This window comes from Dietzia sp. PP-33 (assembly GCF_033790845.1).
GTDB lineage: Bacteria > Actinomycetota > Actinomycetes > Mycobacteriales > Mycobacteriaceae > Dietzia.
This window is the reverse complement of the sequence record NZ_JAMYEI010000002.1, coordinates 112158-226902: the sequence shown is the minus strand read 5'-3', so window position 1 is coordinate 226902 and position 114745 is coordinate 112158. Positions and strand designations below refer to the sequence as shown.

Here is a 114745-nt window from a genome sequence, read left to right as displayed (position 1 = left end):
GGCGGGTGCTACCTCTTGACGGTACCGAGCAGCGCGGCGACCGGCAGGGCGGTCCGCGGCAGGTAGGGCTGACGCCACAGTCCGCCCGAGGCCGCCCCGTAGGACTCGTGCTCCCACTGGACGGCCACGTCCGGCCGACCCACGTTGAGGTCGTGCACCATCAGGGCGGCGAGCAGGGCAGAGGAGGTAGGGGGGTGGAAGATCTCGATACCGAAAGCATGCGCCCCCTTGTAGGTGGCCGCGAGGATCTTGTTCTTGGTGACCGAGTGCGTGTCGGTGGCGGGGGCGACGTTGACCGAGACGGTGTGGCCGTCCGCGAACGCGGTGGTGGCGCGCCAGCGCTGGACCCGCTTGGCGAGCGTGTAGTTGGGGCCCTGCTGGGGGACCAGCGCGTCGTGCACCGTCGGGCCGCTGCCTGGCTCGTAGTTGCGGCGGAAGAGCTTCCCGCGGGTCAGGGTGCCGAAGACCTTCTTGATGTCGGTGGTCTTGCGCGCCGCGAGCGCGGCGTCGGAGGCCTGCCGCACGTCGGACGGGACCACGAACGTGTCCATGGGGGTGGCGAGGTAGGCCAGCGCGTCGGCGGTCCCGTCCTTCAACAGATCCACGACGAGGGCGTCGGCCGCGGACGAGAGCTGGACGTGGGTCCCGCCGTCGGCGTAGAAGTAGCTGCCCACGGTGAGCGGGGCGGGGGCGGCGGCCCGGGCCCAGGCGGCGAGCTCCGGCAGCTGGGTCAGCAGGTCGATGCCCGCCCGGCCGTCGGCGTCGGTCGGGATGTGGAGCCTGCCGGCGAACGTGGAGGACTCATCGCGGAACCGGTCCCACACCGGGCTCGACGGCAGGTCCACGCCCAGGACGTCGGCGCCCCACTTGAGGAGTTGGCCGGCGGGGCCCATCTCCGAGCCCAGGCCAAGGACGAGCATCGCCCGGCCGGGCAGCGAGAGCCACTCGGGGTTGTCCTGCACCAGTCTGAGGGCGTCCGCGCAGCTGGGTTCGATCACGCCGGCGTCGACCCACTGGTCCAGCCGGTCGCGTAGGTCCGCGCCGGTCAGTTCCTCGCCGCGGTAGGGGATGGACAGCTCGCGGGCGGGGGTCGCCGTGCCCTGGATCGTCTCGGTGCCCGGGGTGGATCGGGATGTGACGACGGCGAGGTAGTCCGACATCGGGGTCTCGACCGTCCGCCCGTCGACCTCGTGGACACCGACCATCCTGGACTGCAGGGCGTCGAGGGCCGCCCTGGCCACTCCGTCCCACGTGGCGGAGTCGGCCACGCCGACACTGACCAGCTCAGTGAAGGGCTGGATGTAGCCCTTGCGCCAATCCTTGATCGCGGGGACCCGCTCGGCCGCTGACGGGTCCACTGTGGCGAGCGCGTCGGCGACGACCTGCTTGGCCAGCCGCCCGGTCGAGCGGTTCCCGGACGAGTCGGTGGGGAACTGAACTCCGGTGCTGTTCGGTGTCATGTCGCTCCTGGATCGGGGTCGGATTTATCCGAGGGTAGCCTCACATTCACTCATAGTGGGAGCCCCGGGGTTGGGTTGTCGACGGCGAGTCGGCTCAGAATTATTGGGAAGTGATCAACGTCACTATCTGAACCCGCGAGCAGTACAGTATGAACCGGAGCTTATTTATTAAGGTTTGCATAAGCCGAGGTGGTGGGAGGGTAGGGGCGCTCCAGCAGCGGTGATCGTCCGGACCTCGGGGCTTGGGGGCACAGACGCGGCTGGGTATTACCTGTGCCTAAACGAGACTTCGTGTAACAAGTCCGGAAAATTGCTCGATAGGGTGGTGACACGATCCGACGGTGGGTGGCCCCAGGGCTGCGCGCCGGACCGGGCGACAAGGGGGGAACCCGGGTCGCTGGGTCGTCACCAACAACAGGAAGGCAATTCCTATGAAGAACACCAAGCGGATGATCGCCGTCATCGCCGCCTCCGGACTCGCGCTCGGCTCCATGCCGGGTGTCGCCAACGCTCAGAGTGAGCTCCTCGACCTCGGTCTCGGCACTGAGCTGCTCGGCGGCTCCGTCGACCTCGGTCTCGACCTCTTCGTCGGTTCGACCGGTGCCGACAGCCCGCTGACCGGTTCGCTGGAGGGCATCGAGGGCGGGGGCTCTTCTGAGCTCGGCACCGGCTCGGATGAGCTGGGCACCGGCTCCGACGCTGGCTCGGATGAGCTGGGAACCGGTTCGGATGCCGGTTCGGACGAGCTCGGCACTGCTTCGGATGCCGGTTCGCTGGCCGACGGTTCGCTCGGTGAGACCGGTTCGGACGAGCTCACCACCGGTTCCGATGCCGGTTCGGATGAGCTCGGCGCCGGCTCGCTCACCAACATCTTCACCGGTTCGGACGCCGGTTCCGACGATCTTGACGGATCGCTGGAGGACGTCACCACCGGTTCGGATGCCGGTTCGGACGAGCTCACCACCGGTTCGGATGCCGGTTCGGATGAGCTTGATACCGCTTCGGATGCCGGTTCGCTGGCCGACGGTTCGCTCGGTGAGACCGGTTCGGATGCCGGTTCGGACGAGCTCACCACCGGTTCTGATGCTGGTTCGGATGAGCTTGATACCGCTTCGGATGCCGGTTCGCTGGCCGACGGTTCGCTCGGTGAGACCGGTTCGGATGCCGGTTCGGACGAGCTCACCACCGGTTCGGATGCCGGTTCGGACGAGCTCACCACCGGTTCTGATGCTGGTTCGGATGAGCTTGATACCGCTTCGGATGCCGGTTCGCTGGCAGACGGCTCGCTCGGTGAGACCGGTTCCGATTCGGACTCGCTCGACGGCGGCTCGCTTGAGGGCATCCTGGACGCGATCACGGCCGGTTCCTCGGACCTCGGATCGGTTTCCGACTCGGGCGACGTCATCATCGAGGGTTCGCTCGGCGAGGCCGGCTCCTCCGAGGCCGGCTCCGTCGACGCCGGAAGCCTGCTCGCAGTCGGCTCGCTCGCTGCTGCCGGCATCGGCATCGGCCTCGCCGTCTCCGGCGGCGTCAACCTGCCGCCGCTCCCCTCGATCGACGTGGGGATCGTCTGCAACCTGCCGCAGGAGGGAATCGACTTCCTCAAGAACAACGGCTCCATGGAGCAGGATGAGTGCGAGCCCGAGGAGGAGCAGAACTGAGGTTCTGCCCCATCCACGCTGACTGAGTCAGCGACCGGATAGCTCTCCGGCGATCCCCCGTCGACCACACGGTCGGCGGGGGATCCGCCATTTCAACCCCCGGATACGATCGTGGACATGACCATCCCGGACTTCGTCCTCGAGCTCCGCCGTCACGTGGGCACCGCACCGCTCTGGCTCGCAGGAGCGACCGCGGTCATCCGAGACCCCGAAAGAGCCCGCGTGCTCCTGGTCCGCCGCGCCGACAACGGCTGGTGGACCCCCGTCACCGGAATAGTCGACCCCGGTGAGCATCCCGCCGAGGCGGCGGTCAGGGAAGCGCGGGAGGAAGCCGCCGTGGGCATCCGCGTGGACCGCGTCGCGTCCATCGGCGTCTCTCGGATGGTCACCTACGCCAACGGCGACCGCGCGCAGTACCTCGACCACACCTTCGCCTGCACCTACCTGGACGGCGACCCCCACCCCGCCGACGGCGAGAACACCGACGTCCGGTGGTTCGCGATCGACGACCTGCCCGAGATGCGCCCTCACATGCTCGCCCGGATCGAGGCGGGTCTGGCCGACGAGGAACGCGCCCGGATCGAGCTGGCCACAGAGTCAAACTGAGCACTGTGTCGAATTGAACACAGAATCAAACTGAACACTGTGTCGAACTGAGCCCGGAACCCTCCGATAGTGGGCCCGCCCACAGCGGATAGGTCCGCCCCGTGCCCGCGAACTAGAATCGGGTCATGCCCGCCGACCGCGTCCGAGCCGAGGTCCCACCCGTGGTGACCGGGCTCGTCGGGATCGTCGTAGCGGTGGTCAGCGCGGTGTTCGGCATCGCCGCCCACGGGCTGGCCGCCGGAACGGGCGCTGCTGCCCCGGGCGCGGGCCAGGTCCTGCTGGTCGCGGCCGCGAGCGCCGCAGTGGGCGCGGCCGCCGCGTCCATCGCCCGGCACCGGCCGCCGATGCTCATCGCCGCGGCGGGACTGATCGCGGGGCAGGGGATCGTCCACCTCGTCCTGGCATCGGGGCACACGCACCCGTCGGCGAGCGGGTCCGCGCACGCCGCGCTCGGTCACCACCTGACTGATCCCGCCCTCGTCCGTGCCGCCATGGACGGTGCCACGGATGGTGCGGGATCCGGGGCGGTCGCCTCCCCGGCGACCCTGCTGACCCCCGGGATGCTGGGCGCCCACCTGGCCGCCATCGCCCTCACGCTCGCCCTGGTGGGGATCCTGTCCGGCACCCTTGCCTGGGTCGCGGCGCGGGTGACGCCGCTCCTGGGGGCTGTCCACCTCGTCGTCGTCGCCCCGCTCGTCTCCTCCTACGACGCCGGCGCCCCGCGCGAGCAGTTCCTCCTGTCCCGCGGAGGTACCCGGGCACCGCCCGTGGCTGTGTGACCCCAACTCCCGCACCGCCCGCACCGCCCGCGCCACGCGCTGCCGGGCGTCCTCACACACCACACCAAGGACTGACACACCCATGCGTTCCCACACCCGTGCCGCCCTCGCAGCGGCCACCGCACTGACCCTCGCCCTGGCGACGACGGCCTGCTCCACCGACGAGTCCACCGGTTCCGCCGGTGCCTCCGACGAGACCACCAGCGTCGAGACCGCCGCCGAGACCACCACCGTCGTGACCGTCGAGGACGGCTGGGCCAAGGCCACCGACTCCGGCATGACCGGGGTCTTCGGCACCATCAGCAACCCGGGCGAGACCGACGTCCACCTGACCGGCGTCTCCGACGAGCTCGCCGCGCGCGCCGAACTGCACGAGACCGTCCCCGGCGGCGGCGGGATGATGATGCAGGAGAAGGAGGACGGCTTCGTGATCCCCGCCGGTGGCGAGCTGATCCTGGAGCCCGGCGGCAACCACATCATGTTGATGGATCTGGACCTGCCCATCACCACCGGCCAGCAGATCACGCTGACGCTCGAGTTCTCCGGAGGGGCCGAGCAGGACGTCACCGTCTCCGCGCGCGACTTCTCCGGCGGCGAGGAGGAGTACGTCGGCGGCGACCACGGCGGTGACGTCGGCGGGGACGCCGGCATGAACAACGGCGGCACCGGGGGCATGAGCCACGATGGCTGACGACGCCTCCCGCGGGCTGTCCCGGCGGTCGGTGCTCACCCGCGGTGCCGGAGCCGTGGTCGGTGGCGTCGTCGGGGGTGGCCTGGTCGGTGGCGCGGTCGGTGGCGCCGCCGGATACGCCGGGCGCGCGGCCCTGGACGACGACGACAACGCGGTCCCGGACTGGAAGACCGTCGCCGACTCGCGCGTCGTGGGGGCGACCACCGAGTCGTTCCACGGCGCACGCCAGGCCGGCATCACCACGCCGCCGCAATCGCACGCCGCGTTCGTGGGGTTCGACATCGCGCCGGGGGCGACCCGCGCCGAGATCCAGGGCGTCCTGCGGGCCTGGTCCCAGGACGCCGCCCGGCTCACCTCGGGCCGGGGCGGACTGGCCGACCTCGAACCCGAGCTGGCGCAGGACCCGGCTCGGCTCACGGTGACCATCGGCATGGGCCCGGGGTTCTTCGACGCGGTGCGGATGCCCGGACGGCGGCCGTCGTGGCTGCGGCAGGTGCCGCCGTTCCCGCAGATCGACCAGCTGGAGCAGCGGTGGTCAGAAGGGGACCTGCTGCTGCAGATCTGTGCCGACGACCCGCTGATCGTCTCGCACGCCGCCCGGGTCCTGGCCGCCGGCGTGCGAGGGGTGGCCGAGCAGAGGTGGTCGCAGCGCGGGTTCCGCAAGGCCGTGGGCACCGACCCGACCGGACGCACCCAGCGCAACCTGTTCGGACAGATCGACGGCACGGTCAACCCCGGCGAGCAGGACGTGGACATCGACCAGATCCTGTTCTCCGACGGCAGCTCGCCAGACGGGCAGGATCAACGCTGGATGCGAGACGGGTCCTCGCTCGTCCTGCGGCGCATCCGCATGACCATGGACACCTGGGAGGAGATCGACCGCACCTCGCGCGAGCTGAGTATGGGGCGACGGCTGGGTACCGGTGCCCCGCTCACCGGTACGGCCGAGCACGACCCCGCCGACTTCGAGGCCCTCGACGAGGTGGGGCTGCCGGTGATCCCGCCCGAGTCGCACATGGCCCGGGCCCGGCAGCGCGACCGCGGCGAGGCCATGCTCCGGCGGCCGTACAACTACGACGACCCACCCGAGCGGGGCGAGATCAGCAACAGCGGGCTGATCTTCACCGCCTACCAGGCCGACCCGGTACGCACGTTCGTGCCGGTCCAGCGGCGGCTCGCCGAGCAGGACGCGCTCAACACCTGGACCGTCCCGATCGGGTCGGCGGTCTTCGCGCTCCCGCCCGGCGCGCCCGAGGGTGGGTACGTCGGTCAGGGGCTGTTCGAGGGGTGAGCGCCCGCGCGCCCGCACCCGCCTTCGAGCATCCGCTCCAGCGCATGTACTCCTGCACTACAGCCGCTCCCGTCGATGAACTCGCGCGTGAACTTCGGTACACGCTGGAGTTCATCGCCGGGAGCGGCTGTGGCGGGGCAGCTGGCTAAGGCCGGCTGGGCCCGGGAGCGGACCGCGTCAGAGCACCGCCGCTACTGCGTCGGCCATGGCCTGCTGGCGCAGGGCAGTGGGGTGGAACGCGGCGCCGTTGGCCGGTGCGCCTCCGAGGAACTCCGCTGTGCTCCACGGGGCCGGCGACCGCTGGACGCACGCCCTGGACCGACGCCCTGGACGCACGCCCTGGACATGCGCTTCGGTCCTCGGTGGCTGCAGTGGCTGCAGGAGGGTGCGCTACCCCTGAGCCAGCGCGGCGAGTACCCGGTCGGCCACATGAGCGTGTCCGGCGGATGTGGGGTGCACGGGCACGGATGCGGTCTGCAGGCCGGTGAGATCCACCCAGCGGGTCTCGGCGGGAGTGCACATCGAGTGTCCCGGCTCGTCGGGGATCACGACGGTCGCCCCGTTGCGCTCGGCTGCGTCCCGGACCACGCGGTTGATGCTCTCCTGGAACCCGCGGACCTTGTCCCGCTCGGCCTCGGAGATCGCCAGGAACGGTGCACAGTCGGGGGAGGCCACCACCGTCTGGTCGTCGGGCATCGCGGACAGGTACCCCACGGTCACCACGCGGGCGTCGGGCGAACGGCGGGCGATCTCTGCGTACACGGAGTCCATACGCCCGTCGAGGGTCTCCAGTGCCTGCGCGGCCTGGCGGTCGATCACGTCAGCGCACCCGGTGGTGGTGTCGAAGTCCTCGGTGATCGTCCCGGTGGCGGCATCGACGGCCGGGAGGAACTCTGGTGCGACGTTCGGCCGTAGTGCACACGCGAGGATCACCGCCGCGAATCCCGCGTCATTGCCGCCGATGGTCATCGTGACCAGATCCGTCCGGGCGTCGAGGGCGTCGAACTGCGGCGGGGCCCCGGTTCGCCCGGTCTCGCTGAAGTCGTCCGCCACGGCCCCACCGCAGGTGGCGTTGACGAAGGTGCCCGCACCGAGCTCCCGCGCCACGACCGTGGGATAGGCGTCGTCGGTCCGCACACACGCGACCGGCCCGGCACCCCATGAGCCCGGGGCCACCCGGCCGACCGCGGCGTACGAGTCGCCCAACGCCACGTAGCGTGCCGGACCCGTGCCCGGTCCCGTCAGGACAGAGGGGCCGATTCCCGTGCCGCTGACCTGGCCCGCCACGTTCTGCCCGAGCGTGTTCGCGGATCCGGCTGCCTGCTCGGCGGAGGACCCCGTGGACGGGGGAGCGGCGGGGATGCCCGGGGCCGCCTGGGCCGCGCCGGTGGGGGTGAGGGCGGTCAGCAGGACGGCCGTGGCCGCCACGGCGGCGACGCGGACGGGTGTGCGTTCCGGGCGACGGAGACGGGAGGTGCGCATGAGAGCACTGTCTCATGAACACCTGTCCATGAGGGGCAGCTGCGGCCCCGGCTCGGGTGAGCCGGGGCCGCGGTGGGCCTCTGGATGAGAGGCGGCGAGGGGGGCGGGTTGTCAGGCGGCGGGCGGCGCGGCCGGCAGGCGCACGACCTGGCCTGCGTAGGACAGGCCCGCACCGAAGCCGATGCACAGCGCGACCTGGCCCGGCTCGGCCTCGCCGTCGCGCAGCATGGCCTCCATGGCCAGCGGGATCGAGGCGGCCGAGGTGTTGCCGGTCTGCTCGATGTCGTTGGCGATCGCCACGGACTCCGAGAGGCCGAGGTGCTTGGCCATCGCGGAGTTGATGCGGCCGTTGGCCTGGTGGGGGATGAACGCCTGGATCTGCTCCGCGGTCACGCCCGCGGTCTCCAGCGTCTGGGCGCACACCTTGGAGACCTGCACGGCGGCCCAGCGGAACACCTTGGAGCCGTCCATCGTCAGGAACGGCTGGATCACGGCCTCGTCACGCCCGTCGGCGGCAGCGGCGTCCACCTCGTCCACGTACTGCTTGAAGTCCTTGGTCTGCCGGATGGCGTCGCCCTTCTCGCCGTCGGAACCCCAGACCACCGGGCTGATGTCGTTGGTCTCCGACGGGCCCACCACGACGGCGCCGGCGCCGTCACCGAAGATGAACGAGGTGTTGCGGTCGGAGTAGTCGATGCCGTCGCTCATCTTCTCCACGCCCACCACCACGACGTATCGTGCGCCACCGCCGCGGATCATGTTGGTGGCCACGGCCAGGCCGTAGCCGAACCCCGCGCAACCGGCGGTCAGGTCGAACGCGGCGATGCCGTTGCGGCCGAGGTCGGTGGCCACCTGCGGGGCGGCGTGCGGCACCTGGGTCCAGTTGGTCGAGGTGCACACGATCACCGCGTCGACGACCTCGGGGTCGATGCCGGCGGAGGTCACGGCCTTCTTCGCGGCCTCGCTGGACATGGAGACGATCGTCTCGTCGGGCTCCGCGACGTGGCGGTTGAGGATGCCGGAGCGCTCGTAGATCCACTCGGAGGTCGAGTCGATCGTCTCGCAGATCTGCTCGTTGCTCACCACGCGACGTGGACGGTAGGCGCCGATCCCCAGCAGGGTCGTGCCGGACGTGCCCTCGCCGGTCGCGATGGTCACGGTGTCGTTGGTGTCCGCCATACGGATGGTGCTCCTCGTCGGTGTGCCGGCTCGTGGTCGGTTCACGGCTCGTGCTCCGGCCACAGTACTGCTGTCTCGGTGGACATCGTCGCACCAGACGGTGATGTTTCGTCGCCGTTCGGTCGCTACCCCCGGTTCAGCCCGCGACCAGCCCGTCGAGCCACCGGCGCCAGCGTTCGGCGTCCCAGGTCGGCTCGACCCCGTCGACGGCGGCGGCGCCGAGGGGCGAGCCGGAGCCGCCCGGGGCGTCCACGTACTCGTACGCGCGTACGGCCACCGCGGCACTGCCCTGGGCGTCCTCGGGCGTGTCCCCGGCGGGGAACACGTAGAGCTCGATCACCCCGTCCACCGGGGCGGAGAGCACGATCAGGGCGGAGGCCAGTGACTCCGTCGCGACGATGCCCCCGACCTCCCCGGACCGGGCGACCGCGCCGCTACCGCTGTCGGCGCCGGTGCCGGTGCCGGATGCGGGGGCCACCAGGGCCCCGAGCACCCGGGACCACACGTCGGGCACCGACGCCGCGACGGGGTCGGTGGCCGCGTGGACGGTCACCACGCCGTCGGCGGGCCGGTGGGTGAGGCGATGGGCCAGCACGGTGAGGGACTGGCTCCACCCGCTGACGCTGCCGTCGACCGATTCCTCCGCGAGTTGTCCGCCGGAGGCGAACCCCGACCGCAGGGTCAGCACGGTGCCGCCCTCGCCGTCGTCGACGACCTCACAGGAGGTCGTCCACGGGGGCACCGGGATCCCCTCACCCATCCAGTCCCGTTCCTCGAAGGTGAACTCCCCCGGTGCGCTGCCGGAGGGGGGCGAGAAGACCGTGATCTCGCCGACGGTCGCGGTGAGCATCGCCTCGGCGGCGGCCTCCGGCCCGGTCGTGGGATCGGGGGCACCGGGGTCGGCGAACTGCACGATCCGACCGCCGACCTGCGGTTCCAGGGCGCACGGCACGAACCACGAGGAGATGCCCTCGCCGGTCGAGACCGCGTCCCACACCACGTCCGGCGCCACCGGCAGCGGCACGCTGCACACCACGTGGCGGCTGTCGTCCCTGGCCTCGATCTCTGCCGTCACCCCGTACATATCGCGCTCCTGCCCGCCCGTCCGCCCGTTACCGCAGCCAACGCTACCGGCGTGGGTGTGGGACGTACTCTGTCGGTCGTGATCTCGACGGGAGGGGCGGCGGAGTCCGGCGGACGCGGGACAGACGCCCGTGGCCACGCCCGTGGCCCGGTGGCCGCCACCGCCCTGCTCTTCGCGGCGAACGGCGCGATATTCGGCGCGATCGTGCCCCGGCTGCCCGACCTCAAGGACGCGCTCGACCTGGGGCCGGCGGGGTTCGGTCTGGCGATGGCGTGTTACCCGGCCGGTGCGCTGGTGGGCGGGCTGTTCTCGCCCGCCCTCATGCGCAGGCGCTCGGACGGGGCCGTGGCGGTGGCCATGATGGTCGTCGCCTCCCTGGTGGCGGCGCTTCTCGGGTTCTCGCCGGTGGTGGCGGTGTTCGCCGGGTTGCTGCTGCTGTTCGGGGTGGCCGATGCCATCACGGACGTGTCGATGAACGCCCACGGTATCCGCGTGCAGGTCCGGCACGGCGCGTCGCTGATCAACCGGTTTCACGCCGTCTGGTCTCTCGGGGCGGTGCTCGGTGCGGCGGGTGGTTCGGTGGCGGCGGGTGCCGGGGTGCCGGTGGAGGGGCAGATGGTCGGCGCGGGTCTGGTGTGCGCACTCGCCGCGCTCGCCGCTCTGCCGCTGCGGTTGGGCCGACCGGCCGCCGAGGACGAGCACGGTCGCGACCTCGATCACCCGCGGCGCGAGGCCCCGTCGCGCGACGCCCCACCGCGAGACGCCCCGTACCGCCGGATCCCGGGCGGGAGGCCGCTCCTGCTACTCGTGGCGCTGGGTCTGTTCGCCTGCTGCGCCGAGATCGTCGAGGACTTCGCGCAGACCTGGTCGGCGCTCTATCTGCGCGATGTCGCGGCGGCCGGTGCCGGGCTGGCGGGTCTGGGCTTCATCGCCGTCCAGGGTGCCCAGCTGATCGGCCGGTTCACCGGTGATCGCCTGGTCGAGGGCGTCGGAGCGGCGCGCGTCGGTCGCATGGGCGGGTTGTGTGTGGTGGTGGGGTCGGGCGCCGCGCTGCTCGCCTCGTTCGCCCTCACCGGTCCCGCACTCCTGGTGGTCCTGCTCACGGGTTTCGCACTGGCCGGATGGGGCATCGCCACCGTGATCCCGGGGGCGATGGTCGGCGCGGACTCCGTGCCCGGGTTGACCCCGGGGACCGGGTTGGCCGTGCTCAACTGGGTCATGCGCATGGGCTTCCTCGTGTCCCCGCCCCTGGTCGGACTGATCGCCGAGCACGCTGGGATGCGCTGGACGGTGGCCCCGATGGTCGTCGGAGGGGTGCTCATCGCGGTGATGGCCGGTCCACTGCTGGGCCGGAGCGATCGCAGACACACCGATCACGGACAGGAGGTTCCCGCGTGAATGACACGGGTGGCCCCGAGCGCTTCGTCAAACGGGGGTCGCGCCACGGCGCCGATTTCTTCCGCCACGAGGCCGCGGGACTGGACTGGCTCGCCGCGGCCCCCGGCGGACCACGGGTGGTCGAGGTACTGGGGGTCGACGACGACGAGATCACCCTCGAGAGGATCCCCGCCGGTCGCGCCACCGCGCGAGCGGCTCGGCATTTCGGGCGTTCACTGGCCAGGATGCACGAGGCCGGGGCCGCCGCGTGGGGCGCGCCCGCGGGCGACTGGGCGGGCCGGTGCTTCATCGGCAACCGTCCCCAGGAGTGCAGGCCCACGCCCTCCTGGGGTGAGTTCTACGCGGAGCAGCGCGTCCGACCGTTCGTGGCGATCGCCGTGGACCTGGGCGTGCTGGGCGGCGCAGAGCTGGACGCGGTCGAGCGGGCCTGCGACCGGATCGCGGTCGGCGAGCTGGACCACCCCGACGATGCCCCCGCCCGCCTCCACGGCGACCTGTGGACCGGCAACGTGCTGTGGACATCCGCTCGCGCGGATGCCGACGGGCATCCCGGGGTGGAGGCCGTGCTCATCGACCCCGCCGCCCATGGCGGGCACCGCGAGACCGACCTGGCCATGCTCGCATTGTTCGGGGCGCCGCACCTGGAGGAGATCCTGCGCGGATACCAGGACCAGCACCCGCTGCGCGAGGGCTGGCGCGAGCGGGTGCCCCTCCATCAGCTGCACCCGCTGGCCACCCACTCGGCCGGGCACGGAGCCGGGTACGCGATCGCGTTGGCCGACGCCGCCCGGCAGGTGCTTCGGCTCTAGTCACCCGCCGGACGGCACCTCGCGGAGCGAAACCCTGCTACAGCGCTGCGGGGCTGACGCGGAAGACCTCGTCCTGGTTGTCGGCATCGGAGGTGGTCACCAACAGTGAGCCGTCCGGCTCGGACATCAGCGAGCGGAGACGACCGAACTCGCCCTCCAGGAGAACGGCGGCGTCCTCGACGGACCGTCCGTCGTCGGAGAGCCGGAGCAGGACCAGCTTCTGGGTCTTGAGGTTGGCCATCGCCAACGCGCCCTCCCACTCGCCCCACCCGGAGCCCTGCAGGAACTCGATGTCCGCGGATGCCAGTGTCGGTTCGCCCGAGGACCACACGGCCTCCACCGCGTCCGGGAACCCCGCAGTGTCCGTCATCGGGACGTTCTGGTTGTAGCTCCCGTCGACGTTCGGGTTCCACCCGTAGTTGGCACCGCGCTCGAGGAGGTTCACCTCGTCGTCGACGTCCGGGCCGTGCTCGGCGGAGTAGAGGCGCCCGGTCCCCGGTTGGATCGCCAGGCCCTGGACGTTGCGGTGGCCGATGGTGTGGATCACCGAGTCGCCGGTAGCGGGCGAGCCGTCCGGGTTGATGTGCAACGTCTTGCCGGCCAGCGACTCGAGGGACTGCGGGCCGGTCGCACTGTAGGTGTCTCCGGTGCCGATGTAGATCGACCCGTCCGGGGCGGTGAGCAGGCGGCAGCCGCTGTGGATGCCCTCAGCGCCCAGGGGCATCCCCGTCAGGGTGTCACGGACCCTGGTCATCTCGGACCAGTCGTCGGCGGCCCGGAACGTGGTGACCCGGTTGTCCCGCGTCCCGCCGGCATCTCGCGACCAGCAGACGTGGATCTCTCGGTTCTGGGCGAAGCCGGCGTCCACGGCGAGACCCACCAGGCCGCTCTCGGACTGGTGGACGAGTCCGGTCAGGTCGATCCCCACCTCCCGACGGGCACCGCCCGGGAGCTGGGCCACCATGCGGCCGCCGCGCTCGCCGGTGAGGATGGTGCCGTCGGGGGTCCGGACCACGTCCCACGGGATGTTGAGTTGATCCAGGACCGTGGTGACAGCGACCCCAGGGCCTTCCACGACCTCCACACCCTCTCCCGCACCGACGCCGACCTCCGGCGGGAACAGGACGTCCGGCGGCACGGAACCTGTGTCGACCAAGCCCGCCGATCCGGACCCGAGGGATCCGAACTGGGCGTTCGCTACAGCGGGAAGCGTGAGGGCGACGGCAGCGGCTGCGGCCACCCCGGCGAGTGAACGGGCACGGAGACGGGCAGTGGTCGAGCGGGGGGTGGGGGTCAGTGGCACGGTGGCTCCCTATGTATCGGGTGTCGACTTGCGGTGTGACACAGACCATATGCACAGAGAGCGGGGCGCGGTACCGGTTCGACGACGAACCCCGGTCACCCGCCGTCGGTGGGCGGATGGCCGGGGTTCGGTCGGCGCGGGAGCGCCGGTGTGCGAGTCGGGCGGGGAGCTAGAGCTCCTCGATGGTGGCCGTCGCGTGCACCGTCCCGAGCTTGCGCGGGTTGCGCACCGTCAGCGACCAGGCCGGGTCGCCCGTACCCGCGCCGCGGCGGGCGTAGACGCCGAGCTTGGCGGGCAGGACGACGGGCTTGCCGAACTCCACCGAGTACCGCGCCCGCTCGGGGATCGCACCCTCGACCACGCCGAGCATGGTGGCGGCCGTCCACATGCCGTGGGCGATGACGTTCGGGAACCCGAAGGCCTTGGCCCCCACCTTGGAGACGTGGATCGGGTTGCGGTCACCGGACACCGACGCGTACTCCGCGATCAGCGACTCGGACACCGGCCTGACCACAGTGGGGTCGCCGATCTCCGCGGCGGTGGGCGGCTCGGGCCTCGGCGGGCGCGGCGCGTCCTTGGGCGGGGTCAGGGACGTCCTGCGCTTGGAGAGCAGGCCCGACCGCTGGATCCAGGCCGGCTCGTCGTCGTCACCGGTACGGATCTCCGTGACGATGTCCAGCAACAACCCGGAGGGGTGCTCCCGCAGGTTCTCGGCCCGCGCGCGGACGGAGAGCTCGTCTCCCACCCGCAGGGCGCGGCGGGACTCGATCTCGTTGGTCAGGTGCACCGACCCCATGGCCGGCACCGGGTAGGCCGGGTCCAGCATGAGCTGCATGCTCAGCGGGAAGGCCAGGGTGAACGGGTAGGTCAGCGGCAGGGCGTCACCGAACCTCAGGTCGCAGACCCGGGCGTAGGCGGCCAGGTTGGCCGGGTCCACGCGCACGCCCTCCACCTCGACACCCTTGTCGGGCATCGACGTGCCGTCGCGCTTGGCACCCACCACGGGCACGGAGCCGATCGCCGCCTTGCCGTACTGGGCGAGCAGGTTCGGAATGGCGGGAAGGGTGGTGTATTCCACGGTCTGATCCACCCCGATCACGCCCCCAGCAGGGACTGGCCGCACACGCGGATCACGTTGTCGGTGACCGCGGAGGAGGCCGGGCTGGCGAAGTAGGCGATGGTCTCGGCCACGTCGACCGGCAGCCCGCCCTGCTGCATGGAGTTCATGCGACGTCCGGCCTCGCGGGTGGCGAACGGGATGGCGGCGGTCATCTGGGTCTCGATGAAGCCCGGGGCCACGGCGTTGACGGTGACCTTCTTGGACGCCAGCTCGGACGAGGCGCCGTTGACGAACCCGATCACGCCGGCCTTGGAGGAGGCGTAGTTGGTCTGGCCGCGGTTGCCGGCGATGCCGGCCATCGACGAGACGCCGACCACGCGGCCGCCCTCGGTGAGGACGCCCTTCTCGGCCAGCTCGGCGGTGATCCGCTCGGGCGCGATGAGGTTGACGGCCATGACCGAGTCCCAGCGGGCGGAGTCCATGCCGGCGAGCGTCTTGTCGCGGGTGATGCCGGCGTTGTGGACGAGGATGTCGACGACGCCGTCGTGACGCTCCTGGACGTGCTTGGCCAGCACCTCGGCGGCGTCGGTGGCGGTCACGTCGAGCGGCAGTGAGGTGCCGCCGATCTTGTTGGCCGTGGCCGAGAGGGACTCACCGGCGGCGGGGATGTCGCAGCAGATCACGTGCGCGCCGTCCCGGGAGAGCACGGAGGCGATCTCCGCGCCGATGCCGCGGGCGGCGCCCGTGACGACGGCGACCTTGCCCTCGAGCGGGCGCTCCCACGAGGCGGGGGCGGTGGCGGCACCGGCACCCACGTGGAAGACCTGCGCGTCGACGTAGGCGGACTTGCCGGACAGGATGAAGCGCAGGGTGGACTCGAGGCCGGAGGCGCCGGTGTCGGCGTCGGCCGAGACGTAGACGAGCTGGACGGTGGTGCCCCGCTTCATCTCCTTGCCGAGCGAGCGGGTGAAGCCCTCGAGCGCACGCTGGGCGATGCGTTCCTCGACCGAACCGGTCTCCTCCGGGGTGGTGCCGAGGACGACCACCCGGCCGCTGGCGGCGACGCGGCGGACGAGGGGGTTGAAGAACTCGAACAGCGACTTGAGGTCCTCGGTGCGGCGGATGCCCGTGGCGTCGAAAACCAGGCCCGCGAACTTGCCCTCGGCGTCCGCGCCGGCCAGCTCGTAGTCCGACTCGAGGATCGCGCGGACGGGCTCGACGAGGCGGCCCTCGCCACCGACCAGCACGGGGCCGTGGAGAGCGGGCTGTCCGACCTCGTGCCGGCGGAGCTGCTCGGGCTGGGGGAGGCCGACCTTGCCGGCGATGAACGACCCGGGGGCCGAGGTCACGAACTGCGAATAGAGGTCGAGGTTGCCCTGTGCCATGGCGATCATCTCCTGGAGAGGTGCGGTAGTACCGGTCGACAAGTAACTTACTGCTGAGTAACAATACTAGTCGGGCCGCGCTACGGGCCACCGGATACCGAGAACACACGGGAGTGACACACGTGACCACCAGCCCCCGCAAGGTCGCCATCGTCGGCGGCAACCGAATCCCGTTCGCGCGATCGAACGGCAAGTACGCGGACGCCTCCAACCAGGATATGCTCACCGCCGCGATCGACGGTCTCGCCAGCCGCTACCACCTGCAGGGCAAGCGCGTCGGCATGGTCGCCGCGGGTGCGGTGCTCAAGCACGCCCGCGACTTCAACCTCACCCGCGAGTCGGTCATCGGATCGGTCCTCGACTCATCCAGCCCGGCCTACGACGTGCAGCAGGCCTGCGGCACCGGCCTGGCCACGGCGATCCAGGTCGCCGATGCCATCGTCATCGGCCGCATCGACGCCGGGATCGCGGGCGGAACCGACACCACCTCGGACGCCCCGCTGGCCGTCAACGACGATCTGCGCAAGATCCTCATCAAGGTGACTTCGGCCAAGAGCACCGTCGACCGGCTCAAGCTGCTCGGCGACATCCGCCCGCAGGCCCTGGTCCCCGAGCAGCCGCAGAACGCCGAGCCCCGCACCGGTCTGTCGATGGGCGAGCACGCCGCCATCACCGCCCGTGAGCTCGGCGTGGCCCGTGAGGACCAGGACGCGCTGGCCGCTGCCAGCCACCACAACCTCGCCGCCTCCTACGAGTCCGGTTTCCAGGACGACCTCGTGACCCCGTTCCTCGGGGTGCCGCGCGACGACAACATGCGTCCCGACTCCTCCGAGGAGAAGCTCGGGAAGCTCAAGCCGGTGTTCGGCAAGCGCGACGCCGAGGCCCACGGCACCGAGGCCACGATGACGGCCGGCAACTCCACCCCGCTCACCGACGGCGCCTCCGCGGTGTTGCTGGCGAGCGAGGCCTGGGCCGAGGAGAACAAGCTCCCGGTCCGCGCCTACCTGGTGGACTCCGAGACCGCGGCGGTCGACTTCGTCCACGGTCACGACGGCCGGACCCCGGACGGGTTGCTCATGGCCCCCACCTACGCGGTGCCGCGCCTGCTCGAGCGCAACGGCCTGACCCTGCAGGACTTCGACTACTACGAGATCCACGAGGCCTTCGCCTCGCAGGTCCTGGCCACCCTCGCGGCCTGGGAGTCCGAGGAGTACTGCACCGAGCGTCTGGGGCTGGACTCCGCGCTCGGGTCGATCGACCGCAGCAAGCTCAACGTCAACGGCTCCTCGCTGGCGGCGGGCCACCCGTTCGCCGCCACCGGTGCCCGCATCCTGGCCGCCACGGCCAAGCTGCTGGAGCAGAAGGGCTCGGGCCGGGCGCTCATCTCCATCTGCGCGGCCGGTGGTCAGGGCGTCACGGCGATCGTCGAACGGTGAACCCGGCACGCTGAACGGACGCCATCACGGCTGATGCCGTCTGACGAGTGCAGCCCCCGCGCACGGCGCGGGGGCTGCACTCATCGGTAGCGGTCCGCCATAGTGGACTATGGCAGTGGTTCGGGTGGGGTGTCCCCGGCCGGCGCCCCACCGGGTCGAAGGTCCCCGCTGGTGAGGAGGGGTGAGAACGCATGGACGAGTCCACCGCCGTCGACGACGACGGCCGCGCGCGGCCCGTCTCGATCGACGGCGCCGCCCCGCAGCCCGCGGCCGCCGATCGGCACCGGTACCGGGTGCGCACGCGGTGGATCTACGCGGGCGTCGGCGTCTTCATGGGCCTGTCCGTGCTGTACGGCTTCGATCTGGTCCACAGCATCGGCCGGGTGCCGCGTGGGGCCGAGGTCGCCGGGATCCAGGTGGGCGGGATGCAGACGGCTGAGGCCGAACAGCGCCTGATCAGGGAGTTGGGGCCGAAGGTCGACGAGGAGGTGGACCTGCGGGCCGGGGTCGTGTCCACCACCCTCGATCCGCAGGCGGTCGGACTGTCCGTGGACTGGCAGGGGACCCTCGACCGGGCGGGCGAGCAGCCGTTGAACCCGCTGACACGGTTGGTCAGTCTGGTGTGGTCCACCGAGGTGGGCATCGCCAGCGTCATCCCGGACGCACGGCTGACCGATTTCCTGGAGAAACTCGCGCTGCAGGCCGATTTCGAACCCCGCGAGGGCGCCATCTGGTTCGACAGCGCCGAGGTCCGCTCCGCGATCCCCCTGGACGGCCAGCGGGTCCGGATCGAGGCCTCGCGCGACGCGGTGCTCGAGCACTGGCTCAACGACGACGGGGTCGACCTCGTCGTGGACTTCACCCCCACCGAGACGCAGGCGGACGAGGTCCGGGCGCTCATCCGCGACGTGGCCGAGCCCGCCGCCGAGCGCGAACTGACACTGCTGGCCTCGGAGATGGGCGACGACGGAACGGAGCCGCCCGTCACCACCATCACGACCAGGATGCCGGCCCCGCCGGCGCCACCGGGCCGGGATCGGGCGGTTCCCGCCGAGCGGGAACTGGAGATGGTCGAGCCCGACAGTCCCGAGGCGGTGCCGATCCCGTTCCCCCGGGACCGGATCGGCGAGTACCTGACCTTCGTCCGCGAGGGGGACGTGCTGGAGCCGCGGTTCGACGCCGATGCGGCCAAGGGGATCCTGGAGCCGTTGATGGCCGAGACCGAGCAGGAGGGCAGGGACGCCACGTTCTCCTTCAGCGGGTCGTCCGCCTCTGTCGTCCCGGCGGTCCGGGGTCGCACCGTCTCGTGGGGCCCGCTGCTCGGCGCCCTCCCGGGCCAGCTCACGGACGTGCAGGGACCCCGCGTCCTCCCCGTCACCTACGTGGGCCGCGATCCCGAACTGACCACCGAGGAGGCCGAGAGGGCCGGGATCCGGGAGCCAGTCGGCGAGTTCACGGTCGCCGTGGGCGCCAGCGGGCGGGCGCAGTCGATGATCGCCTCCCTCGCCGGACACTTCATCCCCGCCGGCGGGACCTTCTCCATGGCGGAGGTCGCCGGCACCGTCTCCGGGGACGTCTCCGCGGACGCCGTGGCCACGGCCCTGTTCAACGCCGCGTTCGAGTCCGGGGCGCAGGGGCTGGTCCGGACGGGGCGGGGCGTCGACGGGGCACAGTTCCCCGCCGGGCGCGACGCCACCGCGTCGGCGGACGTGGGCTTCCGCAACGAGCAGGGGACGGGACTGGTGATCGACGCCTCCGGGAGCGGCAACTCGGTGACCGTCCGGTTGTGGGGCACCCGTGAGTACACGGTCCGGGTCTCGACCGCACCCCGGGCCGACATCCGGCGCCCCGAGACGCGCGTCGTCACCGCCGCCGGGTGCACCCCGGATCCGGGCGCCGTCGGGTACACGGCCCGGGTCACGCGGGTGGTCCAGCGGGGTGGCGACACCGTCAGCACCGACACCGTGTCCTCCACCTACGCCCCCCGGGCCCGGATCGAGTGCCGGGTCGAGCAACCCACGCCCAGCCCCGACGAGCCGCCCCCGCCGGTGCCACCCGTCCCGGACGACGCGATCCGCATCCCGGGCCTGCCGGAGATCCGTATCCCGGGCCTGCCCGGGAACTGACCCCCCACCGGGGCACCAGGCCACGGAGCGAGGTATGCGCCCGAAACGCACCGATCCCCGGGGGTTGTGCGGCGTGTCGGGACCGAACACAGCGCACAACCCCCGGGGATCGCGGGGAGTCGGTCAGGCGTGCGTCAGAACGCGGCCTCGTCCAGCTCCATGAGGTCGCTGCCGAGTCCGGCGACGATCCCGCGGGTGGCGGTGATCAGCGGGAGTTCGTTGTTCGCGAACCACTTGGCCGCCGCGATCTTGCCGGCGTAGAACGCCTTGTCGTCGCCCGTCGCACCGTCCGTGTTGGCGAGGGCGACCTCGGCGCCGGCCAGCAGGCGCCACCCCATCATGAGGTCACCGAACGCCATGAGCAGGCGGACCGACGCGAAACCGATGGTGTAGAGGTGCGTGGAGTCCTCCTGCGAGGCGAGCAGGTGGTCGAAGCAGGTGCCGACCATCGCCTCGACGTCGGCGAGCGCGGTGGCCAGGAGCTCACGCTCGGTGGCCAGCTCCGCGGGCCCCTCGGCCTCGATGAACTTCTTGATCTGCGCCGACACATGGCCGATCGCGGTGCCGCGGTCGCGGGCGATCTTGCGGAAGAAGAAGTCCTGCGCCTGGATCGCGGTGGTGCCCTCGTAGAGGGAGTCGATCTTGGCGTCGCGGATGTACTGCTCGATCGGGTAGTCCTGCAGGAAGCCCGACCCGCCGAAGGTCTGGAGCGACTCGGTGAGCAGTTCGTAGGCCCGCTCGGAGCCGACACCCTTGACGATCGGCAGCAGCAGGTCGTTGACCCGGTGGGCGAGCTCGCCGTCCGCGCCGGAGACGCGCTCGGCGATCGAGACGTCCTGGTGTGCTGCGGTGTACATGTACACCGCCCGCAGGCCCTCGGCGAACGCCTTCTGGCGGATGAGCGCGCGGCGCACGTCCGGGTGGTGGGTGATGGTCACGCGGGGGGCGTTCTTGTCGGCCATCTCGGCCATGTCGCCGCCCTGGACGCGCTCCTTGGCGAACTCCAGGGCGTTGAGGTAACCGGTCGACAGGGTGGAGATGGCCTTGGTGCCGACCATCATGCGGGCGTGCTCGATGACGTCGAACATCTGGCGGATGCCCAGGTTGAGCTCCCCGTCGCCGACGATCCAGCCCTTGGCCGGCACGCCGTGCCCACCGAAGGTCACCTCACACGTGGTGGAGACCTTGATCCCCATCTTGTGCTCGACTCCGGTGACGAAGACACCGTTGCGCTCACCCAGCTCGCCCGTCTCGAAGTCGAAGTGGGTCTTGGGGACGAAGAACAGGGACAGGCCCTTGGTGCCCGGTCCGGCGCCCTCGGGGCGGGCCAGGACGAGGTGGAAGATGTTCTCGAACATGTCGTCGGAGTCCGCCGAGGTGATGAACCGCTTGACGCCCTCGATGTGCCAGGAGCCGTCGTCCTGCTTGACGGCCTTGGTGCGGCCGGCGCCCACGTCGGATCCGGCGTCCGGCTCGGTGAGCACCATGGTGGCGCCCCAGCCGCGCTCGGCACAGACCGCGGCCCACTTCTTCTGCTCCTCGGTGCCGTTCTCGTAGAGCACGGCGGCGAAGGACGGGCCGGCGCCGTACATGAACGCGGGAGGGTTGGCGCCCAGCATCATCTCGCCCGCGGCCCACACCATGGCGCGGGGCGCCGGCATGCCACCGAGATCCTCGGGCAGGCCCATCGACCAGTACCCGGCGTCGAACCAGGCCCGGAACGACTTCTTGAAGTCCTCGGGGAGCGTCACCGAGTGGGTCTCGGGGTCGAAGACCGGCGGGTTGCGGTCCGCGGAGGCGAAGGACTCGGCGACCGGGCCCTCGGTGAGCGTGGCGACCTCGGCGAGGATGCCCCGGGCGGTGTCGGTGTCCATGTCGCCGAACTCGCCGGCGTCGAGCGCCTCGTTCATGCGCAGGACCTCGAACATGTTGAACTCGAGATCGCGGACGTTGCTCTTGTAGTGACCCATTACGGTCTTCTCCGATCGGAGTGCGGTGTCGTGGCAATGGAGGTGGCCGGGCGGGTCGGAAGCGGTGGCTTCTGGCGCACCGCAACCTACTCGCCGGTAACAAAACAGATGTTAGTGCGTCGTCAGCGATCCGTCCAAGGTGAGGAATCGCTCTTATTTCCCCGGCGTGGCCTGTGTCTTGCCGACAGGGCTCGGCGGACGTCCGGTTCGGGCAGAATCGATCCATGGCTGACATGCAGGTCCGGGTCCCCTCCCCGTCGTCCCTTCTCCAGACCGCGTTCAGGGTGGTCGAGTGGGAACTGTCGATGGCACGGGAGTTCCTCCTGCTGCCCGCTCGGGTCATGGCGCTGCTGGAGGACGTCGAGCAGATCGTCCAGCGGGTACAGCGCCTGCTGGACGAGGTGCACCGGACGGTCGCCGCGATCGACCAGATCGTGGTCACGGCCGCGGAGACCGTCGACGGGGTGCGTGCCACGGTCGCCCGGGCCAACCTGGTGGTCGACGACGTCGCCCGCACGGTCTCCTCGGCTGACGGGATCGTCGCCCGGGTCGGTTCCACCGTCGAGTCCGCTGACGGGATCGTCGCCCGGGTCGGCTCCACCGTCGAGTCCGCTGACGGGATCGTCGCCCGGGTCGGTTCCACCGTCGACACCGCGGACGAGGTGGTCCTGAGGGTCGACTCGACGGTGGACGCCGCCGACGGTGTCGTGACCCGTGTCGGATCCACCGTCGACGTGGCGGACGGTCTCGTCACCTCCGCGGGCGGGCTCGTGACCCGGGTCGTGCCGATGCTGGACTTCGCCGAATCCGCACTCGCGCCCGTCAGGCCCGTGGTGGAGGCGCTGCTCATCGACGCAGAGCTCGACCCGGAGCTCGCGAGGCTGGTGGCCTCCCGCATCACCGAGGTCCTCGTCTACGCGGACAAGACCGTCGCGATGCTCGAACCGATCACGGAAGAGGTCCTGTCCTCGGTCGAGCCGGAGGAGATCCGGGCTGTCGTCCAGTTCATCGACCACCTCCCCGTCCTGGGCAGGACACTCGAGCAGGACGTCATGCCGGTCCTGGCGTCCCTGGACACCGTCGCCCCCGAGGTGCATCAGATCCTCGAGGTGGCCCAGCAGTGCCTGGAGGCCGTCGCGGGCATCCCCGGTTTCCAGCTCCTCCGGCGCCGTGGAGAGAACGGCAAGGGCGGGTCGTCCGGGGCGGGAGCGGCCCGGACCGACCAGGGCCGGCCCGGACCGGACGCATGAGGCCCTCGTAGGCTCGTGGCGCACGACGCAGTGAAAAGACCCGAGGCCCTCCCCGTGTGGGGAGGGCCTCGGGTCGTGGAGCCGATGACGGGAATCGAACCCGCGCTGTCTGCTTGGGAAGCAGAAGTTCTACCATTGAACTACATCGGCGATGCTGCCCGAAGGCCGGTTCAGATTAGCACGGACGGTCCGGCCGTCAGTCGTTCCGGGGTCCCTTCCGGGCGGCCTTTCGCCGGGCCCCGGTGGTCATGGGCTTGCGGGGCCGGCCGAGCGACTCGCGGGGGACGAACCCGAACGCGACGCCGCCGATCACGGCCACGGCGATCGCCCCGATGATCCACGGGGTGGGCGATCCGCCGCCGGTCAGTCCCAACAGCACGATGAGAGCGGCGACGCCCACGCACACCCAGGACCAGATGGTCCAGCGCCAGATGTACTTCGAGGGCTCTTCCCTGAACTCGTCCATGCCCTCGATTCCACCACGTCAGCGGTGGTCGGCGCATATCCGCTGTCGGCGCGGGTGGTCTGGTCGGGCCGGCAGCGGCCGGCGGTGTGGCGGGTTTCACGCTCGATGCGGGGTGGGATCGGGTATCGAACCGTCCTCCGGTGACGCTGAAAGGGAGGAGAGTCCGTTTCATGCGCCGGGTGTCCGGCCGGCGGGCCCGAACCCTGCCAGGAGGCACGACATGGACGACGTGACGGAGCGGCCGATCGCCGATCGTGTGCGGACCGTCCTGGCGCGCGGTGCCTCCGGGACGGTCGGGGCGGGGTTGCTGACGAGGCCGCTGCGGTCGGCGCGGGTCCGCGACGACGGAGTGATCGTGCTGGTGGTGGACGTCGGCGGTATGACCCGTGGGGTGGGCGAGCCCGCCGGCGTCGCCTCTCCCGGAGGGTCGGCGTCGGTCGAGATCGTCGACACGGTGTGTACCGGCCGGTGTCGCCGGCCTGGTGGGGGGCCGTCCTTCGCGCTCGACGGTGGGCCGTCGGCGGGTGTTCCGCGGACCGGGAGCCGGAGTGCGGGAGGCCGTGAGACACCATGTGACGACGAGTGCGCGGTGGTTCGCGGAGTCGTCACCATCTCGGGGATCGTCACGGCGTCCTCGGGGTCGCGGCGGCGCAGACTGGTCGCCGCGGACGGCCGCGGTCCGGGCCCGGACGGGCAGGCCGGATCACTGCGCTTGAGCGAACTGCAACCGCTGGAGATCTCCTATCTGTGTGCCGACGGGGCTTACATGATCGGTCGGGGAGAGCTCGCGGCGGCGGCGGTCGACCCGATCGGCATCGACGAGCAGGCGTGGTTGCGTCGCCTGGGTTCCGAGGCGGGTCTGGCGGCGCGACTCGCGCTGCGAGCCGGTCGCCAGATCGCCGGCACCCGGCAGTGGATCGTCGGGATCGACAGGTTCGGCGTGGATCTCGAGTCGGGCTCCCCGTCCGGGTTCCGAGAGGTCGTCCGAGTGCCGTTCGCGCAGGTCTGTCGCGATTCCGAGGATGTGCGGCGGGAGCTGAAGGCCCTCGCCGGGTGAACCGGATCGGAGCAATTCCCCCGAAAGTCTTGCGCTAGAGGTAAGCCTTACCTAAGTTAGTCGCTGCGGGTAGTCACGTCCCCGCCCCGGACCGTTCCGGCGCCTTCCCTGGGGTGCCGGGACGGTGCGGGAACGACAACGGTGCGGGTACGAGAACTGTGCGCCGAGAGACTTCCGAGGAGAAGGCATGCGATCACTGGTGGGCCCCGTCCCCGAGCCCGCGGAACGAGTGAGCTCGGCGCTGCGCCGGTGCTCCCGCGCCGCCCTGGGCCTCTCCTCCGCCACGTCCGGAGAGTCCGCCTCCGAGGTGAGCCTGGTGCACCAGGTGCCGGAGACCGCCGACCTCTGGATCGCGCTCCCGGTGGCCGACGCGGCCACGATCGGCTCCGTGGGGTTGCGGGCGCGGCTCGAGGTCCTGGACGAGATCGTCGGGGGAGCGGCCGAGGGGCGCTGTCGTCGCATCGTCGTCGTCGAGGGTCTCCTCGAACTGCCCGGGGTGCGCGCCCAGCGCAGCACCGCCGGGGAGATCGCCCGCGACCTCCCCGACCCCGTCCTGCTGGACGTGGGCACCGGCGTCGCCCTGGTCCGACTCCGCGCCGAGCGGATAGTCCTGACCGACGACGACGGCGTGACGGACATCGAGCCCGAGGACCTGGCCACCTCCGGCCCCGACCCCTTCGCCGATCTCGAGGGGCACTGGCTGGACCACCTCAACGACCCACGCTGCCAGGTGGTGCCGCGGATGGCCCTGCGCGTGTGCCGGTGCCTGCCGGCAGAGCGTCCGCTGCTCATCGGCATCGATCGCGCGGGGGCGGACATCGAGCTCGTCGGGCGCGACGGACGCATCCACCGCGAGCGGCTGCCCTTCGCCGAGGCGTGCACCACCGCCACGGAGTTGGGGACCCAGCTCCGACTGCTCGCCGGGGGGTCGCGATACCCTCTAGACCGTGCTGCTATCCGACCGTGACCTCCGCTCCGAGCTCGCCGACGGGCGGCTCACGATCGACCCACTGGACGCCTCGCTGATCCAGCCGTCGAGTATCGACGTCCGCCTCGACAGCCTGTTCCGTGTGTTCAACAACTCGCGCTACACCCACATCGACCCGGCACAACAGCAGGACGAGCTCACCGAGCTGGTCGAACCCGCCGAGGGGGACCCGTTCGTGCTCCACCCGGGCGAGTTCGTCCTGGGCGCCACACTCGAACGCCTGGCACTGCCCGACGACCTGGCGGGCCGACTCGAGGGCAAGTCCTCGCTCGGCAGGCTCGGGCTGCTCACGCACTCCACCGCCGGGTTCATCGACCCGGGGTTCGAGGGTCACATCACGCTGGAGCTGTCCAACGTTGCCAACCTGCCCATCACGCTGTGGCCGGGGATGAAGATCGGCCAGCTCTGCCTGTTCCGGCTGTCCAGCCCCGCCGAGGTCCCGTACGGCACCGCCGCCACGGGGTCCAAGTACCAGGGTCAACGCGGCCCCACGGCCTCCAAGGCGTACCTGAACTTCCGCTGACCCGGGCCCCGCAGCAGGACGCTCGTCCGGCGTTCACCCGGGCGTTTCCGCGCCGTCGTCCGGGGACGGTAGAACTGCGCTATGCGTATGACCGTGTTCGGGACCGGGTACCTGGGTGCCACCCATGCCGCGTGTATGGCGGAGTTGGGTCACGAGGTGCTGGGGGTGGATGTCGACGAGGCCAAGATCGAGCGGCTGCGCCGGGGTGAGGTGCCGTTCTACGAGCCGGGGTTGCCGGAGATCCTCCTGCGCCAGGTCGAGGCCGGTCGGGTGCGGTTCACCACCGACTACGCCGAGGCCGCCGAGTTCGCGGACCTGCATTTCATCGGGGTGGGTACCCCGCAGCGCAAGGGTGAGTTCGCCGCGGACACCTCGTTCGTGGAGGACGTGGTGGCGCGGCTCGCGCCGCTGGTGACCTCGGACGCGGTGGTGGTGGGCAAGTCGACGGTGCCGGTGGGCACGGCGGCACGGTTGCAGGAGATCGCCGACTCCCGCGCGACTGAGGGGGTGCGGGTGGAAGTGGTGTGGAACCCGGAGTTCCTGAGGGAGGGTTTCGCCGTCGAGGACACGCTGACGCCGGACCGGATCGTGATGGGGCTTCGGGAGCCGGGCGGCTGGGCCGAGGAGGTGGTGCAGCGGGCGTACGCGCCGATCCTCGAGGCGGACCCTTGTCCGGTGATCGTGACGGATCTGGCCACGGCGGAGCTGGTCAAGGTCAGTGCGAACGCGTTCCTGGCCACCAAGATCAGCTTCATCAACGCCGTGTCGGAGGTGTGTGAGGCCGCGGGCGCGGATGTGACCGTGCTGGCGGACGCGATCGGGATGGATTCGCGGATCGGGCGGCGGTTCCTCAACGCCGGGTTGGGTTTCGGTGGGGGGTGTCTGCCCAAGGACATCCGGGCGTTCATGGCCCGTGCCGGCGAGTTGGGGGCCGATCAGGCGATGTCGTTCCTGCGGGAGGTCGACTCGATCAACATGAGGCGGCGTGAGCGGATGGTCGATCTGGCGGTCGAGGCGTGTGGGGGGATGCTGATCGGTAAGACGGTCGCGGTGCTGGGGGCGGCGTTCAAGCCGAACTCCGACGACGTGCGGGACTCCCCGGCACTGAACGTGGCGGGGATGCTCTCGCTCAAGGGGGCGCAGGCGGTGGTGTACGACCCGCAGGCGCTGGACAACGCGCGGGCGCTGTTCCCGACGCTGGCGTACGCCGAGTCCGCGCTCGAGGCGTGTGAGGGCGCGGACGTGGTGCTGGTGGCCACCGAGTGGGCGGAGTTCCTCGAGTTGGACCCGGCGGCGGTGACCCGGGTGGCGCGCGGGCGGATCCTGCTGGACGGGCGCAACTGCATGCCCGCCGACAGTTGGCGCGCGGCCGGCTGGACCTACCGCGCCCTCGGCCGCGGAGTCGCTGACGTCACCGCCGCCGGATAGAACGGGTCCGCGCCGCGCCCGCTACTGGCGGTAGGAGGCCAGGAAGTTGCCGATCCGCTCGATCGCCACGGCCAGGTCGCGGCCGGCGGGCAGCGTGACCACTCTGAAGTGATCCGGGTCCGGCCAGTTGAACCCGGTGCCCTGGGTGACCAGGATGCGCTCGCGCTCGAGCAGATCCAGCGCGAACTGCCGGTCGTCGCGGATCTCGTGCACCTCCGGGTCGAGCTTGGGGAACACGTACAGGGCGCCCATCGGCTTGACGCAGCTCACGCCTGGGATCGAGTTGAGCTTCTCCCACGCGATGCCCCGCTGCTCGTGCAGCCTGCCGCCGGGTTCGATCAGCTCATCGATCGACTGGTAGCCGCCCAGGGCCACCTGGATGGCGTGCTGTGCGGGAACGTTGGGGCACAGCCTCGTCGAGGCCAGCAGCTCCAGACCCTCAAGGAAGCCGGCCGCGTGGGCCTTGGGGCCGGTGATGGCCATCCAGCCCGCCCGGTACCCCGCCACCCGGTACGTCTTCGACAGGCCGTTGAAGGTCAGGACCAGCAGATCGTGGGCGAGCGTGGCGATGGACGTGTGCTGGGCCTCGTCGAAGATGATCCGGTCGTAGATCTCGTCCGCCAGGACCAGCAGACTGTGCTCGCGGGCGAGGTCCACGATTCCCTGCAGGACCTCCCGGGAGTAGACCGCCCCCGTGGGGTTGTTGGGGTTGATCACCACGATCGCCTTGGTCCGCGGGGTGATCTTGGAGGCGATGTCCTCGAGCGACGGGTTCCAGTCGTTCTCCTCGTCGGCGAGGTAGTGGACGGGCTTGCCACCGGCGAGTGAGGTCATGGCGGTCCACAGCGGATAATCCGGGGCCGGGATGAGGACCTCGTCGCCGTCGTCGAGCAACGCCTGCATCGTCATGGTGATGAGCTCGGACACCCCGTTGCCCAGGTAGATGTCCTCCACGTCCAGCTGCGGGAAGTCCGGGACCAGCTCGTAGCGGGTGAAGATCGCGCGGCGGGCCGACAGGATGCCCTTGGACTCCGAGTAACCCTGGGCGTGGGGGAGCGCGGCGATCATGTCGCGCATGATGACGTCCGGCGCCTCGAACCCGAAGGGGGCTGGGTTGCCGATGTTGAGTTTGAGGATCCGGTGACCCTCCGACTCGAGCTGGTTTGCTCGCGCCAGAACCGGGCCACGGATCTCGTAGAGGACGTTCTTGAGCTTGGAGGACTGGTCGAGCGTGCGCGGTGGGCGGAGCTCGCGTCCCGGGGTCTCAGGCGTCATGACTGCTCATTGTGCCACCTCGGCCGGGGGCGGGTCCGGCCGAGCCGACCCGCGGTTCAGATCCCGTACCGCAGGTCGATGATGGCGGGGATCTCCGAGTCGGGCAACAGATCGTCGGGATGCTCCACCGAGAGAAAATCCACACATCGTCGTTCATTCGACGCCAGGGCGTACGGCTGTGAATCGATTGAGAGCCCGGTGAGCTGACGCAACCTCCGGACCTCGCCCCGGACGGTGGCAGTGGCGCCTTTGTCGCTGTAGAGCGCCTCGGAGAGCGCCCGGGCCGTCCAGGCCTCCCGGGATGCCAGGAGCGCGAGGAGCTCGGCCCGCCGCGGGGTGAGGGCGATCGTCGATCCATCGGCACGGATCACAGACGGCCGCCATCCGAGCAGACGGATCTCGGTCACGGGGTTGGCGTCGGTGTCAGGATGCCCGCCGGGGCCGGGACGAGCTGCCGAACCGGACGGGTGGGGGTCCCCCGGGCCCGGCCCTCCCGGACCGGTGGCGAGCAGGGTTTCGGCGAGTCGGGTACCGCAACGGACGAGGGACGCGGTCTCAGAGCTCGAGAAGCGGATCGGGTGTGAGACGTCGAGGACGCCGACGATCTCGCCCTGCGCGTTCCTCACCGGGCTCGCGGTGCACGTCCAACCGTGATGGGCCCGGACATAGTGTTCGCCCGCGGTGGCGTGCGTCAACGTCCCGGTCTCGAGGGCGAGCGAGATGCCGTTGGTACCGATTCCCCGCTCTGACCAGTCCGCGCCCTCCGCGAAGGCGATGGAGTCCGCACGGCGGAGTACCTGGGGGCTTCCCGCCCTCCACAGCAGACAGCCCCGCGAGTCGGTCAGGACGACCAGATGCCGGCCTGCGGCCGACGTATCCGCGACCGAGGCCACCACTTCCGTCGCGATGTGGCGCAGGGGGGTCCTCTCGCGTGCGGTCGCGATCTCGTCTCGGGCGAGGACGCGGGCGGGAAGTTCCTGATCCGGTGATATCCCGGCAGCTCCGCTGCGCCTCCACGCCCGCAGGACCCGCGAGTCGAGGTCGGACGTCGCGCCACCGGAGAGCGCGATCCCGTGGGCCCTGATGGAGCGCTCCGCGAAGGCCCGGGGGTCGGAGAACCGCAGGGCCGGGTGCAACGACATTGCCACCCCCTGGGGAAGAAAGTGTGATCTACGTCATTGAAAAGCTACACGACACCAAGGAGTGGATATGACCCAGACGACCGACGTACCAGCCCACCGGGGCGGGCACGCCACCGACAGCGGGGGTGTGGGCGACGACGTGGTGAGCGCGGACGCCGCGGTCGAGCAGTGGCTCGCCGCCTTCGACGAGGCCCTGCGGTCGGGAGAGGCCGATCGCGCCGCTGAGCTGTTCGACACCGAGGGTTACTGGCGCGACTTCGTCGCCTTCACGTGGAACCTCAAGACCCTCGAGGGGCGCGAGCAGATCCGCCGCATGCTCGAGTCCCAGCTTCCCGCGGTCTCCCCCTCCGCCTGGTCGCTCGACGAACCCGCGAGCGTGTCCGGCGAGGTGATCGAATCGTGGGTGACCTTCGAGACGGCGGCCGGCCGAGGGTGGGCCCACCTCCGGTTGCGCGACGGGCGGGCCTGGACCCTCCTGACGACGATGCAGGAGCTCAAGGGTCACGAGGAGAAGAAGCGCAGAACCCGGGACCAGGGCGTCGAACACGTCATCAGCCGGGGTCGCAAGACCTGGCTTGAGAAGAAGAAGGAACGCCAGGAGACCCTCGGATACACCGAGCAGCCGTACACGGTGATCATCGGCGGAGGTCAGGGAGGAATCGGGCTCGCCGCGCGGCTCAAGCGGCTGGGGGTGCCGACCATCGTCATCGAGAAGAACGAGCGGGCCGGCGACTCGTGGCGAAAGCGCTACAAGTCACTCCACCTCCACGACCCCGTCTGGTACGACCACCTCCCGTACATCCCCTTCCCCGACGACTGGCCGGTGTTCCCCTCGAAGGACAAGGTCGGGGACTGGCTCGAGCACTACACCGCCATCATGGAGCTGGACTACTGGTCCGGTACGCGGTGTCTGAAGGCGGACTTCGACGAAGAATCCGGGACGTGGCGGGTCGAGGTGGAGCGACGCGGTGAGAAGGTGGAACTCCGACCCACCCAGTTGGTCTTCGCACTCGGTGTCTCCGGCTACCCGAACATCCCGCACTTCGAGGGCGCGGACTCGTTCGCCGGGGATCAGTGGCATTCCTCCGAGTTCACCGGAGAGGGGGATGTGCAGGGCAAGCGGGCCGTGGTGATCGGCTCGAACAACTCGGCCCACGACATCTGCGCCGCGCTCTGGGACCACGGAGCAGAAGTCACCATGGTGCAGCGCTCCTCCACTCACATAGCGCGGAGCGAGTCGCTCATGTCGTTGGCGCTCGGGCCCCTGTATTCCGAGGACGCGCTGGAGGCCGGCGTGACGACGGAGAAGGCCGACATGCTCTTCGCCTCCTGGCCCTACCGGCTGCTCCCGGGGGTGCAGATCCCCGTCTACGAGCAGATGGCGGAGAAGGATTCGGAGTTCTACGGGCAGCTCCGCGAGGCCGGATTCGAGCTGGACTTCGGGGAGGACGGGTCCGGACTGTTCCTCAAGTACCTCCGGCGCGGGTCGGGGTACTACATCGACGTCGGTGCGAGCCAGCTGGTGATCGACGGCGAGGTCGCACTGGCGCGCGGACAGGTGAGGCGGATCCGGCCGGACGCGGTCGAGCTGGACGACGGGCGGACTCTGCCCGCCGACGTCATCGTCTACGCCACCGGCTACGGCTCGATGAATCAGTGGCTGACCGATCTGGTGTCGCAGGATGTTGCCGATCAGGTGGGCAAGGTCTGGGGATACGGCTCCGACACCACGCGGGACCCGGGTCCCTGGGAAGGTGAACTACGCAACATGTGGAAGCCGACGAACGTCGACCAGCTCTGGATCCACGGCGGCAACCTCCACCAGTCCCGCCACTACTCGAAGTACCTGTCCCTGCAACTCAAAGCCAGGATGGAGGGTGTTCCCACCCCGGTGTACCAGGTCCAGGAAGCGCATCACCCCTGCTGACAGCGATACCCGGAAATGACCTGCGGCCCGTGATCGAGGTTCCGATCACGGGCCGCACGGGCAACTACACGAGGTCAGCCCAGGGAGATCCCGTAGCCGCCGGGCTTCGTCGAGCGGGGAATCGAACCGCCCTTCGCAGGTGCCGCCGGGGCGTCCGCCTCGGTGGCCGAGGCGTCGGACTTCGGCTCCTCGGCCCCGGTCTCCGACTCGGTCTCGGGCTCGGGCTCGGGCTTCGCAGGCTTGTCGTCCGCCGGGGCGGCGGCCGGGGCAGCCGCCTTCGGGGCACCTGGTGCATTGGCCGAACCGGGCGCCTTGGGCGTGCCCGGGGCCTTGGGTGCGCCGGGCGCCTTGCCCGCGCCCTTGAGGCCGAGGCCCACGGCGGGCTTGGCCGGGGTGGCGGGCTCGGCGGCTCCGCTCGCGTCGCCGGCGGGCTCCGCCGCGGCCGACTCGGTGGCCTCGGGCCCGGCGGCGGCCGGGGCAGCCGCCTTCGGGGCACCTGGTGCCTTGGTCGGGCCCGGTGCCTTGGCCGAGCCCGGTGCCTTGGGTGCGCCCGGTGCCTTGGCACCGCCGCCGAGAGTCAGTCCTCCGGCCTTCGGTGCACCGGTGGTGGCCGGCGGAGTGCCCGCGGCGGCCTCCCGGGTCTCCTCCGTGCGCTCGGCGTCCTTGACCGCCGACTGTGCCTCGGTCGCGGACTCGCCGGTCTCGGCTCCTCCAGGTGCCGTGGTTCCGCCGGGCGCCTTGGCCCCTCCGGGTGCCTTGGGTCCGCCCGGAGCCTTCCCGCCACCACCGAGCGAGAGACCGCCCGCCTTGGGCGCGCCCTTCGAGTCGGCGGCCGACGGACCGGCCTCGGCGGCACTGACGGAGCCCGCGGAACCGGCGGCGGCGACCTCCGCCCCCTCACCCTCGTCGATCACGGGGTTGTCCGGGACCTGCTCGGCCTCGGTTTCCGTGGGCTCGGCGACCGCGGTCTTGGCCTCCGCAGCCTCGGCGGCCTCCTTCTCCGCTGCGGTCTGCTCCCGCTTGGGCTGCTCCAGCCACGCGGCCTCGCGGGGCTCGGGCAGGCCGTCGCGGGTGACGGACTCCAGCAGAAGCTGGGCCACGTCCACGACCTCGACCTGACCCTCCAGCTCGGTGCCGTCGGTCTGCGCGGTGGCGCCGTCGGAGAGCATGACGCGACAGAACGGGCAGCCGGTCGCGATCTTGGTCGCCTTGGTGGACAACGCCTCATCGACACGGTCGACGTTGATCCGCTTGCCGACCGTCTCCTCCATCCACATCCGCGCGCCACCGGCGCCACAGCACATGGACCGCTGACCGTGGCGGGGCATCTCCGTGAGGGTCACCCCCGAGCCGTCCATTAGCTCACGCGGCGCCTCGTACACCTGGTTGTGACGGCCGAGGTAGCACGGATCGTGGTACGTCACGCCGCCGTCGATCGGGGCGACCGGCACGAGACGCTTCTCCCGGACGAGGCGGTTGAGCAGCTGGGTGTGGTGGACCACCTGGTAGTCGCCGCCGAACTCGCCGTACTCGTTCTTGAGCGCGTTGAGGCAGTGGGCACAGGTCACGACGACCTTGCGCTGCCCCGTGGGCACGCCGTCGAAGGCGTTGTTCATGGTCTCGATGTTCTGCTCGGCGAGCATCTGGAACAGGAACTCGTTGCCCGCCCGTCGTGCCGAGTCGCCGGTGCAGGTCTCGCCCTGGCCCAACACGGCGAACTTCACACCGGCGGTGTGCAGCAGCGTGGCCACGGCCTGGGTGGTCTTCTTTGCGCGGTCCTCGAACGCACCGGCACAACCCACCCAGAACAGGTACTCCGTGTCGGAGAAGTCCTCGATGTCCGAGCCGATGACCGGGATCTCGAAGTCCAGGTTCTTCATCCAGTCGTCGCGGCCCGAGTTGTTCTGACCCCAGGGGTTGCCCTTGTTCTCGAGGTTCTTGAACAGGCCGGCGAGCTCGGTGGGGAACTCAGACTCGATGAGGACCTGGTAACGACGCATGTCGATGAAGTGGTCGACGTGCTCGATGTCCACCGGGCACTGCTCGACGCAGGCGCCACAGGTGGTGCAGGACCACAGGGCTTCCGGGTCGATGATGCCGGCGGCCATCGGGTCGTCCGAGACGTCGGCCGTGGTGTGTCCGATCAACGGGCGCTGGGCCTCGAGGCGGGCGGCCTCGGGGATCTTGGCCAGGGCCTTCTCGTCGGGATTCCCGTCGGCGTCGACCAGTCCGGTCTCCTCACCCATGGTGGTCTTGCCACCGGCGAGCAGGTACGGAGCCTTGGCGGCGCCGTGGTCCCGCAGGGCCATGATCATGAGCTTGGGGCTGAGCGGCTTACCGGTGTTCCAGGCGGGGCACTGCTCCTGGCAGCGGCCACACTCGGTGCAGGTGGAGAAATCCAGCCAGCCCTTCCAGGAGAAGTCCTCGATAGCGCCTGCGCCCAGGACCGGCTCGAAGTCCTCGTCGGCCTCGGTGCGCTCCTCGATCTTCTCCATGGTCAGCGCCTCGCCGTCCATGGTCATCGGCTTGAGGGCGCCCAGCGCGGTACGGCCGTCGTCCTCGCGCTTGGTGTAGATGTTCACGAACGCCGCGAAACGGTGCCAGGCGACGCCCCAGGTGATGTTGCGGCCGACCACGTACAGCCAGATCATCGCGGACATCAGCTTGACGAAGGCGAATGCGGAGACCATCTCGGGGCTGGACGGCAGCAGTGTGGCGACCTGCATGGTGAAGAAGTCGGTCGCGGGGTTGGCGTGGCCGTAGGTCGCGATCTTGCCGGCCTTGACCATGATCATGCCCAGGCCCTCGATGAGGACGACGGCCTCGACGAAGTAGGCCGCACGACGATCCGAACCCGTGAAACGGTTCAGCCCTCGGCGCATGGAACGCTGCCGGATGATGATCAGCACGATGATGCCGATGACGGTGCCGAGCCCGAGCAACTCGTCGATGAAGTGGTAGACGGCGGTGTCGCCGATGATCGGCCAGTGGCCCTCGGGGTTGAAGGTCTGGATGTAGGCCTCCATGGCCACGACCGAGCCGAGGATGAAGCCGAACATCACCAGCCAGTGGGACACGCCCACCGATTTCTTCCGGAGCATTCTCGTGTGGCCGATGAACTCCACGATGAGTGTCTTCAGACGCGGGATCACCGGCGTCCAGCGCTGGAACCCGTCCTTCTGGCCCAGGCGGATGGACCGCACGATACGGGCGATCCCCCCGAAGAACGACCCCCAAGCGAAGATGGAGACCAGGACACCGATCGTCCCGAGAGTGATGGTCACGCCTGACATGGTTCGCGGCCTTTCGTCGCACTTCTCGACGTACGAGCACCTGACGACCCCAGGGGTGCCCGTCGACGGACTTGTCGTTAAAGGTAAGCCACGCGGGCCCCGTCCCACGAGTTGAGGTCGCCCTTAGCGGAGCGGACTCGACTCGCCGGACGGGGCCCGCGGGTCGTCGGGATTCAGTTGGTGCGCAGGGTCAGCCCGGGATGCGCGGCCAGGACGTCGGTGATCGGGACCGCCGACAGTCGCGGAGCATATCCGTTCTCGCGGGCCACGGAGTCGGCGTTCGCGCAGGTTCCGGTCTCGGCGACGTTGGACGCACTCGAGATCCCCAGGGCCTTGTCGCCCGAGAACACGACGCCTCCGCTGTCACCGGGCAGGGCACAGAGGTCGACGGTGAACGCGTTGGCGATGGTGCGAGACCCGGACACGTCGATCATCGCGCCGACCTCGGAGACGGTGCCACAGGAGAAGCCGGTGCGGAATCCGGTCTTGCAGGCCTTCTGCCCGACCACGGGGTCCGCGGTACCGGTGATCGCCTGCGTGGTGTCGGGTCCGCTGCCGACCAGGTTGGTGCGGAAGCGGTCGGCGAACTCGGGGTCGACGGCCACGAGCGCGGTGTCGATCAGGTCCTTCGTGGTCCGCGTCATGGTGCCGAACTCCTCGCCGTCGGCCAGGGCGGCGCGGGTGCCGTCGGCGCCGGCACAGTGCGCGGCGGTGACGACGACCGGCTTGCCGTCGAGTTCACCGTTGAACCCGGTGGAGCACTCGAGGATCCCGCCCGGGACCCCGACGGCGTAGGCGGTGCCGCCGATGACGGGCCCGGTCGGCGCCGGACCGTCGGCGCGGGTCTGATTCTCGGGGACCGGGGTGACGGGGTTGTCCATCGTCTGGCTCATCCCGTCGATGACGGAGCCGGTCCCCGGGGTCAGCCCGGCGAGCAGCTCGACGATCGTGCGCATCGGGCCCTCCGGGATCACACCGGCCTGGTTGAGCAAGGCGAGGCTGCCGAGGGAACCGGAATCGCCGCCGGCTCCGGCCTCCGCCTCGGCGCGGGGGGTGGCGGGAACGATCCCGTCAATGGTCGGCTCGCCGTCGGACTGGGTCCCGCCGCCCTCGCTCCCGAACGGCGCGGTGTCCCCGGCGGGGTCCGGGGCCTCGGTCATGTCGATGACGGCGAGGTCCTTCAACTGCGCGGTGAGGTTGCCCAGCTGCGCCGCCTCCCCGCCCCGGGTCTCGACGACCACGGCGTTGCGGGTGGGGTCCACCCGCACGCCGGTCACCAGGGCGCCGAGGTCCTCGGGGAGGTCTTCGACGATCCCGCTCACCTGCCGCTCGCGGGCGGCGAGCTCTTCCGTGGTCATGGCCACGTCCTGCACGGTGAACCCGGCGTCCGCGGCCTCGGCGCGAAGTTCGTCCCCGGCCTCGCCCGCGACAACCCCCACCAGTCCCGTACCGCCCTCGTCCAACCACACACCGCCGAAGGACTCGCGGAAAGCCTGTTCCCAGCGGGGTCGGGCCTCGGCGAGGCGCTCGCCGATCCCGGCCTGGTCGAGGAACTGCTCGGGGGTCAGTCCGAGATCCCGGCGCAGTGCCTCGACCAGGGAGCTCAGCTGCGGTCCGAGGGCGTCGTCGAGTGAGGGGAGCGTCTGCGTGGCCGCGGGCGCGGGGGCCGCGGGGGTCGGCGTCGGGGCCGCTCCGGCGGGCGTCGCGGTGACGACCAGGGCCGCGGTGGCGATGAGGGCTGCGAGCGTGGAGGTGGTGCGCATGATGGCCTTCCGTAATGCACGGGTGGACGACTTCAGGTCGACCAGTCGCGGCCAAGATTACGGAGATGTGATTACTGAGTCCAGTGTGACACGTGTGATTAGTGGGATTCGTGTGTCACGAGGCGCCCACCTGTAGTCCGGGGAAGCGGGCGGCGATCGACCCGACCGTCACGCCGACCATCATGGGGACGGCTCCGATACGTGCGAGGTCGGTGCGGGCGTCCTGGCAGCTCGGGTAGGGCTGGCCTCTGCTGTCGAAGGCGTTGGACAGACTCGTCACGGCCACCGCCCGCGTCTCGGAGAACACCACCCCTCCGCTGTCTCCTGAGATCGCGCACAGGTCGATCTCAACGTTCGTGGTGCCGCCGGGGAATGCCGAGTCGACGCCGGACACCTTCCCGCACGTGTATCCGGTGCGTTGGCCGTACTTGCAGAGGACCTGACCCACGACCGGCGACTGGGTGCCGGACAGCGCGAGGGGCAGGGCGCCGGCCCCGAGGACGTGGGAGTTGCGAAAGCGCGGCTGGTCCTCCGGGTCGACGGTGATCAGCGCCGCGTCGAGGGCCTCGTCGGCCTCAGCGGCCGTGAACGCCCCGAGCCTGGGGGGCGAGGACCCTTCCGAGATAGTCCCCGGGAGGAAGGCGGGCCGTGACGTCGCCGGGTCGGTGAAGGAACTGCAGTGGGCCGCGGTGATGTTGACGACCCGCCCGTCGCGGATCCCGTTGAAACCGAGCGAGCACCAGTTGGCGTACGGGCCGGAGGGGGAGCTGACCAACACCCGCGTCCCGCCCACCAGGGAATCCGGGAGCAGCGTGGCGGGGGGCTGGGTGGTGGGGGGCGCGTCGGGAAGGGTCGCCGTCGACGACCCGACCGAGCCCTGGGCGGGCCGGAACCCCGCGGACCGCACGCCGGCCCCGAGGTCCGCCGGGGGTCGGGGGACGGCCGCGGAGTCCTCCACCACCACCGTGACGTCGCCGGTGGAGGGGTCCACGTCGATCGTGGTGACCGCGTCCCGTTGTCCCGGGGGCAGGGAATCCGCCCAGGCCTGCACCCGGTCGGCCGTCTCGTCCAGTTCCCGGGCCGGGGCGGGGGCGGAACGCACGGTGAACCCGCGGGCACGTGCGTCCTGCGTGAGCAGATCCACGCCGTCGGCGCCGTGTACCACCGCCACCTGGCCGGTGGCCCCCACAATGCGGACGCCGGCGAAGGCGGTGGGGAAACGGACCGTGTAGTCGTCCGAGGCCGCGGACAGCCGTTCGGCCAGCGCGGACTGCTCCCGGAAATCCCCCCGGGTGGCCCCGAGCTCCGCGAGCGCGCCCTCGAGGGAGTCGTGTTCGGTGGCACTCGTCGCGCGGGAGTCGTCCGACGCCGGGGTCCCGTCCCGGGGATCGGCCTGGGCGGCGACGGGCGCGGTGACCACCGCGACGGTGAGCAGGGCACCGACGCCCCAGAGGCGCGGGCGGGTCAGGTGTCGCATGAAGGTGGTGGTCCTCTCGCCGGTGGGACCGGCCGGGTCCGCAGACGTAGATCGTAGAGCCGGATCCGCCTCGGCGACGGGTTTCGGCCCGGGGAGTCCGCGGTGGGGTCCGCCGCGGGCTGACTCGGAGATCCGCCCGGACTGGAGCTAGGCTGCGGCACGGCGATGACGCGGCCCGAGGCCGTGGTGCCATCCCTGTGACAGCAGTCCGATGTGTCGCCCAGTTCGAGTGACCCGCAGACCGGAGGTCCCATGTCCGACGCCGACGCCGCACTTCACGAGGCGCTCGAGACCGTGGTGCGACGCAATCCCGGTCAGAGACTCTTCCGCCAGGCCGTGCACGAGGTGCTCGAGTCACTCGCTCCCGTGGTCAAGCAGCACCCCGAGTACGTCGAGGGCGGCATCCTCAAGCGGATCATCGAGCCCGAGCGCGTGGTGTCCTTCCGCGTGCCGTGGGTCGACGACTCGGGAGTGATCCAGGTCCAGCGCGGGTTCCGTGTGCAGTTCAGCTCCGACCTCGGCCCGTACAAGGGCGGTCTGCGGTTCCACAAGTCCGTCGACGAGGACACCCTGAAGTTCCTCGGCTTCGAGCAGGTCTTCAAGAACGCGCTCACCGGCCTCGGGCTCGGCGGAGGTAAGGGCGGTTCCGACTTCGACCCCCACGGTAGGAGTGACGGCGAGGTCATGCGCTTCTGCCAGTCGTTCATGGCCGAACTCGCCCATCACATCGGGGCGGACCTCGACGTGCCGGCCGGCGACATCGGTGTGGGCGCCCGCGAGATCGGGTACATGTACGGCCAGTACCGCAAGGTCACGGGCCGCACCGAGGCCGGAGTGATCACCGGCAAGGGGATCGGCTACGGGGGATCCTGGGCGAGGACCGAGGCCACGGGCTACGGACTCGTCTACTACGTCCGCGAGATGCTGCGCGAGACCGACTTCAGCCTCGAGGGCTCACGCGTGGTGGTCTCCGGTTCCGGCAACGTCGCGCTGTACGCGGCCAGGAAGGCCACCCAGCTCGGCGCGAAGGTCGTGGCCTGTTCGGACAGTTCCGGGTACGTGCTCGACGAGGCCGGCCTGGACCTCGACCTGCTGGCCGACGTCAAGGACGTCCGTCGCGAACGCCTCTCCGTCTACGCCCGGGAGAGGGGCGACTGCGAGTTCGTCGAGGACCGCCCGGTGTGGGAGGTCGCGTGCGACATCGCGCTGCCGTGTGCCACCCAGAACGAGCTCGACGGCGACGCCGCACGGACTCTCGCGGCACACGGATGCCGGGTGGTGGCCGAGGGTGCCAACATGCCGTGCACCGAGGAGGCGATCGAGGTGATCCAGGCGAGCGACATCCTCTTCGGTCCCGCCAAGGCCGCCAACGCCGGCGGCGTGGCCACCAGCGGCCTGGAGATGCGGCAGAACGCGGGCCGCCTCCAGTGGGACTTCGAGCGGGTCGACTCCGAGCTCGACCGCATCATGACCAACATCTACGCGACCACCGCCGCGACCGCCGAGGAGTACGGCGTCCCGGGAGACCTCCTCGCCGGCGCCAACATCGCCGGGTTCCGCCGGGTCGCCGATGCCATGTTGGCACAGGGTGTCATCTAGCGCAGGGTGTCATCTAGCGCAGGGTGCCGTCTGGTGCAGCGCGTCATCTGATCCGTCCGGGGCAGGCGGCCGCACCTCGTCGTCGTCGTTCGTCGTTCGTCTTCTCCCTGCCACTCTTCCCGTTGAGTCGGGTGGGCTCACATAATTGTGTGAGTTGGATCACTCCGGGAATTGATGTGGGGCCTCCCGGGTTGTAGAAGGCGTCAAACCTCAGCGAGTCGGACTCAACTCGGGTTGACGACGCCACCGCCGACAGGCAGTGTGGAGTCACTGATCCGAGCCTTGAGCCGGGTCTGCTTAACAACCAGAGTTTTCACGACCACCCCGTCCGCGCGGTACGAGCGCGGAGAGAAGGAGAACATCATGGGACGTGCAGTCGGTATCGACCTCGGCACCACCAATTCCTGCGTCGCCGTCCTCGAGGGCGGCGAGGCCAACGTGATCGCCAACGCCGAGGGGTCGCGCACGACCCCGTCGGTGGTCGCGTTCGCCAAGAACGGCGAGGTCCTCGTGGGTCAGCCGGCCAAGAACCAGGCGGTCACCAACGTCGATCGCACCATCCGCTCGGTCAAGCGCCACATCGGCACCGACTGGAAGTCGGACTCGATCGACGACAAGAACTACACCCCGCAGGAGGTCAGCGCGCGCACGCTGCAGAAGCTCAAGCGCGACGCCGAATCCTACCTCGGTGAGGACGTGACGGACGCCGTCATCACCGTCCCCGCCTACTTCAACGACGCCCAACGTCAGGCCACCAAGGACGCCGGCCAGATCGCCGGGATGAACGTCCTGCGCATCGTCAACGAGCCCACCGCGGCCGCCCTGGCCTACGGGCTGGACAAGGGCGACAAGGAGCAGACCATCCTGGTCTTCGACCTCGGTGGCGGTACGTTCGACGTCTCCCTGCTCGACATCGGCGACGGCGTCGTGGAGGTCCGCGCGACCTCGGGCGACAACCACCTCGGTGGCGACGACTGGGACCAGCGGATCGTCGACTGGCTGGTCGAGAAGTTCAAGGCTCAGAACGGCATCGACCTCACCAAGGACAAGATGGCGCTCCAGCGTCTGCGTGAGGCGGCCGAGAAGGCGAAGATCGAGCTGTCCAGCGGACAGTCCACCTCGATCAACCTGCCGTACATCACGGTCGACGCGGACAAGAACCCGCTCTTCCTCGACGAGACGCTGTCGCGCTCGGAGTTCCAGAGGATCACGCAGGACCTGCTCGACCGGTGCCGCAAGCCGTTCCAGGCCGTCATCAAGGACGCCGGGATCGCCGTGTCCACCATCGACCACGTCGTGCTGGTCGGCGGCTCGACCCGGATGCCGGCGGTGTCCGACCTGGTCAAGGAGCTGACCGGTGGGAAGGAGCCCAACAAGGGCGTCAACCCGGACGAGGTCGTGGCCGTGGGTGCCGCGCTGCAGGCCGGCGTGCTCCGCGGTGAGGTCAAGGACGTGCTCCTGCTCGACGTGACCCCGCTGTCGCTGGGCATCGAGACCAAGGGCGGCGTGATGACCAAGCTCATCGAGCGCAACACGACCATCCCCACCAAGCGCTCGGAGACCTTCACCACGGCGGACGACAACCAGCCGTCGGTGCAGATCCAGGTGTTCCAGGGTGAGCGCGAGATGGCGGCGCAGAACAAGCTGCTCGGCTCGTTCGAGCTCGCGGGTATCGCCCCGGCGCCGCGCGGCGTGCCGCAGATCGAGGTCACCTTCGACATCGACGCCAACGGCATCGTCCACGTGACAGCCAAGGACAAGGGCACCGGCAAGGAGAACACGATCATCATCCAGGACGGCTCGGGCCTGTCCAAGGAGGAGATCGACCAGATGATCAAGGACGCCGAGGCCCACGCGGAGGAGGACCACAAGCGCCGCGAGGAGGCCGACGCCCGCAACCAGGCCGAGTCCACGATCTACCAGACGGAGAAGTTCGTCGCGGAGAACGAGGACAAGGCCCCCGCGGACAAGAAGGAGTCCCTCCAGGCCGCGATCGCGGAGGCCAAGACCGCGCTCGAGGGCTCTGACGTCGAGGCCATCAAGGCAGCGGTGGAGAAGGTCAACACCGAGGCCCAGGCCGTCGGCCAGGCCATCTACGAGGCCTCCGCCGCCGAGGGCGCCGAGGCCGGCGAGGGCGCGACCAGCGGGTCTGCCGACGACGACGTCGTCGACGCCGAGGTCGTGGACGAGGACGAGCCGAAGGGGGACGACAAGTGACGGACCCGAACGGAGTGCCCGATCCGGGCGACCCCGACGCCACCGACGAGGAGGCCGTGGACGAGAAGTTCGTCCAGGACGACCCGGTGGCGCCCGAGGCCGAGATCGTGGCCGAAGGTGCGACCGACGTCGAGACCGGTGAGGTCGAAGCGGCGCCCGACGACGACGAGACCCCCCGAGGTGAGTTCCAGTGACCACACCACACGCGGACGGTCCGGAGACGGACAAGGCCGCCTGGGCCGGCGGTGACGCAGAGGACGTGGCCGCCGCGCAGGCGGCCGACGAACAGGCCGGGGCCGAAGCAGACGAGACGGTGGAGGGCGAGATCGTCGACGACGACCCGGCCCCGACCGACGGCACCGGCCCGGTGGGCGCAGGGGATGCGCCCGCCGACGACGCCACCGCGGCGCTCCAGGCGCAGCTCGACGAGCGGACCGCGGATCTGCAGCGAGTCTCGGCGGAGTTCGCCAACTACCGCCGGCGCGTCGAGCGGGACCGCCAGGCCATCATCGACACCGCCAAGGGCTCGGTCCTGACCGAGCTGCTGACGATCGTCGACGACCTCGAGCGGGCACGGGCGCACGGGGACCTGGAGGAAGGGCCGCTCAAGGTCTTCGCCGACAGGGTCCACGCGGTCCTGACCTCCCAGGGCGTCGAGGCCTTCGGCGAGGAGGGCGACGCGTTCGACCCGGCGGTCCACGAGGCGGTGCAGGACGAGTCGGAGGGCTCCGAGCCCGTGCTCGGCACGGTCCTTCGCAAGGGCTACCGCCACGGCGAGCGGACCCTGCGGTCGGCGATGGTCACCGTCCGCTGATCCGCACACCGGCGGCCGAGGTGAAATAGTAGGAACTGAGAAGAGTACGAGCTGATGAGGAAAGGAGGCGTCTGGTGAGTCAGCGCGAATGGGTCGAGAAGGACTACTACGCCGAACTGGGCGTCTCCAAGTCCGCCAGCCAGGACGAGATCCGGAAGGCGTACCGCAAGCTCGCGAGCGACAACCACCCGGACAAGAACCCGGGGAACACGTCTGCCGAGGAGAAGTTCAAGCGGGTCGGCGAGGCCAACAGCGTCATCGGTGACCCCGCCAAGCGCAAGGAGTACGACGAGTTCCGGGCCCAGGTCTCCTCGGGCGGATTCGGCGGCTTCGCGCCTCCCGGTGGGAGCAGGTTCACCACCACCACCGGCGGCGGCGACTTCGACATCGGCGACATCTTCGGTGGTCCCGCGGGTGCCGGCGGCGCCGGAGGGTTCTCCGACCTGTTCGGCGGCCTGTTCAACCAGGGCCGCGGAACAGGACCGGGAGCGGGAGCGGGCCGCGGTCGGGCGCAGCGGCCGCAGGGCGGGCAGGACGTCGAGACGGCCCTGACCCTGTCGTTCCGCGAGGCCGCCCTGGGCGAGACGGTGCAGATCCGGCTCTCGTCCGCCTCGCCGTGCCTGACCTGCCACGGAAGCGGTGCCCGTCCCGGGACCAGCCCCAAGGTCTGTGGCACCTGCCACGGCGCCGGGGTCACCCAGCGCTCGCAGGGGGCGTTCGCGTTCGCCGAGCCCTGCACGGACTGCGGCGGCACGGGGTCCAAGATCGACGACCCGTGCCCGGACTGCTCCGGGAGCGGGGTCACCGACCGCGCCCGCACCATCAACGTCAAGGTGCCAGCCGGCGTGCAGGACGGCCAACGCATCCGGCTCTCGGGCCAGGGTGAGGCAGGGTTCCGCGGCGCGCCCTCTGGTGACCTGTACGTGACCGTCACCGTGCAGAAGGACGCGGTGTTCGACCGCGACGGTGCCGACCTGCTGGTGGACCTGCCCGTCTCCTACCCGGAACTGGTGCGCGGGGCCCAGGTGTCGGTGCCCACGCTGACCGGCCGGGTGACCGTCAAGGTCCCGGTGGGGTCGCGCGACGGCCAGATCCTGCGGGTCCGGGGCCGCGGCATCGCACGCAAGTCCGGAACCGGGGACCTCAAGGTGACCCTCCGGGTGGCCACGCCCCCCGCCGGGATGGCCGAGGCCGAGCTCGCCGCGTACGACGACGCGCTGCGGGCGGCGGGCTTCGATCCACGGTCGGGCTGGGCCGGGTCGGCATGACCCCCCGGCGGGACGTCGGGGACCTGGGCCCCGATGACAGCGTCCTGGTGATCTCCGTCGCCGCGGAGCTCTCGGGACTGCACGCCCAGACCCTGCGCACCTACGACCGACTCGGGATCGTCACGCCCGAACGCACCACCGGGGGCGGACGCCGCTACTCCCTGCGCGACGTGGCCCTGCTCCGCGAGGTGCAGAGGCTCAGCCAGGACGAGGGGGTCAACCTCGCGGGGATCAAACGGATCATCGAGCTGACCAACCAGGTCGACGCCCTGCGCGGTCGGGTCTCCGAGCTGATGGACGAGGTCGCCGAGCTCCGGCGGGCGGCGGGTACGGCCGGCCGGTCCAGGGGCGAGCTCGTGCACGTGCCCAGATCGACCTCCGTCGTGGTGTGGCGGCCCCGGCGCGAGCGGGACGACCACCGCTGACCCGGTGATCGCCGGTCCCGTGCGAGTGGTGTCGCCAGAACGCCGGGCCGGGTTCACCCGGGCGTCTCCTCGGCACCGTCTGCGCATCATTTCGTGGCCATAGCCTGACCTCGCCCCGGGCCGGGACGTGGCATCGCCCTGATGTGACTCCGCGTGGCCGGGTTCGCCACCCCGAAACGGAGTCCAACAGATGGAACGCCCCACCCCCAGACGCCACCGCCGGGCAGTCGCACTGTCGACGACGGCCGTCCTCGCAGCGGCACTCGCGCCTGTCACCGCATCACCCGTGGCCTCCGCCCAGGAGGCGCACACGCTGCTCATCACCGAATACGTCGAGGGCACTTCGTTCAACAAGGCGATCGAGGTCACCAACACGGGCGAGTCGCCCGTCGATCTGTCCGGGTACCTGGTCGAGGTGTACAACAACGGTTCCACCTCCACCTCCTCGAACGATGGCCTCGCCGGGACCCTCGCGCCCGGCGCCTCGTTCGTCTACGGCAGCTCGCGAGCGGTGTTCACCGTGGACCAGGGCACCGGGGCGGGACTGTGGAACGGCGACGACGCGATCGTCCTCCGCGCCACCGACGGCGGCGTCGTGGATTCGTTAGGCCAGGTCGGGTTCGACCCCGGCGCCGCCTGGACCAGCGGTGACGTGAGCACCCTGGACCGCACTCTTCGTCGCGCGGTGGACGGCGTCCCGGACACCGACCCGTCGGACGTGTTCGACCCGGCCGCGCAGTGGACCTCGATGCCCGTAGACACCGTCGACGGGCTCGGCAGCTGGCCGGACGGTGACCCCGGCGAGGAGGAGCCGCCGGTCGAGGAGCCCACCGGTGAGTGCGGGGACGCGGCCGCCGCCGTGGGCGCCGTCCAGGGACCGGGTGCGCAGTCCCCGATGGCCGATCAGTCCGCCACCGTCGAGGGCGTCGTGGTGGGCGACATGCAGACCGGCGGCTTCGGCGGCTACTACCTGCAGGATGGTGGGGACGGCGACGCCGCCACGTCGGACGGGGTCTTCGTCTACTCCGAGACCCCCGCGGTGTCGGTGGGGGACCGGGTGCGGTTGACCGGAACGGTCTCCGAGTACTTCGGCATGACCCAGATCCGGCCGACCTCGAGCGAGGTGTGTTCGACCGGCCAGGTGCTCCCCGCGCCGACCGAGGTCTCCCTGCCGATCGCGGACCGCGGCTCGCTCGAGCAGTACGAGGGCATGCGGGTGACGCTGCCGCAGCAGGTGACGATCATCGAGGCGTTCAACTACGACCGCTACGGCCAGATCACCGTCTCCACCGGCCGGCAGTTCCAGCCCACCAACCAGTTCGAGGCGGGCACGCCCGAGGCGCGCGCGCTGGCGCAGGCCAACGCGGCGGACCGGATCATCATCGACGACGGCCGGGGCGTCCAGAACCCGGACCCGGCGATCCATCCGGACGGCGCGGAGTTCACGATCGACCACCGTTTCCGCATGGGTGACCACCTCGACGGCGTGACCGGCGTGCTCGACTACCGCTTCGACGCGTGGGCCGTCCAGCCCACGCAGGGCGCCACCCACACCGTCGCCAATCCCCGTCCGACGGCGCCGGCTCTCGAGGCACCGCTCACCGTGGCCGGGGCCAACGTCCTCAACTACTTCACCACCCTGCGCTCGGACGACCGGAACGCCCGCGGCGCCCTCACCGCCACCGAGTTCGAGCGCCAGGAGGACAAGATCGTCGCCATGCTCGCGGGCCTCGACGCCGACGTGGTGGGGCTCACGGAGATCGAGAACAACGACGACGTCGCCCTCCGAGCCCTGGTCGGCGCACTCAACGCCCGGGTCGGCGAGGGAACCTACCGCGCGCTGGAGACCGGTCGGCTCGGTACCGACGCCATCACCACGGCGTTCATCTACAAGCCCGCCGCCGTGACCCCCGAGGGTGACTTCAAGGTCCTGGACGAGACCGTCGACCCCCGTTTCGTCACCAGCAAGAACCGACCGGCCCTGGCCCAGGTGTTCACCGACACCACCTCCGGCGAGGACCTGACCGTGGTGGTCAACCACCTCAAGTCCAAGGGCTCGGCCTGCACCGATCTCGGCGACCCGGAGGACCCGGACGGCCAGGGCAACTGCAACAGGGTGCGTACCAACGCCGCCCGGGCACTCGCGGACTGGCTCGAGAACGACCCGCAGCTTGCGGCGTCGGGACACTCGCTGGTGATCGGTGACCTCAACTCCTACGCGAAGGAGGATCCGATCCTCGCCCTGAACGAGGCCGGTTACGTCGACGCGATCGGTCAGCACGTCGGCCCCGAGGTGTATTCCTATGTCTTCGACGGCCAGCTCGGCTACCTCGACCACGCCCTGGCCAGTGCCGGGCTCGCCGGGCACGTCACCGACGTGACCGTGTGGACGAACAACTCCGACGAGCCGGACCTGATCGACTACTCCATGGAGTTCAAGAAGGACGCCCAGGACATGATCTACGCACCGGACACCTACCGGGCCTCCGACCACGATCCCGTCCTCGTGGGTCTCGACCTCTCCGATGACGGTGGCCCGCAGGAGCCCACCGACCCCCAGGAACCGGGTACCGGTTCGCTCTCAGGGTTCACCGGGTCGATCGCCACCGCGCTGCGCTCGCTGTTCGCCGGTTCGTCGGCGTAGTCGCCACCACGCAGGAACCCGGCCCGGACGGACCGTTGTCGCCGTGTCCTTCGACGTCGGTCGAATTGTTATAGGTAATCCTTACCTTATATATTGATCCGATGACGTTCGTGCGGGTAGGACACACCGGGCGCGTCGGGGGACTCGCGAGGGCTTTCGCCGCCCGTGGTCGAGCAGTGGCCGTGATCGCCGACGAGACCACCCTCACCCATGCTGACCTCGCGAGACGCATCTCCGACCGCGCGGGCGACTACCCGGCGGTGGAGACCGGCCGTCGGATCATCGGCCTGGTCGCGGGCAACACCGTGGAATTCCTCGTCGACTACCTCGCCGCCTACGAGGCCGGGCACGTCGTGCTCCTCCTGCCCCCGCACTCGGCGGCGACCCGCGGGCTCGTCGACAGTTGGCGCCCGGACGTCCTGGCGGGCGACGGCAGGGCCGTCCCGGCCGCCGCGCACCGCACGCCACCGCGTCACGAGCTCCATCCGGACCTGGCACTGCTGCTGAGCACCTCGGGCTCCACCGGATCGCCCAAGCTCGTGCGGCTCTCGTCGAGGTCGGTGCTGGCCAACGCGCGCTCGATCTCGGAGTACCTGGGAATCGTGCCGCAGGACCGGGCAATCACCACCCTCCCCCCGCACTACTGTTACGGCCTGTCGGTGATCCACAGTCATCTGCTCGAGGGCGCGTCCGTGGTGCTCAACGAGGACTCCGTGGCGAGCCCGGAGTTCTGGGAGCGTGCCGGTGCACACGGGGTGACGACCCTCGCCGCCGTCCCGCACACGGTGGAACTGCTCGAACGGGTCGGCCTGGACCGGCTGGACCACCTCACCCGACTGCGCTACCTCACCCAGGCCGGCGGACGTCTGGCCCCGGAGAAGGTGCGCACGCTCGCGGGGCGACTCGAGTCCAGGGGTGCCGAACTGGTGGTGATGTACGGCCAGACCGAGGCCACTGCCCGGATGGGATACCTGCCCCCGCACCTGGCCCGCAGCCGGGCCGGGGCCATCGGAATCGCGATCCCCGGCGGAGCCTTCCGGGTGGACCGGCCGCGGGGAACGGATCCCGAGGCCCCCGGGGAGCTGGTCTACAGCGGGCCCAACGTGATGATGGGGTACGCGCGCGACTCCGCCGATCTGGGCCGCGGTCCCGAGCTCACCGAACTACGCACCGGCGACCTGGCGCGGATCGCCCCCGACGGCCTGGTGGAGATCGTGGGCCGGATGGGGCGCGAGGCCAAGATCTTCGGCCACCGGATCGACCTCGGGCGGGTCGAGGCCGCGCTCGCCGACCGCGGCGTGGACGCCTGGTGTGTGGGTGAGGCGGACCGGCTGGTGGTGGTGACCCGGGCGGGGAACGACGACGAGCCCGCGGACACCCCGACCGCCGCCGGCCCCGGGGTCGGCGGACTCGCCGCCGCCGCCGCGTCGTCCTCGGGACTGCCCGCCTCGGCGGTCGAGGTCATGGTGGTGGACGAGCCGCCGCGCACCCCGGCGGGCAAGGTCGACCAGATGGCCCTGCGCGAGCTCGTCGCCGCGCGGGACCGGGCGGGGACCGCGGGCGCCGCCGGACCGCCCGGAGCGCTCATCGCCCACGCCCTCGGCCTGGACCCGGAGGAGATCGACCCCGACGCCAGCTTCGTCGACCTCGGCGGCGATTCCTTGACCTACGTGGTGCTGTCCACGCGGCTCGAGGACCGGGTGCCGGGCCTCCCGCGTGACTGGCACCTGCACCCGATCCGGGAACTGGACGAACTGGCCCGGGCGGCCGTTCCCCCCGCATCCCGCTGGTGGGCACCGTGGCGGGCCTGGGCGCGGGTGGACACCTCCGTCGTGCTGCGCGCGCTGTTCATCCTCATGATCGTCGGTTCCCACACGCGCGCCATCGCCGTCATCGGTGGCGCCCACGTCCTGGTGGCCCTGACCGGGTATTCGCTGGCCAGGTTCCGGCTGCACTCGGAGCAGGCCCGCGAACGCGCCCGCGGGGTCCTGCGCACGGCCGGGCGGATCGCGATACCGGCGGTGCTCTGGCTGTTGATCGTCACCCCTCTCACCACCCGGTACCACTGGTATTCGCCGCTGCTGGCCACCAACGTCTTCGGCCCCCGCTCCTGGTGGGAGGACCGCTGGTGGAACCCGTGGCAGATGTGGTTCATCGAGGCCGTGGTCTACGCGCTGCTCGGGGTGGCGGCGCTCATGGCGATCCCCGCGGTGAGCCGCCTCGACCGGCGGTGGCCGCTCGCGCTACCGGCCACGCTCGTGGCCGCCGGACTCACCGTGAGGTTCGGGCTGATCGACCTCGGTGGCGGCCCACAGGTCTGGTACTCGGCGCCGGCCGTGCTGTGGCTCTTCGGTCTGGGCTGGGCCATCGAGCGCAGCGCCACCGGTGGGACACTCTGGCCGCGCCTCGGATGCTCGGCGGTGGCCCTGCTGTGCGTGCCGGGGTGGTTCGGTGACCCGGGGCGCGAACTGGTCATGGTGGCCGGGCTGCTCGCGCTCATCTGGATCCCGTCGGTGCGGCTGCCGCGACCGGTGGCACGGGCGCTCACCCCGCTCGCCGCGGCGTCCCTGTTCATCTACCTCACCCATTTCCTGGTCTACCCCCCGATCCGCGACGCCGGTCACCCGTGGCTGTCCTTCGCCGCGTCGATCGTCGTGGGGATGGCCGTGTGGATGCTCTGGGAATGGAGTGCGCGCGTGGCCCGGCGATCCGCACCGAGGGCGGCCCGGGCGCTCCGGCGCGGGTAACGTCGGGGAAGGCCAGAGCCCAGCCGGAGGCCACCCGCCCCCACCCCCAGAGCTCCCGAGCCCCAGGAGGACCGCCGTGCGCATCGCCGCAGCCCAGATCCTGTCCGGACGCGACCCGGCCGACAACCTCCGACTGGTCCGCGAGGCGGTGTCCGAGGCGGCCGCCCACCGGGCCCGGATCGTGGTGCTCCCCGAGGCCACCATGCGCGCCTTCGGGGCCGGCAGGCTGGACGAGATCGCCGAACCCCTCGACGGCCCGTGGGCGACCGGGGTCGCCGAGATCGCTCGTGAACACGGTGTCCTCGTCGTCGTCGGCATGTTCACGCCCGGCGAGGGCGGCCGTGTCCGCAACACCCTCCTGGTCACCGGCCCCGCCGGGGGCGGCGAGGAGCTCCACCTGGGCTACGACAAGATCCACCTGTTCGACGCGTTCGGGTTCGCCGAGTCCGACACCGTCGAGCCCGGCGACTCCACCCGCGTGATCACCGTCGACGGCGTCGGGATCGGGCTGAGCGTCTGCTACGACATCCGTTTCCCCGGCCAGTACCGCGAGCTCGCGGCCGCCGGCGCACGGGTGACGATCTGCGCAGCGTCGTGGGGGTCGGGCCCCGGCAAGATCGACCAGTGGCAGCTGCTGGCCCGGGCCCGCGCGCTGGACGCCACCACGTTCCTCGTCGCCGTGGGCCAGGCGGACCCCGAGGCCGAGGGGGCGCAGGTCACGCGCGGCGCCCCCACCGGCGTGGGCCACTCCATGCTGGTCGGGCCGGACGGGACCGTGCGCGACGAGGCGGGGCCCGGCGCGGGGCTGGTGATGTTCGAGATCGACGACGACGAGGTGACCGACATCCGGAAGGCGATCCCGGTGCTCGCCAACGGCAGGGTCACCGAGACACCGGCCACCGAGACACCGGCCACCGAGGAGTCGGCCATCGAGGGGTCGGCCGAGGAGGCAGGACAGTGACCGGGCCACGCGACGGCAGCGCAGGCGGCGGGGGCGAGGCCGACCCGCCCACCGAGCCGAACCCATCCGTGGATCCGCCGACGCAGCAGATCCCGCCCGCGGACCCGCCGACGCAGCAGATGCCGCCCGCCGATCCGCCGACCGAGCATCTCCCGCCGGTCGAGGGCGAGGGGACCGGTACCGCGTGGTCGCAGTACCCCGCCGGCCCCGCGGCGGCGGCGCCCACGGGCAGTTACCCCACCGGCGGCTACCCGACCGGCGACATTCCCCCGCAGGCCAACGTGCCTCCGCCGGGAGACGTCCCACCCCCGGCCGACGGTGGCGGCGATGACCGGGACGACGACGGCGGTGGCGGGGGCGCGACCCCGTGGATGATCGTCGCGATGCTCCTCGCGGTGGTGCTGGTGGCCGGGCTGATCGTCTGGCTGGTCAACGCCACCGGCGGCGACCGGGAACCCGTGGCCATACCCACGACCACCACCGCCACGGCCACCCCGACCCCGCGCACCACGCCGAGCCCGACCACACCCACCACCACCGGCCCGCCCGGCGTGGCCGAGCGGTGCTCCCCGGGATTCGTGGCCGAGGAGCTGGGCGACGACACGACCGTGCGCGAGTGCGACGGGCGGTTCCTGCTGGTCAGCGGCGAGGGCGGCGACCTCGAACTGCTGTCCTGGCAGGGCGACTCCTGGGAGTTCCTGGCGGAGCCCTCGTCCGATGTGTGTCGCGAGCAGCTGGAGCAGCTGGGCGTGCCGGATCAGTTCCGCCGCGTCTTCCAGCCCTGCCAGGCGCCCACACCCAGCCCGACCACACCCAGCCCGACCACGCCCAGCCCGACCACCCCGGCGACCACGCCTGCGAGCCCGACCCCGCCCACGGCTTCCACGACCGTGACCACGCCCCCCGCGCCACCGGCGGACCCGGGCGCCGGTGGGGTCGAGGAGGGCGCGGCCGCAGGCGACGAGGCTGCAGACGACGACACCGAAGACGGAGACGGCGAGCGCACCGGCGGTGCCGCCGAGGAGGCCTGACCTTCCGCCCGGCCTGGCACGACCCTGCCCGCTCACGCGCGCAACTCCTGCAGACGATCACGATATTTCGTGGGCGTCTGCAGGAGTTGCGCGCGTGTATCCAAAGAGGTCGAACACCGGGTTTGCTCGAGGTGCCGGCGGCGACCGTTCCGCGATGCGCCCGTCGACCTACCTCAGGTTGGTGCTACGGGTATGCGTGGCCTGAGCTTTGGGTTACGCCCCGGGGGTGGACAGGGCCAGAGAGCCGAGACTGCCACTGACCGAGGAACTCCATCCCGGGGTCACGGGCTCGGTCGGGATGCTGTCGGGTTGCCATCCTGCGTAGAGGGTCAGGTCCTCGGTGACGGGAAGCTCGGAGTTGAAGAGGGTCTCCAGCTCGGGCGTGGTGTGCCACCCGGTGAAGGTGTACCCCTCGCGTGTCGGGCTTGGAGGCAGTGTCAGCAGCTCGTCTTCCCACGCGGTGACCGGGTCGATGAGAGTGCCTCCGCCGGTGTCGAAGGACACCGCGTGACCGCCGGCGTACGCGCTGTAGCCGAGCCATTCGGGAGTGGTGTACCCCGACTCGGCTGACTGCGCCAGAAACCGGACAGGAAAAGTCACTGTCAATCCGGATGCGGTGCCCAAAGACGGGTCCTCGCTATCGGTCCCGTCTATCGTGGCCGGAGCCGGGCCGGTAAACCGCACCCGCGTCATATCGGCATTGTCTCGGAACGCGCTTGCACCGATTGCGGTAACTCGGGGCGGAATCACCACTGACGTCAACTGATTCCTGGTGAACGCGTAGTCCCCGATTGTGGTGAGGCTGTCGGGAAAGGCTACCGACGTCAACTGATTGGAGCCGAACGCCCCATCTCCGAGAGTGGCGAGGCGTTCGGGCAGGGTTACCGATGTCAACTGGTTGTCGTTGAACGCGTACTCCCCGATTGTGGTGAGGCTGTCGGACAGGGTCAGCGTCGGCAACTGGTTGTAGTAGAACGCGTGGCCCCCGATTGTGGTGAGGCTGTCGGGCAGGGTCACCGACGTCATCCCATTTGCGAAGAACGCCCCGTCCCCAATTGTGGTGAGGCCGTCGGGCAGGGTCACCGACGTCAGATGGTTTTCGGAGAACGCGTGGAATCCGATTGTGGTGAGGCCGTCGGGCAAGGTTATCGACGTCAACTGCTTGTTCTCGAACGCGGAGAGCCCGATGCCGGTGACGGTGTAGTCGGTGCCACCGATCGAGACGGTGTCGGGGATCACCACGACCGACCCGAACCCGGCGTTGTAGTCCGTGGCGGTGGCGCCAGCGCCAGCGCCGTCGGTGTCGACGGTGTAGGTGACGCCATTGAGGATGTTGCTCGCCGGATCAGCGCGTGCGGGCGCGGCCGCGGCGATGGTGAGCATGCTGGCCGCGAGCAGCATTGCGAGTACAAGCGCCAAGTAGCGGTGGAGCGTGGGGGAAGCGGGGAGAATCGGGGTCGACATGGGGTTCTCTCTGACGAGTCGAGCACGTCGTACCACCGGGAACGAAGCGGGGTCGGGGTGCGCTGGGCATGGGTGCGATGAACCATCACACCGGCCCAGCAGCGTGCGCAGGGGCCGAACTATCCGCGATGTGAGCAAACGCTAACACTTGTGGGGGTTAGTGGGTAGCCCTCGCCGCGATTACCGGAGCCGGCAGCGGAATGGGGAGGACGCCAGAGGGGGCCGGGCGCGCGGGCCGCTCTGTGTGGTCGCCCGCGCGGCGTCGTGCTCTGAGAACGAGCGGTCAGGGCCGGTCGTAGCTGATGTTCTCCCGAGGGGTGCCCACCGCGACCATCCCGCGGACGGTCGCCCGCAGCATCTCCGGCGAACCGGACAGCAGCACCTGACGGTCGGCCCACGAGCCCCAGCCGGTCACCACGTCCACGAGCGTCCCGGTCTGCCTCCGGTGCAGGGTCCGGGGCAGTTCCTGCCGCGCTCCCGCCCACCACGGGTCGGTGTCGGACTCGGAGACCGGCTGGATGGTGAGCCACGGCGCGGTGGCGGCCAGGTCGACGAGTGTCGGCAGATCGTAGAGGTCGCCGGGGTGCCGGGCGCCGTAGAACAGGTGCACTCGGGGGTTGTAGGCGTGACGCATCATGTCCAGGATGAGGCAGCGCAGCGGGGCGATGCCGGTGCCGCCGGCCACCATCAGCACGTCGCGGAAGGGTTCGGTGCGGTCCACGTCGAGCATCCCGAGTGGGCGCGCCAGGACCCATCGGTCGCCCACCCCGACGCCGCGGACCAGAGACCCGCTGAGCGCGCCACCGGGGACGTCTCGGACGTGGAACTCGATCTGGCCCGCCGGGTTGGCGGGGATCGACGGGCTCAGCCGGCGCCAGACGCCGGGTGTGTACGGGGTCAGGACGCTGAGGTACTGACCCGGGTGGTAGTCCAGCATCACGTCGGAGATCAGCCTCACCACCACGACGTCGCGGGTCGGCCGGAGTACCTCCACGACGGTGGCGCCGACCCGCGCGGGCCCGTGACCCGCGGCCGCTCCCTCCCGGAGGGCCGTGGACAGCACCCGGTAGGCGGTGTCCATGGTGGTGGCCAGCCGGTCGTCCCAGCCGCGGCCGGCCAGGTGACGCAGGGTGTCGGTCAGGGCCTCGCCGAAGCGCTCGTGGTGGCGGGTCGAGAGCTCGAGCTTGCGGTGGTCGACCCCCAGGTGGCGGGCGAACTCCACCACCCGCTCGACCTCGGCGCGGTCGCCGCGGGCGTTCTCGACGGTCTCGAGCGCCCACGACATCGCGCGGACGAACTCGCCGAGCACCCCGGTGGCGTCGCGGGGGAAGATCTCGCGGAAGTCGGGGTCGATCGCGCGGAGGGCTCGGGCGAACAGTTCGGGGAACCGCGGGTCGGTGAGGAGATCACGCAGCGCCAGCAGCGGGGGAGTCTCCTCGGAGACCGGGACGGGGTCGGTCAGCGGGGTGGCGGTGGGGTCGACCGCCCGGCCGAGGAACGGCGCGAGGTCGATGTCCGAGACGAGGCGCTCGACGTCCGGGGCGGGGAACTCGCCGTCGTCGTCCGCCCCTGGGGTTCTGACCACCTCCACGGCCTCCCTTCCTGCCCTCGGTGTCCGCCGGTGGCCCAGGATAGCCGTCGGTGCGCGTCACCCGTCGGACTCGACCTCCGCCGTCGCCCGGGGCCCGCGGTCAGGAGAACACGGTCAGGAGAACACGGGCGCGGGGTTGCCCGGTGCGGGCAGCGGGACCGGGTTGCCGCTCCAGTCGTCCGGGGCGACGCCGATGCGCATGCGCTGGGGGTGGTGGCCCACGGGGAACTGCGCCACCTCCTCGCCGGTCTCGAAGGACAGGACGCTGACCTTGTCGCTCTTGGCCCAGGACACGAAGCAGTGCTCACCGGTGAGGTCGGTGGTGACCCAGTAGGACTTGAGCCCGGTCGACACCAGCGGACCGTGCTGCATGGTCTCCCGGTCGACGACAGTGGCGTAGTTGCTCATGGTGCCCGCGACGCAGATCTTGGTGCCCTGGGGGTTCATGGAGATCCCGTGGTGTCCGGAGTCCAGCAGGTGGGCCTCCCGGGGCACGTCGCCGGCGGGGGTGATGGGCAGGTCCACGATCCGGGTGATCTTGTCCGCGTCGATGTCGTACTCGATGAAGCCGTGGAAGAACGAGACCTGGAAGTACATGAACTTGTAGTCCGGGGAGAAGGTCATCGGCCGCACACCAATGCTCAGCTCCGGGCGTCCCGCCTCAGCGAGTCGGGCGCGCAGGTCCACGCGCTTGATGACCTGCAGCGTCTCCGCGTCGACGAACTGGAGCACCCGCTCGCCCTTGGTGACGTCGGCCCACGGTTGGTCGAGCGGCGTCCAGACGTTGCCGATCGACTCGTTGACGATCTGGGTTCCGCCCTTGATGTAGGTGTTCTCGTGGGAGTTGTCGCCCGAGGGGAAGGTCCCGATCTCGCGCCCGGTGGCGGTGTCGAGGACGTGGACGACCTTGGCCGTCGATGCGCTCACCGCGACCTGCGTACCGTCCGGGCTCACCGCCATGTGGTCGGCCCGGAATCCCTGGACCGGGAAACGCCAGGCTATCTCGCCCGTGACGATGTCGATCGAGACCACGTCGGCGAAGCTGGGCCGGGACACGATGAGATGCCGGCCGTCCCTGGTCGAGTACATGTCGTCGACGTACTGGTCGTGTCCCTCGCCGACCATCTGGCGGATACCGAGGTACAGGGCGAGACGGGCCGGGTCGCGGTAGATCTCCTTCAGCCGCTCGTTGCGGTCCGGGATGATGTTGATCCGCGCGATCCGCTGGTAGTCCCCGTCCGGCTGCACGGCATCCGCGGTGCCCTCCCAGTTGTTGCCCACCCAGAGGACGTTGCGCAGTCCCGGGGCCGGGTTGACGTAGGGCGACTCGACGGTGGCGGCGGCGGCCGCCGGTGTGGAGACGGCTCCGGCGAGGGCGGTGATCGCCGCGAGCGCGAGGGCCCCGGCGGCTCGGGTGAGGACGGACGGGCGGTTCACGGCGGCTCCCGGGTCAGATGATCTGGACAAGCGTCCGGTTGGCATCTGGAAGTGTACGGAGGCCGCACACCGCGGTCAACGGGTTGCCGGACACCGGATTCCCGGTCTCGTCACCGGCCGAGGGTGATGTCGACTCCCGCGCGGAGTTCGTCCTCCGTGTAGGGGAGCTGCCCGCGACCGGGGATCTCGATCATGTAGATCGGTGCACCGCCGGGGACCTCGCCGAAGTCGAAGGTGAACGTGCAGGAGGACAGGTCGCCGCCGTCGTAGGCGAGGACGGTGCTGCCGATGGGGGAGGCCACGCCCTCGGAGAGGGTGATGCGAGTGCCCTCGCCGATGTCCGAGAGCGTGAGGGGCATGTCGCAGCCGGATCCGTCGCCGGAGACGGGCTCGCCCGGGGAGGACATGACGGTGAAGCGCCCCTCGACGCTGAACGAGGCCCCCGGCGGGCGCTCGGGGGGCTGCGCCGCCTGGGGTGGCAGCGGGTAGTCCGGGCCGCGCCCGGAGTCGGAACCGGGGCCGAACAGGGCGAAACCCAGGACCGCGACGACGACGAGGGCCAGCCCTCCCACGATCGCCGCGGCCGCCGACCTGCCGCTCCCGCGCCCGTCCCGCGGGGCGTCCTCCGTCGGCGGGCCGGAGTTCGGTCGCCAGTCCGGCGGGGGCGGCCCGGGCTGGGTGGTGTCGGGCTGGGTGGTGTCGGGCTGGGTGGTGTCGGGCTGGGTGCCGTCGGGACCCGGCACCGGGGAGGGCAGGGGCCGGGGAGGGTCGCCGTAGCGATAGGTGCCGTCCGGCAGCGGTGGGTAGTGCATCGGCATGACGCGCTCCCTTCGTCGCCCCTGACGGCCCGCACCGGATCGTCGCCCCGGTGCCCCGGTCCTCGGCGATTCTAGTCGGCCGCGAGATGACGGGTTGGTCACAGTGATGGCCCGTGCGCGGGGTGGTGACTGGGCGCGGGGGCGGGTTGTCGGGGAAAGTGGAGGGATGTCTGTCGAGTCACCACGGCCCGCGTCCGCTCCCGAACCGGGCGGGACGCCCCCCGGCGCCGCCGCGGAGTCGGTCCATCATGATCCTGTCGCGGACTCCGATCTGGATCCGAGGTCGCCGGTCCCCGCCCGTCCGGGGCCGCTCGGGATGGTCGGCAACGTCCTCCGCGGCGGGTTGATCGGCATGGCCGAGCTCGTGCCCGGCGTCTCGGGCGGCACGGTCGCGTTGGTGACCGGCGTGTACCCGCGGCTGTTGGACTCCGGCGCCCACGTGGTGGACGGGATGCGCTCGGCCGTCCTGGGCCCCGACCGTCGCGCACGCACGACCGCGGCCTTCCGGCACGTGGACTGGTGGCTCCTGCTGCCGCTGGCGGTGGGCATGCTCGCGATCGTCTTCACCCTGGCCGGGGTACTCAAGGGCTTCGTCGAGGGCAGCCCGGAGATCGCGCGGGGACTGTTCCTCGGCATGGTCGCGGCGAGCATCGCGGTGCCTCTCGGGATGGCGCGGGCGACCCCGGGTGGCCGGAACTGGGTGCTGGGGCTGATCTTCGTGGTCGGCGCGGGTCTGGCGTTCCTGCTGTCCGGTCTGCCGAGCGGGTCGATCAGCGACCCGTCCTACCTGCTGGTGTTCGTGGCCGCGGCGGTGGCGATCTGCGCTCTGGTGCTGCCCGGGGTGTCCGGCTCGTATCTGCTGCTCGCGATGGGCCTGTACGCGCCGACCCTCGGCGCCGTGGACGACCGGAACTTCGCATACCTCGGGGTGTTCGCGCTCGGCGCGCTGGTCGGAATCTCGCTGTTCGTCAAGGTCCTCGATCGACTGCTCGAGGATTTCCGCAAGCCGACGTTGGTCGCCATGGCCGGCCTGATGCTCGGATCGCTGCGGGCGCTGTGGCCGTGGCAGACCGAGGAGGCCGACGTGCTGGCGCCGGGGTCGGACTGGCCGATGGTCTTGGTCGCGATAGCCGCGGGCGTGGTCGTGGTGGGGATCGTCCTGGCGGTCGAACGGTTCTTCGCGGACAGGGCCGCGACCACCGATCCGGACCCGCGGGCCACCGCGCTCGAGGATCGTGAGTAGTCGGTACCGCGGCGCCGGAGGTCAGGAGCGCCCCTGACGGGCGACGTCGAAGACCATCTTCTGTACGCCGTTGCCGTAGGTCTCGTGCTCGGTCAGGACCAGTGGGACGGCGTCGATGTCCGCCGTGCTGAACAGTCGCCTCCCCGCGCCCAGGAGCAGGGGGAAGACCAGTAGGTGGTAGCGGTCGACCAGTCCCGCGTCCGAGAGGGCGTGCCCGAGCGTCGCGCTGCCGTGCACGAGGATCGGCCCGCCCTCGGTCCCCTTGAGCCGGGCCACGTCCTCGACGGATCGCAGGATCGTCGTCTCCCCCCAGTTGTCGGCGAGGTCGTCGGAGGTCAGGGCGGAGGACACCACGTATTTCGGGAGCTCGTTGTACCGGCCGAACTCCTCGGTCATCTCCGGCCACACCGGTGCGAACGCCTCGTAGCTCCGGCGGCCGAGCAGCAGCGCGGTGGCCTCGTCCTGCTCGCGGCCCTTGATCTCGTAGGCGGCCTCGTCGAAGGCGATGTTCCGGTAGGTCCACCCGGCGTTGCGGTAGCCCTCCTCGCCGCCGGGTGCCTCCATGACCCCGTCGAGTGACATGAAGGCGGTGATGATGAGTGTGCGCATGGCGATCCTCTCGGTGGGCGGGGTGCTCTGATGCGTGCGGATGCGGTCCGGTGGCGTCTCAGGCGTGGGACAGGACCTCCGATTCCAGCCGGCGGTAGCCCGCTTCCATCCCGTCCGTCATGCCCGTGCCCAGGATGGCGTCGCGCATCTCCTTGTTCGCGTAGGTGATCACCAGTGACATCAGGGTCCCGCCCTCGACCGGGGTGAGGGTCTGCTCGTTGTGGGCCGGGGGGCCGTCGATCCCCTCCATCGTCTCCGTGAAGACCTCCCGGTGCGGGGGTTCGGACTCCAGTAGCTCGCCGGTGAGCGCGAAGGTCTCGCCCTCCGCGCCGTCCTGCGGCGAGAACTCGAAGCGGTTCCTCTCGCCCGGTGCCGAGGCGAGCTCGCAGGCGGTCAGCGCCCAGCCGTCGGGCCCGAAGTTCCAGAGCCGCAGTAGCTCCGGATCGTGGTGTGCCTCCCATACCTGCCGGGGCGTCCCGCGCAGGACCCGGCTGATCCGGACCTGCGTGTCGCTCAGGAGCTGCGCCGCCGTCGCGCGGTCGGCGGCGAAGGAGCGCAGGTCCGCCAGGACGTCGTCGATTTGGGCCATCGCGGACCGGGTGCCCTCTTCCATGCCCATGTCGATGAGCCGTTCGAGCTCGTCGAGGCTGGTGAAGTGGGTCGTGGTGGTCAGACGGGCGCCGGAGTCGGTCTCCTCGAACGCGAACGTCGCGCGCATGGTGGGCATATCGGGGTCGGGGAGGCCGTCCTCGCGGGTGAAGCCGTCGAGGATCTCGAACGAGCTGCCCTCGGTCACGGACAGGAACTCCCAGTAGCCGCCACTGCGGCTGCCGTCCGGCCCCGTCATGTAGTACTCGGAGCGGCCGCCGGGGAAGACATCATGCCGCGCGAACGTGGCCGGCCACTCCGGCGGTCCCCAGAACTTCTCGATCTGCCGGGGGTCGACGTAGGCGTCCCAGAGTCGGCGGACGGCAACGGGGAAGTCGGCGACGATGGTCATCGTCAACCGCTCGAGGTCCTTGTCTACGGATGTGACGGGCATGATCGGCCTCTCTCCTTGCGGTGGTGCATCTGGTGGGTGCATCTGGTGGGGGGTGTCGGTGGGCGGCGTCTGTGGGTGGTGTCAGTCGTCGGCGAACAGGGCGTCGAGCCTGTCGATGCGCCCTCGCCACAGGCGCTCGTAGCCGTCCAACAGGTTCTGGGCCCTGCGGATCGCCTCGGGATTGCCCCGGATGCGACGTTCGCGCCCGTGGCGGTGGTTGGTGACGAGTCCGGCCTCCTCGAGGACGTTGACGTGCTTGCGGACGGCGGCGAAGGACATCTCGTAGTGGTCGGCGAGTTCGGAGACCGAGGATTCGTCGGTGAGCGTGCGACGGACGATGTCGCGGCGCGTGGCATCGGCCAGCGCCCGGAACAGTCGGTCCACCTCGTCGTCACTGAGATCCACCTCGTGCGTGTGATATGAAACCATTTGGTTTCATGTTAGGCCCCGGGGCGTCGGGGGTCAACGCCCTCCCGGAAGTTCTCCCGCGCCGTGATGTCGTGGGTCGCCCCTACCCTGGGTGCGTGCGGTCGAGCGTGTGGGTCCCCGAGTCCGAGATCGAGCGGTTCGTGGGCACCGCCGCACTGGGCCGCGCACGCGGCTACGCGAACCCGGACGCCATCCGGGACGTGAGCTACAACGCGCAGTCGCGGACGCTCTCGGCCCGGGTCGAGGGCAGCGGAACACGTGGTATCAGACCGAGGTGGCGTTCGGGCACCCCGATCCGAGCGGCTGGTCCAGGCCGAAGCTCAGCACGTGCACCTGCCCGGTGGCGCTGCGGTGCAAGCACGCCGCCGCGCTGATGCTGTTCGCGGGCGCCGGAACGGATGCCGTCGCCGGAGGAGAGGGTGGCGCCGAACCGGTGCCCGAGTGGCGGCGACGGGCCGAGGACGCGCTGCGGGGACTGGGGGCCCGGTCCACCAGTGGGGAGTCCGAGGTCTACGGACTGCAACTGTCGGTGGTGGCCGACGAGGCAGTGGACGACGGCTGGGCCGGGGGTCTGCGACCGGGTCTGGGCAACCGGCTCCGCGCCCGCATCGTGGTCCCCGGTCGGGGCGGGCGGTGGAAGTCGGCGGGGGTGGAATGGGACCGGCTGCGCTACGGCTGGAACGCGGACATGAACACGGCACAGACCAGCTGGTTCCGGGCCATGGACTCGCTGGCCCGTAGCCGTCGGCAGGCCAGGGTCTGGCTGGACCTGTGCGACGCCGAGGTCCCCGCTCTGTGGCCGCTCATCTCCACCGCGGCGGAGGCGGAGGTGGAGATCGTCCCCGGCGACGGGCTCCGCGACGTCCGCCCCGGGCCCCGCCGGCGCGTGGGGCTCACGGCGTGGTCACCCGACGGACGGGAGCTGGTGGTCACCGCGGCGGCGGAGACGCTGCCCGACCCGGACGACGACCGGGCCGATCGGGACGACGACGAGGAGTTCGGGCGCCCGCTGCCCGGCGCCCTGGTGGGGGAGCGAGGGGACCTGGTCGCGGTGGTCCGGGACCGGGTGCTGGAGTTGTGCCCGGTCGGGCGGTTGGACCCCGGCGTCGCGCGGGATCTGCGCAACTGGCGACAGCTGACCATCCCCGACGAGGCGGTCGGTGAGTTCTGCGGCGAGTTCCTCCCCGGGCTCGTCGACACCGTCCCCGTGGTCGACCGCGTCGGGCGTCTGGAGCTGCCGGAGCCGGACAGGGTCGAGTTCGAGTTCGTGATCCGCGGCTACGCCGGTTCGGCCCCGGCGGGCGGACCGGACCTCGTCGTGCAGTGGTACAGGCTCGACGTGTCGCGCATGAGTGACGGCACCGAGCCGGTACGGCGGCGGCCGCTGACGGACGGCGACCTGGGAGACGCGGGACCGGGCCCGGCGGACCTCGATTCCCTCGATCTGGCGGTGCTCGTGGACGAGGCCGGCTGGGGGTGGGTCATGACCGCCGGCCCCGTGCGGTTGACCGGACACGACGCAGCGGTGCTGTTGGCGGACGGGGTCGCCGAGCTACGCGCACTCGAGGGCGTCCGGGTGACCGTCCGCGACGGGGTCCCCGAGGTTCGCCGCGCGGACGAGGGGCCGCGCATCAGTGTGGCGGCCGAAGACGACAGGACCGGGATCGACTGGCTGGGCCTGTCGGTGGGCGTGACCGTCGAGGGCCGTCCGGTGCCGTTCGCGACGGTGTTCCGGGCGGTGGTGAGCGGGCAGGAGGAGTTCGTCACCGACGACGGGGTGCTGGTCCCGGTGGATCTCGAGCGCTTCGGGGAGCTGCGTACTCTGCTCGACGAGGCCCTCGCGGCCTCTGCGGCGCGGGTCGGAGGGGACCGGGCCCCGGGCGACATCAGGATCGGTCTGGGGCAGGCCGGGTTGTGGGCGGACCTGGCTGAGCTGGCCGACGATCTCGCGCCCCCCACCGGACGGGCGCAGGCACTGCTCGAGCTGGCCTCGGATGCTCCCGAACCGGTCCCGGTGCCCGCCGCGCTCCGGGCCGAGCTGCGGCCGTACCAACAGCAGGGGTTGGACTGGCTGGCGATGCTCTGGCGGCACCGGATCGGCGGGATCCTGGCCGACGACATGGGGCTCGGCAAGACCGTCCAGGCGCTGGCCCTGATCGCGCACGCTCACGAGACCCACGAGACCCCCGCGACCGCGAGCGCAGCACCGGGACCGTTCCTCGTGGTGGCGCCCTCCTCGGTCGTGCCCAACTGGGAGGCCGAGGCCCGCAGGTTCGTACCCTCACTGCGCGTGGCCCGGCGGTCGGCCACGCAGACCAAGTCGGCCACCACCGTGGCCGAGGACGCGGCCGCCCACGACATCGTGGTCACCTCCGCGACCGTCCTGCGCCTGGACGCGCAGGCGTACGCGGGGATCGACTGGGCCGGGGTGATCCTGGACGAGGCGCAGCAGGCCAAGAACCCCTCGTCCAAGCTGTTCGCCGCGCTCGCCGGACTCCGGGCCGACTTCCTGCTCGCGGTGACCGGTACGCCGATGGAGAACAACCTCACCGAACTGTGGGCGGTCGCGGCCCTGTCCTGCCGCGGGGTGCTGCCCGACGCCAAGGAGTTCCGGGCGCTGTTCCGCACGCCGATCGAGAAGAACGGCGACTCCGAGGCGCTGCACCGCCTGCGCCGCCGACTGCGGCCGTTCCTCCTGCGTCGTCGCAAGGAGGTGGTGGCCGGGGAGTTGCCACCTCGCACCGACGCTGTGGTGGAGGTGGAGCTCTCGGCGGCGCACCGGCGCATCTACGAGCGCGAACTCGCACGGCAGCGGGCGTCGCTGCTCGCGCTGCTCGACGACTTCGACTCCAACCGCATCACCATTCTCGCGGGCCTCACCGTGCTCCGCAGACTGTGCCTCGACCCGTCGCTGGTGGACCCCGACCACTCGTCGATCTCCTCGGCCAAGACCGACGAATTGGTCTCGTCGCTGCGTGAGGTCGTGGCGGAGGGGCACCGCGCCCTGGTGTTCAGTCAGTTCACGACCTACCTGGACACGGTGGTCGACAGGCTGCGCGAGGAGGGGATCACGGTCGCTCACCTCGACGGCAGGACCACCGACCGGGCCGGCGCGGTGGGCGAGTTCACCGAGGGCGGTGCCCAGGTGTTCTGCCTGAGCCTCAAGGCCGGCGGTGTGGGACTGAACCTCGTGGGGGCGGACTACGTGTTCCTCCTGGACCCGTGGTGGAACCCGGCCACCGAGGCGCAGGCCGTGGACCGGGCCCACCGGATCGGCCAGACCCGGCCCGTGCTGGTCTACCGGATGGTCGCCCGGGACACGATCGAGGAGCGGGTGGTGGAACTGCAGCGTAGGAAGGCCGAGCTCTTCTCCTCGGTCCTCGACAGCGGTGAGCACTTCTCGGCGGCGCTCACGGCCGACGACCTCCGGGGGCTGTTCGACTAGACCCGTTTCGACTGGACCCGTCTCGACCGGGGCCGTCGCCGGGCCCTGGCGGGACAGGTCCCCCGGTCACCGCATCTCGGGCAGCGCCAGTCCCGCGGCCACCGCGGCCCCGAACAGGGCGGTGTCCCGGGAGGGCGAGTACACGACCCGGGGGGTGGCGACGGAGATCGGGAGCGACTGCAGCTGCTCTGCGACCGGCCCGTGGAGCGCTTCTCCCAGGCCCGCGATGATCCCGCCGGTGAGCAGCACGGTACGGGGTCGGAAGAGCTGCACGGTGTCGACGAGGAAGGATCCGAGCCGGTAGGCGTAGATCTCGGCGGCGCCGTCGCCGTGTTCGCGTTCGAGGTCGTACAGGCCGTGTCCACCGAGCGCCCACCACGCCTCGGTGTTCGCGCCGTCGCCGACCAGTCGCCAGTGCCCCAGGTCCCACCCGGTGTGACCGCACGGGTGGATGAGCGCACCGTGGTGGTTGAGGGCGCCGAAGGCGAGGGAGGCACCGAGGGAGATCGCGATTCCGCCGTATTCGACGTCGGGGAGTCGGGTGAGGGCGAGCGCGTGGGCGTCGCCGTCGCCGATCACCGAGACCGGCGCGTCGAGGAGGGTGACGAGGGGGTCGCGCAGCGGGCCTTCCGCCCAGGCGGCCGCGCGGGAGGTCTCGATCACCCCGCGGTCGGCGTCGACGTGTCCGCTCACCGAGACCCCGACGCCGTTGGGGGAGGGGTCGACGGCCCGGATCGCCGCGGCCAGGTCCTCGGCGGTGGCGACCCCGGCCGCGTGCACGCCCACGACACGACCGTCGATGACGGCCCCGACACGCGTGCCACTTCCGCCGATGTCCACGACGACGCCGTTCCTCATCAGACCGCCTCCTGTTCCACTGCGACCATTCTCACCATTACTTCGTAGCGAGCGGGGAGGCGGGTGTGTCGCGGAACGGGGTTGTGCTGGTCTAGCCGGTGTCGACGTTGCGGATCGGATCGCTCGTCTGCCCCACCGTGCTGCAGTAGAGCTTGGCCGACTCCAGGGTCAGCGTGACCTCCATGCCGGCGGGGTCCTCCTGTCCCTTCTCCTCGAGGAAGGTGGTGATCACCTCGCGCTGGTCCTCGGGGGCCATCTCCATGTAGTCACCACAGGTGGTGTCGCCGCCCTGGTTGGGATCCATCGCGTTGCAGCCGGTCAGTGAGGCCAGCGTGAGCGCGGCGGTGGCGGCCAGCACGGCGGGCCGGGTGCGCATGGACATGGGAGACCTCCGGGGGACGACGACGATGAGGTGAGCGTAGGCCCGCCGGGCCGGATGCGTTCGCGGTACCGGCGATCGCCCGGGATCAGTGGCATCCGACCAGTCAGTGGCATCCGACCAGGTGGAGCGCGAAGAGGTCACCGTGGCCGAGGAGCATCTGGGGGTCGGACCCGGGCCCTTCCGCCATGATCTCCCGGCGGTGCCGGGCCGCGTGATCGACCCCCATCGCGTGCATGAGCTCGTGCATCGTCAGGGCGCGGGCCCACGGGTCGCCCGCGACGGGACTGACCTGATCGGGCCGGAGGGTCACCGACCCCTGCAGGATCAACCCCTCGGGCCAGATCGCCGGGCCGCCGACCCCCGCCACCTCCGGGTCCTCGAACATCGGATGGTCGCCGTAGTTCACGGTGATGGCGCCCCGGCCCTCCCTGTCCTCCTGCGCGCCGGGTCCCGCGTATCTCAGTGGCACCCCGCTGACGGAGGCGAGGGTCTCGACCGCCCAGACCAGATCCGCCTCGCTGCCCGGTGGCGCCCCGAACGACCACACGGGGATGTCGTGCCCGCAGGGCCAGTGGGCGATGTAGGCGTCGTCGACGATCTCGACAGCGAAGTCGATACCGGCGATCAGTCCGGGCGGTGGCGGGTGGTCCTCGGCGCGTCGTGGCGACCACTCTCCCTGATGGGGCACCGGGGCGCCCGGGACCGTGTATATGGCCACACCACCGTCCCCGGCGGCACGGAAGAGGCCTCCGCCTTCTCCCGACAGTCTCGCCGCGCCCGTGCCGAAAGCGGCGACGGTCTCGCGGTGTTCTTCCGGGACGACTCGGGCCAGGAGGTACGGGGACGAGCCGACGACGGCCAGGCCGAGCAGCACTGGAACGGCGAGTGCCACCAGGTACACGAGCAGGGTGACCGCCGAGGGTGTGGTTCGAGTCCGGTTCACCGGGGCCTATCTGGGGCTCATGGGGGGCGGTCGGATCGGAGGGGGAGCGCCCGGGTGCGTGAGAGCTTACTCACATGTGGCGCCGTTATTCCGCCTCGTCCTCGAGTTCCTCGAGCGAGATGTCGCCGGTACGGACGGCCTTGAGGATCCGGTGGGTGCGCACCAGGCGGGGCAGCGTGATGATGAGCAGTCCGCCGAGCATGTTGAACGGGATGACGATCGCGAACCAGTAGAGGAAGTCCGGGATGGTGATACCGGCCCCGGCGAGCATCGCGGCAAAGATGATGATCGCGTTGATCGCGCCGTGCAGCATGCCGAGTCCGATCACGAGCAACCCGGAGATCATGCAGAGGATGGCGCTGACGACATCGTTGTCGGTCCCCTGTTGCATCCGGGTCCCCAGGGTGATGGTGGCACCGGCGAGCAGGGAGAGGGCGATCATGACCACCAGCGAGGGCTGATCCATGTACTCCATGGCGGAGTCCACGAGTGTCTGGTGGTAGTTCGGTAGCGCCAACACGATGATCGAGATGAACGCGAGTCCCCCGAGCAGGTTCGTGACCAGGGACACCGCCCACAACCGCACGATCTGCACGACGGTGCCCTGGCCGGCGATCACCGCGTTGAGAGGCAGCAGGAACTCTTCGGTGAACAGTTCGGAGTGCGCCAGCTTGAGCGCGAGAAGGCCGATGCCGAATGCCATGCCGGCCAGGATGTCGGAGTCGGTGGCCTGCTTGACGAGCATCATCGCGAGGATGCCCAGCCCCACGTCGATGCCGCCGAAGAACCCGGTGACCATGAGCTCGGGCCACTTCCGGTTCAGGCGCTCGGCGCCCTCGACGACCGTGTCGACGGCCTCCTCCAGCAGCTCGTCCTCGATGTCGAAGTCATTGCTGCCGAGGCGCCTGCGCTGATCTTTCTGGTCCATCGGGAAAGACTATGGGGACACGATGGGCGAGGTGGGCATACCCCCGGTTGGCGGAGCCGGCCTCCCGAAAATGGGAAGATTGAGCGGAATAGACTCAACCCATCGACGGTTGTATGAATCGTCAGGCCCGGAACGTGTCGACATTGACCCGAGTACGCTCAACATCACAGCGAAGAAAGGACCGGTCGATGAGCCAGTTCAATCCCACGACCAAGACCCAGGCGGCTCTGTCGGCCGCCGTCCAATCCGCCTCGGCGGCGGGCAACCCCGATGTCCGTCCCGGTCACCTGTTGGTGGCACTGCTCGAGCAGCAGGACGGCATCGCCACACCACTGCTCCAGGCATGCGGCGTCGATCCGCAGTTGGCGCTCACCCAGGCCAGGAGCCTCACCGCGAGCTACCCCAGCGCGTCCGGCTCGGGACTGGCCGCGCCCAATTTCAACCGCGACGCCCTCGCCGTCATCTCCTCGTCTCAGTCCCTCGCCTCCGAGATGGGCGACGCCTACGTCTCCACCGAGCACGTCCTGGTCGGCATCGCCGCAGGCCACACCGGAGGAGACGCGGCCAAGCTCCTGAACGAGCTCGGCGCGACCGAGGACGCGCTCAAGCAGGCGTTCACCGCGGTCCGTGGCAACACCCGTGTGACCACCGAGAACCCGGAGGACCAGTACCAGGCCCTGGAGAAGTACTCCACGGACCTCACCGCCCGGGCACGCGAGGGCAAGATCGACCCGGTCATCGGCCGCGATTCGGAGATCCGGCGCGTCGTGCAGGTCCTGAGCCGGCGCACCAAGAACAACCCCGTCCTGATCGGCGAACCCGGCGTGGGCAAGACCGCCATCGTCGAGGGCCTGGCGCGGCGGATCGTGGACGGCGACGTCCCGGAGTCGCTCAAGGGCAAGACCCTGCTCTCACTCGACCTCGGTTCGATGATCGCGGGCGCCAAGTACCGCGGCGAGTTCGAGGAGCGGCTCAAGGCGGTGCTCGACGAGATCACGGCCTCCGAGGGCCAGGTCATCACGTTCATCGACGAGGTCCACACCATCGTCGGCGCGGGTGCGACCGGCGAGGGTTCGATGGACGCGGGCAACATGATCAAGCCCATGCTCGCCCGCGGCGAGCTGCGGCTGGTCGGCGCCACCACGCTCGACGAGTACCGCAAGTACATCGAGAAGGACGCCGCGCTCGAGCGCCGCTTCCAGCAGGTCTTCGTGGGCGAACCGAGCGTGGAGGACACGGTCGGCATCCTGCGCGGACTCAAGGAGCGGTACGAGGTGCACCACGGTGTGCGCATCACCGACTCGGCCCTGGTCTCCGCGGCCGCGCTCTCGGACCGCTACATCACCTCGCGCTTCCTCCCGGACAAGGCGATCGACCTCGTCGACGAGGCCGCCAGTCGCCTGAAGATGGAGATCGACTCCCGACCGGAGGAGATCGACGCGGCCGAGCGCATCGTGCGCCGGCTCGAGATCGAGGAGGTCGCGCTCCAGCAGGAGACCGACGCCGCGTCCAAGGACCGTCTCGTGGCACTACAGGGCGAGCTCGCCGACTCCAAGGAGAAGCTGGCCGAGCTCACCGCCCGGTGGCAGAACGAGAAGACCGCCATCCAGGGCGTGCAGAAGGTCAAGGAGGAGCTCGACGCGCTGCGCACCGAGTCCGAGAAGGCCGAGCGCGACGGCGACTACGCACGGGTCGCCGAGATCCGCTACGGCCGGATGCCCGAGCTGGAGAAGCAGTTGGCGGATGCCGAGGACAGTGACGCGGCCGCGAACGCCATGCTCAAGGAGGAGGTCGGTCCGGAGGACGTGGCCGAGGTGGTGTCGGCGTGGACCGGCATCCCCGTGGGCAAGATGCTCGAGGGCGAGACCGAGAAGCTGCTGCGCATGGAGGACGAGCTCGGCAGGCGCGTGGTGGGCCAGCACGACGCCGTCCAGGCGGTCTCCGACGCCGTCCGGCGGGCGAGGGCAGGGGTCGCGGACCCGAACCGGCCGACCGGCTCCTTCCTCTTCCTGGGCCCCACGGGTGTGGGCAAGACGGAGTTGGCCAAGGCGCTCGCGCAGTTCCTGTTCGACGACGAGCGGGCCATGGTCCGGATCGACATGAGCGAGTACTCCGAGAAGCACAGTGTCTCGCGACTCGTCGGTGCGCCTCCGGGGTACGTCGGCTACGAGTCCGGCGGGCAGCTCACCGAGGCCGTGCGGCGCAGGCCGTACACCATCGTCCTGCTGGACGAGGTCGAGAAGGCGCACCCGGACGTGTTCGACATCCTGCTGCAGGTCCTGGACGACGGCCGGCTCACGGACGGACAGGGGCGGACGGTCGACTTCCGCAACACCATCCTGGTGCTCACCTCCAACCTGGGCGCCGGAGGGTCGCGGGAGCAGATGATGGACGCGGTCAAGCGGGCGTTCAAGCCGGAGTTCATCAACCGGCTCGACGACGTCGTGATGTTCGATCCGCTCAGCGAGGAGCAGCTCGAGCACATCGTCGACATCCAGATCGACGAGCTCGCGCGGCGCCTCAAGGGCCGGCGACTGGTTCTGCAGGTCGACGACGCGGCCAAGGGCTGGCTGGCCCGGCGGGGGTACGACCCGGCCTACGGCGCCCGCCCGCTGCGCCGGCTGGTCCAGAAGGCGATCGGCGACAGGCTCGCCCGCGCCCTGCTGGGCGGCGAGATCCGCGACGGTGACACCGTGACGGTTTCGCTGGCCGAGGACGGCGAGTCGCTGAGCCTGAGCTGACTCAAGGTCTGACGCGCACGGCGCCTGACGGGCCCGACCACCCACGTGGTGGCCGGGCCCGTCTCGTATGTCGACGCCCTTGACATGCTGCTACGTCCACTGTGTGACGAGATAGCCATCGTGCAGGGGACCACCTCGTCGTCATCGGGACTATCCTTGGGGCGTGACCAGCGAACCCGCCCCCGTCCTCGATGCCCAGGTCCGCCCTCTCCTCGTCTCGGCGCGGGAACTCATCGGCGACGTCCCGACCATCCCGCCGCCGGTGATCCTGGACGTGCGCTGGCAGCTCGGTGACACCCGGGGCCGGGAGCACTACTACTCCGGCCACATCCCCGGAGCGCAGTACATCGACCTCCCCACCGAGCTCGCGGCCCCGCGCAACGTCCGGGAAGGGCGCAATCCACTGCCCTCACACGACGAGTTCGAGGAGGCCCTGCGCCGGGCCGGGATCGACAACGACAGTCGCGTGGTGATCTACGACGACTCCGGCAACACCTCCGCGGCGCGCGCCTGGTGGCTGATGCGGTGGGCCGGCAAGCAGGACGTCTACCTGCTCGACGGCGGTCTCAAGGCGTGGATCGCCGAGGGTGAGGATCTGGCGGTCGGGCCGGGGAACCCGGTGGAGCGCGGCGATTTCACCTTCGACCTCGACCACATGCGCACGGTCGACATCGACCGGACCGCCTCCTGGCCCGGCGAGGGCGTGCTGATCGACGTCCGTGCCGCCGAACGCTACGCGGGGCTCACCGAGCCGATGGACTCGCGCGCCGGCCACATCCCCGGCGCCATCAACCTGCCCACCACGTCGTTCCTCGACGACCGCGGGCGGTTCCTGCCCGCCGAGCGCCTCCGCCAGATGTTCGCCGATATCGGTGTGACCAGCGGTCAGGACACGGTGGTGTACTGCGGATCCGGGATCCACGCCTGCCACGCGCTCGCGGCCATGGAGGTCGCCGGGCTCGAGGCGGGGCGGTTGTTCCCGGGCTCGTGGTCGCAGTGGTCGGCGGACCGCAGACGGCCGATCGCGCTGGGCGACAAGCCCTGACGGTCCTCGCCGACGACGCGCCCAGGTCACGCAGCGCCGCGGTGCCTGTCGGGCAACCCCACCAGCGCTGACTACCCTCTGTGGACATGGTCGTGTTCTGGTTCCTCCTGGCCCTCGCGCTGCTCGCGGCGGCGCTCGTCCTCCTACGCCTGGACGCCAGGCAGCGCGGGGGCACCACGCCGCGCGAGACCCCGCCGGCGGTCGGCGCCGGGTCGGTGGGGGAGGGACCACTGTCCGACGACGACGAGGTCCCGCCCGTCGCCCCGCCGGCCGACTCGGTCGAACAGCCCGGCGGGGAGCACCCGGACGAGTCGGGGGCGCCGCGACTGGCGCCCTTCCAGCGGACGTCGGGGACCGCCGGCCCGGAGCGGGAGACCGACCTCGGCCCGGAGTCGCAGGATGAGTCGGGCACGGCCCGTGCACCGGAGGCCGACGCGGACGACCCCGGTGAGCCCGCGAACGAGACCGACGCGCGCGACATGCCCGAGTCGCCCGACGTGCCGGAGCAGGCCGCCGAGCCCACCGCCGACTCGTCGCCGCGACTGCTCGACCGGGTCCGGGGGTTCCTGCCCGCGCGGCGGCAGAGCGGGCGTCCCCCCGAGCCGGTGGCCGCGCCCCCGGCCGATCCGCTCGCCGACTCGCCCGTGGTGCGGTGGTTGGAGGACCGCGACTTCGAGCCGACCCCCACTCCCGCGCCCGAGTTCCGGCACGGGGACTTCGCCGGCGGTCTCAGCGCACTCGGCACCGTCTCGCACGGGATGTTCCGGGGCCGCAGGGCGATCATGGGTGTGACCGGTGGCAGGACCGTCCTGGCGATGCGCCGCGACACGGCCTCCGACGTGGTGTTGGACCTGAGCCGCCCCGATGTCGACGCCGAACCCGGTTTCCACGACGCCGGAGAGGTGGCGTCGCTGGAGGCGCGGACCTCCGACTACGGCCGGCTCGACCTGATCGACCGCGACCGGTTGGCCGGTGCGGTCCGCGATGTCCCGGCGGGAGTGCGTCGCGTCTGGGCGGAGGGCGAGTGGGTGGCTGCGACGCTCGACGGGGTCGACGACCCGTCCACCTGGGACGACGTCGTGATGGCGTTGCACGCGGCGGCCGATGTGGTGGCCCCGTTCCCGCCGATCGGTGGCCGGGCCCGCGCGCTGCCCGTCGAGATCGACCCGGGGGCCCCGGGCGCGGCGAGCGGACCGGACGCTGATCCCACGGTGGGCATGGACGGTGAGGTGGGCACCGGCACGCACGGGCAGGCCGGTGCGGTGTCGGACCCGCATCCGGCGCCCGGGGATCCCGCCGGTGCCACGATCGCCGAGCCGGTCGCCGAGGAGCCGGCCGCCGACGGGCCGGCCGCCGACGGGCCGGCCGCGGACCACTCCCCGGAGCGGACCGGGCCCCGGAGGGCGGGGCATCTGCGACTGGTGCCCGATCGCACGGGTGCCCGCGATCTCTCCGACGCCCCCGTGGTGGCCGACCGGGGGGACACCGATCCCGAGCCCGGAGCGGACCCGACCGTGCCCGCCGGGTCGGAGCCGGTCGACGAGTCCGGGCCCGCCGCCGGGGATTCCGCAGCGCAGGAACCCGCAGCGCAGGGACCCGCGGCGCAGGAACTCGACCCCTTCGCCGAGATCATGGAGCCCACCGGCCCCGTGCCGGCGCGGGGCGACGTCGCCGCGGATCACCTGGAACCGCGGCCGCCGCTGGCCCGGCCGACCCGCGGCGCCGGCCACGCCTATCCCGAGGACGCGTCGGTGCCTCCGCTGGCCGCGGGCGTGTCCACGGGCGGGTCGGGCATCAAACCACTCGGGTCGGAGGATGACGAGGACGAGATCCGTACCGAGGTCGAGCGGTTCGACGCGGCCCGCATCGACGGTGGTAGCGACCTCGACCCGGGGTCGGGCGGCCGTCACGCGCAGCCAGCGCCGGACGAGACCCCGGTGTGGCTGCGGCCCGACGTGAAGCCCGCGCCCCCGAGGGCCGGCAGCGGCAAGCACCGGCGCGCGGAGCCGGACTCCGGTCGCGAGCGACCAGGCGCGGAGCCGGACGTCGAACAGACCACCCGCATCCAGATGCCGCCGGACATGCGGGACTGACCTGACCCCTCGAGGGCGCGTCCGCGGCGGACGCGGCCCGGCCGGTCCACGGCTGTCGTGGTCCGCGTCTAGAGTCGTCAACGATGGGTCCGGTGTCGGCGAATACGCCGACAGTCCCACCGACGCCCCCGCCGAGCCGCCCCGCCGAGCCGATCTCGCCGCCCGCCGATCTAAGGAGTCAGATGCCCGCCCCCACCACAGTCGACGCGCCGGCCAGAGCGCGGTTGGCGGAGCTGGTCGCCGAGCTCGCCGTCGTCCACGGCCGCGTCACCCTCTCCTCCGGCCGCGAGGCGGACTACTACGTCGACCTGCGGCGGGCGACCCTGCACCACGAGGCGTCGCCGCTGATCGGGAGGCTGCTGCGCGAACTCACCGCGGACTGGGAGTTCGACGCCGTCGGAGGTCTGACCCTCGGTGCGGACCCGGTGGCCACCGCGATCATGCACGCGCCCGGTCGGCCGATCGACTCGTTCGTCGTCCGCAAGGAGGCCAAGAAGCACGGGATGCAGCGCCGGATCGAGGGGCCGGGCATCGAGGGCAGGCGGGTCCTCGTCGTCGAGGACACCACCACCACCGGCAACTCGCCGCTCACCGCCGTCGCCGCGCTGCGCGAGGCCGGCGCCGAGGTGGTCGGCGTGGCGACGGTGGTCGACCGCGCCACCGGCGCCGATGACGTTATCCGGGCCGAGGGCGTGGAGTACCGCGCCCTGCTCGGCCTGACCGATCTGGGACTGGAGTAGATGATGACGACGACGAGGGCTTTCTCCGCCCACCTGTCGCAGGCGCTCAGGGAACGGGTGCTCTCACTCTCCGACACCTCCCGCCCGGAGGGGCCGGCGTTGCTCGCCGCCGCCGCCGGCACGGAGATCGCCAAGGCCACCGGGTTCGGTCCGTTGGAGAAGCTGTGCAAGCCGCTCATCGTCCCGTCGGCTCTGGCCGTCGCCCTGCGCGACGGCCGGTTGAACCCGGTCGACACCGCGCTGCTCTCGGTCACCGGCGCCGCGTACACCACGGGCGATGTGATCCTCATGCTCGGCGACGGGCATGCCGGGCGATCGACGTCGCGGTTGGTCTCGGGCGCGGCCGCCTTCGGCGTGGGGCACCTGGCGCTCGGCGGGATGATGCTCCGCTCGGGGCTCCGGTTCAAGCCCGCCCAGGCGGCGGTGCACGGCGTGGTGGCGGGTGCTGTGGGGGCGGTCCTGCTGTCCGAGGACCGGGCCAATGCCCCGCTGGCCGCCTACGCAGGGCTCCTCGCGACACTGTCGGCGTTGGCCACCTCGGTGGATCGCCGGTCCGGCCCGGGAGCCTCGGTACTGGCGGTGGCCGGGCCGGTGTTCCTGCTCAGCGATTCGTTGATCCTGCTCAGGCGCAGGGCCGAGGAGGGATCGGCGCTCGCGCGGGCCCTGGACGTCGGCGTGATCGACACCTACGCCACCGCGGCGCTGCTCCTGCTCACGGGCACGGCAGCGGCGGCCCGCACCGCAGGAGCGACGGCATGAGCGCCGCCGGCTCCCCGGTGCAACGCACCGTGCTCATCACCGGCGCGGGCCGCGGTATCGGCGAGGCCACCGCGCGCGGCTTCGCCGACGCCGGGTACCTCGTCGGGGCGTACGACCTGCAGCCGTGTGCCTGGGCGGAGGGGGATGACCGCGTGGTCACCGGTTCGCTCGACGTGACCGACCCGGCTGCCTGGGAGTCCGCACTGGCAGAGCTGACGGCCCGCTCCGGTGGTGCGCTGAACGTGCTGGTCAACAACGCCGGGCTGCTGTACGGGACACCGTTCATGGACGCGAGCTACGAGCGGGACTCGGCGCTGGTGGACGTCAACGTCAAGGGCGTGATGTACGGCTGCCGGGCGGCGTTCCCGTACCTGGAGAAGGCCGTCTCGCCGGTCGTGGTCAACCTCTGCTCGGCCTCGGCGATCTACGGCCAGGCCGAGATGGCCGTCTACTCGGCCACCAAGTTCGCCGTCCGGGGGATCACCGAGGCGCTCGGCCTGGAGTGGGGGCCCAAGGGGATCCGCGTGTGTTCGGTGTGGCCGTTGTACGTGGGAACCGGGATGCTCGAGGGCGTCAGCACCGCGGGGATGCGGAACATGGGCGTGAACCTGACCGAGGGCGACGTGGCCGGCGAGATCCTCGACCTGGCGGAGCAGACGCGACGCTCGCCGTCCGGCCTGCTCGGCCGGATCCGCGGCCTCGTGGGCCGCGAGGTCCACCGTCCGGTCGGACAGCAGGCGACCGCCATGTACCTGGCCTCGCAGATCGGCCCGGGCCGGGTCATCAGGCTGGTCAATCAGCGCCTGACCTCGTGAGCGGCCCCGGCGCCGATCCCGCTCTCGATCCCACCGCCGGGCCGACCGAGTGGGGCGACGGGCTCGTCGGCGTCGGACCGTGGGCTGTCGAGCACCCGGGGCAGCCGCGTCCCACAGGTGATCAGTGGGATGCGGAGCTGCTCGACTCCGGCGACCGCCGCAACGTGGTCGACCGCTACCGCTACTGGCGTCGCGAGGCCATCGTGGCCGACCTCGACACCCGCCGCCACCCGTTCCACGTGGCCATCGAGAACTTCGGTCACGATGCGAACATCGGCACCGTGGTGCGCACCGCCAACGCCTTCCTCGCCGCCGAGGTCCACATCGTGGGCCGGCGTCGCTGGAACCGGCGCGGGGCCATGGTGACCGACCGCTACCAGCACCTGCGCCACCACGAGGACGTGTCCGCACTCATGGACTGGGCCGAGGCCGAGGGGCTGCCCGTGGTGGCCGTCGACAATCTCCCCGGCGCCGAGCCGCTCGAGACCGTCCGGCTGCCGCACCGCTGCGTGCTGCTGTTCGGTCAGGAAGGGCCCGGGGTCAGCGACGACGCCAGACTCCGGGCGGCGCGGACCGTGTCGATCGCCCAGTTCGGCTCCACCCGGTCGATCAACGCCGGGGTGGCCGCGGGCATCGCGATGCACGCCTGGGTCCGCGAGCACGCCTCGCCGGCCTGAGCTGCGCCGCAGGCCCGGAATCGAATAGTCCTATTGATTTTCGATAGCTATCAGTCCATGATCATTCTATGACTATCGAAAGACGTGCGGTTCTGCCGCTCAGGGTGTTCCTCGTCCTGCTGTTCGCGGTGCTGGTCCTGTTCCAGACAATGTCGCTGCCGGGGCAGTTCGCGCACATGGCCGAGACGTCGCCGGGCGACGCACACCTGCGGTGGCCGTTGACGGCGGTGTCGATCTACTGGGTGCTCTGCATCCAGGTCGTGGTGGTGGCCACCTGGAAGCTGCTCTCGCTGGTCGAGTCCGACCGCATCTTCACCGAGGCGTCTCTGGTGTGGGTCGATGTGATCCTGGGGGCGATCGTCGCCGCGTGGGCGATGCTCGTGCTGGTCCTGGTGCTCGTGGGCATCAACGCGAACGATCCCGGGCTGCCACTGTTGCTCTTCCTCGTCGTCGTCATCATCACCGTCGCCGCGCTGCTGATGGTGGTCATGCGCGCGCTACTCCGGCAGGCCACCTCGCTGCGCTCCGAGATGGACACGGTGGTCTGATGCCGATCGTCGTGAGGATCGATGTGGAGCTCGCCAAGCGGAAGATGAGCGTGGGCGAGTTCGCGGAGCGGGTGGGACTGACACCCGCGAACGTCGCGGTTCTGAAGAACGGCCGCGCCAAGGCCGTGCGGTTCAGCACGCTCGAGGCGATGTGCAGCGTGCTCGACTGCCAGCCAGGCGACCTGTTGGAATGGGTCGAGGAATGAAGCGCGGGGTGTACTTCGTACTGGCGCTCATCGGCGTGCTGGCCGCGATCGCACTTGGCGGGGCGGCCGTCGTCTACGGCGGTGCCGACGACTCACCGGGACTGCAGGGGATCGGGGCGCTCGCGGTGATCGGGGCGACCGCGGTCGCCCTGCGCTGGCGCGGACCGGAGTAGGCGGCCGGGCCGCTACGGTGGGATCGTGGCCCCCACCGACCTGCCGGAGACCCTCCGCCTCTCCCTCCTGGACAGGTCCCGGACCCGCCACGGTGAGGCCCACGCCTCGGCTCTCGAGGGGACGCTGGCCCGCGCGGAGCGGGCCGACACGCTGGGTTTCCACCGCTTCTGGACCGCCGAGCACCACGCCGTCCCCGGGATCGCGAGCGCCAGCCCGCCCCTGTTGATCGCCGCCGCCGCTGCGCGCACCGAGCGCATCCGCCTCGGCTCCGGGGGCGTGATGCTCGCGCATCACCGGCCGCTGGTCGTCGCCGAGCAGTTCGCCATGCTCGAGGCCATGCACCCGGGTCGTGTCGACCTCGGGGTGGGACGCTCGCTCGGGTTCACCGCGCCGGTTCGCGAATCGCTCGGCGTCACCGACTACGACACCGACGCGTTCAGTCGCGACATCACGGCCGTGCAGGACTTCCTCCACGGCCGTGGTCCGGTCACCGCGCTGCCGGTCCTCGAGGACCCGCCCCCGCTGTTCGTGCTGGCCACGGGCCGGGGCCTGGAGGTGGCCGCACGTGCCGGCTTGCCGGTCGTCGCGGGGGGACCGCGGCTGCTCGCCGACCCGTCGCCGCTGGACCGCTACCGCGACCAGTTCCACTCGAGCGCGACCACTCCGGAGCCCTATGTGGTGGTGAGCCTGGAGGTGCTGGTCGCCGACTCGACCACGGAGGCCAGGGAGCTGCTGCTGCCGGAGGCGTGGGCGATGGCCGAGTCCCGGGAGACCGGGGCGTTCGGGCCGCTGCGGTCACCGGAGGAGATCCGACGCCGCAGGTTCCGCCCGCAACAGCTCCGCCGGATGGAGGAGTGGATGGCGGGGACGGTCCACGGCGACGCCGAGAAGGTCGCCGGGGAACTGGCAGGGCTCGTGGAGCGCACCGGGGCCGACGAGATCATGGCCTCCACGTCGACCCACGACCGCGACGCCCTCGCCCGGGCGGACGCGGCGCTCGCGGAACTGCTGCCCGAATAGTGCGAGCGTGCGGCCCGCGAGTGTTCGTAGTCACGCTGGCCTAGTCTGGAGGCTGTGCGCCCGCCGCCACAGCGGCGCGACGCCCCGAGATGCGCACGTCGCACAGCCGAGAACCCTGGAGGAGACCAGATGCCCATCGCAACTCCCGAACAGTACAAGGACATGCTCGACCGGGCCCGCAACGAGGGCTTCGCCTACCCGGCGATCAACTGCACGTCCTCGGAGACCATCAACGCGGCCATCAAGGGCTTCGCCGACGCCGGTTCCGACGGCATCATCCAGTTCTCCACCGGTGGTTCCGAGTTCGGCTCCGGCCTGAACGTAAAGGACATGGTGACCGGTGCCGTCGCGCTCGCCGAGTTCGCGCACGTGGTGGCGGAGAAGTACGACGTCCTGGTGGCGCTGCACACCGACCACTGCCCCGAGGACAAGCTCGACGGGTTCGTCCGTCCGCTGATCGAGATCTCCCAGCAGCGCGTCGACGCCGGCCAGAACCCGCTCTTCCAGTCGCACATGTGGGACGGCTCGGCCACCCCGCTCGACCGCAACCTAGAGATCGCCCGCGAGCTCCTCGAGAAGACCGCCAACGCCAAGCAGATCCTCGAGATCGAGATCGGCGTCGTCGGCGGCGAGGAGGACGGTGTCGAGAACGAGATCAACGAGAAGCTCTACACCTCCCGCGAGGACTTCGAGGCCACCATCGACGCACTCGGTGCCGGTAACACCGGGCAGCGCTACCTGCTCGCGGCCACCTTCGGCAACGTCCACGGTGTCTACAAGCCGGGCAACGTCGTGCTGCGCCCCGAGGTGCTCAAGATGGGCCAGGAGGTCGCGGTGGAGAAGCTCGGGCTGAACCAGGGTGACCTGCCGTTCGACTTCGTCTTCCACGGCGGTTCGGGCTCGGCCAAGAGCGAGATCGAGGAGGCGCTGAGCTACGGCGTCATCAAGATGAACGTGGACACCGACACCCAGTACGCGTTCACCCGCCCGATCGCGGGGCAGATGTTCGCCAACTACGACAGCGTCCTCAAGATCGACGGCGACGTGGGCAACAAGAAGTTCTACGACCCGCGCTCGTACCTGAAGAAGGCCGAGCAGGCCATGTCCGAGCGCGTCGTCGAGGCGTGCAACGACCTCAAGTCGGCTGGCAAGTCCAAGGGCGCCTCTGCCTGAATAGGGTCTCCGGCCTGATCTGGCTCACGGCGACCCGGCGGGGTCGGTGCCACCAGCGGCGTCTCTCCTTCAGCGGAGGGGCGCCGCTGGTCGTGTGATCGTCAGGCGGACTGGGCGCGGTCGCCCAGAATTTCAACTCGAACTCTTGTGCTAGTACCTTGCCGCCGATAGAATGGATCATACGTTCGATTTATGGCGGGGGGTGCGGTGGTGGATCCGATGACGATGACGACGACGAGTTCGTTCGCATCCGGGCCGCTGCGTGCTGTGCCCGAGCCCTTGGGCACGCTCGGCACCGAGGCGCTGAGCGAGGTGGCGCGGTCGGCCACGCTGGCGCAGAACCTGGCCGCTGCCACCCGGTTGCAGGCCGCGCACCACCTCGTCGAGGCCATGGGGCGGCTCGACCGGGAGGCGCGGGGGTCGGACCCCGGTCGGCAGCCTGCCGAGCCCCGTCCCGCCTATGCCCGGCTCGACCCCGCCGACCGGGCTCGTGACCACCTGGCGGCGGCCATGTCCCTGACTGGGTGGCACGCCGCGCGTCTGGTGACCGCCGGCGTGCAGATCCACACGCGACTTCCGCTTCTGCGCAAGGCCGTCGAGCGGGGCCTGTTCCCCGAACAACTGGCCATCGACACCGCCTGCCGGCTGGCCGAGATCCCCGACAAGATCGTCGCGGGGGTGGAATCAGAGGTCATCGGCGCCCTGGCCAGGGACCTGGACGGGGGCCACCGGCCCAGCCGGGCGGCGCTGGACACCGCGGTCGACGCGGCGAGAGAACGCCACGATCCCCGGGCCGCCGAGGACGCAGTGGACGCCGCGGTCGAGCAGCGCACCGTTCGGTTCCGCCCTGCACGCAACGGCATGACCAGTATGTGGGCCTCGCTGCCCAGCGGAGACGCCGAGAAGCTGCGACGCCGGATCGAAGCCGCCGCCCGCGCAGCCTCCGAGGCAGGACATCCCCGCACTCGTGACCAGTTGCGAGCCGACGCCCTGTGCGCGCTCGGGGACCCGAACACCGACGACATCGGCACGGCTGTGCACGCCACGGAGGAGGCCGCCGACCGCGCCGACCGCGCCGACCGCGCCGACCGCGCAGATGGCGCAGATGGTGCCGCCACCGGCACGAACAGGCCGCGTCCCGGTGCGTCGTGGGGGACCGAACAGCCCATCCGGATCTCGATCATCGACAGCGTCGCCCAGGGCCTGCCCAACCGCGTCCAGTTCGTCAACGGCGCCTATTCGAGTTTCGACTGGCTGTGCGAAGAGTTGCTCTCCGGCGGCGACGCGAAAGTGCGGTTCGAACTGATCGACCCGCAGCCCGGCGCGCAGGACAAGCCGGACGCGGTGCTCAAGTACTTCATCACGCCGGCGCTGGCCGAGCGGATCCGGCTACGTGACGGGACCTGTCGCCACCCGGGATGCACCGTCGACGCCCACGACTGCGAGATCGATCATGTCATCGCGTTCGACCACCTGCGTCCTGAGCTGGGTGGCCCCACCGCCGAGTGGAACCTGATCTGCCTCTGTCGCAAGCACCACCGCGAGAAGACCTTCGGTCACTGCGCCTACCGGCCCGGGCCCCTCGGCGAACTGACCATCATCACCGAGACCGGACACGAACACCGCACCACCCCACACGGGCCGCTGGCCCAGGCGCGTGACCGGATCCTCGACCACCGATGGCGACAACACCTCGACCGCCTCATCGCCGATGACGGTCACATCACCAATCCGCCCGGCGCCGAGCGGGAAAGCGGCAGCGGCAGCGGGTCGGTTCGCCTGAGCGGCGCGTAGTCTTCCCGCGCGGCCCAGGGCGGCCCAGTGCGAGCGACCGGCGGCGAGTCAGCCGGGCTGATCACCCTGCGGGACCGCGCCCATACCGACACCGGGTTCGCACACCTTCCAGGCGCCGTCCTCGTCGAGCATCCGCACCTGCTCCGATCCGGAGCCGTCGGACTCGGACTCCACGGTGGCGATGGCCACATCGCCCTCGATATCGACCCCGGTGACCGTGAGATCCTGCGGGAACGACCCCGAGATGGACTCGCGCAACATCGCATCGAGGTCGGTGCCGGTCTGCTCTCCGGAGGCGGTGATGTTCTCGACCAGATCCTGCGGCACGCGGTTCTCGGCACAGAGGTGACTGTTGAACTCGACGAACGACTCGGAGTCGGTCATCTCACGCAGCGTCTGCTCGACCGCGCGCTCGGCACGAGCCGACGACGACATCGGCCCGGCCGCGAAGAGCCACACCAGTGCGGCGATCACCACGACCACCACGACGGCCGCCGCGACGAGCGCCATGCGGAGACCGCCCCTACGGCCACCGCCATCGCGAGCTCCGTCCACCGGGCCGCCAGCTGCCGGGTGCCCGCTCGCGTCGTCCCGGGGATCAGGTTCGCCCGCGGGCGGCTGCTGGCTCGTCGTCGTCATTACTCACTCCCGTGCAGTTGCGCGGTCCCCGGGCGGGGCGCGTCGACCCGCCACCGTAGTCCACGACCTCGTGAGTTGGCTGTGCGTGGGTGAATGGGATCAGCGGAATGGGATCGGGTGAACGGGATCAGGGGAGCGGCCCGGCGGGCTCCAACCGGTCGGTGCCGCGCCGCGTGCGCCAGCTGGCCATCGGGTACGCGCCGCTGTTCGGATCCTCGCGGGCGACGATCGCCCAGTAGTCGGCGTGCGCGTACTCGGTGGTGAACTCGACCACCGTGAAGCCGTGGCGGTCCAGGTCCACCCAGCGCACGTGGCGGTTGACCTGCCCGAGCGCCCCCTGCGCGGTCTGCGACAGCGCGTTTCCCTCGGGCAGCCCCACCATGTCGTCGATGTTGTTGCTCGTGATCGAGGGCGTCACGAACTCGACCGCGCCCACGCCCGCACCCGGGTAGTCCGCCGCCTCGAACGGCACCTCGTTCGCCCACGAGGTGTGGATGTCCCCGGTGAGGAACACGGTGTTGCGGGTGCCGGCGGCGCGGATCACCTCCATCAGTCTGCGGCGCTCGCCCGCGTACCCGTCCCACTGATCGGGGTTGTAGGTGATGCCCTCGCGCGGGACGCCCAGCAGTTCGGTGAGCGCGGCGGTGGTGCGGGGGTCGAGCGGCGGCAGGAGAACGGGCGTGAGCATCACCGAGTTGCCGACGACGTTCCAGTGGGCGGTCGACGAGCGCAGGCCGCGGGCCAGCCAGTCGAACTGCTCGGCCCCGGTCATGGTCCCCGTGACGTCGATGGCGTGGCCGTCGAAGCGGTCCGGGCCCTCGGTGCGGTAGGAGCGCAGGTCGAGCATGGAGATCTCTGCCAGCGAGCCCCAGCGCAGCCGCCGGTAGAGGTGTCCGCCGTCGCGCAGGGATTCCGGGCGCACGGGCATCCACTCGAAATAGGCCTGCGCGCTGGCGGCCTTGCGGTCGGGGAACGACCCCTGGTGGGGCTCGTGGTTCTCGGCGCCGTGCGACCACGAGTCGTTGGCCAGTTCATGGTCGTCCCACGTGCAGATCCACGGGACGTGCGCGTGCAGCGACTGCAGGTCCGGGTCGGTGCGGTACTGCGCCAGGCGGATCCGGTAGTCGGCCAGCGTCACGATGTCGTGCGGCGGGTCGTGCGGCCGGACCGCACCGAACTTGCCGGCGTACTCGCCCCGGCCGTACTCGTAGATGTAGTCGCCGAGTTCGACGATCGCGTCGAGATCCCCGCGCGCCTCGAGATGGCGGTAGCCGGAGAAGAAGCCCGCCTCCCAGTTGGAGCAGGAGACCACGCCGATACGCCAGCGGCCGGTGGCCGGGAGCGCGCCGTCGGCCGGGGCGGTGCGGGTGCGGCCACTGTGCGAGGTCTGCCCGAGTGCGCGGAAGCGGTAGTGGTACCAGCGGTCGGGGGCCAGCCCGGTGCAGTCGAGTTTGACGGTGTGGTCGCGGCCGGCGTCGGTGACGATCGATCCCGACCGGACGATGCGTGTGAAACCGGGGTCGAGGGAGACCTCCCAACTGACGACGACGGGGGCGCCCAGCCCCGAACCGGGAGCGGCGTCCGGGGAGGGCGTGACCCGCGTCCACAGCATGACGCGATCCGCCATCGGGTCGCCCGATGCGACGCCGTGCCGGAAGACACCCCCGCCATCCCCGCCGCCCGCATCATCACCGTCCGCGGCGGCGCCTGCGATCGCGGAGGGGCCCACCAGTGCGCTGGTGCCGACTGCGGCACCGGCGAGTGTTCCTCCCCTGAGGACGGAGCGCCGGTCGAGGCCGGCCGCGCCGCGGGTGGATTCGCGGGATGAGGACACGGTCATGTGCCCAGTTTGATGGGCCACCTGACCTGACGGGGGCGATCACGCCAAGTGGTCACCGGATAGTCACTCGCCGGTGTTGGTCGAGTCAGTTTCCGGGGAGGACTCCGTGCCCACCACTATCTCCTCCAACTCGGACCTCTCCGGCGTGGAGAGGTAGCGCTCGAGGGAGTCGTCCAGCTCCTGGAGCCAGGTGGTGTGGTGCGTCACGGCCATCGTGCCGGTCAGGACGGACGGGTGGGACTTGTCGCGGTACGTCAGGATGTTCTCCTTCTTCTCCTGCTTCCAGGCGAGGAAGATCCGCACGACCTGGTCGAGGTCGAACATGGGGTAGTCCGTGGCCTCGATCAGGTCGCGGATGTAGTCGGCCTGGAACCGCACGTCGTCCGCGTCCCCGTCCAACTCCTGGAAGGCGGGTGCGCCACACCCTCATGTGGGCGGCACGCTGCTCGGCGGACGGCAGCGCGGCCCGGCCGAGGATGAGGTCGCGCACGTACCAGGCCTGGGCGTCGAACATGTTGAACGTGAACCACTGATCCTGGGCGCCCAGGTAGTAGACCTTGGGGTTCTTCTGCCACACCACTCCGCGGTACAGGCTGGCGGGATAGATGTTGTTGGGGGAGTACAGGGCGAGTTCCCCGGGCAGGAACGGGTACTTGTGCAGGTAGCCGGTGCACAGGATCACGGCGTCGAACTCGCGGGTCTCACCGCCCGTGAAGTGAACGGTCTGGCCCTCGAAGCGGTCGATGAGAGGCAGTTCCTCGATGCCGTCGGGCCAGTCGTAGCCCATCGGGCCGGTGCGGTAGGACATCGTCACCGAGCGGGCGCCCATCTTGAAGGCCTGCACACCGATGTCCTCGGCGGAGTAGGACGCGCCGATCAGCAGAACGCGCTGGTCCGCGAGCTTCTCCGCGCCGCGGAAGTCGTGGGCGTGCTGAACCGATCCGGGGAACGAGTCGATTCCCTCGAACTCCGGGACGTTGGGGAAACTGAAATGGCCGGTGGCCACGATGATCCGGTCGAAGTCGGAAGCGGTGGTCTTGCCCGAACGCAGGTTCTCGACGGTGACGGTGAAGTTGTCCTGGTCGCGGTCGTAGTCCACCCAGCGGACCGCGGTCGAGAACTGCACCTTGTCCTTGACCTTGGACTTGCGGACCCGGCCGTCGATGTAGTCCCACAGGACCTCACGCGGAGGATAGGAGGAGATCGGCCGACCGAAGTGCTCGTCGAAGGTGTACTCGGCGAACTCCAGCGCCTCCTTGGGGCCGTTGGACCACAGGTTGCGGTACATGGACGAGTGCACCGGCTCGCCGTACTTGTCCGTGCCGGAGCGCCAGTCGAAGTTCCACTGACCGCCCCAGTCGTCCTGCTTCTCGTACGCGACGATCTCCGGGATCTTCGCCCCTGCTCGTTGTGCTGATTCGAAGGCGCGCAGGGCCGCCATGCCGCTCGGTCCGGCTCCGATGATCGCGATTCGCTGTCTTGACACAAGAATTCCTTCCGGCCGACGTCGGCCTGATGCCCATTACTCGAAAGAGGAACCGGTGGAAGCTCATCCGCCGCGGTACACACTCCGCTGGCCGGGGCCTCTACACCGGGTTCACGATTCCGCCCCGACGCGGCGATTTCTCGAACCGACTGCTGCGGGGGCCCGGCACACCCGATCGGTGCGCCGTATGGCCTCACCCTAACAAACGCCCGCATCAGCAGGGGTGACGCTGATTCGTGGACAATGGTCTGCATGACCCAGTTCGGAGATCTCCTCGGCCCCCCGCCCACCCGTCTCACCGGAGACCCGGAGGCGGAGGACGCCATCGCCGCCGGCGAGGACCCCCGCACCGTGGCGGCCTCACACCCCACGGCCTCGATCGCCTGGGCCGAGCTCGCCGAGCGCGCGCTCGACTCGGGCGACGTGATCAGCGCCTACGCGTTCGCCCGCACGGGCTACCACCGGGGCCTCGACCAGCTTCGCCGGCACGGCTGGAAGGGTTTCGGCCCGGTGCCGTTCGACCACGAGCCCAACCGCGGCTTCCTGCGGTGCGTGGCCGCGCTGGCCCGCGCCGCACAGTCGATCGGTGAGGAGGAGGAGTACATCCGTTGTCTGGACCTGGTCAATGAGTCAGACCCGCACGCCGCCGCGTCTCTCGGCCTGGCGTGACCGTCTAGACGCCCGCGCGCTGGGCGCCTACGCCGCGCTGCCGGCCCCGCTGCGGACGCGGACCCGGCGGCTGGGGTATGCGTTCCTGCCGATCCTGCAGTGCGGTCTGGCCGCCGGGTTGGCCTGGTTCCTGGCCAACGACGTCCTGGGCCACCCCGCGCCCTTCTTCGCACCCATCGCCGCGGCGCTCGCCCTGGGCACCGGCATGGGGCGGCGCATCCGCCGCGGCGCCGAGCTGGTGATCGGCGTCGTGGTGGGCGTGGGCCTGGGCGACCTGCTGATCGCCCAGATCGGCTCCGGCCCGTGGCAGATCGCCGCGGTGGTGGTGCTGGCCATGTCCGCGGCGGTGTTCCTGGACCGGGGCGCCCTGGTCGGGACGCAGGCGGCGTCGTCGGCGATCCTCGTGGCCACGCTCCTTCCCCCCGGCAGCGCGGGCGGCTACGAGCGGATGGTCGACGCGGCGGTCGGCGGCGTTGTGGCGCTGGTCGCCATGGCGCTGATGCCCGTCCACCCGCTGCGGCGCGCCCGTCGCGAGGCGGCGTCGCTGCTGGGCGTGGCCTCGTCGGTGCTGACGGAGGTCGCACAGGGGCTGGACCGCAGGGACTCCGACCTCATCCGCTCGGCCCTACAGGACGCCCGGGACACCCAGCCGGCGGTCGACGCGATCTCCGAGCAGCTCGCGGGGGCCCGGGAGCTGGTCCGCATCTCGCCGTTCTACCGGCGGCGCCGGCCGGAGGAGATCGTCCTCACGAGCGTGCTCCACCCGCTGGACAACGGGATCCGCAACATCCGCGTCCTGGCCCGGCGGGCGATCGTGGCAGTCGACGACCAGGTGGACGTCCCGCCCGCCCTGAGCTCGCTGATCGCCGGCCTGGCGGAGGCGTTGGAGATGCTGACGCGACGCGTGGCCGCGGAACCGGACGCCCCCACCGACGCCGAGGTGCACCGGGCCCTGCGCGCGGTGGCGGCCCGGGCCAAGCGGGAGCTGGTGACGGGCTCCGGCCTGACCGAGACGGTGATGCTGGCCCAACTCCGGTCGATCCTGGTGGACATGATGCAGGTGGCGGGCCTGAGCAAGGTCTCCGCCTTGGCCACGCTGCCGCCCACGGTGCGCACGCCCGCGGTGGAGCCGGAGCTGCTGGAGGAGTGGCCCGAGTCCCCGGACCGGCCCGCGAACGAGATGCCCCCGCTCAGGGCGACACGAGCCTCCATGGCTCGGTATGTCGATAGAAAGAAGTCCTCTTGACCGCCCGTCGACCGGTCACGCCGTCGCGGGTGACCACCCCCGCCTCCGTTCCCAGCTGGACCGCGCGGGCCGGTACCCAGGACCTGCGCAGCAACCTGCGGGGGCGCGCGGCGGTGGCGCGGACCCCGGGCATCTCGGGGGTCGGGCGGACGGTGAGGGTGTCTATCTCCCCGGAGAAGATCCGCTCGTCGTCGGCGTAGGCCTCGCCCACCAGGTGTGCGCCTCCCGGCCCGGTGACGGTGGCCTCACCCACCAGGACGGTGCCGGTCTCGTCCCTGATCAGCGGCACCTCGCGGGCCCGGCCCCGCACCCCGAGTTTGGCCGCGGCCGAGCCGGTGGGCAGGTCGTATGCGCGGGTCACCGGGGTGGGGTCCTCGGCGATGTAGGCGATCTCCATGTCCAGGTTGTCGGTCCGCATCAGTCGCGTGAGCAGCGCGGCCAGGCCCGCGTCGGTTCCGCACACGAGCACGCGCCGCCGGCGGCCGATCTCGTAGAGCGCACGGTTGACCTCGTCCTTGGCGGGGACCTCGCCGCACTCGACGCGCCGGTGCTCCCCGAGGACGGTCGGGACCGGCGCCGAGCCGCAGCGGATGACGATCATGCATCCATCATGACCTCACCGGCCCGCCGGGTCGAACCTGGGGCGAGATGGCGGCAGTATGTCAGGGGTGCGCCGTATTGACCTCAACTGCGACCTCGGGGAGGCCCGCCGGGGGACGCCACGGTGGTCCGCGTCGCTGGCCCCCCGGGCAGGGGCCCATCCCGACGATGCCGCGTTGCTCGATGTGGTGACCTCCGCCAACGTCGCCTGCGGCTTCCACGCGGGTAACCGCCCCACCATGACGGCGACCGCCGCCGCTGCCGCCGAGCGCGGCGTGGCGTTGGGGGCGCACCCCTCCTACCGGGACGGGGCGAACTTCGGGCGGGTGGAGCTGGAGGTCTCTCGCGCCGAGGTGGCCGACCAGGTGCACTTCCAACTGGTGGAGCTGGACATGGCGGCCCGTCGGCGCGGTACCCGGGTCCGGTACGTCAAACCCCACGGAGCCCTCTACAACCGTATTGCCCGTGACGCGGAGCAGGCGGCCGGGGTGGTGGACGCGGTGCTGCGGTACGCCGAGCTCGACGACTCCGAGCCCCTGCCCATCCTGGGACTGCCCGGATCTGTGGTGCTCGCCCACGCCAGGGCGGTCGGCATCCCCACCGTGGCCGAGGCCTTCGCCGACCGCGGGTATCGCGCCGACGGGACGCTGGTGCCGCGCGGCGAGCCGGGAGCCGTGCTCACCGACGCGGACGAGGTCGCCGAACGCGTGGTGGCCATGGCCGGCGGCCGGGAGATCACCGGCGCGGACGGCTCGCGACTCGTGGTGCCGGCGGTCTCGGTCTGCGTGCACGGGGACACCCCCGGGGCGCTCGGGCTGGCGCGCCGGGTCCGGTCCGCACTCGAGGCGGCCGGGGTGGTGGTGGCGCCGTTCGCCGCGGCTCCCGAGCTGTGACGACGACGAGGATCCGCTCCTGCGGAGAAGCCGCGCTGATCGTCGACTGTGCCGACCTGGCCGAGGCCGTGGAGTTGGCCGCAGGGCTGGAGCAGCTGCGCCCGGACGCGGTCGATGTGGTCGCGGCGGCCCGCACCGTGCTGGTGACCGCGCGTGGGGCCTCGGCGCTGCCCGAGCTGCGGCGGAGTGTGGAGGAGCTCCTGGACCGGGATCCGCTGCACCGGGATCTGCTGCGCCAGGGGCCGCCACCCGCCGGCGGGGGCGGCGGAGCAGCGGAACCGGGAGTGCAGGCCCCTGAGGTGATCCTGGATGTCCGCTACGACGGCCCCGACCTGGCCACCGTCGCGGAGCTGGTCGGCATCTCCACCGAGGCGCTGGTGCGCCGGCACACCTCGATCACCTGGCGGGCCGCGTTCGGAGGGTTCGCGCCGGGCTTCTTCTACCTGGTCGACCAGCGTGAACTGGCTGGGCGGGAGTCGGGCGGGCGGGAGTCGGGCGGGCGGGAACTGGCCGAGCCACTGCCCCCCGTCCCCCGGCTGGAGTCCCCGCGGCCGCGGGTCCCGGCCGGGTCGGTGGGTCTGGCCGACCGCTTCTGCGCCGTCTACCCGGGCTCCTCGCCCGGCGGGTGGCGTCTGCTCGGGACCACCGACGCCCTGCTCTGGGACGTCGACCGCCCCGACCCCGCTCTGCTCGCGCCCGGGATGACGGTGCGGTTCCGCGAGGTGCCCCGGTGAGGCCCCGATGAGCCTGATGGTCCTGCGGGCAGGTCCGTCCGCGCTGGTGCAGGACCTGGGGAGGCCGGGCCACGCCTCGCTCGGGGTCACCGCCTCGGGTGCCGCCGATCGCGCCGCCGCCGCGCTCGCCCTGCGCTGCCTCGGGACCGACCCCGGGGCCGCGGTGCTCGAGTTGCTGCTGGGCGGGCTGGTGGTGATGACGGACTCCCCGGCAGTGGTCGCGGTGACGGGGGCGCGGGGCCTCGTCGTCGTCACCACCTCCTCCGGTTCCCGACGCACCGCCGCCACCGGCGAGGTGCTCCGACTGGAGGCGGGCTCCACGCTCGAGATCGGCCGCCCCGAGGCCGGGGTGCGCAGCTACCTGGCCGTACGCGGGGGGATCGAGGTGACGCCCGTGCTCGGCAGCCGCTCGCGGGACACGCTTTCCGGGCTCGGGCCGCCACCCGTCGTCACCGGCGACGTGCTCGCGGTGGGTGAGGCCGTGGTGGGCCCCTGGGCGGAGAACTGGCACGCGGCGGGCGGCGGGCCGGGGGTGGTCCCGGGCAGAGGGCCGGATCCGATCGGGCTGGACGTGATCCCCGGACCCCGCGACGAGCTCTTCCCCGCCGAGGCCTGGCAGGTGCTGGCGGAGATCGGGCACGTCAGTGGACACGCCGACCGGGTGGGGGTGCGGATCGATCCCGCACGTCCCGTCCCCCGGCTGGGAGGTGGCGAGATCCCCAGCGAGGGCATGGTGCGCGGCGCCGTTCAGGTCCCCGCCGACGGCTCGCCGGTGGTGTTCGGGCCCGACCACCCCGTCACCGGCGGCTACCCGGTGATCGGGGTGTTGACCGCCCGGTCATCGGACGCACTGTCCCAGCTCCTGCCGGGAGCGCCGGTGAGTTTCCGGAGGGTGCCGGGTTGACCGACTAGGGTGTGCGGGGCGGGACCAGCTATCCTGGTCTGCTGGTGTGCGCGGAATCACTCGACAGCTTTCCGTCCCTCACCGTCTAGACGACTCTTTTCGAGGTGAAAGCAAACCATGCCAGCGATCGTCCTGATCGGCGCCCAGTGGGGCGACGAGGGCAAGGGTAAGGCCACCGACATCCTGGGCGGCCGCGTCGAGTACGTGGTCAAGCCCAACGGCGGCAACAACGCCGGCCACACCGTCGTGGTGGGCGGCGAGAAGTACGAACTCAAGCTCCTGCCCGCCGGCATCCTCTCTCCCACGGCCATCCCGGTGATCGGTAACGGCGTGGTGGTCAACCTGGAGGCCCTGTTCGCCGAGATCGACGGCCTCGAGGCCCGCGGCGCCGACACCTCCCGGCTGCGCATCTCCGCCGACGCCCACCTGGTGGCCCCGTATCACCAGGCGCTGGACAAGGTCACCGAGCGCTTCCTCGGCAAGAAGGCCATCGGCACCACCGGCCGCGGTATCGGACCCGCCTACGCCGACAAGGTCTCCCGCGTGGGTGTCCGCGTGCAGGACGTCTTCGACGAATCGATCCTCCGGCAGAAGATCGAGGGTGCCCTACACCTGAAGAACCAGGTCTTCGTGAAGATCTACAACCGTCGCGCGGTCGAGGTCGACGAGATGGTGGAGTACTTCCTCTCCTACGCCGACCGGCTGCGGCCCATGGTCAGCGACACCACGCTGATGCTCAACCAGGCCCTCGAGCGCGGCGAATCCGTGCTCATGGAGGGCGGGCAGGCCACCATGCTGGACGTGGACCACGGCACATACCCGTTCGTCACCTCGTCCAACCCGACCGCCGGCGGTGCCTGCGTGGGCTCTGGCGTCGGGCCCACCAAGATCACCCACTCGCTGGGCATCGTCAAGGCGTACACCACGCGGGTGGGTGCCGGGCCCTTCCCCACCGAGCTCTTCGACAAGTGGGGCGAGTACCTGCAGGTCACCGGCGGCGAGGTGGGCGTGAACACCGGCCGCACCCGGCGCTGCGGCTGGTACGACGCCGTGATCGCGCGCTACGCCGCCCGCGTCAACGGCTTCACCGACTACTTCCTGACCAAGCTCGACGTGCTCACCGGCATCGGTGAGATCCCGATCTGCGTGGCCTACGACGTCGACGGTGTGCGGCACGACGAGATGCCCATGACGCAGACGGACTTCCACCACGCCACGCCGATCTACGAGACCATGCCCGGCTGGGAGGACAACATCCGCGGGGCGCGCGTCTTCAGCGATCTGCCGCCCGAAGCCCGCGACTACGTCCTGCGGCTCGAGGAGCTGGCCGGGTGTCACATGTCGTACATCGGCGTGGGACCGGGGCGCGACGAGAACGTGGTGCGGCGCGACATCCTGGGCTGAACTCCCTGGTAGTTGGGCGCGACCTCACGCAGGCCGACTCGCTGCTCGACCTCTCGACCAGCGGTCAGCTGCTGAGCGGGCTATCTGGCGGCTTCCCGTCGCGGATGCGGTTTATGCTGTGAACTCAGTGACAGGTGACCGACCGGCCGCCGGCTTTCGACGCTCGGAGCACCCCTTGCCTCTGTTCACCAGGATCGGAGTCGCTGTCGCGGCGACCGTGTTCACGTCAGGAATCGCACTCGGTGCCGCCGGTGCCCACGCGCAGACCCTCGAAGGGGCCCCGGTGTTCACGAGCGCCAGCGCGGTGAGCGTGACCGGCAAGGGCGAGACGACGAGGGTCGCGTACAACAACAGGTCGGGACAGGGCCTGGTGTGCGGCGTGCTGGTCGGGCAGGGCCGGCTGCTCTCCGACATCTACGACGCCATCAGGTCCTCTCAGGGCGCCGGCGGGATCCCGGAGGACCTGAGCGCTGAACTGGCGCTGGCGATGGACCAGGGCCGGGCCGGGATTCTCAGCTTCGCAGTCGAGGACGGGGGGACGGCCGTCGCTGTGGCCGAGCAGGGTGATCCGGGGGCCCAGGCCGTCCTGACTGATGGGTCCTTCATCCCTGCAGCGATGGCCACATGTTCCAACCTGGAATTCGATCCGGAGTACGTCGAGGTGGAACTGTCCCCGGGTGCCGGCGTGCCGAGCGGCCTCGGTTCGCTCGACGCCGCGTTGACCGGGTTCGGGAGCTCAGGCTCCGTCGCCCGGACCTCGGGATCTCTCGGCAGCTGACCGCTGGAACGGGTCGCCGTCTAGAGACCCGGAATCCGGGGTAGTTCGAACGCGCCGCCTGCCACCCCGGCGCTGATCGCGAGTGCGGCCGAGACGCCGAGGCCGGCGAGGATGAGGAGCCCGGCGCCGACGATCGGGTCCTCCAGCGAGCCGCCGTCCGCACTGCCGGAGGCCTGCGCGACGTACTGCACCACGCCGGTCTCGGCGGGGGCCGCCTGCGCGGGGGAGGCGGCGACGGAGGTGGCGGTCGCCAGGGCGACGGCGGCGATGGCGGTCCCGACGCTGCGGGTGGGGGTGATGGTCATGACTATTCATCGTCGTGGGGCTCGACACCATTACGGCCGTGCTACTCCGGCAGGCCGGCCGCGGTAGCGTCCCACACCCTCACGCGTCGGGTGCCCGCGGAGGCGTGACGTCCGGGCCGCAGCTGCTCCGCGACGGGTCCGCGCATCGCCGCGGCTGCCTTCCCTGGGGATGGTCGTCGAGACTGTCCACATGTGGCCGTCTCACGCTGACAGTGGCCCCACCAGCACAGATGATGGCCGCATGGCAGACAGATCCGGCTCCCGCAACGGCCCGGTCCCACCGGAGACAGCAGCATTCGCGGCAGTGGTCTTCGGCGGCCGCCCGTTCCGTGGGGCCGCCGCGGTGGAGGCGGGAGTGCTCACTCGGCGTGAGCTCTCCGGCGGCTTCAGCAGAGTATTCCCCGGTGTCTACGCGGCGGGCGCCGGAGAGTTGGACGCGGGGTCGTCGGTCCGGGCAGCCTGGCTCTGGGCACCGGCGGGATCGGTGGTCTGCGGGTTCGCGGCGGCGGCACTGCACGGCGAGCGGTACTTCGCAACCGAGCACGTGCGCAGATGCGTCGACATCCTGAGTGCGTCCAGACCGAAGCCGCCCCCGGGAATCACAGTGCGCGTGGCCCGGGATCTCGGCCCCGGCGCGAGGGGACACGTCGTGGACGGCACGCCGGTCACGTCTCCGGCCCGCACGGCGGTGGACCTGCTGAGATGGATCGACGACGACGAGGTGGCCATCTCGGTCACCGATTCCCTCTGCAACTCCACGCGAACGCCGCTGCCAGAGGTGGCGGCGACGGCTCTCGCGATCCGGCCGGCCCACGGGGTGTCTCGGGTGCTGGCCAGATTGCCGCGATGCGACCCGCGCGCTGATTCCCCGCCCGAGACCCGCTTGCGATTGACGATGGGGCGACACGGGTTGCCGGCTCCGGAACTGCAGTTCCCGGTCGTCGATGACGACGGGCGGCTGCTCGCGACACCGGATCTCGGCTATCGCTGGTGCCGGGTCGCCCTTTTCTACGACGGGCGAGAGTTCCACCGGGGAGAGCAGAGTGACTACGACGCGTACGCCACCGCCCGGATGACGGAACTGGGGTGGGAGGTCATGCGCATCACCGACCGGATGGCGGCCTCGGAGTCGGCGCTGATGCGACAGATCGGGGCCGCGATGCGCAGGCAGATCGAACGGGGACACGCTTCCCGCGGTGCGGAGTTCCAGAGCCTGGGCGAGCGGTGGAGAACCTGGTGATGCCCCCGAATCAGTGTCGCGCCGAGGTGCCGTTCTCCGCGGCCGCGGTGTCGACCCCCAGAAAAATGGGTCCCTGACTTCCGCGCTGAGGCTCCTTCTCCGATGTACCAGGGACAGGATAGGGGCGCGCGGGCCGGGACCGCAGAACGTCGCTGAGACCTCCACTGCTCTCGCGGACGACCTCGAGCGTGTGGAAAACGCCCTGGACGCAGACCTGGTCGAGATCTGTTCAAAACTGGTCGAAATCCGGCTCAAGTTGATCGCCCTCAGGTACGAGTAGGCGGCGTGTCGCGTGCGCAGACGACGAGCAGTATCGGCGGATCTCGACCAATCACTCTCGGACTACGAGTCGATGGCCTGGTCCTCGACCGAGTGTGCAGAAATTCGAGCAAGTTTCAGCGCAGCACCCACGCAGCGCTCGTTCGGCGGTCAGCCCAGGTTCCTGAACGCGTTTCGCACCGCGTCCACGGCGTCGTCGATCCCGAAACCCGCACCCGAGGCGCGCTCCGAGAACTCCTCCGCGGCCCGGGCCAGCACCGCGGCGGACAGGTCGGCGGCTGCGACGAAGGTCCCGGATCGGCCGCGGCCCTCGAGAACCCCGGCTTCCTCGAGTTCGCGGTAGACCTTGGCCGCGGTGGCTGTCGAGACCCCGACCTCGTCCGCGAGTTTTCGCACGGCAGGCATGCGGGTGCCTGGGGTCAGCGTCCCGCGGGTGACCGCCTCGACGATCTGGCTCTTGAGCTGGCGGAACGGGGGGTCGCTCGACGCCGAGTCGACGATCAGCGAGACCCCGGCGACTCGGGAACCACCGCCCGCCGAGCTGCCGCCCGCCGAGCTGCCGCCCGGCGAGCGAGAGGCGGCCCCCGACCGACTCATGCTCAGGCCCAGACCTGATCCACGGGAGTCGCCTCGGTCGGCGGCGCGGCGGGCGTCGGCGCCGGGGTGCGGGAGAAGCGCGGCGCGGGCGCCGGGCCCACGTCCCCGCCGACCTCGACGAAGGTCTCCCTTGCCGTCATATGGGGGTGGTCCAGAGCCTCGGTGTAGGTGAGGACGGGAGTGGTACAGGCGTCGGTGCCGTAGAAGAGCTCCGCCCACTCGTCGCGGGGCTTCTCGGCGAACTTCCCGGCGATGATCTCGCGCAACTCGTCCCAGCGGTCCATGTCGAACTGGCCGGGCATGCCCTCGCCGTCGATGCCCAGCAGACGCGCGAACTCCGCGTAGAACTGCGGCTCGAGGCAGCCCACGGCCATGAACTTGCCGTCCGAGCAGGTGTAGACGTCGTAGAAGGGGAAGCCGGTGTCGAGCATGTTGGTCCCGGCGACGTCCGACCACTGGTCGCGGGCGCGCATGGCCCACTGGAACTGGCCCAGCACTGAGGCCCCGTCGGTCATGGCGGTGTCGATGACCTGGCCCTTGCCGGAGGTGGCGCGCTCGATGATCGCGGCGAGGATGCCCTGGATGAGGAACATCGACCCGCCGCCGAAGTCGCCGACGAGGTTGAGCGGGGGCACGGGGCGCTCGCCCTTTCGGGCGGTGGCGCTCAGGTGCCCGGTGAGCGAGATGTAGTTGAGGTCGTGGCCGGCGGTGTGCGCGAGCGGCCCGTGCTGGCCCCAGCCGGTCATGCGGGCGTACACGAGGCGCGGGTTCGACTCGAGGCACTCGTCCGGACCGAGGCCCATCCGCTCGGTCACCCCGGGGCGGAAGCCCTCGACCAGCACGTCGGCCTTGGAGATGAGGCCCCGCACCTGCGCCAGCCCGTCATCGCTCTTCAGGTCGGCCTCCACCACGGACCGGCCCCGCCGGGTGATGTGTGCCCAGCCGTCGGCGGACTTGGCGAGCTCGCCAGGTCGCATGACGGTCACGACGTCGGCGCCCAGATCCGCCAGCATCATGCAGGCGTGGGGGCCGGGGCCGATCCCGTTGAGTTCGACGACGCGGATGCCGGCCAGGGGGCCGGAGGAGGCAGTGGTCACAGGTGTGCCCTTTCGTGTGGCTTTGCACACACGCTATCGCCTCGCTCGACTCGAGGTCCCTCAGAGGTTCGATGTTGCGTGTGTTGCCGCTGTGATTAGGGAGGATAAGAAAGTTAATATGGACTTAGTCGGGCCGCAAGTTAGCGTCGCGAACGTGAAGGACAAGTGTGATCTGTGTAACACTCCGCTGAGGTGCTTCTGAACGAACGCCTGACAGCGTCGCCGCGGCCCTCGGCGTGGTGGCTTCCCCTCACTGCAAGGAGCTTTCATGTTCTCTCGTAATCGATTCCTGGCCGGCGCCTCGGCCGTCGCACTGGCCGCCGGGACCACCCTCGCCGGCGCAGGCATCGCCTCCGCCCAGGACGAGGAGGAGTCGACGGGCTCGCTCAGCAGCAGCTCGATCGGCGACATCGGCGGCGACTTCGAGACCGCCGCGGAGGCGCTGAACGGCCCGGTCACCGTGTCACCGAATGAGGAGGGCGGCCCGACGATCACGTACACCAACGAGACGGGCGCGGCGCAGGAATGCCTGGGCTTCACCGCGCCCTACTCGACGATCATCGAGAACGACCTCGACACGGACTACGACCCCGACGATGTCATCGCGGCGCTCGCCCTGATGGGTGCCCTCGAGGACGGCGGCGACGTCTCCCTCTTCGGCGGGGACGAGGACGGTGCGCCGATGGCGTTCGCGGACCCGAACCCGGACGAGGGGGGCGACGTGGCCGGCTTCGTGGCGGGCTTCGCCCTGGGGCTGGGTGGCCAGAGCATCGGGGTCGCCGCCGATGGCGAGGTCTCCTGGACGGCACCGACGCCGAACTCACCCGCGCTGGCCGTGGTGATCTGCCTGCCCGAAGGGGGTGGCGACCGCGAGACGTACAACGGCATCGACCCGCAGGTCGTCGCTGATCAGATCAACAGCCGCATCCCCGGCGGCTCCGTGGAGCCCGTCTCCGCGGGATCCATCTCGGGCGGCAGCGTCGAGACGGGCGCGTCCCTGCTCGGTTCGCTCGGCGACGCCGGTGACGACACCGATGGCGGTGACGGCGACATCCCCGTCGACACCGTGGAGTGATCCACGCTCACCCCATCGGATAGCCGACCGGGCCCGGCACTCACATGGTGCCGGGCCCGGTCGTCTGTTCGGTCGCGTGCGGTCCGTCGCCGCAGGTCTACTAGCGTGGTCGCCATGAGCGCCCCTCACGATCCCCTCGCCCCTCCAGTCGTGGACCGCTTCGGCACACCGGGCACCCCGGACGCGACCCGCGTCATGCTGCTGGGCTCGGGGGAGCTGGGCAAGGAGGTCACGATCGCGCTCCAGCGCCTGGGGGTCGAGGTGATCGCCGTGGACCGCTACCCCGGCGCCCCCGCCCACCAGGTGGCGCACCGCAGCCACACCATCGACATGACCGACGCCGACGAGGTGCGCCGGGTGGTCGAACTCGAGAAGCCCCAGGTGATCCTCCCGGAGATCGAGGCCATCGCCACGGATGCCCTCGCGCAGATAGAGCAGGACGGTCTGGCCCGCGTCGCGCCCACCGCCCGGGCCGTGCAGCTGACCATGGACCGCGAGGGCATCCGCCGCCTGGCCGCCGAGGAGCTCGGCCTGCCCACGAGCCGCTTCGCGTTCGCCTCCTCCCTCGAGGAACTGCAGGAGGCGTGCACCCTGATCGGGTTCCCGTGCCTGGTCAAGCCCACGATGTCGTCGTCGGGCAAGGGGCAGTCCTCCCTTCACGGCCCCGAGGACGTGGAGGCCGCCTGGACCTACGCGCAGTCCGGCGCGCGGGTCGCGGGGGCGCGCGTGATCGTGGAGTCGTTCGTCGACTTCGAGTACGAGATCACCCTGCTCACCGTCCGCAGCGTGGACCCGGAGACCGGGGAGATCCGCACCGACTTCTGCGAGCCGATCGGCCACCGCCAGGAGCGCGGCGACTACGTGGAGTCGTGGCAGCCGCAGCTCATGACGCAGGACGCCTACGACTCGGCGCGCTCGGTGGCCGCGCGGATCACCGGCGCCCTCGGCGGGGTGGGCGTGTTCGGGGTGGAACTGTTCGTCAAGGGCGTGGACGTGTACTTCTCCGAGGTCAGCCCCCGCCCGCACGACACCGGGCTGGTCACACTGCGCAGCCAGGTGCTCAGCGAGTTCGAGATGCACGCCCGCGCGGTCCTGGGCCTGCCGGTGGTCACCACCATGGCCAGCCCCGGCGCCTCGGCGGTGATCTACGGCGGCACCGGCATCGGGGCCGACGGAGCGGAAGGGGTCGGCTTCGGGGGCGTGGCCCGCGCCCTGGCTGTGCCCGAGGCGGAGCTGAGGCTGTTCGGCAAGCCCTCGGCCAGCGAGTTCCGCCGCATGGGCGTGGCCGTGGCCACCGCCGAGAACGTCGAGATCGCGCGCGAGCGGGCCCTCGAGGCGGCCTCGCGCGTGACGGTGGTGAGGTAGGTGGTGTGCCGCACCGCCCCCGGGCCGGGAGGTCCCGATAGATGACGACGACGAGCGCGATCGCAGCCGAGGCCCGCGGACTACCGCCCGAGCCCACCGCGCGGTGGATCCTGGTGCTGGTCGCCGTGTTCTCGGTCGCCTGGCTGGCCGTGCTCGGGTGGCAGGTGCAGGTCCTGCCCGAGCGGGTGCCGACGCACTTCGGCCCTGGCGGTGAGCCGGACGGGTGGTCGAGCAAGGCGGGCGCGCTGGCGTTCTCGGTGGCGATGCCGGTGCTGACGGCCTATCCGCTGCCTCTGCTGTCCCGGCTGGTCATGCACTGGCCGGGCGCGATCAACGCTCCCAACCGGGACTGGTGGACGGCCACGGCTGCGCGGATACGCCGGTTCGAGCGACTGATCCGCGAGGACATGTGGCTGTTCTGCGTGCTCATGCTGGGCTTGTTCACGGCCATCCAGATCTCGATCGTCATGGCGTCGAGGTCCGCGAGCGGGGGACTCCCGCCGGTGCTGCTCTTCGGCTCACTCGGGGTGTTCCTGGTGCTGACCGTAGCGCTGACCGCTCGCATCCTGGGGGCGCGGTACGCCGAGCAGGACGTGGACTGACCGGGGACGACACGGCCTCCCTTCCGAATGGGCCCGGGACGGTGTCGATCGCGCATGGCCTGTGGATGGTCGTCGACTCTATCCACCGGTGTCCTGTGTGGGCCGCCTCCGGCGCCGCTGTCGCCTTAGCGTGACTCCCCGAGCGGTGCAGGGGTGCGCCGGGGCGGGAGGCGGGAGTCGATGGCGGGATCGGAGCCAGAGGTGGTGGCGGGAGCGGGGCCGGTGACCGCGGCGCTGCTGGGGTTCGAGCGGGTGGCGGTGGCGGCCGAGGCTGTCCGCGTGGCGGAATCGGGTGCCCGGACGGCGGAGCATGCCGCCGGGTTGTCCGCCGCGCTCGACGCGGCGGCGGTCGCCGCGGGCGGGGTGCAGGCCGGGGCGCCGGGCGGGCTCCTCAGTGGGCCCGCCCTCGCCGAGTGCGCAGCCCTGCTCGCCAGGCGTGCGCGGGACGCCGTGGGGCAGGCGGAGGAGCTCGCACGCGGCATGGGCAGGGCCGCGGATCTGCTGGTCGACGCCGACGAGGAGGTGGCCGGGGATGTCGCCGGGGCAGCGGGCTGAGGCCCTGGTGGTGGCGGTGGACCACGCGGAGGCCCGGGCCGCGGGGACCGGCCGGGGTATCGCCGAGGTGGCCGCCGACCTGGACTCGGTGGCCCGACGATTGGGCGGCGAGACTCCCACCGGTGGCGGCTGGTCCGGACACGCGGGCGCGCGGGCCCGCAGCCGCGTGGGGGAGGCGGCCGCGCAGGCCGGGACCCTCGCGAACAACTGTCTCTACGTGGCCGACGTACTGCGGGTCGAGGGGTCGCGGTTGGCGAGGGCGCTGATGAGCTGGGCCGACGACGAGGAGGCGGACCCCGGCTCCGGCGATGTGACTGCCGTGCAGGACGCCGATCGCGTCCTGACGGTGCGCCTGCGGGAGGCGGCGGACTGCCTGGCCGGCCTCACGGACGCCGCGACCCGCGCGTGCATCGACCTGTCCGGGTCCACGGGTGACGATCCGCGGGCGGTCGCCGCGTTGTGGCACTCCCTGGGGCCCGCGGACCGCGAACGCCTGGCCCGGGACCACCCGGAGCTGGGTTCGGTGGCGGGGCTGTCCTCGGCGACACGGGATGCGCTCAACCGGGCACGGCTGCGCAGGATGCTCGAGGCCGTCGAGGCCCGTCCCGCCGGCGCGGACGGCGCGGGGCCGGGGCCGGGTCTGGTCGCGCTGGCGGAGCACCTGGCGGCCGATCCCGCCCGGCACCTGCTGGCGCTGCACGCCGACGGCCGGGCGGTGGTGGCGAGCGCGGACCCCGACGGTGCGGACCGGGTCGTCACCCTGGTCCCGGGCACCGGGTCGTCGCTGGAGTCGATCGCCCGGACCGGCGAGCGGGCGGAGGCGATGTGCGAGGCGGTCGACGCCGCGACCGAGTCCTGCGCGGCGGTCTCGTGGCAGGGCTACGACGCCCCCGCGGATGTGGCGGCGGCCGGGTTCTCGGCGGCAGCCGCGCGAGCGCATGCCGGGGATCTGCGGGACTTCGCGGCCGGGTTGGACGCGGTCGAGACGATGGACGGCCGCGACGCCCCGCACGCCGCCGTGGGGTACAGCTACGGCTCAGCGGTGCTCGGTGCCGCGGCGGCCGACCCACAGGGGATGGCGGCCGATCGGATGATCCACGTGGGCAGCCCGGGGGCGAGCGTCGACTCGGTGGAGCAGCAGTGGGTGGACGAGCGCGGCGCCGCGCGGCGGGCCGGACCCGACGAGGTCGTGGGTGTGGTCGACCGCTGGGACCCGGTCCCGTGGTGGTCGGTCACGGGCGCGCTGGGCGGGCGCCCCGGGACGGAGGAGTTCGGAGGGCACGGGGTGGAGGTGACCAGACCGGATTCGGGGGCGGGGTCGGTGCGCGGCGCGCACTCGTCCTACTTCGATCCCGGCACGGTCTCGCTTGAGGAGATCGGCCGCCTCATCGCCGACACCGACTAGAGGCGCGACGTCAGCGTGAGGCGGGGCGGGGGTTCAGGCCGATGTCCAGCATCTCGGCGCGGCCCGGCAGCTTGGTGCGCTCGCGGCCCGCGGCGGCGCCGAGTTCGCGTTCGTGGGTGTCGATCGCCGTCCAGGCCGCGCCGTCGACCACTGCGACCCCGCGCTCGGCCAGGAGGTCGAGCACCGCCGGCGGGTCGGGGTGCGTGGGCTCGTTCAGTGCGCCCGAATCGAGGTCGGCGGTCAGCCGGCCGATCGTCTCCACGGCGCAGGAGCGGTTGGTGCCGATCACGCCGGTGGGCCCGCGCTTGACCCAGCCCGCCGTGTACAGCCCCGGCAGCGGGTCGCCGTCCGGGGAGTCGAGGATGCGGCCGGAGTCGTTGGGGATGACGGCGGAGCCGGGGTCGAACGGCAATCCCTCGAGGGGGGCCGAGCGGTAGCCGACCGCGCGGTACACGGCCTCGACCTGCAGGTCCTCGGTCCGGCCGGTGCTGCGCACGCGCGGCCCGTCGGGTTCGGTGAGCTCCAGACGCAGCCCGGACACCCGACCGTCGGTCCCCAGGATCCGGGCCGGGGACCGGTGGAAGCGGAAGCGCACCACCCGCCCGCCGGCGTCGAGGGCGGCGGCCTCGGCCTGGTCTGCCGAACCGTGCCCGGCCTCGCGCTGTGCGCCGGCCCATTTCTCGAGCTGGTCGCAGATCTGTCCCACCCGGCGGTCGTGCTCGCGGAGTTCGCGCGCCTCGTCGTCGTACTCCAGGTCGGCCGGGTCCACCACCACGGTGAGCCCCTCCACCTTGCCCATCTCCCTCAGTTCCAGGGGGGTGAACTTGGCGTACGCCGGCCCGCGGCGACCGATCACCGACACCACCCGGCTGGCGTTGGTGCCGAAGCCGCTGCGGACGTGGTCGGGGATGTCGGTGGCCTCGAGCTGCTCCGCGCTGCGCACCAGCATGCGGGCCACGTCCAGGGCCACGTTGCCCACGCCGAGCACGGCCGCTCGCTCGGCGGTGAGAACCCACTCGGGGTCCGAGTCGGGGTGGCCGTCGTACCAGGTGACGAACTCGGCGGCGCCGTGAGAGCCCTCCAGGTCCTCGCCGGGGATGTTCAACAGGCGGTCGGCGAGCGCGCCGGTGGAGAACACCACGGCGTGGTAGAGCCCGCGCATGTCCTCCAGTGTCAGGTCGGTGCCGAACTCCACGTTGCCGAGGAAGCGGATGCGCGGGTCGGCGGCGATGCCCTCGAGCGTGCGCGCGATGCCCTTGATGCGGGGATGATCCGGGGCCACACCGTGGCGCAGCAGCCCGTAGGGGACGGGCAGCCGGTCGAACAGGTCCACCACTATCCCGCGGCCGGACGGGTCGCGGGAATCGCTCCAGTCCAGCAGGGCCTCGCAGGCGTAGACGCCCGCGGGCCCGGAACCGACGACGGCCACGCGGAGAGCGGAATCTGAGGATGTCGTCATGATCCGATAGTCGCACAGAAGGTCGACCCGGGGACCTCGACCGGACCGAACGGCGGGGGAGGGAGCATAATCAACGCACATGAGCGACTACGCTGGGGACCTCGCACCGCAACAGGCCTGGGACCTGCTCTCCACCGATCCAGACACCGTGCTGGTGGACGTGCGCACCAGCGCGGAGTGGCAGTGGGTGGGCGGCGCCGACCTGTCGCAGCTGGGCAAGCCGGTCGTGGGGATCGAATGGGTCTCCTCGGCGGGCGAGCCCAACCAGCGGTTCGTCGAACAGCTCGGTCAGGCAGGGGTCGGCCCGGAGGCGCCGGTGCTGTTCCTGTGCCGCAGCGGGCACCGGTCGGCCGCCGCCGCGCGCGCCGCCACCGCTGCCGGATACGGCCCCGCGTACAACGTGGCCGAGGGCTTCGAGGGCGACCCTGACGCCCTCGGGCACCGCGGCACGGTCAACGGCTGGAAGGTCGCGGGCCTGGCCTGGCGGCAGTCCTGACACGCATTCCCCACCCGACGAGAAAGCAGCGGATGAGAAACAACGAGCTCCCCGACGGTCTCCACCCCGACACCCTGGGCGTGCGGGCCGGGCAGATGCGCACCGGCTTCGAGGAGACCACCGAGCCGATGTTCCTCAACTCCGGGTACGTGTACGAGTCGGCGGAGGCGGCCGAGGCGTCGTTCAACGGCGACATCCAGCGCTTCGTCTACTCGCGCTACGGCAACCCCACCGTGGCGATGTTCCAGGAGCGGCTGCGGCAGATCGAGGGCGCCGAGGCGTGCTTCGCCACCAGTTCCGGGATGTCGGCGGTGTTCGTGTCGCTGGCCGCGCTGCTGGGCAACGGATCCCGCCTGGTGGCCTCGCGGGCGCTGTTCGGCTCCTGTTACGTGATCTGCGCCGAGATCCTGCCGCGCTGGGGCGTGGAGACGGTGTTCGTGGACGGCGCCGACCTGGACCAGTGGCGCGAGGCGCTCAGCGAGCCCACCGACGCCGTGTTCTTCGAGACCCCCTCCAATCCCATGCAGGAGTTGGTGGACGTGCGGGCCGTCTGCGAGTTGGCCCACGAGGCCGGCGCGCAGGTGGTGGTGGACAACGTCTTCGCCACCGTCCTGCACCAGAAGCCGCTCGAGCTGGGCGCGGACATCGTGGTCTACTCCACCACCAAGCACATCGACGGTCAGGGCCGCGTCCTCGGCGGCGCCGTTCTGGGCACGGAGGAGTACATCTCCGGACCCGTGCAGAACCTGATGCGTCACGCAGGGTTCGGTATGAACGCCTTCAACGCCTGGGTGCTGCTCAAGGGCCTCGAGACCATGAGCCTGCGCGTCGAGCGGATGTCCGCCAACGCGCTCGAGGTGGCGCAGTTCCTCGAGTCGCACGAGGCGGTGGACTGGGTCCGGTACTCGATGCTGCCCTCGCACCCGCAGTACGGGTTGGCGACGGAGCAGATGTCCGGCGGTGGGTCGGTGGTGACGTTCGGACTGAAGTACGACGACGAGGTGGACCGCGGCAAGCAGCGCTGCTTCTCACTCCTCAACGCGCTGAGGGTCATCGACATCTCCAACAACCTCGGGGACGCCAAGTCGCTGGTGACCCACCCCGCGACCACCACGCACGCGTCGATGGAGCCCGAGGCCCGCGCGGCGGTGGGCATCGCCGACAACGTGGTCCGGCTCTCGGTGGGGCTGGAATTCGCCGGAGACCTGATCGAAGACTTGCGTAGGGGTCTAAACTAAGTTTTATGCGGTCACATGGCGGTGCGTCTCGGACCAGGGTGGCGGTGCTACCAGCGGCGCATCCGGCCGTCCGCCGGATCACGGGGTTGGGCTCCTCGGATCACATCGAGTTGCTGCCGGTGCGGCCGGGTGTGGTCAACGGTGAGCCCCCGCCGGATACGGACCCGGACACCTCCGATGGGATCTCCGATGGCGATCCGCTGGACCACGTGGACGTGGCCCATGTGCACTTCGGCTACGACTATCTGGAGCCGGAGAGCGTCGCAGAGGTGGTGGGCCATCTGGGCCGCAACGGCGTACCCATGGTGCTGACCGTCCACGACATCGTCTATCCGACCGACCAGGACGCGCTGCCGCACCGCAGCCGCACCGGCGCGCTGGTGCAGGCCGCGGCGAAGGTGTTGACGCTCACCGAGGTCGCAGCACAGGAGCTGTGGGTGCGGTGGGGCGTGGAGGCCCTGGTGGTGCCGCACCCGCGGCTGTTGAGCGAACTCGAGATCTCCGCAGCCGTCCGCGCCGCCAAGCACCTCAGGGGCGACGAGGACACCGTGGTGGGCGTCCTGCTCGAGCGGATGGGCGAGAACCTGGAGGGGCCCGAGCTGCTCGACCTGCTGGCGCCTGCCGCAGCCGGGCGTCGCGGGGCTCACCTGCGGATCGTGGTGGAAGCGCAGGCGTGGCGGGACGCATGCGGCGAGGACCGCGAGAGCGGCGGGCACCACCTGGTGGCCGAGCTCGCGGCGGAGGGGGACTGGGAGTCGGTACGCCTGGTGCGCTACGAGGCCCTCGACCTGAAGTTGGTGTTGGCGGAGTTCGCCGCGCTCGACGTGTGCGTGTTGCCCTACCGGTTCGCCACCCATTCCACCTGGCTGGAGCTGTGCCGGGATCTGGGGGTGGCGCCGGTGCTCCCTGCGGTGGGGTTCCTGCGGGAGCAGTGGTTCGACCGCTGCGATCCCGCCGACCACTCGGGCGAGGTGTACGACCCCCGGGACCCCGGTTCGTTGACGTGGGCTGTCCGCTCGGCGATTGACGAGCCCCGTGCGGCGCCGCCGCGCGTGGAGGGCGCGGATCCGAGAACGGTGATGGCCGCCCACGAGCAGGTCTACCGGTCGGCCGCCCGCACGCGGAAGGCGACCCCGGACCGCTTGTGACCAGTGGCCCGGGGGCCGGTCAGGTCCCGGCGTCCGCGCGCGCGATCTCGATGGGCCAGGCCAGCATCAGTACCGAGTCGGGGGCCGGGGACGCCGAGTCCATGCTCAACTCCAGACAGACCGTGACCGGCGCGCCAGGGGTCGTGCGCGTGCCTCCGGGCAACACGAGTGGCTCGTCCACCGTGGGCGCGTCCACGGGTTGGGGGCGGGTACCGTCGCCGGCCAGCACGCTGGGGGCGTCCGGTGCGAACGCGGGCGCGGCGCACGCACCCCCGCGGGTGGTGACGGCCCGGATGCTCACGGCGGCGGCGGCGGCGGGGTCGCCCTCGACCAACACGCCCTCGCCGATCTCCACGTGGGCCTCCGAGCGGGAGTCCACGCTCGTCCGCAGGGTCAGGGGTTGGTAGGCGGAACGGTTGCGGAGCCCGGCCGTGTCCACCCGGACGGGGAAGTGCCCACCGTAGCTGGAGATGGGCGCGGTCCAGGTGGTGCCGAAGTCGGTGGAGGCCTGCACGGACCAGGAGGAGCTGCGCAGCGCTGATTCCTGGGCCTCGTTCTGGCGGTCCTGCAGGATCACCGTGGTGGCGAGTGCGCATGCGGAGGCGGCGCCGAGGGCGACCAGGGCGCTGGCCGCGTGCCGTGTCCGCATAGCTCCTCCGAAAGCCATCAGAGGGCGATCGATCCGGAGGAGGGGTCTCCGGCACGGGCAGGGCCCGCGTCGATCGCCGGTTCATCAAGAGTATGGGCCGGGGTGTCCGAACCGTTACAGCGGCCCCGGCGAGTGGCCAATCTCACACACATCTCTGCGTGTCGGGGCGGGTCTCAGCGGATATAGACGACCGTCCCGGTGACCTGGTTGATGGCGGCCCAACGCCAGCCGTCGGAGTCCGGGTCGGTGGAGGTGAAGGTCGTCCAATCCCCGCTCGGGCGGGTGCCGTCGTTGATCCAGGTGTCCAATGCCGCGGCGGCGGTATCGGCGTCGGTGGGAACGGTGTCTCCCTTGACGACGACATCGTTCGCGGTTCCGTCCACCTCGACGGTTCCGACCTTCGCGGTCTCGGCGGTCGCCGACAGGGTGCCGGGGTCGCCGGGGATGACGGTCGTCGGGGTCTCGGTCAGCACGGTGGTGGTCTGCGTCGGTGAAAAGGTGGTCGTCGCAACCGTCGTCGAGGTCGGCGCCGATGTTGTTTCGGGGGGCGAACTCGGGTCAGACTGCGCGCTGGTCGATTCGTCCGCGCTCGACGGGTCCGGTGGCGCCGAAGTGGTGGTCTCCGATGCCGTGGAGTTCTCAATCGGTGAGGTTGCGGTGATGGTGGCTGGTAGCTCAGCGGAGACTGCGCCGTCTGCCTCTAGGCCGCGTGAAGTCGTGCGGGCGAACGCAACAGGTAGCTGGCCGTTCGCATCAGGTGATGGCGCATCGGTCACCGATACCGGGACTGCAGCTGGATCCGCGGGGTAGGCGGGCGGGTTGATCGGCTCGAACTCGTTGGCGAGAGGCAGATGACTGGAACTAGGGGTGTCGACTGCGCACTCGGAACGCGAGAAGATCATGGTGAACGAGCCGAGGTGTTCCTGGTTGCTCACCCGGTACTGATCAATTGTCATGTACAAATCTGAGAGCGCGTAGCCGGTGGTCGCGTAGGCGCGGGATGTGAGTGTGGCGCGGAGGTAAACCGGCCCGTTGACCCAAGTGAGCAGGCTAGTCCGGTAGCGAGGGCGAAGCCAAGCAGTGACGCGCTTGTTCACTTGCGGCACCAGGGCCGTGTATTCCGACTCCGGATTCAGCGGAAGAAGCGTCGAGTAGCTCGAGATTATTCCGACGCTGTTGCCCTTGTTCGGAAAACTCGTCGTTGGAGTAGACGCGGTCGTCTGGCCGTTAGGCGCGCATTCGGCCATGGTGGTGACATTGTCCGTTTCCATCCAGACGATTGGCTGGCTAGGCGCGGGTGACGGATTCGCGTACCCGCCCGACCGACCCCACCCCTTGGCCCGGGTCTGCGAGTCACTTCGTGTGTAGGCAGGGCCCGCGGTGGTGCAGCCGCTATGTGAACCGGCGGTCGCCCCAGGAGCGGCGGCTTGGACACAGAAAGTCACGCCAGTTGCCGGCCTCGAACTGGGAGTTCGCACTTCGAAGTTGGGTGTGAACCCGTCAAGGTTGACATCGCCTAGAGTGCCCGTCACCTGTCCGGTAGAAACACCAGCCGAGTTGCGATGGACCTGCCGTTCTGCACGTGCGTCGACGTTGGTTGGTGGGAAAAGCCCTGTGGTTCGATCAGGGTAGCTGGCGTGATTCCAGTACGCGTTGGTGCTATTCCGCGCCCACCCGTTCGTCGCCCATTCGGCTCGAACCTGCGCCTGCGCCACCTCGGTATCGGACCACGCGGCTTCCGTCTGCTCGACACCCCCACCCACCAGGCCGGACAGCGCGAGCATTCCCGCGATTGCGAGGGCGCCGGCGGAGGCGGTCACGCGGCGGAGACGAACGGAGGGGTGGGACAGACTCATGTCACTGCTGCTTCCGGGGCCAGAAAGCCCACACGACCAGGAAGGAGGCCGCGACAGTTATCCCGGCCATGTATATGGGCTGGCTTATCCGTGACACCACATAGGCGAGGCCCGGAGCGTGCCAGAGGACCTTTCGGACCTCGGCGACGACGTACGGTTGAGCGTCCGGGGAGTCGTTTGCATCGCCCTTCATCTCGAGTGCGTAGGATCCGTCGCCGACAGGGGTCACGGAAACGACTCGGTGGGTCACCGGGAGGCGGTCCTCACCCCGCGAGACCGTGGTGATGTCACCGACCCGGATAGCGGAGGCAGGTATCTCCCTGACGACAGCGAGTGACCCGGTGGGGATGGTCGGGGACATCGACCCGGTCTTGAACATGATCAGGCTGATGTTGAGAGCGAGCGCCGCGATAGTCGCGATGATGCACACCACTCCGAATGCGGCCAGAACCGTGAGAAGACCGTCGACGAGCCTGGACCGGATGCTAGGTCGGTGTGAGGCGTCGGTTCCCTCGGGCACGACGTTCTCCTGCATGGCGTTGTCGGCGTCCGTGTCCACAGTTCTCATGACGCCTGGTTTCCGGTGAAGGTCCACACGGGGTAGACGGACGCGCCGTTGGTGCCGGCCGGCGCAGCGGTGGCCACATTGGAGGCCAGGGTGAAGCGGAAGCACACCATGTGGGTGGAGCCCGCAGCCGATGCCAGCGTGAATGTCGCCGCCGGCGCCGCCGCGGAAAGCGCAGAACTGCCTGCGTAGAGTTCTGTCCCCTGAGAACTCGACCAGACCGTCGCATTGCAAGTGCTCGAGGTCGTCGTGGGTACGGCGCGCGCAGCGTAGGTGATGAAACCGGGCGTAATTGGAGCGACAGTGGTGCCCCATAGCGCGTCGTTGCTCGTGACCCCGGACCTCTTGGCTGCGGTTGAGATGCTGACCACCGCGTTCTTGGCGGTCCCCGGAGAGGTGCGCAGGTACACGGGCGCGTACGACGTGGCTCCCGGCGCGAGTGCGATCGGCGTCGAGAAGGCCACTGTCCCCGGAGTGGTTGACCCCGGCAGTTCAAGCGGGTTCACGGCGGTGTTGTCGGCGTAGGTGCCGCTGGCTGTGAGCGAACTTTGGATCCTGAACTGCGACGCCGTGAAGCCCGTTGTCCTGGCCCAGACGTCATCGGCGAACGAGGCGACGGTCTCGGTGGGCCCGAGCACCGACACAGTGGCCACCACCGCGGCGCCCACGCCTGCGGCCGCTAGTGCGAGGCGCCGAGACGTGAGCCGGTGGAATCGGCCGGTCATGGTCACAGGTTCACGTCTCCTTTCGTCAGGATGTAGGTGGCCGGAATGCCGTGTGGTCGGTGAGTTAGACCGACGTAGCGTTGAAGTTCCACGTCAGAGCGCCGGTGGTGCCGCCCTGCACGGTCGTGGGTGACCCGGACGGCAGGGTGACTTTGAAGCAGACGACTTGCGGCGTCGAGCTCTTGTCGAGAGTGATGAGGGTTGACGTCGTCGTGGTTCCCAGTGCGACGTTGTTGAACCCGGAAAGAGCGGTGGCCGACGCGGTGCCACCGCTGGTGCAGCTGCCGGGTGCGACGTTGTACAGGGTGACCCTGAGTGCCCCGAAGAACGCCGTATTGGCGGTGTTGACCACAGCGGGACCGGTTGGCGCGGTCGGCACCGTGATCGCCGCGTTGTAGCTGTTCGCGGAGGGGTCGACCCGGAGGTGGAGCGGCGCGAAAACCGAGTCGCCGGGACTCATCGCGGTGACCGGGACAGTGAATGGCAGGGTGCCGGCGCTGCCGGAGGTGTTGTACTCGTTCCAGGTGGCCCCGGCGTCGACGGACCCCTGAACGTTGAACTTGCCGGCTGAGAACGAGCCGCTCACCCAGACGTCATCCGTCCATGCGGCCAGTGTCATCGTGGCGCCCAGGCCGAGGACGACGCCGCCGGCCAGGACTGCCTTACGTTTGCGGAGGCGCGACTCGGCAGCGGCATTGCTGGTGTTACTCATTCTGGGGCTCCGTATTCGGGGGCGGGAGAGGGGTCGAGCGGGGATGAGGCCGGGCGGGTCGGGATGCTCGATCCCGCCCGGCTACTGACCCGCCCGACAGGCCGCTACAAGAGCAGTGCGGCTAGCTCGCCACGTCAGGCGGTCGGGGTCTCGGACTCGCCCTTGAACTGCCAGAGGATCGAGGTGTCGACCGAGGTGTCGAGCGCACCGATCGCGGTCTCGTTGTCTTCCAGGGTGACCTGGATGCACAGATGCTGCTGGTTGCCGAAGTTCTGCTCCACCAGGAGGTCCTGGGTCTCGGCGCCACCGGCGGCGTCCCGCTGACCGGCCAGGTTCTGGACGGGGTTGGTGGTGAAGGCCCCGTCGTTCCAGGCGGGGAGCGCAGTCACAGCGGCGGACTCGTCGACGGTCGTCGCGGGATCGTCGGCCAGGCAGGCCGTGGGGTCGGCGACACTCTTGATCGCGTAGCTCAGATGGGGAGCGAGAACGCCGGTCGCGGTCGCCTCGTACATCCACACCCGGCCGTCGACATCGGTGCCGGTCGGCTGGGCGATGCTGAACGGGGCAGCAACCGTCTCGCCGGGGTACATCTCGAGGGCGTCGATCTCGAACGACAGATCGGCGGCGCCCGCGGAGGTGTCATATTGTGCGTAGGCACCCTCCGCCAGCGTGGCCGTGGTGCCGGGCGACCCGATGAGGTCGAACGAACCCGTGTTGAAGAGGCCGTCGGCGAACACATCGTCCGACCATGCGGCGAGGGTGATCGCGGCACCGAGGCCGAGGACCACGCCGCCGGCGAGGATCGCCTTGCGCTTGCGGGCCCGGTCCTGCTTCTTCAGCTGGGCGTCGGGGGTGAGGGGGTCGTTGGCGTTCAAGGGACGCGCCTTTCCATGGGGGCCACCGGATCGGCCCAGAGGTGAGTGGCATGTCGGCCTCGTACGGTTTCGGACGCTGGTCGACACTGGGTCCAGAGGCTGGCCCCGACTAAAAGTTTACAGACATTTATCGATTTAGTAAGGGGGCTGACATGGAAGAAAATCCCAGCGTGCCGAAAGTTCTGACGTGTTGCTAGACAAAAAACTGGTCTAGGAAGTGTGAGGCTCCCCTAAGGTTCCTTATGGAAAAATAAGGGTAAGGCGTGGTCAGTAGCGTGAAGCCCCGTCGGTGTCAAGCCCGAAACCGTCGCGGAGTGACGCTGGCATACTCGGCTGCAATGCCCCGACCACCGCGTCGGTGAGATCACTCACACAACCCACGAGGAGTCGTCGATGCCCCCCACCCCGCCCCTGAAGCTCGGCTACAAGGCCTCGGCAGAGCAGTTCGGCCCGCGGGATCTGGTCGAGTACGCGGTCCTGGCGGAGCAGGTGGGCATGGACTCGGCCACGGTGTCGGACCACTTCCAGCCGTGGCGCCACGACGGCGGCCACGCGCCGTTCTCCCTGGCGTGGATGACGGCGGTGGGGGAGCGCACCGAGCGCCTGCAGCTCGGCACCTCCGTGCTCACCCCGACGTTCCGCTACAACCCGGCCGTGCTGGCCCAGGCCTTCGCCACCATGGCGTGCCTGTACCCGGACCGGGTCTTCCTGGGCGTGGGCACCGGCGAGGCGCTCAACGAGATCGCCACCGGCCACCAGGGCGAGTGGCCGGAGTTCAAGGAGCGTTTCGCCCGCCTGCGCGAGTCCGTGCGGCTCATGCGCGAGCTGTGGACCGGCGAGACGACCAACTTCGACGGCGACTACTACACCACCAAGGACGCCTTCCTCTACGACGTGCCTTCCGGCGGAGTGCCTGTCTACGTCGCGGCCGGTGGGCCCGTGGTGGCCAAGTACGCCGGACGCGTGGGCGACGGCTTCATCTGCACCTCGGGCAAGGGCATGGAGCTCTACACCGACAAGCTGCTCCCCGCGGTGGAGGAGGGCGCGGGGATCAACGAGCGCGACTCCGCGGGCATCGACCGGATGATCGAGATCAAGATGAGCTACGACCCGGATCCGGACAAGGCGCTCGAGAACTGCCGTTTCTGGGCCCCGCTGTCTTTGACTCCGGAGCAGAAGCACTCGGTCGACTCCCCGCGGGAGATGGAGCGCCTGGCAGACGAGCTGCCCATCGAGCAGGTGGCCAAGCGCTGGATCGTCGCCTCGGATCCCGATGAGGCCGTGGAGCAGGTCAAGCAGTACGTGGACGCGGGTCTGAACCACCTGGTCTTCCACTCCCCGGGCCACGACCAGAAGCGCTTCCTGGACCTGTTCAAGTCCGACCTCGAGCCCCGGTTGCGTGATCTGGCGTGAGCGGCGGCAGCACCGTGCCGGGCCCCGACAAGGCCGATCTCTCCGGCCTCGAGGGCATCCTCGGCGAGGCCGAGTCGATTCGCGTCCTGCGCTATCCGCACGAGACGGAAGCCGACGAGGAGGGCGAGACCACCGAGTGGCACTGCGACATCGTCGTCGTCGACAACGTCCCCGCGCCCGGGTTCACCACCTACGCCACCATCGGCGCCCGTGAGCTCCCCACCAACGTCACCACTCCCGAGGGCCGGCAGATCCGCAGTGAGTTCGTCACCGTCGGTCGCACGGGACACCGCGCCATGGCCGACGTGCTGGACGCGTGCGCGCTGGCGGTGGCCACCGGGTCCATCCACGTGGCGCCCGGAGCGGTGATCCCCAACGCGGTGGGGCTGGTCGATTCCGGCAGGCGCTGCGAACACCTGGTCCTGACCCCGCCGTTCCTGTGGCCGGAGCTGCAGGTCGTCGACGAGACCGGGGGCGTCGACGGCTCGGGCCCGCTGCTCACCCGCCTGCAGGCCGTGCCCATCACCACCGCCGAGTTGTCCGCGGTCGGCCGCGATGGTCCGGAGTCGCTGTTCGAGCGGCTCGACACCGCGGACGCCGACGTCACCAACCCGGACCGGCCGAGCGTGGTGTGAGGCGTGGCGCCCGGCGGTGAACCCTCCGGCCGCGTGACCGCGCGGGTGATCGACACGGCCGCCGGCCGCATGATCGCCCGGGCCACACCTCGCGGCCTCGCACGGATTGACCAGGTGGGGCCCGACCAGGACCTCGCGTCGTGGTTCACCGTCACACACCCCGACGACGACGAGGTATGCGGTCCCGGGCCCGGCGCGGCGGCGGAGCACCTGGACCGGGTGGCGGATCAGCTCGAGGCCTACTGCGCCGGCCGGCTGCGCGAGTTCGACGTGCCCGTGGACTGGGCGGCCGCGGGCGTGCACGACGAGTTCTCCCGCGAGGCATACCGCGAGATCCAGCACATCCCGTACGGGGAGACCTCGACCTACGGTCAGATCAGCGTGGACGCGGGCCGGCCGCGAAACGCCCGCAGGGTGGGCCGGCTGTGCACCCTGGTGCCGGTGCCGTTCGTCATCCCCGTGCACCGGGTGATCCGCGCCGACGGCGGGATGGGCAACTGCCCCGAGTACCGACTGCGCCTCCTCGAGCACGAGCGGCGCAACCTCGCCGCCGCCGAGCCGGCGACGTTCGGCCGCGGTGCCAATGAGAACGGTGGCAGCTAGACGGCCGTGGCACCTGAAAATCTGACAGCCTGTGGCATCCGCATATCGGTGGGCACCGAACAACACCGTAGTTAGTCTGGCGACAGACCGACCGCCGACCACGACACCCCGGGGGAACCATGACAGTCGGAGACGTCACCGCAGAGCCCCGCCCGCAGGAACACCCGCGCTCCCGGAGCGCGATAGAGAAGTTCCTGCACGTCCGCGGGCTCACCGACCTGTTGGCCTCCCGGCTGAGCGCCGAGGACCAGGTCCCACAGTCCATGACCGCCGCCAGCCCCGCGGCCTGGCACCGAGCGCACACCACCTGGTTCTTCGAGGAGTTCGTGCTGGGTGGTCTGCCGGGGTACACCTCGCCCGAACCGGTCTTCCGCTTCCTGTTCAACTCCTATTACGAGGCGGTGGGCCCTCGGCAGCCCCGGCCGCAGCGAGGATTCATCACGCGACCGTCCGTGGCGGAGATCGGCGACTTCCGGGCACGGATCGACGAGGCCGTGGTGGCCGCGCTCGAGGCGGGCCGGGTCGACGAGCGGGGGCTCGAGCTGCTCGAGCTGGGGTGCCATCACGAGCAGCAGCACCAGGAGCTGATGCTCATGGACGCCAAACACCTCTTCTCGCACAACCCCACCGATCCCGTCTACGTGCACAGGTCCGCGGACCCGGACACCGCGGCGCCGGGGGAGACGGGGTGGCTCGTCGTCGTCGAGGGGGTGACACAGGTCGGCGCCCCGGACCCCGGCCACGGACCCGCCAGGCGTCCCGGGGCCTCCCACGGCGGTTTCTCCTACGACAACGAACGCCCCCGCCACCGCGTGTGGATCCCCGGCGGCGAGGTGGCCACCCGCCAGGTCACGGTGGGCGACTGGAAGCGGTTCATGGCCGACGGGGGTTACAGGCGACCCGAACTGTGGCTCTCCGACGGCTGGGCGACCGTGCAGGCCGAGGGCTGGGACGCGCCCGGCTACTGGCGACGCGAGGACGGTGGGACCGGGGCCGGGACCGCTGTCGACGCCGAGTGGACGACCTTCACTCTCAACGGGCGTAGGGCCGTGGTGGACGCGGAACCCGTCATCCACGTGTCCTTCTATGAGGCCGACGCCTACGCGCGGTGGGCCGGCGCGCGGCTCCCCACCGAGTTCGAGTGGGAGGTCGCCACCGAGGGCTGGGCGGTGCGAGACGAGCTCGACCCCGACCGGTGTCACCCCCTGCCCGCCGCCGAGCGGGCGATCGGCGGGGTGTGGGAGTGGACCTCCAGCGCGTACCTGCCCTACCCCGGGTTCGTCACCGAGGAGGGCGCGGCCGGCGAGTACAACGGCAAGTTCATGTCCGACCAGCACGTCCTGCGCGGCGGCAGCGCCCTGACCCCGGCCGGACACACGCGGCCCACCTACCGCAACTTCTTCCCCGCGGCGTCGCGGTGGGCGGCCTCGGGTCTGAGGCTCGCCCGGTGACCGGCCGGGAGGAGACGGCGACGACGACGGGGCCGGCGGATCCCGACACGTCGGCGCTCGAGGCGGACCTGCGGGAGGGGTTCTTTACCGACCCGCCGACCGTCCCGCCGCGCTGGTTCTACGACGAGAAGGGGAGCCTGCTCTTCGACGACATCACGCGGCTGGACGAGTACTACCCCACCCGCCGTGAGGCCGAGATCCTGCGCGCTCGCGCCGAG

General features: G+C 70.7%; 99 protein-coding genes, 1 tRNA gene and 1 pseudogene (1 of these 101 running past the window's edge). 61 read left to right on the top strand and 40 right to left on the bottom strand.

From position 1 onward, the window contains the following. Window positions 1-8: 8 nt before the first annotated feature. The gene (locus tag NJE57_RS05150) at window positions 9-1460 is read right to left on the bottom strand and encodes a hypothetical protein (RefSeq protein WP_319027329.1); all 1452 of its coding nucleotides are present in this window, start codon (window positions 1458-1460) and stop codon (window positions 9-11) included. A 431-nt stretch (window positions 1461-1891) separates the two neighbouring features. Between NJE57_RS05150 and NJE57_RS05145 the strand changes: the two genes are divergently transcribed. The 5 genes from NJE57_RS05145 (at window position 1892) to NJE57_RS05125 (ending at window position 6488) form a co-directional block, all read left to right on the top strand. Further along, window positions 1892-3121, top strand: a complete 1230-nt coding sequence (locus tag NJE57_RS05145; protein ID WP_319027328.1) for a hypothetical protein — start codon at window positions 1892-1894, stop codon at window positions 3119-3121. A 117-nt stretch (window positions 3122-3238) separates the two neighbouring features. Then, entirely contained in the window at window positions 3239-3727 is a 489-nt protein-coding gene (locus NJE57_RS05140) for an NUDIX domain-containing protein (RefSeq protein WP_319027327.1), read from the top strand. A gap of 125 nt (window positions 3728-3852) precedes the next feature. Further along, on the top strand, window positions 3853-4506 hold the full coding sequence (locus NJE57_RS05135; protein ID WP_319027326.1) for a hypothetical protein: 654 nt from the start codon (window positions 3853-3855) through the stop codon (window positions 4504-4506). Between the two features lie 82 nt (window positions 4507-4588). Beyond that, window positions 4589-5197, top strand: coding sequence for a copper chaperone PCu(A)C (locus NJE57_RS05130; protein WP_319027325.1), 609 nt, complete (start codon window positions 4589-4591; stop codon window positions 5195-5197). Then, complete coding sequence (locus NJE57_RS05125) at window positions 5190-6488, top strand: Dyp-type peroxidase (RefSeq protein ID WP_319027324.1); 1299 nt, start codon at window positions 5190-5192, stop codon at window positions 6486-6488. The genes NJE57_RS05130 and NJE57_RS05125 overlap by 8 nt, the downstream gene beginning before the upstream one ends. 390 nt (window positions 6489-6878) lie before the next feature. Here the strand turns inward: NJE57_RS05125 and NJE57_RS05120 are convergent, their stop codons facing one another. From NJE57_RS05120 to NJE57_RS05110, 3 genes are all read right to left on the bottom strand, one after another. Continuing rightward, complete coding sequence (locus NJE57_RS05120) at window positions 6879-7970, bottom strand: SGNH/GDSL hydrolase family protein (protein WP_319027323.1); 1092 nt, start codon at window positions 7968-7970, stop codon at window positions 6879-6881. A gap of 111 nt (window positions 7971-8081) precedes the next feature. After that, a complete protein-coding gene (locus NJE57_RS05115; RefSeq protein WP_319027322.1) occupies window positions 8082-9149 on the bottom strand; it encodes a beta-ketoacyl-ACP synthase III in 1068 nt (355 codons plus the stop codon). Between the two features lie 136 nt (window positions 9150-9285). Continuing rightward, a complete protein-coding gene (locus NJE57_RS05110) occupies window positions 9286-10233 on the bottom strand; it encodes an SRPBCC domain-containing protein (protein ID WP_319027321.1) in 948 nt (315 codons plus the stop codon). A gap of 78 nt (window positions 10234-10311) precedes the next feature. Here NJE57_RS05110 and NJE57_RS05105 point away from each other — a divergent pair, with 78 nt between their 5' ends. Further along, window positions 10312-11631: an MFS transporter gene (locus tag NJE57_RS05105; RefSeq protein ID WP_319027320.1), complete on the top strand. Its 1320-nt coding sequence runs from the start codon at window positions 10312-10314 to the stop codon at window positions 11629-11631. After that, the gene (locus tag NJE57_RS05100; protein ID WP_319027319.1) at window positions 11628-12440 is read left to right on the top strand and encodes a fructosamine kinase family protein; all 813 of its coding nucleotides are present in this window, start codon (window positions 11628-11630) and stop codon (window positions 12438-12440) included. The genes NJE57_RS05105 and NJE57_RS05100 overlap by 4 nt, the downstream gene beginning before the upstream one ends. A gap of 37 nt (window positions 12441-12477) precedes the next feature. Here the strand turns inward: NJE57_RS05100 and NJE57_RS05095 are convergent, their stop codons facing one another. The 3 genes from NJE57_RS05095 to NJE57_RS05085 all read right to left on the bottom strand — a co-directional run bounded on the left by NJE57_RS05095 (window position 12478) and on the right by NJE57_RS05085 (window position 16188). Further along, on the bottom strand, window positions 12478-13743 hold the full coding sequence (locus NJE57_RS05095; protein WP_319027318.1) for a PQQ-dependent sugar dehydrogenase: 1266 nt from the start codon (window positions 13741-13743) through the stop codon (window positions 12478-12480). 169 nt (window positions 13744-13912) lie between these two features. Further along, complete coding sequence (locus NJE57_RS05090; protein WP_319027317.1) at window positions 13913-14821, bottom strand: MaoC/PaaZ C-terminal domain-containing protein; 909 nt, start codon at window positions 14819-14821, stop codon at window positions 13913-13915. A 17-nt stretch (window positions 14822-14838) separates the two neighbouring features. Continuing rightward, window positions 14839-16188, bottom strand: coding sequence for a 3-oxoacyl-ACP reductase (locus tag NJE57_RS05085; RefSeq protein ID WP_413464358.1), 1350 nt, complete (start codon window positions 16186-16188; stop codon window positions 14839-14841). Window positions 16189-16310: 122 nt separating this feature from the next. On the opposite strand from NJE57_RS05085, the gene NJE57_RS05080 reads away from it, so the two are divergent. Together NJE57_RS05080 and NJE57_RS05075 are read left to right on the top strand one after the other, a co-directional pair. Beyond that, window positions 16311-17624 (top strand): acetyl-CoA C-acetyltransferase, encoded by a 1314-nt coding sequence (locus NJE57_RS05080; RefSeq protein WP_319027316.1) that lies wholly within the window; start codon window positions 16311-16313, stop codon window positions 17622-17624. A gap of 191 nt (window positions 17625-17815) precedes the next feature. Further along, window positions 17816-19750, top strand: a complete 1935-nt coding sequence (locus tag NJE57_RS05075) for a VanW family protein (protein WP_319027315.1) — start codon at window positions 17816-17818, stop codon at window positions 19748-19750. A 134-nt stretch (window positions 19751-19884) separates the two neighbouring features. Here the strand turns inward: NJE57_RS05075 and NJE57_RS05070 are convergent, their stop codons facing one another. Then, window positions 19885-21720, bottom strand: a complete 1836-nt coding sequence (locus NJE57_RS05070) for an acyl-CoA dehydrogenase (protein WP_319027314.1) — start codon at window positions 21718-21720, stop codon at window positions 19885-19887. 224 nt (window positions 21721-21944) lie between these two features. Here NJE57_RS05070 and NJE57_RS05065 point away from each other — a divergent pair, with 224 nt between their 5' ends. After that, window positions 21945-22970, top strand: coding sequence for a methyl-accepting chemotaxis protein (locus tag NJE57_RS05065; protein ID WP_319027313.1), 1026 nt, complete (start codon window positions 21945-21947; stop codon window positions 22968-22970). 76 nt (window positions 22971-23046) lie between these two features. Here the strand turns inward: NJE57_RS05065 and NJE57_RS05060 are convergent. Both NJE57_RS05060 and NJE57_RS05055 read right to left on the bottom strand, forming a co-directional pair. Continuing rightward, window positions 23047-23120 (bottom strand) — tRNA-Gly (locus NJE57_RS05060). 46 nt (window positions 23121-23166) lie between these two features. Then, a complete protein-coding gene (locus NJE57_RS05055) occupies window positions 23167-23436 on the bottom strand; it encodes a hypothetical protein (protein ID WP_319027312.1) in 270 nt (89 codons plus the stop codon). 220 nt (window positions 23437-23656) lie between these two features. Between NJE57_RS05055 and NJE57_RS05050 the strand changes: the two genes are divergently transcribed. The 4 genes from NJE57_RS05050 to NJE57_RS05035 all read left to right on the top strand — a co-directional run bounded on the left by NJE57_RS05050 (window position 23657) and on the right by NJE57_RS05035 (window position 27432). Next, the gene (locus NJE57_RS05050; RefSeq protein WP_319027311.1) at window positions 23657-24493 is read left to right on the top strand and encodes a DUF2470 domain-containing protein; all 837 of its coding nucleotides are present in this window, start codon (window positions 23657-23659) and stop codon (window positions 24491-24493) included. Window positions 24494-24680: 187 nt separating this feature from the next. Continuing rightward, window positions 24681-25460, top strand: coding sequence for a hypothetical protein (locus NJE57_RS05045; RefSeq protein WP_319027310.1), 780 nt, complete (start codon window positions 24681-24683; stop codon window positions 25458-25460). Beyond that, window positions 25441-26004 carry a dCTP deaminase gene (gene dcd / locus NJE57_RS05040; RefSeq protein ID WP_319027309.1) on the top strand — a complete coding sequence of 188 codons (564 nt, stop codon included), beginning with the start codon at window positions 25441-25443 and terminating at the stop codon, window positions 26002-26004. The genes NJE57_RS05045 and dcd overlap by 20 nt, the downstream gene beginning before the upstream one ends. 81 nt (window positions 26005-26085) lie before the next feature. After that, complete coding sequence (locus tag NJE57_RS05035) at window positions 26086-27432, top strand: UDP-glucose/GDP-mannose dehydrogenase family protein (RefSeq protein WP_319027308.1); 1347 nt, start codon at window positions 26086-26088, stop codon at window positions 27430-27432. A 21-nt stretch (window positions 27433-27453) separates the two neighbouring features. On the opposite strand, the gene NJE57_RS05030 is transcribed toward NJE57_RS05035, so the two are convergent. After that, window positions 27454-28707 carry a pyridoxal phosphate-dependent aminotransferase gene (locus tag NJE57_RS05030; RefSeq protein WP_319027307.1) on the bottom strand — a complete coding sequence of 418 codons (1254 nt, stop codon included), beginning with the start codon at window positions 28705-28707 and terminating at the stop codon, window positions 27454-27456. 56 nt (window positions 28708-28763) lie between these two features. Further along, on the bottom strand, window positions 28764-29849 hold the full coding sequence (locus NJE57_RS05025; RefSeq protein ID WP_319027306.1) for a helix-turn-helix domain-containing protein: 1086 nt from the start codon (window positions 29847-29849) through the stop codon (window positions 28764-28766). A 67-nt stretch (window positions 29850-29916) separates the two neighbouring features. On the opposite strand from NJE57_RS05025, the gene NJE57_RS05020 reads away from it, so the two are divergent. After that, window positions 29917-31776 (top strand): NAD(P)/FAD-dependent oxidoreductase, encoded by a 1860-nt coding sequence (locus tag NJE57_RS05020; RefSeq protein ID WP_319027305.1) that lies wholly within the window; start codon window positions 29917-29919, stop codon window positions 31774-31776. Window positions 31777-31850: 74 nt separating this feature from the next. On the opposite strand, the gene NJE57_RS05015 is transcribed toward NJE57_RS05020, so the two are convergent. From NJE57_RS05015 to NJE57_RS05005, 3 genes are all read right to left on the bottom strand, one after another. Further along, window positions 31851-35069: a heterodisulfide reductase-related iron-sulfur binding cluster gene (locus NJE57_RS05015; protein WP_319027304.1), complete on the bottom strand. Its 3219-nt coding sequence runs from the start codon at window positions 35067-35069 to the stop codon at window positions 31851-31853. Window positions 35070-35242: 173 nt separating this feature from the next. Then, complete coding sequence (locus NJE57_RS05010) at window positions 35243-36832, bottom strand: S1 family peptidase (RefSeq protein WP_319027303.1); 1590 nt, start codon at window positions 36830-36832, stop codon at window positions 35243-35245. A gap of 115 nt (window positions 36833-36947) precedes the next feature. After that, window positions 36948-38309, bottom strand: a complete 1362-nt coding sequence (locus tag NJE57_RS05005) for a S1 family peptidase (RefSeq protein ID WP_319027302.1) — start codon at window positions 38307-38309, stop codon at window positions 36948-36950. Between the two features lie 252 nt (window positions 38310-38561). Here NJE57_RS05005 and gdhA point away from each other — a divergent pair, with 252 nt between their 5' ends. The 10 genes from gdhA to NJE57_RS04955 all read left to right on the top strand — a co-directional run bounded on the left by gdhA (window position 38562) and on the right by NJE57_RS04955 (window position 52015). Next, window positions 38562-39908 carry an NADP-specific glutamate dehydrogenase gene (gdhA, locus tag NJE57_RS05000; protein WP_319027301.1) on the top strand — a complete coding sequence of 449 codons (1347 nt, stop codon included), beginning with the start codon at window positions 38562-38564 and terminating at the stop codon, window positions 39906-39908. Between the two features lie 363 nt (window positions 39909-40271). Continuing rightward, window positions 40272-42125: a molecular chaperone DnaK gene (gene dnaK / locus NJE57_RS04995; protein WP_319027300.1), complete on the top strand. Its 1854-nt coding sequence runs from the start codon at window positions 40272-40274 to the stop codon at window positions 42123-42125. Next, a complete protein-coding gene (locus tag NJE57_RS04990) occupies window positions 42122-42319 on the top strand; it encodes a hypothetical protein (protein WP_319027299.1) in 198 nt (65 codons plus the stop codon). Before dnaK ends, NJE57_RS04990 begins: the two co-directional genes overlap by 4 nt. Next, window positions 42316-42939, top strand: a complete 624-nt coding sequence (grpE, locus tag NJE57_RS04985; RefSeq protein ID WP_319027298.1) for a nucleotide exchange factor GrpE — start codon at window positions 42316-42318, stop codon at window positions 42937-42939. Before NJE57_RS04990 ends, grpE begins: the two co-directional genes overlap by 4 nt. A 74-nt stretch (window positions 42940-43013) precedes the next feature. Continuing rightward, the gene (gene dnaJ, locus NJE57_RS04980) at window positions 43014-44207 is read left to right on the top strand and encodes a molecular chaperone DnaJ (RefSeq protein WP_319027297.1); all 1194 of its coding nucleotides are present in this window, start codon (window positions 43014-43016) and stop codon (window positions 44205-44207) included. After that, a complete protein-coding gene (locus tag NJE57_RS04975; RefSeq protein ID WP_319027296.1) occupies window positions 44204-44632 on the top strand; it encodes a heat shock protein transcriptional repressor HspR in 429 nt (142 codons plus the stop codon). The genes dnaJ and NJE57_RS04975 overlap by 4 nt, the downstream gene beginning before the upstream one ends. Window positions 44633-44822: 190 nt before the next feature. Continuing rightward, window positions 44823-47276 (top strand): ExeM/NucH family extracellular endonuclease, encoded by a 2454-nt coding sequence (locus NJE57_RS04970; RefSeq protein ID WP_319027295.1) that lies wholly within the window; start codon window positions 44823-44825, stop codon window positions 47274-47276. A 101-nt stretch (window positions 47277-47377) separates the two neighbouring features. Further along, a complete protein-coding gene (locus NJE57_RS04965; RefSeq protein WP_319027294.1) occupies window positions 47378-50023 on the top strand; it encodes an AMP-binding protein in 2646 nt (881 codons plus the stop codon). Window positions 50024-50099: 76 nt separating this feature from the next. Next, complete coding sequence (locus tag NJE57_RS04960) at window positions 50100-50984, top strand: carbon-nitrogen hydrolase family protein (RefSeq protein ID WP_319027293.1); 885 nt, start codon at window positions 50100-50102, stop codon at window positions 50982-50984. Next, the gene (locus tag NJE57_RS04955) at window positions 50981-52015 is read left to right on the top strand and encodes a hypothetical protein (RefSeq protein ID WP_319027292.1); all 1035 of its coding nucleotides are present in this window, start codon (window positions 50981-50983) and stop codon (window positions 52013-52015) included. The genes NJE57_RS04960 and NJE57_RS04955 overlap by 4 nt, the downstream gene beginning before the upstream one ends. 213 nt (window positions 52016-52228) lie before the next feature. Here NJE57_RS04955 and NJE57_RS04950 read toward each other — a convergent pair whose 3' ends face one another. The 4 genes from NJE57_RS04950 to NJE57_RS04935 form a co-directional block, all read right to left on the bottom strand. Continuing rightward, window positions 52229-53479 (bottom strand): leucine-rich repeat protein, encoded by a 1251-nt coding sequence (locus NJE57_RS04950; RefSeq protein ID WP_319027291.1) that lies wholly within the window; start codon window positions 53477-53479, stop codon window positions 52229-52231. A 283-nt stretch (window positions 53480-53762) separates the two neighbouring features. Next, the gene (locus tag NJE57_RS04945) at window positions 53763-55064 is read right to left on the bottom strand and encodes an FAD-binding oxidoreductase (RefSeq protein WP_319027290.1); all 1302 of its coding nucleotides are present in this window, start codon (window positions 55062-55064) and stop codon (window positions 53763-53765) included. 120 nt (window positions 55065-55184) lie between these two features. Beyond that, entirely contained in the window at window positions 55185-56507 is a 1323-nt protein-coding gene (locus NJE57_RS04940; RefSeq protein WP_319027289.1) for a YncE family protein, read from the bottom strand. 110 nt (window positions 56508-56617) lie between these two features. After that, the gene (locus NJE57_RS04935) at window positions 56618-57325 is read right to left on the bottom strand and encodes a hypothetical protein (protein WP_319027288.1); all 708 of its coding nucleotides are present in this window, start codon (window positions 57323-57325) and stop codon (window positions 56618-56620) included. 316 nt (window positions 57326-57641) lie between these two features. On the opposite strand from NJE57_RS04935, the gene NJE57_RS04930 reads away from it, so the two are divergent. After that, complete coding sequence (locus NJE57_RS04930) at window positions 57642-58568, top strand: DUF368 domain-containing protein (RefSeq protein WP_413464366.1); 927 nt, start codon at window positions 57642-57644, stop codon at window positions 58566-58568. A 21-nt stretch (window positions 58569-58589) separates the two neighbouring features. On the opposite strand, the gene NJE57_RS04925 is transcribed toward NJE57_RS04930, so the two are convergent. The 3 genes from NJE57_RS04925 to NJE57_RS04915 form a co-directional block, all read right to left on the bottom strand. Continuing rightward, window positions 58590-59177 carry a dihydrofolate reductase family protein gene (locus NJE57_RS04925; protein ID WP_319027286.1) on the bottom strand — a complete coding sequence of 196 codons (588 nt, stop codon included), beginning with the start codon at window positions 59175-59177 and terminating at the stop codon, window positions 58590-58592. A gap of 58 nt (window positions 59178-59235) precedes the next feature. Beyond that, window positions 59236-60219, bottom strand: a complete 984-nt coding sequence (locus tag NJE57_RS04920; RefSeq protein WP_319027285.1) for an SRPBCC family protein — start codon at window positions 60217-60219, stop codon at window positions 59236-59238. Between the two features lie 81 nt (window positions 60220-60300). Then, on the bottom strand, window positions 60301-60648 hold the full coding sequence (locus NJE57_RS04915) for a metalloregulator ArsR/SmtB family transcription factor (RefSeq protein ID WP_319027284.1): 348 nt from the start codon (window positions 60646-60648) through the stop codon (window positions 60301-60303). 274 nt (window positions 60649-60922) lie between these two features. Here NJE57_RS04915 and NJE57_RS04910 point away from each other — a divergent pair, with 274 nt between their 5' ends. Next, window positions 60923-64093 (top strand): DEAD/DEAH box helicase, encoded by a 3171-nt coding sequence (locus NJE57_RS04910; RefSeq protein ID WP_319027283.1) that lies wholly within the window; start codon window positions 60923-60925, stop codon window positions 64091-64093. Window positions 64094-64159: 66 nt separating this feature from the next. Here NJE57_RS04910 and NJE57_RS04905 read toward each other — a convergent pair whose 3' ends face one another. The 4 genes from NJE57_RS04905 to NJE57_RS04890 all read right to left on the bottom strand — a co-directional run bounded on the left by NJE57_RS04905 (window position 64160) and on the right by NJE57_RS04890 (window position 67204). Further along, the gene (locus NJE57_RS04905) at window positions 64160-64951 is read right to left on the bottom strand and encodes an ROK family protein (protein WP_319027282.1); all 792 of its coding nucleotides are present in this window, start codon (window positions 64949-64951) and stop codon (window positions 64160-64162) included. Between the two features lie 91 nt (window positions 64952-65042). Beyond that, window positions 65043-65333: a hypothetical protein gene (locus NJE57_RS04900; RefSeq protein WP_319027281.1), complete on the bottom strand. Its 291-nt coding sequence runs from the start codon at window positions 65331-65333 to the stop codon at window positions 65043-65045. Window positions 65334-65436: 103 nt separating this feature from the next. After that, on the bottom strand, window positions 65437-66276 hold the full coding sequence (locus tag NJE57_RS04895; RefSeq protein WP_319027280.1) for a hypothetical protein: 840 nt from the start codon (window positions 66274-66276) through the stop codon (window positions 65437-65439). 85 nt (window positions 66277-66361) lie between these two features. Continuing rightward, the gene (locus tag NJE57_RS04890; protein WP_319027279.1) at window positions 66362-67204 is read right to left on the bottom strand and encodes a formate/nitrite transporter family protein; all 843 of its coding nucleotides are present in this window, start codon (window positions 67202-67204) and stop codon (window positions 66362-66364) included. Between the two features lie 188 nt (window positions 67205-67392). Between NJE57_RS04890 and clpB the strand changes: the two genes are divergently transcribed. The 13 genes from clpB (at window position 67393) to NJE57_RS04825 (ending at window position 80989) form a co-directional block, all read left to right on the top strand. Continuing rightward, window positions 67393-69945 carry an ATP-dependent chaperone ClpB gene (gene clpB / locus NJE57_RS04885; RefSeq protein ID WP_319027278.1) on the top strand — a complete coding sequence of 851 codons (2553 nt, stop codon included), beginning with the start codon at window positions 67393-67395 and terminating at the stop codon, window positions 69943-69945. 163 nt (window positions 69946-70108) lie between these two features. Beyond that, window positions 70109-70990 carry a sulfurtransferase gene (locus tag NJE57_RS04880; RefSeq protein ID WP_319027277.1) on the top strand — a complete coding sequence of 294 codons (882 nt, stop codon included), beginning with the start codon at window positions 70109-70111 and terminating at the stop codon, window positions 70988-70990. Between the two features lie 86 nt (window positions 70991-71076). Further along, entirely contained in the window at window positions 71077-73083 is a 2007-nt protein-coding gene (locus NJE57_RS04875) for a hypothetical protein (protein ID WP_319027276.1), read from the top strand. Between the two features lie 182 nt (window positions 73084-73265). After that, window positions 73266-73823, top strand: coding sequence for an orotate phosphoribosyltransferase (pyrE, locus tag NJE57_RS04870; protein ID WP_319027275.1), 558 nt, complete (start codon window positions 73266-73268; stop codon window positions 73821-73823). Then, window positions 73824-74582, top strand: coding sequence for a lysoplasmalogenase family protein (locus NJE57_RS04865; RefSeq protein ID WP_319027274.1), 759 nt, complete (start codon window positions 73824-73826; stop codon window positions 74580-74582). Next, window positions 74579-75397, top strand: coding sequence for an SDR family oxidoreductase (locus NJE57_RS04860; RefSeq protein WP_319027273.1), 819 nt, complete (start codon window positions 74579-74581; stop codon window positions 75395-75397). The genes NJE57_RS04865 and NJE57_RS04860 overlap by 4 nt, the downstream gene beginning before the upstream one ends. Continuing rightward, entirely contained in the window at window positions 75394-76074 is a 681-nt protein-coding gene (locus NJE57_RS04855) for an RNA methyltransferase (protein ID WP_319027272.1), read from the top strand. The genes NJE57_RS04860 and NJE57_RS04855 overlap by 4 nt, the downstream gene beginning before the upstream one ends. 68 nt (window positions 76075-76142) lie before the next feature. Continuing rightward, the gene (locus NJE57_RS04850; protein WP_319027271.1) at window positions 76143-76622 is read left to right on the top strand and encodes a DUF2975 domain-containing protein; all 480 of its coding nucleotides are present in this window, start codon (window positions 76143-76145) and stop codon (window positions 76620-76622) included. Beyond that, a complete protein-coding gene (locus NJE57_RS04845; protein WP_319027270.1) occupies window positions 76622-76828 on the top strand; it encodes a helix-turn-helix transcriptional regulator in 207 nt (68 codons plus the stop codon). The genes NJE57_RS04850 and NJE57_RS04845 overlap by 1 nt, the downstream gene beginning before the upstream one ends. Continuing rightward, complete coding sequence (locus NJE57_RS04840) at window positions 76825-77001, top strand: hypothetical protein (protein ID WP_319027269.1); 177 nt, start codon at window positions 76825-76827, stop codon at window positions 76999-77001. Before NJE57_RS04845 ends, NJE57_RS04840 begins: the two co-directional genes overlap by 4 nt. Before the next feature lie 25 nt (window positions 77002-77026). Beyond that, entirely contained in the window at window positions 77027-78022 is a 996-nt protein-coding gene (locus tag NJE57_RS04835; RefSeq protein WP_319027268.1) for an MsnO8 family LLM class oxidoreductase, read from the top strand. Window positions 78023-78151: 129 nt separating this feature from the next. Beyond that, window positions 78152-79195: a class II fructose-bisphosphate aldolase gene (fbaA, locus tag NJE57_RS04830; protein WP_319027267.1), complete on the top strand. Its 1044-nt coding sequence runs from the start codon at window positions 78152-78154 to the stop codon at window positions 79193-79195. Window positions 79196-79414: 219 nt separating this feature from the next. Beyond that, complete coding sequence (locus NJE57_RS04825; protein ID WP_319027266.1) at window positions 79415-80989, top strand: HNH endonuclease signature motif containing protein; 1575 nt, start codon at window positions 79415-79417, stop codon at window positions 80987-80989. A 48-nt stretch (window positions 80990-81037) separates the two neighbouring features. Here NJE57_RS04825 and NJE57_RS04820 read toward each other — a convergent pair whose 3' ends face one another. The 3 genes and pseudogenes from NJE57_RS04820 to NJE57_RS04810 form a co-directional block, all read right to left on the bottom strand. Further along, on the bottom strand, window positions 81038-81628 hold the full coding sequence (locus NJE57_RS04820) for a hypothetical protein (protein ID WP_319027265.1): 591 nt from the start codon (window positions 81626-81628) through the stop codon (window positions 81038-81040). 127 nt (window positions 81629-81755) lie between these two features. After that, window positions 81756-83468, bottom strand: coding sequence for an alkaline phosphatase D family protein (locus NJE57_RS04815; protein WP_319027264.1), 1713 nt, complete (start codon window positions 83466-83468; stop codon window positions 81756-81758). Between the two features lie 63 nt (window positions 83469-83531). Further along, window positions 83532-84909 (bottom strand): annotated as a pseudogene (locus tag NJE57_RS04810) (NAD(P)-binding domain-containing protein). A gap of 297 nt (window positions 84910-85206) precedes the next feature. On the opposite strand from NJE57_RS04810, the gene NJE57_RS04805 reads away from it, so the two are divergent. Together NJE57_RS04805 and NJE57_RS04800 are read left to right on the top strand one after the other, a co-directional pair. Further along, entirely contained in the window at window positions 85207-85623 is a 417-nt protein-coding gene (locus NJE57_RS04805) for a DUF3151 domain-containing protein (protein ID WP_319027263.1), read from the top strand. Then, complete coding sequence (locus NJE57_RS04800) at window positions 85580-86869, top strand: FUSC family protein (protein ID WP_319027262.1); 1290 nt, start codon at window positions 85580-85582, stop codon at window positions 86867-86869. The genes NJE57_RS04805 and NJE57_RS04800 overlap by 44 nt, the downstream gene beginning before the upstream one ends. Here the strand turns inward: NJE57_RS04800 and NJE57_RS04795 are convergent. Then, window positions 86814-87470: a hypothetical protein gene (locus NJE57_RS04795; RefSeq protein WP_319027261.1), complete on the bottom strand. Its 657-nt coding sequence runs from the start codon at window positions 87468-87470 to the stop codon at window positions 86814-86816. The two genes, NJE57_RS04800 and NJE57_RS04795, sit on opposite strands and share 56 nt — an antisense overlap. Before the next feature lie 58 nt (window positions 87471-87528). On the opposite strand from NJE57_RS04795, the gene NJE57_RS04790 reads away from it, so the two are divergent. The 5 genes from NJE57_RS04790 (at window position 87529) to NJE57_RS04770 (ending at window position 92182) form a co-directional block, all read left to right on the top strand. Further along, complete coding sequence (locus NJE57_RS04790) at window positions 87529-88362, top strand: LamB/YcsF family protein (RefSeq protein WP_413464357.1); 834 nt, start codon at window positions 87529-87531, stop codon at window positions 88360-88362. After that, window positions 88359-89096, top strand: coding sequence for a 5-oxoprolinase subunit B family protein (locus NJE57_RS04785; RefSeq protein ID WP_319027259.1), 738 nt, complete (start codon window positions 88359-88361; stop codon window positions 89094-89096). Before NJE57_RS04790 ends, NJE57_RS04785 begins: the two co-directional genes overlap by 4 nt. Window positions 89097-89103: 7 nt before the next feature. Further along, window positions 89104-90000 carry a biotin-dependent carboxyltransferase family protein gene (locus NJE57_RS04780; RefSeq protein ID WP_319027258.1) on the top strand — a complete coding sequence of 299 codons (897 nt, stop codon included), beginning with the start codon at window positions 89104-89106 and terminating at the stop codon, window positions 89998-90000. 117 nt (window positions 90001-90117) lie between these two features. Next, entirely contained in the window at window positions 90118-91404 is a 1287-nt protein-coding gene (locus NJE57_RS04775; RefSeq protein WP_319027257.1) for an adenylosuccinate synthase, read from the top strand. Between the two features lie 175 nt (window positions 91405-91579). After that, the gene (locus NJE57_RS04770; RefSeq protein ID WP_319027256.1) at window positions 91580-92182 is read left to right on the top strand and encodes a hypothetical protein; all 603 of its coding nucleotides are present in this window, start codon (window positions 91580-91582) and stop codon (window positions 92180-92182) included. 20 nt (window positions 92183-92202) lie between these two features. Here NJE57_RS04770 and NJE57_RS04765 read toward each other — a convergent pair whose 3' ends face one another. Next, the gene (locus NJE57_RS04765; RefSeq protein ID WP_319027255.1) at window positions 92203-92487 is read right to left on the bottom strand and encodes a hypothetical protein; all 285 of its coding nucleotides are present in this window, start codon (window positions 92485-92487) and stop codon (window positions 92203-92205) included. Between the two features lie 241 nt (window positions 92488-92728). Here NJE57_RS04765 and NJE57_RS04760 point away from each other — a divergent pair, with 241 nt between their 5' ends. Further along, window positions 92729-93727 (top strand): hypothetical protein, encoded by a 999-nt coding sequence (locus NJE57_RS04760; protein ID WP_319027254.1) that lies wholly within the window; start codon window positions 92729-92731, stop codon window positions 93725-93727. 429 nt (window positions 93728-94156) lie between these two features. Here the strand turns inward: NJE57_RS04760 and NJE57_RS04755 are convergent, their stop codons facing one another. Next, the gene (locus NJE57_RS04755) at window positions 94157-94603 is read right to left on the bottom strand and encodes a GntR family transcriptional regulator (protein WP_319027253.1); all 447 of its coding nucleotides are present in this window, start codon (window positions 94601-94603) and stop codon (window positions 94157-94159) included. A 2-nt stretch (window positions 94604-94605) separates the two neighbouring features. Further along, the gene (locus NJE57_RS04750) at window positions 94606-95700 is read right to left on the bottom strand and encodes a CaiB/BaiF CoA-transferase family protein (protein ID WP_319027252.1); all 1095 of its coding nucleotides are present in this window, start codon (window positions 95698-95700) and stop codon (window positions 94606-94608) included. Between the two features lie 268 nt (window positions 95701-95968). Between NJE57_RS04750 and NJE57_RS04745 the strand changes: the two genes are divergently transcribed. The 5 genes from NJE57_RS04745 (at window position 95969) to NJE57_RS04725 (ending at window position 100702) form a co-directional block, all read left to right on the top strand. Next, entirely contained in the window at window positions 95969-96775 is an 807-nt protein-coding gene (locus NJE57_RS04745; protein ID WP_319027251.1) for a hypothetical protein, read from the top strand. Window positions 96776-96889: 114 nt separating this feature from the next. After that, the gene (gene purT, locus NJE57_RS04740) at window positions 96890-98140 is read left to right on the top strand and encodes a formate-dependent phosphoribosylglycinamide formyltransferase (protein WP_319027250.1); all 1251 of its coding nucleotides are present in this window, start codon (window positions 96890-96892) and stop codon (window positions 98138-98140) included. A 41-nt stretch (window positions 98141-98181) separates the two neighbouring features. Further along, window positions 98182-98742 (top strand): DUF1648 domain-containing protein, encoded by a 561-nt coding sequence (locus NJE57_RS04735; protein WP_319027249.1) that lies wholly within the window; start codon window positions 98182-98184, stop codon window positions 98740-98742. A gap of 180 nt (window positions 98743-98922) precedes the next feature. After that, the gene (locus tag NJE57_RS04730) at window positions 98923-99297 is read left to right on the top strand and encodes a hypothetical protein (protein ID WP_319027248.1); all 375 of its coding nucleotides are present in this window, start codon (window positions 98923-98925) and stop codon (window positions 99295-99297) included. Beyond that, the gene (locus NJE57_RS04725) at window positions 99275-100702 is read left to right on the top strand and encodes an alpha/beta hydrolase (RefSeq protein WP_319027247.1); all 1428 of its coding nucleotides are present in this window, start codon (window positions 99275-99277) and stop codon (window positions 100700-100702) included. Before NJE57_RS04730 ends, NJE57_RS04725 begins: the two co-directional genes overlap by 23 nt. Before the next feature lie 10 nt (window positions 100703-100712). On the opposite strand, the gene NJE57_RS04720 is transcribed toward NJE57_RS04725, so the two are convergent. Beyond that, the gene (locus NJE57_RS04720; protein ID WP_319027246.1) at window positions 100713-102161 is read right to left on the bottom strand and encodes an FAD-dependent oxidoreductase; all 1449 of its coding nucleotides are present in this window, start codon (window positions 102159-102161) and stop codon (window positions 100713-100715) included. Between the two features lie 79 nt (window positions 102162-102240). Between NJE57_RS04720 and NJE57_RS04715 the strand changes: the two genes are divergently transcribed. The 3 genes from NJE57_RS04715 to NJE57_RS04705 are packed head-to-tail and all read left to right on the top strand — an operon-like array spanning window position 102241 to window position 105043. Further along, window positions 102241-102657, top strand: a complete 417-nt coding sequence (locus NJE57_RS04715; RefSeq protein ID WP_319027245.1) for a rhodanese-like domain-containing protein — start codon at window positions 102241-102243, stop codon at window positions 102655-102657. 32 nt (window positions 102658-102689) lie between these two features. Continuing rightward, window positions 102690-103895 carry an O-succinylhomoserine sulfhydrylase gene (locus tag NJE57_RS04710; RefSeq protein ID WP_319027244.1) on the top strand — a complete coding sequence of 402 codons (1206 nt, stop codon included), beginning with the start codon at window positions 102690-102692 and terminating at the stop codon, window positions 103893-103895. 38 nt (window positions 103896-103933) lie between these two features. Then, on the top strand, window positions 103934-105043 hold the full coding sequence (locus NJE57_RS04705; RefSeq protein WP_319027243.1) for a hypothetical protein: 1110 nt from the start codon (window positions 103934-103936) through the stop codon (window positions 105041-105043). A gap of 19 nt (window positions 105044-105062) precedes the next feature. Here the strand turns inward: NJE57_RS04705 and NJE57_RS04700 are convergent, their stop codons facing one another. The 6 genes from NJE57_RS04700 to NJE57_RS04675 all read right to left on the bottom strand — a co-directional run bounded on the left by NJE57_RS04700 (window position 105063) and on the right by NJE57_RS04675 (window position 110425). Then, window positions 105063-105692 (bottom strand): hypothetical protein, encoded by a 630-nt coding sequence (locus NJE57_RS04700; protein WP_319027242.1) that lies wholly within the window; start codon window positions 105690-105692, stop codon window positions 105063-105065. Between the two features lie 173 nt (window positions 105693-105865). Continuing rightward, the gene (locus tag NJE57_RS04695; protein ID WP_319027241.1) at window positions 105866-106963 is read right to left on the bottom strand and encodes a hypothetical protein; all 1098 of its coding nucleotides are present in this window, start codon (window positions 106961-106963) and stop codon (window positions 105866-105868) included. A 586-nt stretch (window positions 106964-107549) separates the two neighbouring features. Further along, a complete protein-coding gene (locus NJE57_RS04690; RefSeq protein WP_319027240.1) occupies window positions 107550-108116 on the bottom strand; it encodes a signal peptidase I in 567 nt (188 codons plus the stop codon). Next, a complete protein-coding gene (locus NJE57_RS04685) occupies window positions 108113-108838 on the bottom strand; it encodes a hypothetical protein (RefSeq protein WP_319027239.1) in 726 nt (241 codons plus the stop codon). The genes NJE57_RS04690 and NJE57_RS04685 overlap by 4 nt, the downstream gene beginning before the upstream one ends. A gap of 64 nt (window positions 108839-108902) precedes the next feature. Next, entirely contained in the window at window positions 108903-109550 is a 648-nt protein-coding gene (locus NJE57_RS04680) for a SipW-dependent-type signal peptide-containing protein (RefSeq protein WP_319027238.1), read from the bottom strand. Between the two features lie 134 nt (window positions 109551-109684). Next, window positions 109685-110425, bottom strand: a complete 741-nt coding sequence (locus NJE57_RS04675) for a SipW-dependent-type signal peptide-containing protein (RefSeq protein WP_319027237.1) — start codon at window positions 110423-110425, stop codon at window positions 109685-109687. Window positions 110426-110818: 393 nt separating this feature from the next. On the opposite strand from NJE57_RS04675, the gene fgd reads away from it, so the two are divergent. The 5 genes from fgd to egtD form a co-directional block, all read left to right on the top strand. Next, window positions 110819-111838, top strand: coding sequence for a glucose-6-phosphate dehydrogenase (coenzyme-F420) (gene fgd / locus NJE57_RS04670; protein WP_319027236.1), 1020 nt, complete (start codon window positions 110819-110821; stop codon window positions 111836-111838). After that, a complete protein-coding gene (locus NJE57_RS04665) occupies window positions 111835-112473 on the top strand; it encodes a suppressor of fused domain protein (protein WP_319027235.1) in 639 nt (212 codons plus the stop codon). Before fgd ends, NJE57_RS04665 begins: the two co-directional genes overlap by 4 nt. A 33-nt stretch (window positions 112474-112506) precedes the next feature. After that, window positions 112507-113076: a methylated-DNA--[protein]-cysteine S-methyltransferase gene (locus tag NJE57_RS04660; RefSeq protein WP_319027234.1), complete on the top strand. Its 570-nt coding sequence runs from the start codon at window positions 112507-112509 to the stop codon at window positions 113074-113076. 119 nt (window positions 113077-113195) lie between these two features. Beyond that, window positions 113196-114527, top strand: coding sequence for an ergothioneine biosynthesis protein EgtB (gene egtB, locus NJE57_RS04655; RefSeq protein ID WP_319027233.1), 1332 nt, complete (start codon window positions 113196-113198; stop codon window positions 114525-114527). Then, a protein-coding gene (egtD, locus tag NJE57_RS04650) for an L-histidine N(alpha)-methyltransferase (RefSeq protein WP_319027232.1) crosses the window boundary here: on the top strand, window positions 114524-114745 show its start. The gene runs 771 nt beyond the window's last position; 222 of the gene's 993 nt are visible here — the first part of the coding sequence; its start codon is at window positions 114524-114526; its stop codon lies beyond the right edge, outside the window. Before egtB ends, egtD begins: the two co-directional genes overlap by 4 nt.

What these genes read in the sequence shown, in the direction of transcription:
- NJE57_RS05150 (WP_319027329.1), bottom strand. Translation starts at nt 1,460, where the DNA reads ATGACACCGAACAGCACCGGAGTTCAGTTCCCCACCGACTCGTCCGGG.
- NJE57_RS05145 (WP_319027328.1), top strand. Translation starts at nt 1,892, where the DNA reads ATGAAGAACACCAAGCGGATGATCGCCGTCATCGCCGCCTCCGGACTC.
- NJE57_RS05140 (WP_319027327.1), top strand. Translation starts at nt 3,239, where the DNA reads ATGACCATCCCGGACTTCGTCCTCGAGCTCCGCCGTCACGTGGGCACC.
- NJE57_RS05135 (WP_319027326.1), top strand. Translation starts at nt 3,853, where the DNA reads ATGCCCGCCGACCGCGTCCGAGCCGAGGTCCCACCCGTGGTGACCGGG.
- NJE57_RS05130 (WP_319027325.1), top strand. Translation starts at nt 4,589, where the DNA reads ATGCGTTCCCACACCCGTGCCGCCCTCGCAGCGGCCACCGCACTGACC.
- NJE57_RS05125 (WP_319027324.1), top strand. Translation starts at nt 5,190, where the DNA reads ATGGCTGACGACGCCTCCCGCGGGCTGTCCCGGCGGTCGGTGCTCACC.
- NJE57_RS05120 (WP_319027323.1), bottom strand. Translation starts at nt 7,970, where the DNA reads ATGCGCACCTCCCGTCTCCGTCGCCCGGAACGCACACCCGTCCGCGTC.
- NJE57_RS05115 (WP_319027322.1), bottom strand. Translation starts at nt 9,149, where the DNA reads ATGGCGGACACCAACGACACCGTGACCATCGCGACCGGCGAGGGCACG.
- NJE57_RS05110 (WP_319027321.1), bottom strand. Translation starts at nt 10,233, where the DNA reads ATGTACGGGGTGACGGCAGAGATCGAGGCCAGGGACGACAGCCGCCAC.
- NJE57_RS05085 (WP_413464358.1), bottom strand. Translation starts at nt 16,188, where the DNA reads ATGGCACAGGGCAACCTCGACCTCTATTCGCAGTTCGTGACCTCGGCC.
- NJE57_RS05075 (WP_319027315.1), top strand. Translation starts at nt 17,816, where the DNA reads ATGGACGAGTCCACCGCCGTCGACGACGACGGCCGCGCGCGGCCCGTC.
- NJE57_RS05070 (WP_319027314.1), bottom strand. Translation starts at nt 21,720, where the DNA reads ATGGGTCACTACAAGAGCAACGTCCGCGATCTCGAGTTCAACATGTTC.
- NJE57_RS05065 (WP_319027313.1), top strand. Translation starts at nt 21,945, where the DNA reads ATGGCTGACATGCAGGTCCGGGTCCCCTCCCCGTCGTCCCTTCTCCAG.
- NJE57_RS05055 (WP_319027312.1), bottom strand. Translation starts at nt 23,436, where the DNA reads ATGGACGAGTTCAGGGAAGAGCCCTCGAAGTACATCTGGCGCTGGACC.
- NJE57_RS05050 (WP_319027311.1), top strand. Translation starts at nt 23,657, where the DNA reads ATGGACGACGTGACGGAGCGGCCGATCGCCGATCGTGTGCGGACCGTC.
- NJE57_RS05045 (WP_319027310.1), top strand. Translation starts at nt 24,681, where the DNA reads ATGCGATCACTGGTGGGCCCCGTCCCCGAGCCCGCGGAACGAGTGAGC.
- NJE57_RS05035 (WP_319027308.1), top strand. Translation starts at nt 26,086, where the DNA reads ATGCGTATGACCGTGTTCGGGACCGGGTACCTGGGTGCCACCCATGCC.
- NJE57_RS05030 (WP_319027307.1), bottom strand. Translation starts at nt 28,707, where the DNA reads ATGACGCCTGAGACCCCGGGACGCGAGCTCCGCCCACCGCGCACGCTC.
- NJE57_RS05025 (WP_319027306.1), bottom strand. Translation starts at nt 29,849, where the DNA reads ATGTCGTTGCACCCGGCCCTGCGGTTCTCCGACCCCCGGGCCTTCGCG.
- NJE57_RS05020 (WP_319027305.1), top strand. Translation starts at nt 29,917, where the DNA reads ATGACCCAGACGACCGACGTACCAGCCCACCGGGGCGGGCACGCCACC.
- NJE57_RS05015 (WP_319027304.1), bottom strand. Translation starts at nt 35,069, where the DNA reads ATGTCAGGCGTGACCATCACTCTCGGGACGATCGGTGTCCTGGTCTCC.
- NJE57_RS05010 (WP_319027303.1), bottom strand. Translation starts at nt 36,832, where the DNA reads ATGCGCACCACCTCCACGCTCGCAGCCCTCATCGCCACCGCGGCCCTG.
- NJE57_RS05005 (WP_319027302.1), bottom strand. Translation starts at nt 38,309, where the DNA reads ATGCGACACCTGACCCGCCCGCGCCTCTGGGGCGTCGGTGCCCTGCTC.
- gdhA (WP_319027301.1), top strand. Translation starts at nt 38,562, where the DNA reads ATGTCCGACGCCGACGCCGCACTTCACGAGGCGCTCGAGACCGTGGTG.
- dnaK (WP_319027300.1), top strand. Translation starts at nt 40,272, where the DNA reads ATGGGACGTGCAGTCGGTATCGACCTCGGCACCACCAATTCCTGCGTC.
- NJE57_RS04975 (WP_319027296.1), top strand. Translation starts at nt 44,204, where the DNA reads ATGACCCCCCGGCGGGACGTCGGGGACCTGGGCCCCGATGACAGCGTC.
- NJE57_RS04970 (WP_319027295.1), top strand. Translation starts at nt 44,823, where the DNA reads ATGGAACGCCCCACCCCCAGACGCCACCGCCGGGCAGTCGCACTGTCG.
- NJE57_RS04965 (WP_319027294.1), top strand. Translation starts at nt 47,378, where the DNA reads ATGACGTTCGTGCGGGTAGGACACACCGGGCGCGTCGGGGGACTCGCG.
- NJE57_RS04950 (WP_319027291.1), bottom strand. Translation starts at nt 53,479, where the DNA reads ATGTCGACCCCGATTCTCCCCGCTTCCCCCACGCTCCACCGCTACTTG.
- NJE57_RS04935 (WP_319027288.1), bottom strand. Translation starts at nt 57,325, where the DNA reads ATGCCGATGCACTACCCACCGCTGCCGGACGGCACCTATCGCTACGGC.
- NJE57_RS04930 (WP_413464366.1), top strand. Translation starts at nt 57,642, where the DNA reads ATGGTCGGCAACGTCCTCCGCGGCGGGTTGATCGGCATGGCCGAGCTC.
- NJE57_RS04925 (WP_319027286.1), bottom strand. Translation starts at nt 59,177, where the DNA reads ATGCGCACACTCATCATCACCGCCTTCATGTCACTCGACGGGGTCATG.
- NJE57_RS04920 (WP_319027285.1), bottom strand. Translation starts at nt 60,219, where the DNA reads ATGCCCGTCACATCCGTAGACAAGGACCTCGAGCGGTTGACGATGACC.
- NJE57_RS04915 (WP_319027284.1), bottom strand. Translation starts at nt 60,648, where the DNA reads ATGGTTTCATATCACACGCACGAGGTGGATCTCAGTGACGACGAGGTG.
- NJE57_RS04905 (WP_319027282.1), bottom strand. Translation starts at nt 64,951, where the DNA reads ATGAGGAACGGCGTCGTCGTGGACATCGGCGGAAGTGGCACGCGTGTC.
- NJE57_RS04900 (WP_319027281.1), bottom strand. Translation starts at nt 65,333, where the DNA reads ATGTCCATGCGCACCCGGCCCGCCGTGCTGGCCGCCACCGCCGCGCTC.
- NJE57_RS04890 (WP_319027279.1), bottom strand. Translation starts at nt 67,204, where the DNA reads ATGGACCAGAAAGATCAGCGCAGGCGCCTCGGCAGCAATGACTTCGAC.
- clpB (WP_319027278.1), top strand. Translation starts at nt 67,393, where the DNA reads ATGAGCCAGTTCAATCCCACGACCAAGACCCAGGCGGCTCTGTCGGCC.
- NJE57_RS04875 (WP_319027276.1), top strand. Translation starts at nt 71,077, where the DNA reads ATGGTCGTGTTCTGGTTCCTCCTGGCCCTCGCGCTGCTCGCGGCGGCG.
- pyrE (WP_319027275.1), top strand. Translation starts at nt 73,266, where the DNA reads ATGCCCGCCCCCACCACAGTCGACGCGCCGGCCAGAGCGCGGTTGGCG.
- NJE57_RS04865 (WP_319027274.1), top strand. Translation starts at nt 73,824, where the DNA reads ATGATGACGACGACGAGGGCTTTCTCCGCCCACCTGTCGCAGGCGCTC.
- NJE57_RS04860 (WP_319027273.1), top strand. Translation starts at nt 74,579, where the DNA reads ATGAGCGCCGCCGGCTCCCCGGTGCAACGCACCGTGCTCATCACCGGC.
- NJE57_RS04850 (WP_319027271.1), top strand. Translation starts at nt 76,143, where the DNA reads ATGACTATCGAAAGACGTGCGGTTCTGCCGCTCAGGGTGTTCCTCGTC.
- NJE57_RS04845 (WP_319027270.1), top strand. Translation starts at nt 76,622, where the DNA reads ATGCCGATCGTCGTGAGGATCGATGTGGAGCTCGCCAAGCGGAAGATG.
- NJE57_RS04840 (WP_319027269.1), top strand. Translation starts at nt 76,825, where the DNA reads ATGAAGCGCGGGGTGTACTTCGTACTGGCGCTCATCGGCGTGCTGGCC.
- fbaA (WP_319027267.1), top strand. Translation starts at nt 78,152, where the DNA reads ATGCCCATCGCAACTCCCGAACAGTACAAGGACATGCTCGACCGGGCC.
- NJE57_RS04825 (WP_319027266.1), top strand. Translation starts at nt 79,415, where the DNA reads ATGACGATGACGACGACGAGTTCGTTCGCATCCGGGCCGCTGCGTGCT.
- NJE57_RS04820 (WP_319027265.1), bottom strand. Translation starts at nt 81,628, where the DNA reads ATGACGACGACGAGCCAGCAGCCGCCCGCGGGCGAACCTGATCCCCGG.
- NJE57_RS04815 (WP_319027264.1), bottom strand. Translation starts at nt 83,468, where the DNA reads ATGACCGTGTCCTCATCCCGCGAATCCACCCGCGGCGCGGCCGGCCTC.
- NJE57_RS04805 (WP_319027263.1), top strand. Translation starts at nt 85,207, where the DNA reads ATGACCCAGTTCGGAGATCTCCTCGGCCCCCCGCCCACCCGTCTCACC.
- NJE57_RS04800 (WP_319027262.1), top strand. Translation starts at nt 85,580, where the DNA reads ATGAGTCAGACCCGCACGCCGCCGCGTCTCTCGGCCTGGCGTGACCGT.
- NJE57_RS04795 (WP_319027261.1), bottom strand. Translation starts at nt 87,470, where the DNA reads ATGATCGTCATCCGCTGCGGCTCGGCGCCGGTCCCGACCGTCCTCGGG.
- NJE57_RS04790 (WP_413464357.1), top strand. Translation starts at nt 87,529, where the DNA reads ATGTCAGGGGTGCGCCGTATTGACCTCAACTGCGACCTCGGGGAGGCC.
- NJE57_RS04780 (WP_319027258.1), top strand. Translation starts at nt 89,104, where the DNA reads ATGAGCCTGATGGTCCTGCGGGCAGGTCCGTCCGCGCTGGTGCAGGAC.
- NJE57_RS04775 (WP_319027257.1), top strand. Translation starts at nt 90,118, where the DNA reads ATGCCAGCGATCGTCCTGATCGGCGCCCAGTGGGGCGACGAGGGCAAG.
- NJE57_RS04765 (WP_319027255.1), bottom strand. Translation starts at nt 92,487, where the DNA reads ATGACCATCACCCCCACCCGCAGCGTCGGGACCGCCATCGCCGCCGTC.
- NJE57_RS04760 (WP_319027254.1), top strand. Translation starts at nt 92,729, where the DNA reads ATGGCAGACAGATCCGGCTCCCGCAACGGCCCGGTCCCACCGGAGACA.
- NJE57_RS04755 (WP_319027253.1), bottom strand. Translation starts at nt 94,603, where the DNA reads ATGAGTCGGTCGGGGGCCGCCTCTCGCTCGCCGGGCGGCAGCTCGGCG.
- NJE57_RS04745 (WP_319027251.1), top strand. Translation starts at nt 95,969, where the DNA reads ATGTTCTCTCGTAATCGATTCCTGGCCGGCGCCTCGGCCGTCGCACTG.
- purT (WP_319027250.1), top strand. Translation starts at nt 96,890, where the DNA reads ATGAGCGCCCCTCACGATCCCCTCGCCCCTCCAGTCGTGGACCGCTTC.
- NJE57_RS04735 (WP_319027249.1), top strand. Translation starts at nt 98,182, where the DNA reads ATGACGACGACGAGCGCGATCGCAGCCGAGGCCCGCGGACTACCGCCC.
- NJE57_RS04730 (WP_319027248.1), top strand. Translation starts at nt 98,923, where the DNA reads ATGGCGGGATCGGAGCCAGAGGTGGTGGCGGGAGCGGGGCCGGTGACC.
- NJE57_RS04725 (WP_319027247.1), top strand. Translation starts at nt 99,275, where the DNA reads ATGTCGCCGGGGCAGCGGGCTGAGGCCCTGGTGGTGGCGGTGGACCAC.
- NJE57_RS04720 (WP_319027246.1), bottom strand. Translation starts at nt 102,161, where the DNA reads ATGACGACATCCTCAGATTCCGCTCTCCGCGTGGCCGTCGTCGGTTCC.
- NJE57_RS04715 (WP_319027245.1), top strand. Translation starts at nt 102,241, where the DNA reads ATGAGCGACTACGCTGGGGACCTCGCACCGCAACAGGCCTGGGACCTG.
- NJE57_RS04710 (WP_319027244.1), top strand. Translation starts at nt 102,690, where the DNA reads ATGAGAAACAACGAGCTCCCCGACGGTCTCCACCCCGACACCCTGGGC.
- NJE57_RS04700 (WP_319027242.1), bottom strand. Translation starts at nt 105,692, where the DNA reads ATGCGGACACGGCACGCGGCCAGCGCCCTGGTCGCCCTCGGCGCCGCC.
- NJE57_RS04695 (WP_319027241.1), bottom strand. Translation starts at nt 106,963, where the DNA reads ATGGAAACGGACAATGTCACCACCATGGCCGAATGCGCGCCTAACGGC.
- NJE57_RS04690 (WP_319027240.1), bottom strand. Translation starts at nt 108,116, where the DNA reads ATGAGAACTGTGGACACGGACGCCGACAACGCCATGCAGGAGAACGTC.
- NJE57_RS04685 (WP_319027239.1), bottom strand. Translation starts at nt 108,838, where the DNA reads ATGACCGGCCGATTCCACCGGCTCACGTCTCGGCGCCTCGCACTAGCG.
- NJE57_RS04680 (WP_319027238.1), bottom strand. Translation starts at nt 109,550, where the DNA reads ATGAGTAACACCAGCAATGCCGCTGCCGAGTCGCGCCTCCGCAAACGT.
- fgd (WP_319027236.1), top strand. Translation starts at nt 110,819, where the DNA reads ATGCCCCCCACCCCGCCCCTGAAGCTCGGCTACAAGGCCTCGGCAGAG.
- egtB (WP_319027233.1), top strand. Translation starts at nt 113,196, where the DNA reads ATGACAGTCGGAGACGTCACCGCAGAGCCCCGCCCGCAGGAACACCCG.